Annotated in this window: 106 protein-coding genes and 3 tRNA genes (1 of these 109 cut by a window edge); 52 read left to right on the top strand and 57 right to left on the bottom strand. The window is 69.8% G+C overall.

The annotated features are described in order from the left end of the window. From H4F98_RS09005 to H4F98_RS08975, 7 genes are all read left to right on the top strand, one after another. Positions 1-1049: the 3' portion of a dipeptide epimerase gene (locus H4F98_RS09005; protein WP_182686907.1), read on the top strand. The gene continues 49 nt to the left of window position 1, outside the view; the window shows 1049 of its 1098 coding nt (coding positions 50-1098); its start codon lies beyond the left edge, outside the window; the stop codon is at positions 1047-1049. Between the two features lie 104 nt (positions 1050-1153). Further along, positions 1154-1963 (top strand): MurR/RpiR family transcriptional regulator, encoded by an 810-nt coding sequence (locus H4F98_RS09000; RefSeq protein ID WP_246373040.1) that lies wholly within the window; start codon positions 1154-1156, stop codon positions 1961-1963. Then, positions 1938-2753 (top strand): L,D-transpeptidase family protein, encoded by an 816-nt coding sequence (locus H4F98_RS08995; protein ID WP_425487587.1) that lies wholly within the window; start codon positions 1938-1940, stop codon positions 2751-2753. Before H4F98_RS09000 ends, H4F98_RS08995 begins: the two co-directional genes overlap by 26 nt. A 70-nt stretch (positions 2754-2823) precedes the next feature. Then, positions 2824-4122, top strand: a complete 1299-nt coding sequence (locus H4F98_RS08990; RefSeq protein ID WP_246373038.1) for an APC family permease — start codon at positions 2824-2826, stop codon at positions 4120-4122. 156 nt (positions 4123-4278) lie between these two features. Further along, positions 4279-5331, top strand: coding sequence for a type 1 glutamine amidotransferase domain-containing protein (locus H4F98_RS08985; protein ID WP_182686901.1), 1053 nt, complete (start codon positions 4279-4281; stop codon positions 5329-5331). 90 nt (positions 5332-5421) lie between these two features. Continuing rightward, a complete protein-coding gene (locus H4F98_RS08980; RefSeq protein WP_182686899.1) occupies positions 5422-6129 on the top strand; it encodes a response regulator transcription factor in 708 nt (235 codons plus the stop codon). Then, on the top strand, positions 6126-7409 hold the full coding sequence (locus tag H4F98_RS08975) for a sensor histidine kinase (RefSeq protein WP_182686897.1): 1284 nt from the start codon (positions 6126-6128) through the stop codon (positions 7407-7409). The genes H4F98_RS08980 and H4F98_RS08975 overlap by 4 nt, the downstream gene beginning before the upstream one ends. A 140-nt stretch (positions 7410-7549) precedes the next feature. Here H4F98_RS08975 and pnp read toward each other — a convergent pair whose 3' ends face one another. The 25 genes from pnp to tpiA form a co-directional block, all read right to left on the bottom strand. Beyond that, a complete protein-coding gene (gene pnp, locus H4F98_RS08970) occupies positions 7550-9658 on the bottom strand; it encodes a polyribonucleotide nucleotidyltransferase (protein WP_182686894.1) in 2109 nt (702 codons plus the stop codon). Positions 9659-9808: 150 nt separating this feature from the next. Next, on the bottom strand, positions 9809-10069 hold the full coding sequence (gene rpsO / locus H4F98_RS08965; protein ID WP_182686892.1) for a 30S ribosomal protein S15: 261 nt from the start codon (positions 10067-10069) through the stop codon (positions 9809-9811). Positions 10070-10282: 213 nt separating this feature from the next. After that, positions 10283-11233, bottom strand: a complete 951-nt coding sequence (gene truB / locus H4F98_RS08960) for a tRNA pseudouridine(55) synthase TruB (protein ID WP_182686890.1) — start codon at positions 11231-11233, stop codon at positions 10283-10285. A gap of 70 nt (positions 11234-11303) precedes the next feature. Next, positions 11304-11690: a 30S ribosome-binding factor RbfA gene (gene rbfA, locus H4F98_RS08955; RefSeq protein WP_182686888.1), complete on the bottom strand. Its 387-nt coding sequence runs from the start codon at positions 11688-11690 to the stop codon at positions 11304-11306. Between the two features lie 137 nt (positions 11691-11827). Beyond that, positions 11828-14401 (bottom strand): translation initiation factor IF-2, encoded by a 2574-nt coding sequence (gene infB / locus H4F98_RS08950; RefSeq protein ID WP_182686887.1) that lies wholly within the window; start codon positions 14399-14401, stop codon positions 11828-11830. Positions 14402-14617: 216 nt separating this feature from the next. Then, positions 14618-16105, bottom strand: a complete 1488-nt coding sequence (gene nusA, locus H4F98_RS08945) for a transcription termination factor NusA (RefSeq protein ID WP_182686885.1) — start codon at positions 16103-16105, stop codon at positions 14618-14620. Positions 16106-16109: 4 nt separating this feature from the next. Further along, on the bottom strand, positions 16110-16718 hold the full coding sequence (gene rimP / locus H4F98_RS08940; protein ID WP_182686883.1) for a ribosome maturation factor RimP: 609 nt from the start codon (positions 16716-16718) through the stop codon (positions 16110-16112). A 237-nt stretch (positions 16719-16955) separates the two neighbouring features. Then, a tRNA-Met gene (locus H4F98_RS08935) sits at positions 16956-17032 on the bottom strand. An 84-nt stretch (positions 17033-17116) separates the two neighbouring features. Then, the gene (gene nuoN, locus H4F98_RS08930) at positions 17117-18562 is read right to left on the bottom strand and encodes an NADH-quinone oxidoreductase subunit NuoN (protein ID WP_182686881.1); all 1446 of its coding nucleotides are present in this window, start codon (positions 18560-18562) and stop codon (positions 17117-17119) included. Positions 18563-18573: 11 nt separating this feature from the next. Beyond that, complete coding sequence (locus tag H4F98_RS08925; RefSeq protein WP_182687021.1) at positions 18574-20094, bottom strand: NADH-quinone oxidoreductase subunit M; 1521 nt, start codon at positions 20092-20094, stop codon at positions 18574-18576. Between the two features lie 37 nt (positions 20095-20131). Beyond that, positions 20132-22201: an NADH-quinone oxidoreductase subunit L gene (gene nuoL, locus H4F98_RS08920; RefSeq protein ID WP_182686879.1), complete on the bottom strand. Its 2070-nt coding sequence runs from the start codon at positions 22199-22201 to the stop codon at positions 20132-20134. Positions 22202-22214: 13 nt separating this feature from the next. Then, a complete protein-coding gene (gene nuoK, locus H4F98_RS08915) occupies positions 22215-22529 on the bottom strand; it encodes an NADH-quinone oxidoreductase subunit NuoK (RefSeq protein ID WP_182687019.1) in 315 nt (104 codons plus the stop codon). Beyond that, on the bottom strand, positions 22529-23179 hold the full coding sequence (locus H4F98_RS08910) for an NADH-quinone oxidoreductase subunit J (RefSeq protein WP_182686877.1): 651 nt from the start codon (positions 23177-23179) through the stop codon (positions 22529-22531). The genes nuoK and H4F98_RS08910 overlap by 1 nt, the downstream gene beginning before the upstream one ends. Before the next feature lie 9 nt (positions 23180-23188). Beyond that, positions 23189-23677 carry an NADH-quinone oxidoreductase subunit NuoI gene (gene nuoI, locus H4F98_RS08905; RefSeq protein ID WP_182686875.1) on the bottom strand — a complete coding sequence of 163 codons (489 nt, stop codon included), beginning with the start codon at positions 23675-23677 and terminating at the stop codon, positions 23189-23191. Positions 23678-23686: 9 nt separating this feature from the next. Further along, the gene (nuoH, locus tag H4F98_RS08900; protein ID WP_182686873.1) at positions 23687-24748 is read right to left on the bottom strand and encodes an NADH-quinone oxidoreductase subunit NuoH; all 1062 of its coding nucleotides are present in this window, start codon (positions 24746-24748) and stop codon (positions 23687-23689) included. 2 nt (positions 24749-24750) lie between these two features. Beyond that, positions 24751-26994 carry an NADH-quinone oxidoreductase subunit NuoG gene (gene nuoG / locus H4F98_RS08895; RefSeq protein ID WP_182686871.1) on the bottom strand — a complete coding sequence of 748 codons (2244 nt, stop codon included), beginning with the start codon at positions 26992-26994 and terminating at the stop codon, positions 24751-24753. Next, complete coding sequence (nuoF, locus tag H4F98_RS08890; RefSeq protein WP_182686869.1) at positions 26991-28346, bottom strand: NADH-quinone oxidoreductase subunit NuoF; 1356 nt, start codon at positions 28344-28346, stop codon at positions 26991-26993. Before nuoF ends, nuoG begins: the two co-directional genes overlap by 4 nt. A gap of 10 nt (positions 28347-28356) precedes the next feature. After that, positions 28357-28884 (bottom strand): NADH-quinone oxidoreductase subunit NuoE, encoded by a 528-nt coding sequence (gene nuoE, locus H4F98_RS08885; RefSeq protein WP_141519084.1) that lies wholly within the window; start codon positions 28882-28884, stop codon positions 28357-28359. Between the two features lie 127 nt (positions 28885-29011). After that, the gene (locus H4F98_RS08880; protein ID WP_182686867.1) at positions 29012-30310 is read right to left on the bottom strand and encodes an NADH-quinone oxidoreductase subunit D; all 1299 of its coding nucleotides are present in this window, start codon (positions 30308-30310) and stop codon (positions 29012-29014) included. After that, on the bottom strand, positions 30307-31035 hold the full coding sequence (locus tag H4F98_RS08875; RefSeq protein ID WP_182686865.1) for an NADH-quinone oxidoreductase subunit C: 729 nt from the start codon (positions 31033-31035) through the stop codon (positions 30307-30309). Before H4F98_RS08875 ends, H4F98_RS08880 begins: the two co-directional genes overlap by 4 nt. Position 31036: 1 nt before the next feature. Then, positions 31037-31609 carry a NuoB/complex I 20 kDa subunit family protein gene (locus tag H4F98_RS08870; RefSeq protein ID WP_141519087.1) on the bottom strand — a complete coding sequence of 191 codons (573 nt, stop codon included), beginning with the start codon at positions 31607-31609 and terminating at the stop codon, positions 31037-31039. Continuing rightward, positions 31600-31956, bottom strand: a complete 357-nt coding sequence (locus H4F98_RS08865; RefSeq protein ID WP_182686863.1) for an NADH-quinone oxidoreductase subunit A — start codon at positions 31954-31956, stop codon at positions 31600-31602. The genes H4F98_RS08870 and H4F98_RS08865 overlap by 10 nt, the downstream gene beginning before the upstream one ends. Positions 31957-32068: 112 nt before the next feature. Beyond that, a tRNA-Leu gene (locus H4F98_RS08860) sits at positions 32069-32153 on the bottom strand. Positions 32154-32280: 127 nt separating this feature from the next. Beyond that, positions 32281-32724 (bottom strand): preprotein translocase subunit SecG, encoded by a 444-nt coding sequence (secG, locus tag H4F98_RS08855; protein ID WP_182686861.1) that lies wholly within the window; start codon positions 32722-32724, stop codon positions 32281-32283. Positions 32725-32745: 21 nt separating this feature from the next. Then, entirely contained in the window at positions 32746-33501 is a 756-nt protein-coding gene (gene tpiA, locus H4F98_RS08850) for a triose-phosphate isomerase (protein WP_182686859.1), read from the bottom strand. Positions 33502-33595: 94 nt separating this feature from the next. Between tpiA and H4F98_RS08845 the strand changes: the two genes are divergently transcribed. Further along, positions 33596-34171, top strand: coding sequence for a DNA-deoxyinosine glycosylase (locus tag H4F98_RS08845; protein ID WP_182686856.1), 576 nt, complete (start codon positions 33596-33598; stop codon positions 34169-34171). Here H4F98_RS08845 and H4F98_RS08840 read toward each other — a convergent pair. The 11 genes from H4F98_RS08840 to prmB form a co-directional block, all read right to left on the bottom strand. Next, positions 34164-35120: an isopenicillin N synthase family dioxygenase gene (locus H4F98_RS08840; RefSeq protein ID WP_182686854.1), complete on the bottom strand. Its 957-nt coding sequence runs from the start codon at positions 35118-35120 to the stop codon at positions 34164-34166. The two genes, H4F98_RS08845 and H4F98_RS08840, sit on opposite strands and share 8 nt — an antisense overlap. 52 nt (positions 35121-35172) lie before the next feature. After that, on the bottom strand, positions 35173-36522 hold the full coding sequence (gene glmM, locus H4F98_RS08835) for a phosphoglucosamine mutase (RefSeq protein WP_182686852.1): 1350 nt from the start codon (positions 36520-36522) through the stop codon (positions 35173-35175). Between the two features lie 67 nt (positions 36523-36589). Next, positions 36590-37477 carry an acetyl-CoA carboxylase, carboxyltransferase subunit beta gene (accD, locus tag H4F98_RS08830; RefSeq protein WP_182686850.1) on the bottom strand — a complete coding sequence of 296 codons (888 nt, stop codon included), beginning with the start codon at positions 37475-37477 and terminating at the stop codon, positions 36590-36592. 92 nt (positions 37478-37569) lie between these two features. Beyond that, positions 37570-38379 carry a tryptophan synthase subunit alpha gene (gene trpA, locus H4F98_RS08825; protein WP_182686848.1) on the bottom strand — a complete coding sequence of 270 codons (810 nt, stop codon included), beginning with the start codon at positions 38377-38379 and terminating at the stop codon, positions 37570-37572. After that, positions 38376-39593, bottom strand: a complete 1218-nt coding sequence (trpB, locus tag H4F98_RS08820; RefSeq protein ID WP_182686846.1) for a tryptophan synthase subunit beta — start codon at positions 39591-39593, stop codon at positions 38376-38378. Before trpB ends, trpA begins: the two co-directional genes overlap by 4 nt. 114 nt (positions 39594-39707) lie before the next feature. Next, positions 39708-40367, bottom strand: a complete 660-nt coding sequence (locus tag H4F98_RS08815) for a phosphoribosylanthranilate isomerase (RefSeq protein ID WP_182686844.1) — start codon at positions 40365-40367, stop codon at positions 39708-39710. A 13-nt stretch (positions 40368-40380) separates the two neighbouring features. Then, a complete protein-coding gene (gene truA / locus H4F98_RS08810; protein WP_182687017.1) occupies positions 40381-41169 on the bottom strand; it encodes a tRNA pseudouridine(38-40) synthase TruA in 789 nt (262 codons plus the stop codon). Positions 41170-41235: 66 nt separating this feature from the next. Beyond that, positions 41236-43230: a FimV/HubP family polar landmark protein gene (locus H4F98_RS08805; protein ID WP_182686842.1), complete on the bottom strand. Its 1995-nt coding sequence runs from the start codon at positions 43228-43230 to the stop codon at positions 41236-41238. Positions 43231-43305: 75 nt separating this feature from the next. Then, positions 43306-44322 carry an aspartate-semialdehyde dehydrogenase gene (locus H4F98_RS08800; protein ID WP_182686840.1) on the bottom strand — a complete coding sequence of 339 codons (1017 nt, stop codon included), beginning with the start codon at positions 44320-44322 and terminating at the stop codon, positions 43306-43308. A 159-nt stretch (positions 44323-44481) separates the two neighbouring features. Next, a complete protein-coding gene (gene aroC, locus H4F98_RS08795) occupies positions 44482-45600 on the bottom strand; it encodes a chorismate synthase (protein WP_182686838.1) in 1119 nt (372 codons plus the stop codon). A 12-nt stretch (positions 45601-45612) separates the two neighbouring features. Continuing rightward, the gene (gene prmB, locus H4F98_RS08790) at positions 45613-46551 is read right to left on the bottom strand and encodes a 50S ribosomal protein L3 N(5)-glutamine methyltransferase (RefSeq protein WP_182686836.1); all 939 of its coding nucleotides are present in this window, start codon (positions 46549-46551) and stop codon (positions 45613-45615) included. Positions 46552-46648: 97 nt separating this feature from the next. Between prmB and H4F98_RS08785 the strand changes: the two genes are divergently transcribed. Both H4F98_RS08785 and asd read left to right on the top strand, forming a co-directional pair. Further along, on the top strand, positions 46649-47299 hold the full coding sequence (locus tag H4F98_RS08785) for an SCO family protein (protein WP_182686834.1): 651 nt from the start codon (positions 46649-46651) through the stop codon (positions 47297-47299). Then, positions 47296-48141 carry an archaetidylserine decarboxylase gene (gene asd / locus H4F98_RS08780; protein WP_182686832.1) on the top strand — a complete coding sequence of 282 codons (846 nt, stop codon included), beginning with the start codon at positions 47296-47298 and terminating at the stop codon, positions 48139-48141. The genes H4F98_RS08785 and asd overlap by 4 nt, the downstream gene beginning before the upstream one ends. Positions 48142-48204: 63 nt before the next feature. On the opposite strand, the gene H4F98_RS08775 is transcribed toward asd, so the two are convergent. Then, positions 48205-49734, bottom strand: coding sequence for a transglycosylase SLT domain-containing protein (locus H4F98_RS08775; RefSeq protein WP_182686830.1), 1530 nt, complete (start codon positions 49732-49734; stop codon positions 48205-48207). Between the two features lie 167 nt (positions 49735-49901). Between H4F98_RS08775 and H4F98_RS08770 the strand changes: the two genes are divergently transcribed. The 4 genes from H4F98_RS08770 (at position 49902) to H4F98_RS08755 (ending at position 54022) form a co-directional block, all read left to right on the top strand. Continuing rightward, positions 49902-51428, top strand: a complete 1527-nt coding sequence (locus tag H4F98_RS08770; RefSeq protein WP_182686828.1) for a helicase HerA-like domain-containing protein — start codon at positions 49902-49904, stop codon at positions 51426-51428. Positions 51429-51452: 24 nt separating this feature from the next. Then, the gene (locus H4F98_RS08765; protein WP_182686826.1) at positions 51453-51956 is read left to right on the top strand and encodes a copper resistance protein NlpE; all 504 of its coding nucleotides are present in this window, start codon (positions 51453-51455) and stop codon (positions 51954-51956) included. Positions 51957-51965: 9 nt separating this feature from the next. Then, positions 51966-52469, top strand: coding sequence for a transcription elongation factor GreB (gene greB, locus H4F98_RS08760; RefSeq protein WP_182686824.1), 504 nt, complete (start codon positions 51966-51968; stop codon positions 52467-52469). 326 nt (positions 52470-52795) lie between these two features. Continuing rightward, the gene (locus H4F98_RS08755; RefSeq protein ID WP_182686822.1) at positions 52796-54022 is read left to right on the top strand and encodes an MgtC/SapB family protein; all 1227 of its coding nucleotides are present in this window, start codon (positions 52796-52798) and stop codon (positions 54020-54022) included. Between the two features lie 294 nt (positions 54023-54316). On the opposite strand, the gene rimO is transcribed toward H4F98_RS08755, so the two are convergent. Beyond that, entirely contained in the window at positions 54317-55687 is a 1371-nt protein-coding gene (rimO, locus tag H4F98_RS08750; protein WP_182686820.1) for a 30S ribosomal protein S12 methylthiotransferase RimO, read from the bottom strand. A 141-nt stretch (positions 55688-55828) separates the two neighbouring features. Between rimO and H4F98_RS08745 the strand changes: the two genes are divergently transcribed. The 9 genes from H4F98_RS08745 to H4F98_RS08705 all read left to right on the top strand — a co-directional run bounded on the left by H4F98_RS08745 (position 55829) and on the right by H4F98_RS08705 (position 62138). Further along, complete coding sequence (locus H4F98_RS08745; RefSeq protein WP_182686818.1) at positions 55829-56491, top strand: dienelactone hydrolase family protein; 663 nt, start codon at positions 55829-55831, stop codon at positions 56489-56491. After that, complete coding sequence (locus tag H4F98_RS08740) at positions 56488-56904, top strand: HIT domain-containing protein (protein ID WP_182686815.1); 417 nt, start codon at positions 56488-56490, stop codon at positions 56902-56904. Before H4F98_RS08745 ends, H4F98_RS08740 begins: the two co-directional genes overlap by 4 nt. Further along, positions 56901-57602 carry a 5-oxoprolinase subunit PxpB gene (gene pxpB / locus H4F98_RS08735; protein WP_343064750.1) on the top strand — a complete coding sequence of 234 codons (702 nt, stop codon included), beginning with the start codon at positions 56901-56903 and terminating at the stop codon, positions 57600-57602. Before H4F98_RS08740 ends, pxpB begins: the two co-directional genes overlap by 4 nt. Beyond that, complete coding sequence (locus tag H4F98_RS08730; RefSeq protein ID WP_182686811.1) at positions 57599-58606, top strand: 5-oxoprolinase subunit C family protein; 1008 nt, start codon at positions 57599-57601, stop codon at positions 58604-58606. The genes pxpB and H4F98_RS08730 overlap by 4 nt, the downstream gene beginning before the upstream one ends. A gap of 34 nt (positions 58607-58640) precedes the next feature. Beyond that, the gene (locus H4F98_RS08725) at positions 58641-59393 is read left to right on the top strand and encodes a 5-oxoprolinase subunit PxpA (RefSeq protein ID WP_182686809.1); all 753 of its coding nucleotides are present in this window, start codon (positions 58641-58643) and stop codon (positions 59391-59393) included. Next, a complete protein-coding gene (locus H4F98_RS08720) occupies positions 59390-60124 on the top strand; it encodes a DUF969 domain-containing protein (RefSeq protein WP_182686808.1) in 735 nt (244 codons plus the stop codon). The genes H4F98_RS08725 and H4F98_RS08720 overlap by 4 nt, the downstream gene beginning before the upstream one ends. Beyond that, positions 60111-61079 (top strand): DUF979 domain-containing protein, encoded by a 969-nt coding sequence (locus tag H4F98_RS08715; protein ID WP_182686806.1) that lies wholly within the window; start codon positions 60111-60113, stop codon positions 61077-61079. Before H4F98_RS08720 ends, H4F98_RS08715 begins: the two co-directional genes overlap by 14 nt. 63 nt (positions 61080-61142) lie before the next feature. Continuing rightward, positions 61143-61820, top strand: a complete 678-nt coding sequence (gene pcp / locus H4F98_RS08710) for a pyroglutamyl-peptidase I (protein WP_220479147.1) — start codon at positions 61143-61145, stop codon at positions 61818-61820. 18 nt (positions 61821-61838) lie between these two features. Continuing rightward, entirely contained in the window at positions 61839-62138 is a 300-nt protein-coding gene (locus H4F98_RS08705; RefSeq protein WP_182686804.1) for a hypothetical protein, read from the top strand. A gap of 92 nt (positions 62139-62230) precedes the next feature. Here the strand turns inward: H4F98_RS08705 and dcd are convergent, their stop codons facing one another. The 3 genes from dcd to apbC all read right to left on the bottom strand — a co-directional run bounded on the left by dcd (position 62231) and on the right by apbC (position 65265). After that, entirely contained in the window at positions 62231-62797 is a 567-nt protein-coding gene (gene dcd / locus H4F98_RS08700; protein ID WP_141519327.1) for a dCTP deaminase, read from the bottom strand. Positions 62798-62920: 123 nt separating this feature from the next. Further along, positions 62921-64291 (bottom strand): S8 family peptidase, encoded by a 1371-nt coding sequence (locus H4F98_RS08695; protein ID WP_182686802.1) that lies wholly within the window; start codon positions 64289-64291, stop codon positions 62921-62923. 122 nt (positions 64292-64413) lie between these two features. Then, positions 64414-65265, bottom strand: a complete 852-nt coding sequence (gene apbC / locus H4F98_RS08690; protein WP_182686800.1) for an iron-sulfur cluster carrier protein ApbC — start codon at positions 65263-65265, stop codon at positions 64414-64416. Positions 65266-65604: 339 nt separating this feature from the next. Between apbC and H4F98_RS08685 the strand changes: the two genes are divergently transcribed. The 5 genes from H4F98_RS08685 (at position 65605) to rnfB (ending at position 74060) form a co-directional block, all read left to right on the top strand. After that, a complete protein-coding gene (locus H4F98_RS08685; protein WP_182686798.1) occupies positions 65605-67632 on the top strand; it encodes an alpha/beta hydrolase family protein in 2028 nt (675 codons plus the stop codon). Positions 67633-67889: 257 nt separating this feature from the next. Beyond that, complete coding sequence (locus H4F98_RS08680; protein ID WP_182686796.1) at positions 67890-70799, top strand: TonB-dependent receptor domain-containing protein; 2910 nt, start codon at positions 67890-67892, stop codon at positions 70797-70799. Positions 70800-70961: 162 nt separating this feature from the next. Beyond that, the gene (locus tag H4F98_RS08675; RefSeq protein ID WP_182686794.1) at positions 70962-71411 is read left to right on the top strand and encodes a DUF2147 domain-containing protein; all 450 of its coding nucleotides are present in this window, start codon (positions 70962-70964) and stop codon (positions 71409-71411) included. A gap of 136 nt (positions 71412-71547) precedes the next feature. Next, on the top strand, positions 71548-73614 hold the full coding sequence (gene metG / locus H4F98_RS08670; RefSeq protein WP_182686792.1) for a methionine--tRNA ligase: 2067 nt from the start codon (positions 71548-71550) through the stop codon (positions 73612-73614). Next, on the top strand, positions 73614-74060 hold the full coding sequence (gene rnfB, locus H4F98_RS08665; RefSeq protein ID WP_182686790.1) for an Rnf electron transport complex subunit RnfB: 447 nt from the start codon (positions 73614-73616) through the stop codon (positions 74058-74060). Before metG ends, rnfB begins: the two co-directional genes overlap by 1 nt. Positions 74061-74088: 28 nt before the next feature. Here rnfB and H4F98_RS08660 read toward each other — a convergent pair whose 3' ends face one another. The 6 genes from H4F98_RS08660 to H4F98_RS08635 form a co-directional block, all read right to left on the bottom strand. Continuing rightward, entirely contained in the window at positions 74089-75045 is a 957-nt protein-coding gene (locus H4F98_RS08660; protein WP_182686788.1) for a TraB/GumN family protein, read from the bottom strand. Between the two features lie 10 nt (positions 75046-75055). After that, entirely contained in the window at positions 75056-76006 is a 951-nt protein-coding gene (locus H4F98_RS08655) for a DUF1684 domain-containing protein (RefSeq protein WP_182686786.1), read from the bottom strand. A 4-nt stretch (positions 76007-76010) separates the two neighbouring features. Beyond that, positions 76011-77852: a DNA mismatch repair endonuclease MutL gene (gene mutL, locus H4F98_RS08650; protein WP_182686784.1), complete on the bottom strand. Its 1842-nt coding sequence runs from the start codon at positions 77850-77852 to the stop codon at positions 76011-76013. A gap of 114 nt (positions 77853-77966) precedes the next feature. Then, positions 77967-79505, bottom strand: coding sequence for an N-acetylmuramoyl-L-alanine amidase (locus H4F98_RS08645; RefSeq protein ID WP_425487586.1), 1539 nt, complete (start codon positions 79503-79505; stop codon positions 77967-77969). A gap of 114 nt (positions 79506-79619) precedes the next feature. Next, positions 79620-80084, bottom strand: coding sequence for a tRNA (adenosine(37)-N6)-threonylcarbamoyltransferase complex ATPase subunit type 1 TsaE (gene tsaE, locus H4F98_RS08640; protein ID WP_182686782.1), 465 nt, complete (start codon positions 80082-80084; stop codon positions 79620-79622). Next, positions 80077-81585, bottom strand: coding sequence for an NAD(P)H-hydrate dehydratase (locus H4F98_RS08635; protein ID WP_182686780.1), 1509 nt, complete (start codon positions 81583-81585; stop codon positions 80077-80079). The genes tsaE and H4F98_RS08635 overlap by 8 nt, the downstream gene beginning before the upstream one ends. A gap of 25 nt (positions 81586-81610) precedes the next feature. On the opposite strand from H4F98_RS08635, the gene queG reads away from it, so the two are divergent. Beyond that, positions 81611-82687, top strand: coding sequence for a tRNA epoxyqueuosine(34) reductase QueG (gene queG / locus H4F98_RS08630; protein WP_182686778.1), 1077 nt, complete (start codon positions 81611-81613; stop codon positions 82685-82687). A 27-nt stretch (positions 82688-82714) separates the two neighbouring features. On the opposite strand, the gene pgi is transcribed toward queG, so the two are convergent. The 6 genes from pgi to pcnB all read right to left on the bottom strand — a co-directional run bounded on the left by pgi (position 82715) and on the right by pcnB (position 88449). Further along, complete coding sequence (gene pgi / locus H4F98_RS08625; RefSeq protein ID WP_182686776.1) at positions 82715-84235, bottom strand: glucose-6-phosphate isomerase; 1521 nt, start codon at positions 84233-84235, stop codon at positions 82715-82717. A gap of 18 nt (positions 84236-84253) precedes the next feature. Then, positions 84254-84634, bottom strand: coding sequence for an aspartate 1-decarboxylase (gene panD, locus H4F98_RS08620; protein WP_141519203.1), 381 nt, complete (start codon positions 84632-84634; stop codon positions 84254-84256). Positions 84635-84791: 157 nt separating this feature from the next. Continuing rightward, positions 84792-85637, bottom strand: a complete 846-nt coding sequence (gene panC, locus H4F98_RS08615) for a pantoate--beta-alanine ligase (RefSeq protein ID WP_182687011.1) — start codon at positions 85635-85637, stop codon at positions 84792-84794. 49 nt (positions 85638-85686) lie between these two features. Beyond that, a complete protein-coding gene (gene panB / locus H4F98_RS08610) occupies positions 85687-86520 on the bottom strand; it encodes a 3-methyl-2-oxobutanoate hydroxymethyltransferase (RefSeq protein WP_182686774.1) in 834 nt (277 codons plus the stop codon). Positions 86521-86604: 84 nt separating this feature from the next. Then, on the bottom strand, positions 86605-87102 hold the full coding sequence (gene folK / locus H4F98_RS08605; RefSeq protein WP_182686772.1) for a 2-amino-4-hydroxy-6-hydroxymethyldihydropteridine diphosphokinase: 498 nt from the start codon (positions 87100-87102) through the stop codon (positions 86605-86607). A gap of 15 nt (positions 87103-87117) precedes the next feature. Continuing rightward, on the bottom strand, positions 87118-88449 hold the full coding sequence (gene pcnB, locus H4F98_RS08600) for a polynucleotide adenylyltransferase PcnB (RefSeq protein ID WP_182686770.1): 1332 nt from the start codon (positions 88447-88449) through the stop codon (positions 87118-87120). 124 nt (positions 88450-88573) lie between these two features. On the opposite strand from pcnB, the gene H4F98_RS08595 reads away from it, so the two are divergent. Together H4F98_RS08595 and fdxA are read left to right on the top strand one after the other, a co-directional pair. Further along, positions 88574-88649 (top strand) — tRNA-Glu (locus tag H4F98_RS08595). Between the two features lie 135 nt (positions 88650-88784). Next, entirely contained in the window at positions 88785-89108 is a 324-nt protein-coding gene (gene fdxA, locus H4F98_RS08590) for a ferredoxin FdxA (protein ID WP_182686768.1), read from the top strand. Positions 89109-89186: 78 nt separating this feature from the next. Here the strand turns inward: fdxA and H4F98_RS08585 are convergent, their stop codons facing one another. Then, the gene (locus H4F98_RS08585) at positions 89187-89693 is read right to left on the bottom strand and encodes a hypothetical protein (protein WP_182686765.1); all 507 of its coding nucleotides are present in this window, start codon (positions 89691-89693) and stop codon (positions 89187-89189) included. Between the two features lie 34 nt (positions 89694-89727). Next, positions 89728-90633: a 4-hydroxy-tetrahydrodipicolinate synthase gene (gene dapA, locus H4F98_RS08580; RefSeq protein ID WP_182686763.1), complete on the bottom strand. Its 906-nt coding sequence runs from the start codon at positions 90631-90633 to the stop codon at positions 89728-89730. A gap of 114 nt (positions 90634-90747) precedes the next feature. Between dapA and H4F98_RS08575 the strand changes: the two genes are divergently transcribed. The 6 genes from H4F98_RS08575 to H4F98_RS08550 all read left to right on the top strand — a co-directional run bounded on the left by H4F98_RS08575 (position 90748) and on the right by H4F98_RS08550 (position 95890). Continuing rightward, on the top strand, positions 90748-91416 hold the full coding sequence (locus H4F98_RS08575; RefSeq protein WP_425487585.1) for a glycine cleavage system transcriptional repressor: 669 nt from the start codon (positions 90748-90750) through the stop codon (positions 91414-91416). An 8-nt stretch (positions 91417-91424) separates the two neighbouring features. Next, positions 91425-91916 (top strand): peroxiredoxin, encoded by a 492-nt coding sequence (locus tag H4F98_RS08570; protein WP_182686761.1) that lies wholly within the window; start codon positions 91425-91427, stop codon positions 91914-91916. A gap of 115 nt (positions 91917-92031) precedes the next feature. After that, positions 92032-93435 (top strand): PhoH family protein, encoded by a 1404-nt coding sequence (locus H4F98_RS08565; protein WP_182686759.1) that lies wholly within the window; start codon positions 92032-92034, stop codon positions 93433-93435. 37 nt (positions 93436-93472) lie between these two features. Continuing rightward, positions 93473-94153 carry a YoaK family protein gene (locus H4F98_RS08560; protein WP_182686757.1) on the top strand — a complete coding sequence of 227 codons (681 nt, stop codon included), beginning with the start codon at positions 93473-93475 and terminating at the stop codon, positions 94151-94153. After that, a complete protein-coding gene (thiD, locus tag H4F98_RS08555) occupies positions 94150-94971 on the top strand; it encodes a bifunctional hydroxymethylpyrimidine kinase/phosphomethylpyrimidine kinase (RefSeq protein ID WP_182686755.1) in 822 nt (273 codons plus the stop codon). The genes H4F98_RS08560 and thiD overlap by 4 nt, the downstream gene beginning before the upstream one ends. An 82-nt stretch (positions 94972-95053) precedes the next feature. Next, the gene (locus tag H4F98_RS08550) at positions 95054-95890 is read left to right on the top strand and encodes an alpha/beta hydrolase family protein (RefSeq protein WP_425487589.1); all 837 of its coding nucleotides are present in this window, start codon (positions 95054-95056) and stop codon (positions 95888-95890) included. Here H4F98_RS08550 and galE read toward each other — a convergent pair. Beyond that, positions 95866-96891: a UDP-glucose 4-epimerase GalE gene (gene galE, locus H4F98_RS08545; protein WP_182686751.1), complete on the bottom strand. Its 1026-nt coding sequence runs from the start codon at positions 96889-96891 to the stop codon at positions 95866-95868. The two genes, H4F98_RS08550 and galE, sit on opposite strands and share 25 nt — an antisense overlap. A 196-nt stretch (positions 96892-97087) precedes the next feature. Between galE and H4F98_RS08540 the strand changes: the two genes are divergently transcribed. From H4F98_RS08540 to H4F98_RS08480, 13 genes are all read left to right on the top strand, one after another. Then, a complete protein-coding gene (locus H4F98_RS08540; protein WP_182686749.1) occupies positions 97088-98380 on the top strand; it encodes a nucleotide sugar dehydrogenase in 1293 nt (430 codons plus the stop codon). 23 nt (positions 98381-98403) lie between these two features. Next, positions 98404-99411, top strand: coding sequence for an NAD-dependent epimerase (locus H4F98_RS08535; protein ID WP_182687009.1), 1008 nt, complete (start codon positions 98404-98406; stop codon positions 99409-99411). A gap of 84 nt (positions 99412-99495) precedes the next feature. Further along, positions 99496-100140 carry an XrtA/PEP-CTERM system exopolysaccharide export protein gene (locus H4F98_RS08530; protein WP_246373017.1) on the top strand — a complete coding sequence of 215 codons (645 nt, stop codon included), beginning with the start codon at positions 99496-99498 and terminating at the stop codon, positions 100138-100140. After that, the gene (locus H4F98_RS08525; RefSeq protein ID WP_343064749.1) at positions 100137-101705 is read left to right on the top strand and encodes an XrtA system polysaccharide chain length determinant; all 1569 of its coding nucleotides are present in this window, start codon (positions 100137-100139) and stop codon (positions 101703-101705) included. The genes H4F98_RS08530 and H4F98_RS08525 overlap by 4 nt, the downstream gene beginning before the upstream one ends. 8 nt (positions 101706-101713) lie before the next feature. Then, entirely contained in the window at positions 101714-102448 is a 735-nt protein-coding gene (locus H4F98_RS08520; protein ID WP_182686748.1) for a P-loop NTPase family protein, read from the top strand. 10 nt (positions 102449-102458) lie between these two features. After that, positions 102459-103778: an outer membrane beta-barrel protein gene (locus H4F98_RS08515; RefSeq protein WP_182686746.1), complete on the top strand. Its 1320-nt coding sequence runs from the start codon at positions 102459-102461 to the stop codon at positions 103776-103778. After that, on the top strand, positions 103744-104946 hold the full coding sequence (locus H4F98_RS08510) for a glycosyltransferase (RefSeq protein WP_182686743.1): 1203 nt from the start codon (positions 103744-103746) through the stop codon (positions 104944-104946). The genes H4F98_RS08515 and H4F98_RS08510 overlap by 35 nt, the downstream gene beginning before the upstream one ends. Continuing rightward, on the top strand, positions 104943-106103 hold the full coding sequence (locus tag H4F98_RS08505) for a glycosyltransferase family 4 protein (protein WP_182686741.1): 1161 nt from the start codon (positions 104943-104945) through the stop codon (positions 106101-106103). Before H4F98_RS08510 ends, H4F98_RS08505 begins: the two co-directional genes overlap by 4 nt. Beyond that, a complete protein-coding gene (locus H4F98_RS08500; RefSeq protein ID WP_182686739.1) occupies positions 106084-107436 on the top strand; it encodes an O-antigen ligase family protein in 1353 nt (450 codons plus the stop codon). The genes H4F98_RS08505 and H4F98_RS08500 overlap by 20 nt, the downstream gene beginning before the upstream one ends. After that, positions 107433-108464, top strand: coding sequence for a polysaccharide deacetylase family protein (locus tag H4F98_RS08495; protein WP_182686736.1), 1032 nt, complete (start codon positions 107433-107435; stop codon positions 108462-108464). Before H4F98_RS08500 ends, H4F98_RS08495 begins: the two co-directional genes overlap by 4 nt. Then, the gene (locus H4F98_RS08490) at positions 108461-109228 is read left to right on the top strand and encodes a polysaccharide deacetylase family protein (protein WP_182686734.1); all 768 of its coding nucleotides are present in this window, start codon (positions 108461-108463) and stop codon (positions 109226-109228) included. The genes H4F98_RS08495 and H4F98_RS08490 overlap by 4 nt, the downstream gene beginning before the upstream one ends. Next, on the top strand, positions 109225-110340 hold the full coding sequence (locus tag H4F98_RS08485) for a glycosyltransferase (protein WP_182686732.1): 1116 nt from the start codon (positions 109225-109227) through the stop codon (positions 110338-110340). The genes H4F98_RS08490 and H4F98_RS08485 overlap by 4 nt, the downstream gene beginning before the upstream one ends. Before the next feature lie 2 nt (positions 110341-110342). Next, complete coding sequence (locus H4F98_RS08480) at positions 110343-111554, top strand: glycosyltransferase family 4 protein (RefSeq protein WP_182686730.1); 1212 nt, start codon at positions 110343-110345, stop codon at positions 111552-111554. Positions 111555-111579: 25 nt separating this feature from the next. Here H4F98_RS08480 and H4F98_RS08475 read toward each other — a convergent pair whose 3' ends face one another. Continuing rightward, the gene (locus tag H4F98_RS08475; protein ID WP_182686728.1) at positions 111580-112329 is read right to left on the bottom strand and encodes a YdcF family protein; all 750 of its coding nucleotides are present in this window, start codon (positions 112327-112329) and stop codon (positions 111580-111582) included. Positions 112330-112370: 41 nt separating this feature from the next. On the opposite strand from H4F98_RS08475, the gene H4F98_RS08470 reads away from it, so the two are divergent. Continuing rightward, the gene (locus tag H4F98_RS08470) at positions 112371-112985 is read left to right on the top strand and encodes a serine O-acetyltransferase (RefSeq protein ID WP_182686726.1); all 615 of its coding nucleotides are present in this window, start codon (positions 112371-112373) and stop codon (positions 112983-112985) included. After that, positions 112978-113743, top strand: a 766-nt coding sequence (locus H4F98_RS08465) for a hypothetical protein (protein WP_220479145.1), incomplete at its 3' end; no start/stop codon positions are given. The genes H4F98_RS08470 and H4F98_RS08465, both read left to right, overlap by 8 nt.

Below are 113743 nucleotides of genomic sequence, written 5' to 3'. Positions count from 1 at the left end.
CGCCGTTCAAGACCGCCCTGCGCACGGTCGACACCGTCGAGGACATCATCGTGCTGGTGCGGACCGACACCGGGCACGTGGGCCACGGCGAGGCCGCCGCGACGGCGGTCATCACCGGCGACACCCATGGCTCGATCATCGAAGCCATCCGGCGCTACATCCGTCCGCGCCTGCTCGGCGCGGAGATCGCCGACCTCAACCGCAACACGCGCCTGGTGCAGACCGCGCTGGAACGCAACTTCAGCGCCAAGGCCGCGGTGGAGATCGCGCTTTACGACCTGTTCGGCCAACTCTACGACGCGCCCCTCTACCGCCTGCTCGGCGGCGGCGACCCGGTCATCACCACCGACATCACCATCAGCGTCGACTACATCGACAAGATGGTGGCCGACTCGCTGGCGGCGGTCGACCGCGGCTTCGAGTCGCTGAAGATCAAGGTCGGCAAGGACATCGGCCTGGACATCGAGCGGGTCAAGGCCGTCCATGCCGCGGTCGAAGGCCGCGCCCTGCTCCGCCTCGACGCCAACCAGGGCTGGACCGCCAAGCAGGCGGTCTTCGCCATGCAGGCGCTCGAGGACGCCGGGGTCGAGCTGGAACTGCTCGAGCAACCGGTCAAGGCGCACGACATCCGCGGCCTGAAGTACGTGACCGACCGCGTCCACACGCCGGTGATGGCCGACGAGAGCGTGTTCGGTCCGACCGAGGTGATCGACCTGATCAAGATGCACGCCGCCGACATCATCAACATCAAGCTGATGAAGACCGGCGGCCTGTCGAACGCGATCCGCATCGCCGACATCGCCTCGCTGTACGGCGTGGAATGCATGATCGGCTGCATGATCGAGACCAGCATCAGCGTCGCCGCCGCGGTCCACCTGGCGGTGGCCAAGGCCGACGCGATCACCAAGGTCGACCTGGACGGCCCGTCGCTTTGCCGGTACGACCCGGTCGACGGCGGCGTGCAGTTCAACGAATCGGAAATCTCGATCGTGGACGCCCCGGGCCTGGGCATCCGCGAGGTGCGGGGCCTGGAGATGCTGCCCGAATGAGCCGCGGCGCCCCGCCCCCGCAGGAGGCACCCGCCGCGGACGCCCCCGTCGCCGGCGCCGCGGACGCATCGCCCCTGCTCAAGGTCCGGGCCGAGCGCGACCGCATGTCGGCGATCGAGCGACGGATCGCCGACTTCCTGCTCGACAACGCCCACCTGCTGCGCGACTACTCCTCGCAGCAGCTGGCCAGTGCGCTGGGCATCAGCCAGTCCAGCGTCGTCAAGTTCAGCCAGAAGCTCGGGTTCAAGGGCTACCCCGACCTGAAGTTCTGCATCGGCGAGGCGCTCGCGCGCGAGACCGCTGACGGCGCCAGCCGCCCCGCGCCCACGCGCGACGTGTCACCGCACGTGGCGCTGGCCGACGCGCTCTGGCGCGGCAAGGCCCGCGCCGAGCAGGAGACCCGACTGCTCAACCCGCTCGAGCAGATCGACAGGATCGTGCAGGCCATCGTCGATGCCGACCGCGTCTTCATCTGCGGGCTCGGCCAGGACGGCATCCATGCGCGTGGCCTGGGCCTGCGCCTGTCGCTGATCGGCATCGCCACCGTCGAGCACGCCGATCCCGTGCTGATGGCCGCCAGCGTCAGCTCGGCCGGCCCCGGCGACGTGCTGGTCGTGTTCTCCGAACATGGCCGCCAGCCGGAGCTGTGCCAGGTCAGCCGGCAGTTCCGGGCCCGCCGCGGCAAGACGGTGTCGGTCACCCGGCACGGCGCCAACCCATTGCGCGCGCATGCCGACGCGGCGCTGCTGGTGTCCGCGCACGACGACGACGCCCACGTCGAACCCCTGCTCTACCAGGCCGCGCTGCAGCACATGCTCGACCTGGTGATCGTGCTGGTGTGCCAACATTCGGACGACTACCTCGACCACTACCGGAACAGTGCGGAGCATGTCCAGAAGATGCTCGATCCCTGAGGTGCCCATCGCCCTCCTCGCCGGCGTCCTCCTCGCGCTGACGGCGGCGACGGCACAGGCCGCCACGCCCTGGGCCCAGGCCCGGCAGATGGTGGTCGTCGCCACCGCCGACTGGGACGCCGATGGCGGGCGCATGCTGCGCTTCGAGAAGGACGCTGCGGGTTGGCGCCAGGTCGCCGCGGCCGAGCCGGTGCGCATTGGCCGCGCCGGAAGCGCCTGGGGCCTGGGCCTGCACCCGGACCAGGCCGGAACGCGCAAGCGCGAGGGCGACGGTCGCAGCCCCGCCGGCATCTTCGGCATCGGCGACGCCTTCGGATACGCCGCCGACGCGCACACCGCGCTGTCCTACCGGGCCATGCAGGCCAGCGACTACTGCATCGACGTGCCCGGCTCGCCGCTGTACAACCGCATCGTCGACGCCGACGAGGTCGGCGCGGCGGCCGTGGAGGGCTCGACCGAGCCCATGCGGCGCGACCTGCATGCCGATGGCGACGGCCGCTACGCGCAAGGCTTCGTGATCGAGCACAACCCCGGCAACCGCAGTCCGGCCGGCAGTTGCATCTTCGCGCATGTGTGGAAGGCGGCGGACGTCGCCACCGCCGGCTGCACCGCCATGCCGGCCGGCCGGATGGCCGCCCTGCTCGACTGGCTGGACCCGGCGGCGCAGCCGGTGTTTGTGCTGCTGCCCGAAGCTGCTTACGCTCGGCTGCAGGCGCCGTGGCACCTGCCGCGGCTGCCGCCCGCCCCGACGTCCACCCCGCCTGCCGCCAAGGACCCATCGAATGACTGACCCCCTTCGCCCGACCGTCGACCACCCGGCCACGGGCGAACCCGGTCCCGGCATCGACCACGACACCGGCATGGTGCGGGCGGTCAGCCGCTGGCAGATCGTGGGCCTGTCGATCAACGACGTCATCGGCAGCGGCATCTACCTGCTGCCCGCCAGCACGGCCCTGCTGCTGGGACCGGCCAGCCTGTGGGCGGTATTGCTGGCAGGCGTCGCCGTCGGCCTGCTCGTGCTGTGCTACGCCCAGGCCGGCAGCTACTACGACGATGCCGGCGGCAGCTATCTCTACGCCCGCGATGCGTTCGGCGACTTCATCGGTTTCGAGGTCGGCTGGATGACCTGGCTGACCCGCGTGGCATCCGCCGCGGCCCTGGGCAGCGGCCTGGCGCTGGCGGTGTCCAAGTTCTGGGCGCCCGCGGGCGAGGGCTGGGGCTGGACCGCCGTCGTGGTCGGCTCCCTCGCCTTCCTGACCTACATCAACGTGGTCGGCGTGCGCACCGCCGCGCGCACCGGTGTGGCCCTCGTGCTGGCCAAGCTGGTCCCGCTGTTGTTCTTCATCGCGGTGGGCGCGTTCTTCGTCGACTGGTCGCAGGCCGTGGCCATGGGCGCACCGCCGACCGACAAGCTGGGCGAAGGCGCGTTGTTGCTGCTCTACGCCTATGCCGGTTTCGAGAACACCCCGGCCGCGGCGGGCGAGTTCCGCAATCCCCGGCGCGACGTCCCGTTCGCGCTGATCACCATGATCGTGCTGGTGACCCTGATCTACGTCGCCGTGCAGGTCGTGGCCCAGGGCACCGTGCCCGACCTCGCCGCGTCCCGCTCGCCGCTGGCGGACGCCGCCGAGACCTTCGCCGGCCCCGCCGGCGCGCTACTGCTGACGTTGGGCGCGGCAGTCTCGATCCTGGGCAGCAACAGCAACACCATGCTGTTCGGCCCGCGCTACCTCTACGCGCTCTCGGCCGACGGCTATGGCCCGGCCGCACTCTCGCGCGTGCACCCGCGCTACCGCACCCCGACCATCGCGATCATCGTCACCGGCGTGCTCGCGACCGTCCTGGTGCTGGGCCAGCAGTTCGGGGGCAGCGGCGTTTCGCAGGCCTTCGCCAATCTCGCGCTGCTCTCGGTGGTCGCGCGACTGTGCAGCTACATCGGCACCGCGGCGTCGCTGCTCGTCCTGCAGAAGCGCTATCGCGATCGTCCCAATGCCCTGGCCCTGCCCGGCGGCCCGCTGATCCCCGTGCTCGCGCTGCTGGTGTCGCTGGCCCTGGTCGCGAGCGCGGGGGTGGGCAACCTCGCCGCGGCCGCGGTGGCGATCGCGGTGGGCGCGGTGATCTACCTGATGAGACGCCGCCCGGCGGCGTCCCACCGCTGACGACGACGTCATCCGGGCTGGACCCTTCCAGCCGCCCTCGTGGCGGCGAAGCATCCATGCCCATCCGTTGCGCGCCCCGTTTGATCTTCGATTGATGCGGAAGCACCAGGCTATCTCCACGCCATTCCGGCGAGACGCAGAGATGGAGATGCACGCATGTGGAGAAAGATACGGATCGCCTCGTTGGCGGCGGTGGGCCTGTGCCTGGTACTCGCGCTTGGCGGCTGGGCGTACGTGGCAAGCCTCGATCTCGAATCCGAGCCGCAGGCGGACCGGAACGCGGATGCGGCCGACCTGCCCTTCCTGCGCGCACGGACATCCGGGCAGCGAGGACGGATCCTGGCCGTCGTCACCAGCACCCCCCTCATCGGCGACAGCAGCAGGAAGGCCGGCTACGAGCTGACCGAGCTGTCGCGGGCCTACTGGACGTTCCTGGCCAACGGCTACGAGGTCGACATCGCCAGTCCCCTTGGCGGCAAGCCTCCGATGAGGCTGGACCAGGACGACACCGGCGATGCCGACTACGCATTCCTCAACGATGCACGTGCGCGACACAAGCTGGCCAATTCCCTCCCGCTCTCCGGGGTGGACCCAACGCTGTACCAGGCCGTCTACTTCGTCGGCGGAAAGGGCGCCATGTTCGACTTCCCCGGCAACCCCGCCATCGCTCGCATCGTGGCGGAAATCGCCCCTCGCGGCGTGGTCGGTGCCGTCTGCCACGGGCCTGCGGCGCTGATCGGGCTCCGCGATGCCTCCGGCCGTCCCTGGCTGCAGGGGCGGTGGGTCACCGGCTTCACCAACGCAGAGGAACTGTTCCTGATCGAAAATGCCCGCGAGCTGTTCCCGTACCTGTTGCAGGACGAACTGTCGCGACAGGGGGCGCGCTTCGTCGAAGGCCCCGTGTACCTGGACAACACCGTGGTCGACGAGCGCCTGGTGACCGGCCAGAACCCGTGGTCCACATGGTCCGTCGCGGAGCACATGGTGCGTGCGCTGGGCCATGAGCCGGTGCCTCGGGCGCGAAGCGCCGAGGAAATCAGCGTGCAATTGCTGGCGACCTACCACGAGGCCGGCATCGATGCCGCCCTGGCGATGAAGGCGGGTGCTGCACGCAGCGATCGGCGCCTCCTGCTCATGCACGCCGTGGTGGCGGCCATGCAATGGCGGCTGCGTGAGGCCTACCAACTGCAACGGCTTGCAAGGAACTAGCCCGCGGCCGATGCTTGCGACCGGACCCCGGCATCGGCCGGGAGGCCCGGCCGCCGACCATTCACCGCGTGCGAACACGAGGGCAGGCGCTTGGACAGGCTCGAGGACGAAAAAGGCGCGAAGCTGGCGGTACTGCTGGTCGAGGACGACCTTGACGTCGCCGCCGGCATCGCCGACTACCTGGAGGCGCACGGGCTGGCGGTCGACTTCGCCTACGATGCGTCCCAGGCGCGGGCCCGTCTCCTGGAGTCGACGTTCGACCTGCTCGTGCTGGACGTGAACCTGCCGGGCGAGGATGGGATGAGCCTGTGCCGTGAGCTGAAGCAGGTACAGGGCCTGCGCCAACCCGCGATCTTCCTGACCGCCCGCGGCGGGCTGGCCGACAAGCTTCGCGGCTTCGAGGCCGGCGCCCTGGACTACATGGTCAAGCCGTTCGAGCCGGCCGAACTGCTGGCACGCATCCGCGCCATGGGCACCCACGCCAGGGCCGCGGATGGCGGCCTGATCCTGGCCGATGGATACCGCCTGGACCCCCAGCGGGGATTGTTGTCACGGGACGAACTCAGCCTGCCCCTCCATGCCACGGGCCTGGGCATCCTGGCGCGGCTGATGCGGGCGTTCCCCGGCACGGTCTCGCGCCAGGCGCTGTGCGAGGGGCTCTGGGGCGACGAAGCGCCCGGCAGCGATCCGTTGCGTACCCACGTCTACCAGCTGCGGCGCGCCATGCATGAGCGGTTCGGCGAGTCGCCCATCACGACCGTGCGCGGGCTGGGTTACCGCTTCGGAGGCCCTCGATGAGAGGCAAGCGCCGCCTGCACGATGTACTGGCCCGGCAATGGATCGTCTTCGCCCTGGTGCTGCTGGCCGGATTCGCCGCGATGACGGTCCTGACCGCCTACATGCTCGAGGACCGGCTGATCGACGATCGCCTGCGCGATGTCGGCCGACAGCAGGGCCTGCATTCGCCGGGACCGCTACCGCCAGGCTTCATGCTGGTGGCCCGCAGGCAAGCCGACGACGCGCTGCGCGAGCGCACCGCGGGCCAGCCGCTGGGCGCCATCCGCGAGTTCCGGCTTCCGGACGGACGCTACCTGCACGTGCTGGCCATGCGCGACGGACGGGGTGCGGAGTCCCTCCTGGTCCACGATGCGACCGCGCACCTGGCGGTCAATCCGGCCCTGGTGCGCGCCTGGCCCTGGCTGCTGTTGATCGCCACCGCGCTGGCGCTGGTTGCGTGGGCGCTCGCGCACCGGTTCGTGGCGCGGGTGTCGGGACAGGCCCGGGAACTGGTGGCCCGTTTCAGCGAGGCCGAGGGCCCCCATGACCTGCATGCGCTGGCGGATGCCCAGGGGATCTTCGAGTTCAGCGAACTCGCCCGCCTCAACGCGAAGGTCTGGGAGTCGCGCCGCGCGGTGCTCGATCGCGAGCGCGAGACGCTGGCGTTCCTCGCGCACGAACTCCGGACACCGCTGCAATCCGCCCGGACCAGCCTGGCCCTGCTCGATGCCCTGCCCGAGCGCGTGGAGCACGCCGCGTGGCAGCGCCTGCATCGGGCCGTGGGCCGCCTCGCCAGGGCCAGTCACGCCCTGCTCTGGCTGGGAGACGGCCAGGCGGCGCCGCCACGGCCGTGCAAGCCCTTGCGGCTGCTGGGCACGCTCGTCGAGGAACTCGCGCCATTGGCAACGGCCAAGGGACAGACCCTGCGCATGCCATCGGGTCCGGACATCGACTGGCCCATGCCCGGGGAAGTCGCCGAGACCATCCTGAACAACCTGCTGCTCAACGCGATCCAGCACGGAGACCGGGGCGAGATCCGGATCGAGGTGCATGGCACGACGCTGGGCATCGACAATCCGCTCCCGGACCGGCCCGCGCCTTCCGGCTTCGGCGTCGGGCGACAGCTCGCGGAGCGACTGGTCGAACGCTTCGGCGGGACCCTCCGGCAACGCGCCCTGCCCGGCCACCGGCTGCGCGTCGAGGTGGATGTCGGCCCAGGCGGCACGGTGCCCGCGCAGCCGGAACGTAACGCAGCGGGCGATGGGCTCGCTTCGAGCCGGCCAGGCGGCGTCCGGAACTGAGCACCCGCCTGCGCTCGCGGGACTCCAACGCCATCCCCACCCGCGTCCGGAGCGGACGACGCGCCCCATCCACGCCCGGAGACGCCCACGAAAAAGCGGGCCGAAGCCCGCTTTTTCGTGCGTCTGCGATGTCGCCCGGCTTACTCGGCCGAAGCGCCTTCGCCTTCCTCGACGGCCTTCATCGACAGGCGGATGCGGCCCTGCTTGTCGACTTCCAGCACCTTGACCTTGACCACGTCGCCTTCCTTCAGCTTGTCGCTGACCTTCTCGACGCGCTCGCTGGAGATCTGCGAGACGTGCACCAGGCCGTCCTTGCCCGGGAGGATGGTGACGAACGCGCCGAAGTCCATGATCTTGGCGACCTTGCCTTCGTAGATGCGGCCCGGCTCGACGTCCGAGGTGATCTGCTCGATCCGGTCCTTGGCGGCGTTCGCGGCGGCGGCGTTGACCGAGGCGATGACGATGGTGCCGTCGTCCTGGATGTCGATCTGGGTGCCGGTCTCCTTGGTGATCGCCTGGATGGTCGAACCGCCCTTGCCGATCACTTCGCGGATCTTGTCCGGGTGGATCTTCAGGGTCAGCAGGCGCGGCGCGAACTCGCTGAGCTCGCCACGCGGGCTGGTCAGGGCGTGCGCCATCTCGCCGAGGATGTGCAGGCGACCGGCCTTGGCCTGCTCGAGCGCGACCTGCATGATTTCCTTGGTGATGCCCTGGATCTTGATGTCCATCTGCAGGGCGGTCACGCCGTTCTCGGTACCGGCCACCTTGAAGTCCATGTCGCCGAGGTGGTCCTCGTCGCCCAGGATGTCGGACAGGACGACGAAGTCATCGCCTTCCTTGACCAGGCCCATCGCGATGCCCGCGACCGGGGCCTTGATCGGCACGCCGGCGTCCATCAGGGCCAGCGAGGAACCGCAGACCGAGGCCATCGACGAGGAGCCGTTCGACTCGGTGATCTCCGAGACGATGCGGATGGTGTACGGGAACTCCTCCATCGTCGGCATCACGGCGAGCACGCCGCGCTTGGCCAGGCGGCCGTGGCCGATCTCGCGGCGCTTCGGGCCCATCATGCGGCCGGCCTCGCCCACCGAGTAGGGGGGGAAGTTGTAGTGGAACAGGAAGTGTTCCTTGTACTCGCCCGAGACGGCATCGATGATCTGGCCATCGCGCGCGGTGCCCAGCGTGGCGACCACGATCGCCTGGGTCTCGCCGCGGGTGAACAGCGAGGAGCCGTGGGTACGCGGCAGCACGCCGACCTTGGAGCTGATCGGGCGGACGGTGTCGAGCGCGCGACCGTCGATGCGCACCTTGGTGCTCAGCACGGCGCCACGCATGGTCTCGTATTCCAGCTCGCCGAATTCCTTCGACAGCTCGGCGCCGCTCCATTCGTTCGCTTCGGCCTGGTCGGCCAGCGACGCCAGGACGTCCTTCTTCAGCGCGGAGATGGCCTCCTTGCGCTCGCCCTTGTCGCGGATCTGGAACGCAGCGCCCAGACGGTCGCCGATCGCGCCCTTGAGGGCGGCGACGATGGCGTCGTTGCGGGCCGGGGCGGCCCAGTCCCACTTCGGCTTGCCGGCTTCGGCGACCAGTTCGTTGATCGCGTTGATGGCGACCTGCATCTGCTCGTGGCCGAACACCACGGCGCCCAGCATCACTTCCTCGGACAGCACGTCGGCTTCCGACTCGACCATCAGCACGGCACCGGCGGTACCGGCGACCACCAGCTCCAGCTTGGAGCCTTCCAGGTCGCTCTTGGTCGGGTTCAAAAGGTACTCGCCGTCCTTGTAGCCGACCTTGGCGGCGCCGATCGGGCCGTCGAAGGGGGCGCCCGACAGGGCCAGGGCGGCGGAGGCGCCGAGCAGCGCGGGGATGTCGCCGTCGATCTCCGGGTTCATCGACATCACCGTGGCGATGATCTGGACTTCGTTGCGGAAGCCTTCCGGGAACAGCGGGCGGATCGGGCGGTCGATCAGTCGGGAGATCAGGGTCTCCTTCTCGGTCGCGCGGCCTTCGCGCTTGAAGAAGCCACCGGGGATGCGGCCGCCGGCGTAGAACTTCTCCTGGTAGTCGACGGTCAGGGGGAAGAAGTCCTGGCCTTCGCGTGCGGTCTTGTTGGCGACCGCGCTGACCAGCAGCACGGTGTCTTCAACCTTGACGATGACGGCACCGCCGGCCTGGCGGGCGATCTCGCCGGTTTCCAGGGTGACCTGGTGCTTGCCGTACTGGAAGGTCTTGGTGATTTTTGACACGTTGGAGTCCTGTCGTTTCGATTCGTTGCGATCCGCCGGCGCCCCTGCCCCGGTCGGTCGGCTGCAGGATGGCAGCCTGGGAAGCCGCCCGTGGAACGACTCCCGAAAAACGAACCGCGGCGCATCACTGCGCCGCGGTGGGTGTTCTGCTTAGCGGCGCAGACCGAGCTTCTCGATCAGGGCCTTGTAGCGCGCGTTGTCCTTGCGCTTCAGATAGTCCAGCAGGCTGCGACGGCGGTTCACCATCATCAACAGGCCACGACGGCTGTGGTGGTCCTGCTTGTGCTCCTTGAAGTGGCCGGTCAGGAGCTCGATGCGGGCGGTCAGCAGGGCGACCTGGACTTCCGGGGAGCCGGTGTCGTTGGTGCCGCGACCGTGTTCCTGGATGATCTTGCTGGTATCGATGGACATTGCTTTGTTTACCTTTCAGACGCGTGGCCTGCAGAAACGACGGCATGCGATGACGACATCGCGCCGGCGTACCGCGGGGCTCGCCGTTGTTGGAAATGAACGAATGGGTGCTTGCTTGGATGAAAGCGGCGGAATTGTAACAGTTTCCCTGCGCGGAATGCGACCCGTCCAGGGGCTCCGGGACCAGGCCCAGCGGACCGCCGGGGGCCCTGTTCAGCCCCGCGGGGGGGCCGGCTGGCCGGTGGCGACCGCCCAGCGGAACATGCGCTGCGGCGCGACCTCCCCGCCGGCATGGCGGCCGATGCCCAGGCATCGCCCCTCCGGCCCCATGATCGCGACCACCCCGTCCTCGCCGGCGGTCGCGACGAGCGCGGGCTGGCCGTGGGCCAGGCGGTCCGCACCGGCCTCGTCGACCTGGACGGCGGTGAAGCCGGCCAGGCCGGCCTCGATCGGGAGCAGGCAGGCGTCGAGCGCCGGCTCCCCCTGCCCGGCGAGCGCCTGCAAGGATTCCAGCGTGTGCATCGCCGGCGTGGCGAAGGGTTCCACCCACAGGCGACGCAGGGCGGTCACATGGGCGCCGCAGCCCAGGGCTTCGCCCAGGTCGCGGACCAGGCTGCGGATGTAGGTCCCCGAGCCGCACTCCACGTGCAGCACCAGCCGCGGGCCCTCGTGGGCCACCACGTCGAGGCGGTCGATGACGACCTCGCGTTCAGGGGCCTGGATGGCCTCGCCCCGGCGCGCCTTCGCATAGAGGGGTTCGCCGCCCTGCTTGAGCGCGGAGTAGATCGGCGCCCGCTGCAGGATTGGTCCGCGCAGGGCCGCCAGGGCCTGTTCCAGGCGCGCGGCATCGATGGGCGGCACCGGCCGCTCCTGCAGCACTTCGCCCTCGGCGTCGTCGGTGTCGGTGGTCCGGCCCAGCTCGGCCTCGCAGGCATAGGCCTTGCGGGCCCCCAGCAACAGGCCCGCGATCTTGGTCGCTTCGCCGAAACAGATCGGCAGCAGGCCGGTGGCCAGCGGGTCCAGGCTACCGGTGTGGCCGCCCTTCGCGGCGCGGAACAGGTGCCTGACCCGCTGCAGCGCCTGGTTGGAACTCAGCCCCGCGGGCTTGTCCAGCAGCAGGATGCCGTCGAGCGGCCTGAATACGGTGCGCGGTTTCTTGCTCATCTGGGGAAACACGGGCCCGGCCGGCCAAGGGCGATGCCGGGACCGGCACGACCGCTGCGACCGGGCGCGCTCAGGAAGACGAAGCCTCGTCGTCGCCGGCGTCGGGCGCCTGCAGGTCGGGCAGGTCGCGCAGCAGGTTGTCGATGCGCTCGCCGCGGTCGACCGAGTCGTCGTAATGGAAGTGGAGCTCGGGCACATGGCGCAGCTTCACCGCCTGGCCCAGCTTGTAGCGCAGCTCGCGCGACAGCGCCTTGAGCGCCTTCACCGCTTCGGCCGAGCGCTCTTCCTGGAGCGCGGTCACGAAGACCTTGGCATGGGCCAGGTCGCGGCTGATCTCGACGTCGGACACGCTGACGGAGGGCAACGCGTGCTCGCGCACCGCGTCATGGACGATCGTGCCCAGCTCCCGGCGGAGCTGGGCGGAGACGCGATCGGTGCGATGGAATGACTTTTTCATCGGTAATGCATGCTCGGGAATGGAGGGAAACGGGCGGCGGGACGGATGCCGATCCGGAGCGGCCGGGCGCCGGCACGGCGAGTGTCGAGACCGACCCCGCCATGCCCCGTGCCCGGTTCCCCATTCGAGGCGGACCCTTAGAGGGTCCGCTGGGCCTCGATGCGCTCGAAGCACTCGATCTGGTCGCCCGGCTTGACGTCGTTGTACTCCTTGACGCCGATGCCGCACTCGGTGCCGTTGCGCACCTCGTCGACGTTCTCCTTGAAGCGGCGCAGGGACTCGAGCTCGCCTTCGAAGACCACGGTGTTGTCGCGAAGCACGCGGATCGGCTTGCTGCGCTTGACCGAGCCCTCGACCACCATGCAGCCGGCGACGGCGCCGAACTTGGAGCTGCGGAACACGTCGCGGACCTCGGCGATGCCGATGATCTCCTCGCGGATCTCCACGCCCAGCAGGCCGGACGCCACCTGCTTCACCTGGTCGATCACGTCGTAGATGATCGAGAAGTAGCGCAGGTCGACGCCATGGGTCTCGATGACCTTGCGCGCCGAGGCGTCGGCACGCACGTTGAAGCCGATGATCGTCGCCTTCGACGTCGCCGCGAGGGTCGCGTCGGACTCGGTGATGCCGCCCACGCCACCGCCGATGACGTTGATGCGGATGTCGTCGGTCGACAGCGCGGTCAGCGCATCGCGAAGCGCCTGCACCGAACCCTGCACGTCGGCCTTCACGACCAGGTTGAGGGTCTGCTGGCCTTCGCCGCTGCCCATCTGCGCGAGGATGTCCTCCATGCGGTTGCCCGCCTGGGCGACCAGGCGCGACTCGCGACGCTTGGCATCGCGCTGCTGCGCGACTTCCTTGGCCAGGCGCTCGTCGTCGACGACCACGAAGTCATCGCCCGCGTCCGGCACGCCGGACAGGCCCAGGACCTGCACCGGGATCGACGGCGTCGCCGCCTCGACCTGCGAGCCGGTCTCGTCGAACAGGGCACGGACGCGGCCGTACTGCACGCCGCAGACCAGGTAGTCGCCCTTGGACAGGGTGCCCTGCTGGACCAGCACGGTCGCGACGGGGCCACGACCCTTGTCCAGCGAGGACTCGATGACCACGCCGCTGGCGCGGCCTTCGCTGACCGCGGACAGTTCGAGCACTTCGGCCTGCAGCGAGATCGCGTCGAGCAGGGCATCGATGTTCTCGCCGGTCTTGGCCGAGAGTTCGATGAACTGGGTGTCGCCGCCGAATTCCTCGGACACGACTTCCTGGCCCATCAGCTCGGTCTTGACGCGCGAGGGGTCGGCACCGGACTTGTCGATCTTGTTGATCGCCACCACCAGCGGCACTTCCGCCGCCTTGGCGTGCTGGATGGCCTCGATGGTCTGCGGCTTGACGCCGTCGTCGGCGGCCACGACCAGTACCACGATGTCGGTCAGCTTCGCGCCGCGGGCGCGCATCGACGAGAACGCCGCGTGGCCCGGGGTATCGAGGAAGCTGATGACGCCGCGGTCGGTCTCGACGTGGTAGGCGCCGATGTGCTGGGTGATGCCGCCGGCTTCGCCGGTGGCGACCTTGGTCCGCCGGATGTAGTCGAGCAGCGAGGTCTTGCCGTGGTCGACGTGGCCCATGATGGTGACCACCGGCGGGCGCGCGACCTTCTCGCCGGTCACGTCCTCGACGTGGGCCAGCAGTTCGTTCTCCGCGTCCTCGGCATCGGCGCGGACGGCCTTGTGCCCGAGTTCCTCGGTGACCAGCACCGCGGTGTCGTGGTCGATGCTCTGGGTGATGGTCGCCATGACGCCCATCTTGAAGAGCGCCTTGACCACCTCGCCGCCCTTCAGCGCGAGCTTCTGCGCCAGGTCCGCGACGGTGATGGTCTCGCCGATGGCGACTTCGCGCACCACCGGGGCGGTGGGCTTGGAGAAGCCGTGCGGACCGGCACCGGTGCGCGACTGGTCGCCCTGGCGGCGCGACTTCGGCTTGCCTCGGGCGCTCGTGCGGCGGGCGCGGTCGGACGCGCTCAGGTGCATCTGCCCGGCGAAGCGGTTGCCGCCGTCTTCCGAACCCTTGCCGCGTGCCTTGCCGCGCGGCGACGCCTCGCGTCCCTCGGTGCGGGCCGGCGGGGTCTTGGGATGGCCGTGGCCACCGGCCTTGTGCGCGACCGGCGCATCGGCGTCGATCTCCGGCTCGGCGGCGGCCAGCGCCTCCTGCTCGGCGCGCAGGCGCTCGGCTTCCTTCGCGGCCTCGGCTTCGCGGACCGCCCGCTCGGCCTCTTCGGCGCGCTGGCGATCGGCCTCCGCGAGGCGCTGCTGCTCCTCGAGGTTGCGCTGGCGCGACTCCTCGAGCTTGCGCAGGATCTCGGCACGCTCGTCGCCGCCACCGCCCTCGCCCGCGCCTTCGGCCGGCCGGCTGAGGGTGACCTTCTTGCGCACGACCACGTCGACCGTCGAGCGGGTCTTGCCGCCACCGACGGTCAGCTCCTGCTTGCGGCTGCGGCTGAGGGTGATCTTCTTCGGCGATGCCCCGGCGTCAGCGGACTTGTCGTCCTTGCCGTGCGTCCGACGCAGGAAGCCGAGCAGTTTGACCTTCTCGGTACTGGTCACGACCTGGTCCGGGTCGCTGAACTTCATGCCGGCCTCGGCCAGCTGTTCCAGCAACTTCTCGACCGGCGTGTTCACCAGTGCGGCCAATTTGCGAATGGTGGTTTGTTGCGACATTCGGTTTCCGTGTCTTGGTGGCGCGGATAGGGTTCCCGCGCGGAGTGTCGCCATTCTAGTCCCGCCCGCGCGTCTCTTGAATCGACGCGGCGTGACGGCCCCTGAATGGCCCGTCCACAGGCCGGAGCCCTCCCCGGCCTGCGAAAGCCGGCCCGGAAACCGGACCGGAGTGCCCGGGAGGCCTCTTTCGAAGCCCCCGGGCGGGTGTGCTGCCTGTTACTCGAACCAGTGCTTGCGCGCTTCCATGATCAGTGCCGCCGCGCGCTCCTCGTCGATGCCTTCCACGTCGGTGATCTCGTCGGTGGCGGCCTCGGCGAGGTCCTCGCGGGTGACCACGCCCTTCGCGGCGAGCGCGTAGGCGGTGGCCTCGTCCATGCCCTCCAGCGAGAGCAGGTCTTCGGCCGGCTGGTGCTCGTCGAGCTCTTCCTCCGCGGCCAGCGCGTCGTTGAGCAGCGCGTCGCGGGCACGGGCGCGCAGTTCCTCGACGATGTCCTCGTCGAAGCCCTCCACCGCCAACAGCTCGCCGACCGGCACGTAGGCGATCTCCTCGACCGTGGTGAAGCCCTCGGCCACCAGGATGCCGGCGATCTCCTCGTCGACCTCCAGCTTCTCCTGGAACAGGTCGCGCGCGGCGTTCTGCTCGGCCTCGGACTTCGCGGTGACCTGGTCCTGGGTCATCACGTTGAGCTGCCAGCCGGTCAGGCGGCTGGCCAGGCGGACGTTCTGGCCGCCCTTGCCGATGGCCTGCGCCAGGCGGTCCTCGGCGACGGCCAGGTCCATGGAGTGCTTTTCCTCGTCGACGATGATCGACTGCACCTCGGCCGGCGCCATCGCGTTGATGACGAACTGCGCCGGGTTGTCGGACCACAGCACGATGTCCACGCGCTCGCCGTTGAGCTCGTTGCTCACCGCCTGGACGCGCGAGCCGCGCATGCCGATGCACGCGCCGATCGGATCGGTGCGGTTGTCGTGCGCCTCGACGGCGATCTTGGCGCGGTCGCCCGGGTCGCGCGCGCAGGCCTTGATCGAAACCAGGCCCTGGCCGACTTCCGGCACTTCCAGCTTGAACAGCTCCATCATGAATTCCGGCGCGGCGCGGCTGATGAACAGCTGCGGGCCACGCGGCTCGGTACGCACGTCGAACAGGTAGCCGCGGACGCGGTCGCCGGTGCGCAGGATGTCGCGCGGGATCCCCTTGTCCTTCTGGATGATCGCCTCGGCGTTGCCGCCCAGGTCGACGAAGATATTGCCGCGCTCGACGCGCTTGACGATGCCGGTGACCAGCTCGCCGACGCGATCCTTCCACGCGTCGACCACCTGGGCACGCTCGGCCTCGCGCACGCGCTGCACGATCACCTGCTTGGCGGCCTGCGCGGCGATGCGGCCGAAGTCCGGGTTCTCGATCTGCTCTTCGATGAAGTCGCCGATCTCCACGCCCTCGGCCTCCTCGACCGCATCCATCATGCGGGTCTGGCGATCGGGGGATTCCATGACCACGTCGTCGGCCACGACTTCCCAGCGGCGGAAGGTCTCGTAGCTGCCGTCCTTCGGGTCGATGGCGACGCGCACCAGCACGTCCTGCTCGTGGTAACGCTTCTTGGCGGCCGAGGCCAGCGCGGCTTCGATCGCCTCGAAGATCACTTCGCGCGGGACGCCCTTCTCGTTGGCGACCGCATCAACGACCAGCAACAGATCCTTGCTCATTACGTCACTCCGCCGTGTTCGACCCGTCGGTCGCCGGCTTCTTGGTTGGTTTGTCGGTGTTCTTGCCCTCGGCGCGGGTCTCGCGCCGTGGCGGGTTCTTGCCGGGCTTTGCGGGCGCCATGCCCAGGGCGGCCCAGTCGGGCACCAGGCGCGCCTTCTCGATGTTGTCGACGGAAACGACGAACTCGCCGCCATCCAGTTCGAAGGTGACCGTGTCGCCGGCCACCTGGGCGATCCGCCCCTGCAGGCGACGGCGGCCGTCCTGCGGCAGCTTCAGCACCACCTTGGCGGACTCGCCCGCGAAGCGCTGGAACTGACTTGCGTTGAACAGCGGTCGGTCCAGCCCCGGCGACGATACCTCCAGGGTGTAGTTGCCCGAGATCGGGTCCTCGACGTCGAGCTGCGCGGACACCTCGCGGCTGACCGCCTCGCAGTCCTCGATGCCGACCGCGCGCGGCGGCGCGCCGCCCTCGCCCGTCGCGGGAAGGTCGATATAGAGCCTCAGCACCGCGCCGCCGGGCGACGGGAGATACTCCACGCCAAGCAGCTCGAGGCCCAGCGACGTCACCGTCGGGGCCAGCAGTGCCGAGATTTGGGATGCCTTGTCCGTCACGCGGTCGTAGTCTCCTGCGATTGCGCCTTGCCTTCCAGATTCCAGGCGGGCCGCACGCGGCGACCCGGGGAAACAACAAAGGGCCCATTGGGCCCCTTGTCCGGCACTGCTGGATTTCGGCGTGACCACGCGAGCAGAACGCGATCACTCAAGCCCAAGCCCTGATCCAAAAATTAAAGCCTCCTAACGAGGCTTCATTTTAGGACTGCCTTACACCTGCAATCCCTGGATCGAAGCTGGTAGCGGGGGCAGGATTTGAACCTGCGACCTTCGGGTTATGAGCCCGACGAGCTGCCAGACTGCTCCACCCCGCATCAGGCCGCCTATTATAGCAGTGAAGCGTTGCTTGGCAACCCTTCATTTGCATCGACAGGCGACGGAACACTTTCGTGCATCGTTCAGGCCGCGAACGCCTTGATGCACCACGCCATGATCGGGTTCCAGGCCAGGCCCAGCACCAGCAGCGACAGGGCGTTGACGCCGAACACGATGCCCATCGGCCGGCCCGCGGTGGGCGCGGGCATCGCGCCGTCCGGGACGTCGAAGTACATCGCCTTGATCACGCGCAGGTAATAGAACGCGCCGATCACCGCGAACACCACGCCGACCAGGGCCAGCCACATCATGTCGCCGTCGAGCGCGGCGCGCAGCACGGCGAGCTTGGCCCAGAAGCCGAGGAACGGCGGGACGCCGGCCAGGGAGGCCATGACGCACAGCACCAGTCCGGCCATCCACGGGTTGCGCGCGTTGAGGCCCTTGAAGTCGTCGATGCGGTCGGCCTCGAAGCCCCGGCTCGAGAGCATGATGATCGCGCCAAAGCCGGCGGCCGACATCAATGCGTAGCTGATCGCGTAGAACATCGCCGCAGAGAAACCCTGGGCACCGCCGCCGGCCAGGCCGACGAACAGGAAGCCCACGTGCGAGATGGTGGAATACGCCAGCAGGCGCTTGAAGTTGGTCTGCACCAGCGCGCCGAGGTTGCCGAAGGCGAGCGACAGCACCGCCAGGCCGGCGAGCATCAGCCGCCAGTGGCCGTCGAGCGGTCCAACCGCGACCTCGAGCAGGCGGTAGGCCATGCCGAAGGCGGCGAGCTTGGGCGCGGAGCCGATGAACAGCGTGATCGGGGTCGGGGCACCCTGGTAGACGTCGGGCAACCACATGTGGAACGGCGCCGCGCCGAACTTGAACGCCACGCCGGCGACGACGAAGGCCACGCCGGTGACGAGCATCGTCGAGGTCGGGGCCTGCCCCGCCGCCGTGGCGATCTCGTGCAGGTCCAGGGTGCCGGTCGCACCGTAGACGAGCGACAGGCCGTAGAGCAGCAGGCCGGACGCCAGCGCGCCGAGCACGAAATACTTGATGCCCGCCTCCGAGGCCAGCGGGCTGTCGCGGTCGCAGACCACGAGCGCGTACGAGCACAGCGCCAGCATCTCCAGGCCCACGTAGACCATCACCAGGGAGTTGGCCGACACCATCAGCATCATGCCGAGCACCGCGAACAGCATCAGCACGGTGATCTCGCCCTTGTACAGGCCGCGGGCGCGCAGGAAGGGCCAGGCGTAGACCATCGCCAGCGCCGACACCGCGCAGATCACCGTCTTGAGCACGTTGGCGGCGGTGTCGCGCACGAACATGCCGCTCAACACTTCGCCGTCGCCGCCCACGCCGGTGGCGACCATCACGGCCACGACCAGCAGCAGCGCCACGCCCAGCGCATGGGTCAGCACGCGGCGGCTCTCGCCGACGAAGAGGTCCAGCATCAGCAGCGCGAAGGCACCCGAGACCACCACCAGTTCAGGCAGCAGGGGCAGCAGGTCCGCGGCGGTGCGTACAGGCATGATCATGCGCTACAACCTCAAAGCTTCGACGTGGCGATGTGGGTCGCCAGATTCGCGATGGAGGGCTCCATCAGGTCGGTGAGCGGCTTGGGCCAGATGCCCAGCACCAGCACGCCGATGGCAAACACGCCCAGGACGAAACCTTCGCGTGCATTGATGTCCTTCAGCTCCGCCACGTGGGCGTTGCCCACCTCGCCCCAGATGGTCCGCTTGACCAGCCACAGGGTGTAGGCGGCACCGATGACCAGGGTGGTGGCCGCGCCGAAGGCGATCAGCGGATGCTTCTGGAAGGCGGCCAGGATCACCATGAACTCGCCGACGAAGCCCGAGGTGCCCGGCAGGCCCGCGTTGGCCATCGCGAACAGGACCACGAAGGCGGCGAACCAGGGCATCACGTTGGCGACGCCGCCGTAGTCCTTGATCATGCGGCTGTGCATGCGGTCGTACAGCACGCCGACGCAACTGAACATCGCGCCGGACACGAAACCATGGCTGATCATCTGCACCATCGCGCCCTGCAGGGCCAGGCGTGCGGCGTCCAGGTTGGCGAAGTCGCGCACCAGGCCGAACACGATGAAGGTGCCCAGGGTGACGAAGCCCATGTGCGCGACGGACGAGTACGCGATCAGCTTCTTCATGTCGTCCTGGACCAAGGCGACCAGGCCGACGTAGATCACCGCCACCAGGCTCAGCGCGATGACCAGCCACGCCCACTCGTGTCCGGCGTCGGGCACGATCGGCAGGGTGAAGCGCAGGAAGCCGTAACCACCGATCTTCAGCATGATCGCGGCCAGGATCACCGAACCGGCGGTCGGCGCCTCGACGTGCGCGTCCGGCAACCAGGTGTGCACCGGGAACATCGGCACCTTCACCGCGAACGCCGCCAGGAACGCGAAGAACAGCCACATCTGCTCGCTGGCGCCGAGCTGCAGCTGGTACATGTCCGCGAGCTGCCAGCTGCCGCCCTTCAGGTACAGGTAGATCAGGCCGACGAGCATGAACACCGAACCCAGGAAGGTATAGAGGAAGAACTTCACCGAGGCGTACACCCGGCGCGGCCCACCCCACACGCCGATGATGATGAACATCGGGATCAGCATGCCTTCGAAGAACACGTAGAACAGCATCGCGTCGAGCGCGCTGAACACGCCGATCATCAGGCCCTCGAGGACCAGGAACGCGGCGTAGTACTGGTTGACGCGCTTGTCCACCGACCCCCAGGCGCCGATCAGCACCAGCACCGAGGTCAGCGTGGTCAACGCGATCAGCGCGACCGAGATGCCGTCGGCTCCGAGGCTGTAACGGATGTCGTAGGCCGGGATCCAGGCGTGGCTCTCGGCGAACTGCATCGCCGGGCTCGCCATGTCGAAGCCGGTGAGCAGCAACACGCTCAACGCCAGGGTGACGACGGCCACGCCCGTGGCGAACCAGCGGGCGGCATTGGCGCGGGCATCGCCGAACGCCAGGGTGGCGAAGCCGCCCAGGATCGGCAGCCAGACGAGCAGGCTCAGCAGGGGGAACGAGCTTTGGGAAATCATGCCATTCAAGGGCTCGGGGTTCACGTCGCGGTCCTTGTCAGGTCAGGGTCCGGATGAGCGCGGCCAGCAGCACGATCAGGCCGACGATCATCACGAATGCGTAGTGGTAGAGGTAACCGGACTGGCCGCGCCTGCCCAACTGGGCGACGAGCTCCACGACCCGGGCGCTGCCATTGACGACCACGCCGTCGATGAGCTTGCTGTCGATGGCGCGCGACGCGCGACCCACCAGCACGCCGCCCGCGGCGAAGCCGTCGATCCAGAGGTTGTCGAAGCCGTACTTGTTCTCGAGCACCCGCACCGGCCAGGCCAGCGCATGGCGCGCCTTGGCAGGCAGTTCCGGCTTGAACAGGTACATCAGCGTGGCCAGGGCGAAGCCGGAGAAGGCCAGCCAGAACGCGGGCGCCTTGAAGCCGTGCAGGGCGAACGCGACCGGTCCGTGCCACGCCTCCTCCGCGACGGCCATCACCGTGTCGCGCGCCACCGACAGGTCGATCGCGCCCAGGAAGAACGGCAGCGTCTCGTGGTGGCCGCTCCAGTCGGTGCCGAACAGCATGGGACCGACGGTGAAGAAACCCACCAGGATCGAGGGGATCGCCAGCAGCACCAGCGGCACCGTCACCACCCAGGGCGATTCGTGCGGCTCGACCGGTCCATGGTGGCCGTGGTCGTCGTGCGCGTGCGCGTCGTGGCCATGGGCCGCGACCTCGCGGAAGCGCTCCTTGCCGTGGAAGGTCATGTAGAGCAGGCGGAAGCTGTAGAAGGCCGTGACGAACGCGCCCAGCAGCACCGCCCAGTACGCGTACTGCGACACCCAGGTGGCGTGCTCGCCGGTCGCCGCGTGGTGGGCCGCCTCGATGATGGTGTCCTTGGAGTAGAAGCCGCTGAAGAACGGTGTCCCGACCAGGGCCAGGGTGCCGATCAGGCTGGTCCAGTACGTGATCGGCATGTACTTGCGCAGGCCGCCCATCTTGCGCATGTCCTGCTCGTGGCGCATGCCGATGATGACCGAGCCGGCCGCCAGGAACAGCAGCGCCTTGAAGAAGGCGTGGGTCATCAGGTGGAACACCGCGGCGCTGTAGGCCGACACACCCAGCGCGACCGTCATGTAACCCAGCTGCGAGAGCGTGGAGTACGCGACCACGCGCTTGATGTCGTTCTGCACGATGCCGATGAGGCCGGTGAAGAACGCCGTCGTCGCACCGATGAACAGCACGAACTCGAGCGCCGTGTGGCTCATCTCGAACAGCGGCGACATGCGCGCCACCATGAAGATGCCGGCGGTGACCATGGTCGCGGCGTGGATCAGGGCCGAGATCGGGGTCGGGCCTTCCATCGAGTCGGGCAGCCACACGTGCAGCGGGACCTGCGCGGACTTGCCCATCGCGCCGATGAACAGGCAGATGCAGATGACCGTGGCGACCGACCACTCATGGCCGGCGAGGATGGAGATCGTCGAGCCCTCCAGCAGGCTGGGCGCATTGGCGAACACGACGCCGTAGTCCAGCGAGCCGAACATCAGCAGGATGCCGGCGATGCCGAGCAGGAAGCCGAAGTCGCCGACGCGGTTGACCAGGAAGGCCTTCATGTTGGCGAACACCGCGGTCGGCTTCTTGAACCAGAAGCCGATCAGCAGGTAGGACACCAGGCCCACCGCCTCCCAGCCGAAGAACAGCTGGAGGAAGTTATTGCTCATCACCAGCATGAGCATCGAGAAGGTGAACAGCGAGATGTAGCTGAAGAAGCGCTGGTAGCCCGGGTCCTCGTGCATGTAGCCGATGGTGTAGACGTGCACCAGCAGCGACACGAAGGTCACCACGACCATCATCATCGCGGTCAGCTTGTCGACCATGAAGCCCACATGGGCTTCGTAGCCGCCGATCTGGAACCAGGTGTAGATGTTCTCGTTGAAGGGCGCCGCGCCCTGCCCCGCCAGCTGCCACAGGACGTAGGCGGACATCGCGCAGCTCGCGGCGACGCCGAGGATGGTCACCGAGTGCGCGCCGGCGCGGCCGACCTTGCGGCCGAACAGGCCGGCGACGATCGAACCCAGCAGCGGTGCCAGCACGATGGCCAGCAGCATGGACCTGGAGATGGCGTGTTCCATACCCGTCATCGGATCAGCCCTTCATCGAATCGATTTCGGCGACGTTGATCGTGCGCCGGTTGCGGAACAGGGTGACCAGGATCGCCAGGCCGATGGCGGCCTCGGCCGCGGCCACGGTCAGGATGAAGAAGACGAAGACCTGGCCGGCAGGATCGCCCAGTTGCCGGGAGAAGGTGATGAAGTTGATGTTCACCGAGAGCAGCATCAGCTCGATGCACATCAACAGGACGATCACGTTCTTGCGGTTGATGAAGATGCCCGCGACGCTGATGCAGAACAACGCGGCGCCGAGCGCCAGGAAGTGGCCGGTGGTCAGGCTTTCGAGCATCATGGCTGGGCCTCCCCGGCCTCGTCGGCGGCATCGCTGGCGGCGACGCGGGGCCGCTCGGCATCCATCTTCACCATGCGCACGCGGTCGGCGGCGCGAACGCGCGTCTGCGCGGCTGGATCCTGGTGCTTGGTGCCGCCGCGGCGGCGCAGGGTCAGCATGACCGCGGCGATCACCGCCACGGTGAGGATGACCGCGGCGACCTCGAACGGCAGCAGGAACCTGGTGAACAGCGCGCTGGCCAGCCAGGCGGTGTTGGACAGGCCCTCGGACTCGGCGGCGTCGGCGGCCAGCGGCACGCTCATCTGCACCTTGACGCCGATCAGGACCAGCATCTCGACGAGCATGACGACGGCGACCACCAGCCCGACCGGCAGGAACCGGACGAAGCCCTCGCGCAGCGGCGCGACGTCGATGTCGAGCATCATCACCACGAACAGGAACAGCACCATCACCGCGCCGACGTAGACCAGGATCAGCGCGACCCCGAGGAACTCGGCGCCGCCGATGATCCACACGCAGGCCACGGAGAAGAAGGTCAGCACCAGCGAGAGCACGGCGTGGACCGGGTTCTTCATCGTGATGACCGCCAGCGCCGACAGCACGGCGGCGGAGGCGAACAGGTAGAAGGCGATAGTTACGAGATCCATGCCATGCACTCAGCGGAAGGGCGCGTCGGCAGCGCGGCGCTCGGCGATCTCGGCCTCGAGCCGGTCGCCGATCGCCAGCAGCTGCGGCTTGGTGACGATGTTCTGTCCGCGCTGGTCGAAGTGGTATTCGTGGATGTGCGTCTCGACGATCGAGTCCACCGGGCAGGATTCCTCGCAGAACCCGCAGAAGATGCACTTGAACAGGTCGATGTCGTAGCGCGTGGTGCGGCGCGTGCCGTCCTCGCGCTTCTCCGAATCGATGGTGATCGCCAGCGCGGGGCACACCGCCTCGCACAGCTTGCACGCGATGCAGCGTTCCTCGCCATTGGGATAGCGGCGCAGCGCGTGGATGCCGCGGAAGCGCGGCGACTGCGGCGTCTTCTCCATCGGGTACATCAAGGTGTACTTCGGCCGGAACAGGTACTTGAACGTCAGTCCAAGCCCTTGCATCAGCTCAAGGAGCAGGAGGCTCTTGAAGTAGGAAACGATTCGATTCATGCCTCTGCCTTATTGCCCCGGCTCGAACACGCCAAAGTACGCCATCAGTGCGGTCACGCAGATCCAGGCGATCGTGATCGGAATGAAGACCTTCCAGCCCAGCCGCATGATCTGGTCGTAGCGGTAGCGCGGGAAGGACGCGCGGAACCAGATGAAGCAGCTGGCGAAGAAGAACACCTTGGCCAGCAGCCACCACCAGCCATCGACCGACAGGAACGGGATGCCCAGGCCCTGGAAGGGGCTCAGCCAGCCGCCGAGGAAGAAGATCGCGGTCAGGAAGCTGATCAGGATCATGTTGGCGTATTCGGCCAGGAAGAACAGCGCGAACGCCGAGCCCGAATACTCGACCATGTGGCCGGCCACGATCTCCGACTCGCCTTCGACCACGTCGAACGGCGCGCGGTTGGTCTCGGCGACGCCGGAAATGAAGTAGACGACGAACAGCGGCAGCAACGGCAGCCAGAACCACTCGAACAGGCCGGCGTTGCCCGACTGCGCCATCACGATCTGGCTGAGGTTGAGGCTGCCGGCCGAGACCATGACGCCCACCATCGCGAAACCCATCGCGATCTCGTAGGAGACGACCTGCGCCGCGGCGCGCATGGCACCGAGGAAGGCGTACTTCGAGTTGGACGCCCACCCGGCCAGGATGATGCCGTAGACGCCCAGCGAGGTCATCGCCAACAGGTACAGCAGACCGGCATTGGCGTTGGAGAGCACGAGCTTGGCGTCGAACGGCACGACCGCCCAGGCCGCGAACGCCGGCGCCAGCGTCAGCAGCGGCGCGAACTTGTACAGGAAGGGCTCGGCCCGGGTGGGCTGGATGACCTCCTTGAACAGCAGCTTGAACACGTCCGCGAAGGCCTGGAAGATGCCCATGCCCACGTACATCGGCCCGTGGCGGACGTGCATCCAGCCGATGAGCTTGCGCTCCCAGACCACGTAGAAGGCCACGGTGATGATCACCGGCATGGCGATCAGCAGGATCTTGAGCACGATCCAGGCGAGCATCCCGAAGGTGCCCAGGGACAGGAACCACGCATGGATCGGGTCGACGTAGCTGGCCAGCATGATCAGGCCCTCCCCGCGTTGACGCGGCCATGGCCGAGCGGCGCGGTCGCGCCATGCCCGGCTTCGATGAGCACCGTGCCCGCCGCCACGCGCGCGTCGACCGAGACCGGCAGGGTCGCGGTGCCGGCGGTCGCGGTGAACTTGCCCATCGCACCGTCGCCAAGGCCCAGGGCCGAGGCGTCGGTCGGATTGAGACGGGCGGACGGACCGCCATTGAGCGGATGGGCCTGCAGCGCCGGGGCGCGGCGCACCACCGCGTCGCTGCGGTAGATGCCGGTGGCAGCCACCACTTCAAGGCCCTCGTTGGACAGGTAGGGCGCGAGGCCGGCCACCGGCGAGACGTCACGCGCGGTCATTCCCGCACGCAGGCCGGCCAGGTCGGTGAACTCGAAGCCCGGGGCCTGCAGCGCACCGCCGAGGGCGCGAAGCACGCGCCAGCCGGCGCGCGCTTCGCCCGGCATCTTGCCGCCGGCCTGGGCCACCTGGCGGCGACCCTCCAGGTTGGTCAGGGTCGCGTCGATCTCGGCCAGGGCCCCGATCGGCAGGATCACGTCGGCCACGGCCAGGGTGGACTGGCAGGCGAACTGGCTGAACGCGACCACCTGGGCCGCGGACAGGGCCTTCATCGCATTGCCGGCCGAGGCGAAGTCCAGGCCCGGCTCGATGCCGTAGATGACGTAGGCAGAACGCGGCTCGGCCAGCATGGACTTGGCGTCGCGCGAGCTCGGCAGCACGCCCGCATCGGCCAGGCCGAGCGCATTGGCGCCCTGCGGGATGCGGCACAGGCGGGCGCCGCTGTTCGCGGCCAGGTCGGCCGCCGCCTTGCGGATCGCGGCTGCGTGCAGGCTGTTCTCGGCCAGCCCGCCGACGATGATCGCGGCGTGCCCGGCCTCGCCCAGCGCCTGCGCCAACCCGGCATCGGCCAGCGCGCCGGCGATCGCGGAAGGCGGCACGATGTGCTTGTCGGCGATGTCGAAGGCGAAGTCGAAGTCGACCGGGTTGACGACCACCACGCGCGCACCCTTGCGCCATGCCTTGCGCACGCGCTGGTGCACCAGGGGCAGTTCGTGGCGCAGGTGGCTGCCGACGATGACGATGAGGTCGGCCTCTTCCATCGCGGCGACGGGCATAGCGAAGGCTTCGGCGACGGCGGCATCGGTCAGGTCGGACTGGCTGATCCGGTGGTCGAGGTTGCCGGTGCCCAGCGCTTCGGCGAGTCGGGCGAGCAGTTCGCCCTCCTCGTTCGAGGTGGCCGGATGGACCAGCATGCCCAGGTTGTCGGCGCCGTTGTCGCGCAGGATCGCGACGGCGCGCGCGAGCGCCTCGTCCCAACCGGCTTCGCGCCACTGGCCGTCGACCTTCAGCATCGGGGTCGTCGCGCGATCGGCGGCGTACAGGCCCTGGTGCGAGTAGCGGTCGCGGTCCGAGAGCCAGCACTCGTTGACGTCGTCGTTGTCGCGCGGCACCGCGCGCAGCACGTCGCCGCGGCGCACGTGCAGGTACAGGTTGCTGCCCAGCGCGTCGTGGTAGCCCAGTGACTCGCGCGCGGTCAGCTCCCACGGACGCGCCTTGAACTGGAACACCTTGTTGGTCAGCGCGCCGACGGGGCACACGTCGATCACGTTGCCCGACAGTTCGGTGGTCAGCGGCTTGCCGTCGTAGGTGCCGATCTGCAGGTTCTCGCCGCGGCTCATGCCGCCCAGCTCGTAGGTGCCGGCGATCTCCGCGGTGAAGCGCACGCAGCGGGTGCACTGGATGCAGCGGGTCATCTCGGTGGCGACCAGCGGCCCCATGTCCTCGTCCGGGACCACGCGCTTGCGCTCGACGAAACGGCTGACCGAGCGGCCGTAGCCCATCGACAGGTCCTGCAGCTCGCACTCGCCGCCCTGGTCGCAGATCGGGCAGTCCAGCGGGTGGTTGACCAGCAGGAACTCCATCACGTTGCGCTGCGACTTGAGCGCCTTCTCGTTGCGGGTGAAGACCTTCATGCCGTCGGCGACGGGCGTCGCGCAGGCCGGCAGCGGCTTCGGCGACGGGCGACCGCCCATCTCCGCGTCGACCAGGCACATGCGGCAGTTCGCCGCGATCGACAGCTTGTCGTGGTAGCAGAAGCGCGGGATCGGGATGCCGGCCTTGTCGGCGGCCTGGATGACCATCGAACCCTTCGGCGCGAACATCTCGACGCCGTCGATCTCGATGGTGACGTGGTCGGGCGGGACGTTGGGGTTGGCGGGCTGCGCGCTCATGCGGCCTTCTCCACGGTGCCCGCGGCCTGGTCGTCGACCAGGAAACGCTTGTTCACGATCGCGTACTCGAACTCGTTCCAGTAGTGGCGCAGGAAGCCCTGCACCGGCCAGGCGGCGGCCTCGCCGAAGGCGCAGATGGTGTGGCCTTCGATCTGGCCCGCGGCCGAGCGCAGCATCTCCAGGTCCTCGAGCGTCGCCTGCTTCTCGACGATGCGCGTCAGCATGCGGTACATCCAGCCGGTGCCTTCGCGGCACGGGGTGCACTGGCCGCAGCTTTCCTTGAAGTAGAAGCGCGCGATGCGCTGGCAGGCGCGCACCATGCAGGCGCTGTCGTCCATCACCACGACCGCACCCGAGCCCAGGCCGGAGCCGGCCTTCTGGATCGAGTCGTAGTCCATGGTCAGGCCCATCATCACCTCGCCCGGCAGGACCGGCATGGAGGAGCCGCCGGGGATCACCGCCTTCAGCGTCCGGCCCGGGCGCATGCCGCCGGCCATCTCCAGCAGGTCGGCGAACGAGGTGCCCAGGCGGATCTCGTAGTTGCCCGGGCGGGCGACGTGGCCCGAGACCGAGAACACCTTGGCGCCGCCGTTGTTCGGCTTGCCCAGGTTGAGGAACCATTCCGGCCCGTTGCGCACGATCGCGGGGACCGAGGCATAGGTCTCGGTGTTGTTGATCGTGGTCGGCTTGCCGAACAGGCCGAAGTTCGCCGGGAACGGCGGCTTGTAGCGCGGCTGGCCCTTCTTGCCTTCCAGCGATTCCATCAGGGCGGTTTCCTCGCCGCAGATGTACGCGCCGGCGCCGAGCGCACCGTAAATGTCGATATCCACGCCGCTGCCCAGCACGTCCTTGCCCAGCCAGCCGTGCGCGTAGGCTTCCTTCAGCGCCTGTTCGAAGTGCTCGAAGGGTTCATGGTGGAACTCGCCGCGCAGGTAGTTGTAGGCCACCGTCGAACCGGTCGCGTAGCAGGCGATCGCCATGCCCTCCACCACCGCGTGCGGGTTGTAGCGCAGGATGTCGCGATCCTTGGCGGTGCCCGGCTCGGACTCGTCCGAGTTGCACAGGATGTACTTCTGCGTCTCGCTGCCCTTGGGCATGAAGCTCCACTTCAGGCCGGTCGGGAAGCCCGCGCCGCCGCGGCCGCGCAGGCCCGACTGCTTGACCATCTCGATGACGTCGGCCTGCGGGATCTTCTCGGTGAGGATCTTGCGCAGCGCGGCGTAACCACCGGTCTTGAGGTAGTTCTCGTAGGACCACGGCGTGTCGTAGTGCAACGTCGTGTAGACGACGCTGTGCTCCTGCGGTGCAGGACCGACCGGGCCGTAACCTTTGGAATAGTCGTGGTGCGCCATTGCCTCCGCCTTACTCCAGTCCGTCCAGGAGCTCGTCGACCTTCGCCGGATCGAGCTTCTCGTGGTAATGGCCATTGATCACGACCACCGGTGCGCCGCAGCACGCCGCCAGGCACTCTTCCTCGCGCTTGAGGAACACGCGCCCGTCGGCGGTCGATTCGCCGAGCTTGCAGCCGAGCTTCTTCTCGGCATGCCGGACCAGGTCCTCGGCGCCGTTGAGCCAGCAGCTGATGTTGGTGCAGAAGGCGACGTTGTTGCGGCCGACCTTCTCGGTCTCGAACATCGAGTAGAAGCTCGCGACCTCGTAGGCCCAGACCGGCGGCAGGCCCAGGTACTTGGCCACCGCCGCGATCAGTTCGTCCGACAGCCAGCCCTCGTTCTGCTCCTGCGCCGCGTGCAGGCCCTGCAACACGGCCGAGCGCTTGCGATCCGGCGGGAACTTGGCCAGCCAGTGGTCGATGTGGGCGCGGGTCTTGTCAGACAACGCGACCATCGGGTCGACGTGCTGGCAGGCCTCGAAGTTTCCGGTCGCTTTCATGGCAGCAGTGATTCGTGATTGGTGACTCGTGATTGGAAGAAGCCGGCGGCGCGACGTGAGACCACGGCGGACACGATGGTGCGCCGCCTTCGCGAATCACCCATCACCAATCCCCAATCACGGCCTTTCATCGATCGATCTCGCCGAACACGATGTCGTAGGTGCCGATCATCGCCACCACGTCGGCCAGCATGTGGCCCTTGACCACCTCGTCCATCGACGACAGGTGGGCGAAGCCCGGGGCACGGAGCTTCACGCGGAACGGCTTGTTGGCGCCATCGGACACCAGGTAGCAGCCGAACTCGCCCTTGGGCGCCTCGACCGCGGCGTAGGTCTCGCCGGCCGGCACGCAGTAGCCTTCCGAGAACAGCTTGAAGTGGTGGATCAGGGCTTCCATGTCGTCCTTCATGCCCTCGCGCTTCGGCGGCGCGACCTTGAAGTTGTCGACGATCACCGGTCCCGGATTGGCCTTCAGCCAGGCGACGCACTGCTTGATGATGCGCGTGGACTCGCGCATCTCGGCAACGCGCACGAGGTAGCGGTCGTAGCAGTCGCCGTTGACGCCCACCGGGATGTCGAAGTCGACCTCGGCGTACTTGGCGTAGGGCTGCTTCTTGCGCAGGTCCCAGGCAATGCCCGAACCACGGATCATCGGTCCGGTCATGCCCCAGGCCAGCGCCTGTTCCGGCGGGATCACGCCCACGCCGACGGTGCGCTGCTTCCAGATGCGGTTGTCGGTGAGCAGGGTCTCGTACTCGTCCACGCGCGCCGGGAAATCGTCCGCGAACGCATCCAGGTAATCGAGCATGGAGCCCTCGCGCCAGGCGTTGAAGCGCTGAAGCTTCGCGCCCTTGCGCCACGGCGACTCCTTGTAGCGCGGCATCTGCGCCGGCAGGTCGCGGTATACGCCGCCGGGACGGTAGTAGGCAGCGTGCATGCGCGCACCCGACACCGCCTCGTAGCAGTCCATCAACTCCTCGCGCTCGCGGAACGCATAGAGGAACACCGCCATCGCGCCCAGGTCGAGCGCATTGGAGCCGATCCACATGAGGTGGTTGAGGATGCGGGTGATCTCGTCGAACAGGGTGCGGATGTACTGCGCGCGCTCGGGCGCCTCGATCCCCAGCAGGGTCTCGATGGCACGGACGTAGGCGTGCTCGTTGCACATCATCGACACGTAGTCCAGGCGATCCATGTAGCCGATCGACTGGTTGAACGGCTTGGACTCGGCCAGCTTCTCGGTGCCGCGATGCAGCAGGCCGATGTGCGGATCGGCGCGTTGCACGACCTCGCCGTCCATCTCAAGGATCAGGCGCAGCACGCCGTGCGCGGCCGGGTGCTGGGGGCCGAAGTTGAACGTGTAGTTGCGGATCTCGGCGTTGTTCAGGCCCGAGGTGTTGCCGCTGGGCAGGGTCACGGCGCTCATTTCTTCACCTCCGCGCGCTGGGCGGCTTCACCGACGGCGGTCTGGTAGCGGGCATCGTCGCGGATCACGCGCGGCACGCCGACGCGGGGATCGATGGAGACCGGCTCGTAGACCACGCGCTTGCGCTCGGCGTCGTACCGCACTTCGACGTTGCCGATCAACGGGAAGTCCTTCCGGAACGGATGGCCGACGAACCCGTAGTCGGTGAGGATCCGGCGCAGGTCCGGATGCCCTTCGAAGAGGATGCCGTAGAGGTCGAAGGCCTCGCGCTCGAACCAGTTCGCGCCCGGCCACACCGGGGTCAGCGAGGCGACCACCGGCAGGTCGTCGTTCTCGGCGAACGTGCGCAGGCGCACGCGCAGGTTGTGCGCCACCGACAGCAGGTGGGCGACGGCCGCGAAGCGGTGTTCCGGCAGCGCCGCCGCGCCGTTGGGCGACTCGCCCCAGGCGAAACGCCCTGCGCTCTTGCCTTCCACGCCACGCGAGAAGCCTTCGGAGGACACGTCGGTGTCCCACTCGTCGCTGCCGTAGCTCAGGTAGTCGACGCCGCTGACATCGACGAGCTGTTCGAAGCCGAACTCGTCGCGCAAGGCCATGGCGGCCGGGAACCAGTCCGCGGCGGCGACGTCCACGGTCACCTCGCCGTGGGGCTCGGCGACGGACACCGCCGCTTCGGCGAAACGCGCCCGCAGGCGCTCGACGAAATCGGTCACCCTCTCGCCCATGTCAGCGGATACCCTGCTTGTTGTCGCCGAAGTTGGTGCCGCGGCGGATCTTGCGCTGCAACTGGAGGATGCCGTAGACCAGCGCTTCGGCAGTCGGCGGGCAGCCCGGTACGTACACGTCGACCGGTACGATCCGGTCGCAGCCGCGCACCACGGAATAGGAATAGTGGTAGTAGCCGCCGCCGTTGGCGCAGCTGCCCATCGAGATGACCCATTTGGGGTCGGGCATCTGGTCGTAGACCTTGCGCAATGCCGGGGCCATCTTGTTGACCAGGGTGCCGGCGACGATCATCACGTCGGACTGGCGCGGCGAGGGCCGGAACACGACGCCGTAGCGGTCGAGGTCCAGGCGCGCGGCGCCGGCGTGCATCATCTCCACGGCGCAGCAGGCCAGGCCGAAGGTCATCGGCCACATCGAGCCGGTGCGCGCCCAGTTCCACAGCGCATCCATGCTGGTGGTGACATAGCCCTGCTGCATCACCGGGTTGTCGGCTTCCGGCCGCAGGATGTCGTCCAGCCGCCCTTCGGGCAGCGGGTTGTTCATCAGTCCGGAGATGGTCTCGCTCACTCCCATTCCAGGGCTCCCTTCTTCCAGACGTAGACGAAGCCGAGCAGCAACATGCCGGCGAACAGGCCCATCTCGACCAGCCCGACCATGCCCAGGTCGCGGAAGACCGTCGCCCAGGGCACGATGAAGATGATCTCGAGGTCGAAAATGATGAACTGGATGGCGATGAGGTAGTAGCGCACGTCGAACTGCATGCGCGCGTCCTCGAACGCCTCGAAGCCGCACTCGTAGGGTGCCAGCTTCTCCGCGGTCGGGCGCTTGGGCCCGAGCACGTTGCCCACGATGAGCAGGGCGACGCCGATACCGCCGGCGACGATCAGGAACAGCAGGGTCGGCAGGTATTCGGCCAGCACGTGTGTTCTCTCGGCTATGGCCGCGCAAGCGCGGCTTGGCTCGGCGCGGCTGCGCCACCGGGAGCTCCCGCAGGGTCCCGCGAGGCGGGTGTTGCCGGAGATCCCGAATGAATGGTGCCCAAGGGGGGACTCGAACCCCCACGACCTAAGTCGCTACCACCTCAAGGTAGTGCGTCTACCAATTCCGCCACCTGGGCATTGACTGTCTTCCGTGACCCGGGACCCGTACGACCGACCGTGCCCCATTGCGATTATGACTGATCGCCGTCCGTCTTCCCTGTCGAACGCTTCAAACTTTTTCCTGCCTGGGCCGAATGACCCGCCTCAGCCGCCGCCGGCCGGCGCCCCGGTTTCGGCCGGCGGCTGCGCGGGGGCCTCCGGGACCTCGGGGGCGGCGACCGGCGCGGCCTCGGGCACCGCCGGCGTCGCGCTCAGGCCCGGACTGGCCGGCGCGGCCTCGGACGGCGCGCCCTGCGACGCGGCCGGGACCTCGGACATCACGCCCAGGTCGTTGGCGGCGTTGTCCGCCAGCCTCGCGCCATGGGTGGCCGCCCAGGCCATGTAGAAGGTGATCAGGAAGAACACCACGGCCAGCCACTTGGTGGCCTTGGTGAGGAAACTGGAGGAGCCGCGCGCGCCGAACACCGTCGCGGACGCACCACCGCCGAAACCGGAGCCGGCCTGCGCACCCGCGCCGCGCTGCATCAGGATCAGCGCGATCATGGCGACCGCGACCAATACGAAGATGACGTTGAGGATCAACAGCATCGGAATAAGGACTCTCGTTCGTTACCGGGGCGCCGCCGCCGAAGCGATGGCGTTGAAGTCGGCGGCAACCAGGGAGGCCCCGCCGATCAGGCCGCCATCCACGTCCGGCTGCGCAAACAGCTCGGCCGCGTTGCCGGCCTTCACGCTTCCGCCGTAAAGAATCGGAAGCGAGCCCGCAATTCTAGCATCGCGCGCAGCGATTTCGCTACGGATGAATGCGTGGACCTGCTGGGCCTGCTCGGGACTGGCCGTCTTGCCCGTTCCGATCGCCCAGACGGGCTCGTAGGCCACGATGGCGCCGTCGAAGGCTTCCACCCCACCCAGTTCGATGACCGGACCGAGCTGTTCCTCGAGCCGCCACTCGGTCTGCCCGCGTTCACGCTCGGACAGGCTCTCGCCGATGCACAGGATGGGGGTGAGGCCGGCCTCGCGGGCCGCCATGAACTTGCGTGCGACCCACTCGCTGGTTTCGCCATGGTACTGGCGACGCTCGGAATGGCCGACCAGGCCGTAGCGGGCACCCACGTCGATCAGCATCGCGGCGGACACCTCGCCGGTGTAGGCGCCGGACTGGTAGGCGCTGACGTCCTGCGCGCCGAAAGCCAGGCCCCGCGCCCCATAGCGCTCCACCAGGTCGCCCAGGATCGGCAGCGGCGGCAGGATCAGGCGCTCGACGCCCGCCGGCACTTCCGCGGCCACCACCTGGTCGAGCAGGTCGCAGGCGAACTTGCGGTCGCCGTGAAGCTTCCAGTTTCCTGCAACGATCCTGCGACGCATGGGGACTCCTGTGACGTGGCGACGCCCGGGCTCGACCCGGGGCGCGGCATTCTAACCCAGTGGGCCGGAAAAGGATGGCTACAATCGACCGCGCATGCCCTCCTCCCCCGCCCCGCCCGCCGCCGGCCCGACCCTGCATGGCTTCCCGCCCATCGCGGGCAAGGCGCCGCGGGTGCTGGTACTGGGCTCCATGCCGGGCGCGGCTTCGCTGGCGGCACGGGCGTACTACGCCCATCCCCGCAACCTGTTCTGGCCCTTCATGGCCGACTTCTTCGGTTTTTCGACGTCGCTGCCGTACCCGTTGCGGGTCCGCCGCCTGGTCGAGTCCGGCGTGGCGGTCTGGGACGTCCTGGCTCAGTGCGAGCGCGCGGGCAGCCTGGACAGCGCGATCCGCGACGAGACGGCCGCGGCGAACGACTTCGAGGCCTTCTTCGACGCCCATCCGGGCATCGGCAGCGTGCTGTTCAATGGCGCGAAGGCCGAGGCCAGCTACCGGCGCCTGGTCCCGGGGCGTCGCCTGGACGATGGGCGCCTGCTGCAACGCCTGCCCTCCACCAGTCCCGCGAACGCCTCGCAGGCGGTCGATGCCAAGCGCGAAGCATGGCGACGGGCGCTGCAGGAGGCGGGCGTCGCGGTCGTACGCCGCGCTGGCGATCCGGCCCCTACTTGAGCTTGATCTCGCGCAGGCGTTCGTCGAGGTAGGCCTGGGCGGTGATCGGCGCATCGTAGCGCAAGGGGTTGTCCGCGCTCACGCAGCCCGGGAGGACATCGATGAGGAAGTCCGGATTGGGGTGCAGGAAGAAGGGCGTCGAGTAGCGCGGCTTGCGTGCCGCCTCGCCCCTGGGGTTGACCACGCGGTGGGTCGTGGACGGATAGACGTGGTTGGTCAGGCGCTGCAGCATGTCGCCGATGTTGACGACGATGGTGTCGGCGTCGGCCGTGAACGGCACCCATTCGCCCTGTCGCGAACGCACCTCCAGGCCCGCCGCGCTGGCACCGACCAGCAGGGTGATCAGGTTGATGTCCTCATGGGCGCCGGCACGCACGTTGGGGATGTCGTCGCTGGTGATCGGTGGATAGTGGATCGGTCGCAGGATCGAATTGCCCTGGTCGGTCTTGTCGCGGAACCAGTCCTCGGGCAGGCCGATGTGCAGGGCCAGCGCCGACAGCACCGAGCTGCCCAGCGCGTCCAGGGCCTCGTACAGGCCGTAGGCATGCTCGCGGAAGCCGGCGACCTCGTCGGGCCACAGGTTGGACGGCATGTACGGGGCGTAGCGCGAATCGCGCGGGATCTCCCGGCCCACGTGCCAGAACTCCTTGAGGTCGTGGTGCTTGGAATCCTTGGCCGTCTCCACGCCGAAGGGCGTGTAACCGCGCGCGCCGCCGGTCCCGGGCACGTGGTACTTCATCTTGACCGGCTCGGGCAGCTCGAAGAAACGCTGGAACACGTCGTAGGCCGCCTCGATCCGCGCCTCGCCGATCCCGTGCCCGCGGATGCCGGCGAAGCCCCAGGCTTCGTAGGCGCGGCCGAGTTCCGACACGAACGCGGCGCGGTCGGCGGCGCTCACCGGCTGGGTGAACCTGCGGATGTCGAGGGTGGGAATCTGCGCTGGGCTCATCGTTGTCGTCTTGTGCGGTTGTGATCGCCGGCGCGCGGGCGCCGGGCGGTGGTCAGGAAGTCGCCGCGCGGACGGCGGCGGCGAGGGCGTCGAGCGTGGCCTGCATCAACTCGGGCGAGTCGGCCTCGACCGTCACGCGCACCACCGGCTCGGTGCCCGACGGCCGCAGGAAGGCGCGGCCCCGTCCTGCGACCGCGGCCTGCGCCTCTGCCAGCGCGGTTTTCACCGATGCGGCTTCGACGGGCTGGGCCTTGCCGGCATCGTAGCGGACGTTGACCGTTGCCTGCGGGACCTTGTGCAGGCCTTCCAGGGCCACGCCAAGGCGCACGCCACGGCGCTTGAGGACCTCCAGCGCCTGCAGGGCGCTGACGATGCCGTCGCCGGTGCTGACGCGATCCAGGCACAGCAGGTGACCGGAGGTCTCGCCGCCGAGCACGCCGCCATGCGCCATCAGCTGCTGGTGCACGTAGCGGTCGCCGACCTTGGCGCGCACGAAACCGATGCCGCGCTGTTCGAAGGCCTGTTCGAGGCCGAAGTTGGTCATCAGGGTACCGACGACCGGTCCCTGCAGGCGCCCGCTCTGGCGCCAGTCGGTGGCCAGCAGGAACAGCAGGTCGTCGCCGTCGCGCACGGTGCCGGCCTCGTCCACCAGCAGCACCCGGTCGCCGTCGCCGTCGAAGGCGATGCCGATGTCGGCGCCGCGCGCACGGACCTGCTCGGCCAGCGCGCCGGGATGGGTGGAGCCGACGCCGTCGTTGATGTTGGTGCCATTGGGCTCGACGCCGATCGCATCGACCCGCGCACCGAGCTCGCGGAACACCAGCGGGCCGATCTCGTAGGTCGCGCCATTGGCGCAATCCATGACGATGTGCATGCCCTTGAGATCGAACCCGCGCGGCACAGAGTTCTTGCAGGCCTCCACATAGCGCGCGACCGCGCCGCGGGTGCGCACGGCCTTGCCCAGCTGGTCGGACTCGACGGTGTGGAACGGCGTGTCCAGGGCGGCTTCGATGGCCAGCTCGGTGGCATCGTCGAGCTTTTCGCCGTCGGACGAGAAGAACTTGATGCCGTTGTCGTAGTGCGGATTGTGCGAGGCGGAGATGACGATGCCGCCGTCGGCCCGCAGCGAACGCGTCAGGTGGGCCACCGCCGGGGTGGGCATCGGCCCCATGAGCTGCACGTCGACGCCCGCCGCCACCAGCCCGGCCTCCAGCGCCGCTTCGAACATGTAGTTGGAGATCCGGGTGTCCTTGCCGATCACCACGAGGGGCTTGCGGGTGCCGCTGGACAGCTTCAGGGCATGCCCATAGGCGTTGCCGAGGCGGAGGACGAAGTCCGCCGAGATCGCCCCCTGCCCCACGCGCCCCCGGATGCCGTCGGTCCCGAAATACTTTCGACTCATTCTGCAATCGTTCCTTTGCGTTGGCCGCTCATGATCACGCCAGGCGCGACGGGAAGCGGACAGGGGATCAGGCGGCGTCCACGTCCGACTCGGGCGCCGGCTGGCGCATCAGCAGGGCCAGCAGGTCGGCCAGGCGATCGCGCATCTCGCGGCGGTCGCAGATCTGGTCGATGGCACCGTGCTCGAGCAGGAACTCCGAGCGCTGGAAGCCCTCGGGGAGGGTCTCGCGGACGGTCTGCTCGATGACGCGCGGGCCGGCGAAGCCGATCAGCGCCTTAGGTTCGGCGATGTTGATGTCGCCCAGCATGGCGAACGAGGCCGAGACGCCGCCGAAGGTGGGATGGGTCAGCACCGAGATGAACGGCAGGCCCTTTGCGCGCAGGCGCGCCAGGGCCGCGGAGGTCTTGGCCATCTGCATCAGAGAGAACAGGCTCTCCTGCATGCGCGCGCCACCGGTGGCGGAGAAGCACACGAACGGACAGCCCTGCTCGAGCGCGGCCTCGGCGGCGCGGGCGAAGCGCTCGCCGACCACCGAGCCCATCGAGCCGCCCATGTACGCGAAGTCCATCGCGCAGGCGACCAGCGGGCGCTGCTTGAGCAGGCCCTGCAGGGCGACCATGGCGTCGCGCTCGCCGGTGGAACGCTGCGCGGACTTGATCCGGTCGGCATAGCGCTTCTGGTCCTTGAACTTGAGCACGTCGGTCGGCCCCAGTTCGGCGGCGATCTCGGTGGTGCTGCCGGCATCGAACAGCGCCGCCAGGCGCGCGCGGGCGCGGATCGCCATGTGGTGGTCGCACTTGGGGCAGACCTCCAGGTTTTCCTCCAGCTCGGGGCGGTAGAGGACCGCGCCGCACTGGTCGCACTTCTCCCACAGGCCTTCGGGCACGCTGCGCCGCTTGGCGGTACCGGTTTCGGTGCGGATGCCGGAGGGCATGAGTTTCTTGAGCCACGACATGCGTTGGATGTTCCTGTGTTGCGGTGGGCCGGCCTTGGCATGGATGCCGGCCCGCCTGGAAGCGGGGCCGGCAGTTTAGCGCAGGCGCTTCCTCAGCCTGTCACGGTATCCAGGGCGGCGCGCAGCGGGGCCAGGAAGGCCCGGGCCCGCTCCGCCGCCTCGCCGGGCGTGGACGCGCCGTCCAGGGCCGACACCAGGGCGCTGCCGACCACCACGCCGTCGGCCTCGCGGGCCATGGCGGCGGCACTGGCGGCGTCCTTGATGCCGAATCCGGCCACCACCGGCACCCGGCTGCCGGCCATGATGCTGTGCAGGCGGTCGTTGGCCGCCCCGGTATCCAGCCGATCGGCGCCGGTCACGCCGGCGTAGCTGACGTAGTACAGATAGCCCTCTCCCTCGGCGCAGAGCTGGTCGATCCGGCCGGCCGAGGTGGTCGGCGAGGCCAGCAGGACGAGCTGGAGCCCGTGCGCCCGGAACCCGGCGCGGAAATCGGCGGCCTCCTCCGGGGGCAGGTCGACCAACAAGACCCCGTCGACGCCCGCGGCGGTCGCGGCGCGGGCGAAGGCCTCGGCGCCCCGGATCTCGACGGGGTTCAGGTAGCCCATCAGCACGACGGGGGTGTCGGCGTCGTGTTCGCGGAAGCCGCGCACCGCCTCGAGCACCCAGGACAGGCCCGCGCCACGGGCGATCGCGCGCTCGGAACTGCGCTGGATGGTGGGGCCGTCGGCCATGGGGTCGGAGAACGGCACGCCGAGCTCGATCACGTCGGCCCCGGCCTCGACCAGGGCGCGCATGACCGGCACGGTGGCCTCCAGCGAGGGGTCGCCGGCCGTGACGAAGGGAACCAGGGCCTTGCGGCTGGCCGTCTTGAGGGCGGCGAACCTGCGGTCGATGCGGCTCACAGTTCGATCCCCTCCCGCGCGGCGATGGTGTGCACGTCCTTGTCGCCGCGCCCGGAGAGGTTGCACAGTACCAGGGCGTCGCTGGGCAGTTCGCGCGCCAGCTTGATCGCCTGCGCGATCGCATGGCTGGACTCCAGCGCCGGCAGGATGCCTTCGCTGCGCGTCAGCTGGTGGAACGCCGCCATCGCCTCGTCGTCGGTGACGCCGACATACTCGGCGCGGCCGGTGTCCTTGAGGAAGGCATGTTCGGGACCGACGCCGGGGTAGTCCAGGCCCGCCGACACGGAGTGGGTTTCGGTGATCTGGCCGTCGTCGTCGCACAGCACGTACGTGCGGTTGCCGTGCAGCACGCCGGGGCGCCCGGCCGCGAGCGAGGCGGCGTGGCGCGGCGTGTCGATGCCGTCGCCGGCCGCCTCGGCACCGACGATGCGGACGTCGCGATCGTTCAGGAAGGCATGGAAGATGCCGATGGCGTTGCTGCCGCCGCCGACGCAGGCGGTCACCGCGTCGGGCAGGCGACCGTACTCGGCCAGCATCTGCGCGCGCGCCTCGCGGCCCACGACGGCGTTGAAGTCGCGGACCATGCGCGGATACGGGTCGGGGCCGGCGACCGTGCCGATGATGTAGAAGGTGTCCTGGACGTTGGTCACCCAGTCGCGCATCGCCTCGTTCAGGGCGTCCTTCAGGGTCGCCGAGCCGCTGCTGACCGGCACCACCTTCGCGCCGAGCAGGGTCATGCGGTAGACGTTGATCTTCTGGCGCTCGATGTCGGTCGCGCCCATGTAGACCACGCACTCCAGGCCCAGGCGGGCCGCGACGGTGGCCGATGCCACCCCATGCTGCCCGGCGCCGGTCTCGGCGATGATCCGGGTCTTGCCCATGCGGCTGGCCAGAAGGGCCTGGCCGATGGTGTTGTTGATCTTGTGCGCGCCGGTGTGGTTGAGGTCTTCGCGCTTGAGCAGGATGCGCGCGCCGCCGACCTCGCGGCTCAGGCGATCGGCGGCGTAGATCGGACTGGGACGCCCCACGTAGTGGGCCAGGTCGTCCTCGAAGGCGGCGATGAACGCCGGATCGACCCGGGCGGCGTCGTAGGCCGCGGCCAGCTCCTGCAGGGGGCCGATCAAGGTCTCGGCGACGAAGCGCCCGCCGAAACGTCCGAAGTGGCCATCGGCATCCGGGAAGGCATGGAAATCGGTGGGGGCGTCAAGCGTCATTTTGGCGTGTGATCCATTCAGGCCGTCGCGTCCGTCGGGGCATTGCGACGTAATGGGACAGTGTAACGGGCCCGGCGCGCGCTGCCGATGCCCCGGCCCTCGCGCGTGCCCGGCTCAGTCGCGCGGGGGGAGGTCGGCGCGGCGGACCTCTTCGACGAACCGGCGCATGCGTTCGCCGTCCTTCAGGCCGTGCGCGCTCTCGATGCCCGACGATACGTCCACCCCCCAGGGCGCGACCTGGCGGATGGCATCGTGCACGTTGTCCGGCGACAGCCCACCTGCCAGCAGGGCCGGGCGCGAGAGTCCGGCGGGAACCGTCGCCCAGTCGAACGCATGACCGCTTCCGCCGGCCTCGCCACTGGCATGGCTGTCGAGCAGGAAGCCGCTCGCCCCCGGGAAGGCGCCGAACAGGGCCTCCTCGCCGCGATCCCCGAGGGCGCCGCCCATGGCGATGGCCTTCAAGTAGGGCACGCCGAACTGCCGGCAGAAGTCGTCGTCCTCGCTGCCGTGGAACTGCAGCAGGTGGGGCCCGACGATACGGACCACGCGCCGGACCTCGTCGGCCGGAGTGTCCATGAACAAGGCCACCGCGCTGACCATGGGGGCCAGGGCCTGGCGGAGCAGGCGCGCCTGCTCCGGCTCGACGCGGCGGCGGCTGCGACGGGCGAAGACGAAGCCGATCGCGTCCACGCCCAGCTCGCAGGCCAGGCGGACGTCGCCGGGGCGGGTCAGGCCGCAGAACTTGATGCGGGTGCGCAGGTGCGAACGTTCCATGGCGGGCACGGCCTCAGGCATCGGGCAGGGTCACTTCGGCCGGCAGGCCGCACCCCGGCGGATACAGCGGATTCAGGAACATCAGGCCGCCCGGCGGCGCGGTCGGGCCGGCCACGGTCCGGTCGCGGCCGGCCAGCAGTTCGGCGATCCAGCCCTCCGGCTTCTCGCCCCGCCCCACCACCAGCAGGCTGCCGACGATATTGCGCACCTGGTGGTGCAGGAAGGCATTGGCCTGCAGCTCGAAATCGATCACCTCGCCATCGCGGCCGACGTTGATGGCATGCATGTTCCGACGTGCGTGCGGCGCCTGGCAGTGCACGGTACGGAAGGCGGAGAAATCCTGTTCGCCCAGCAGTACCTGGGCAGCGCGGTGCATGGCCGCCGCGTCCACCGGGCGTCGTTCCCAGCCCAGGTACTCGCGCATCAGCGCCGGGCGCACCGGGCGGTTGAGCAGGCGGTAGCGGTAACGGCGCGCGCGCGCGGAAAAGCGGGCATGGAAGTCGGCGGCGACCGGCACGCACCAGCGGATGCACACCGAGGGCGGCAGCCGCGTGGTCGTGCCCAGCACCCAGCCGCGGGGATCGCGCGCGACCGGACTGTCGAAGTGGATGACCTGGGCCCGCGCGTGCACGCCGGCGTCGGTGCGGCCGGCGCAGACCGTCGCGATGGGCTGGCCGGCGACGAAGCCGAGCGCGGCTTCAACCGCCTCCTGGACCGTCGCCTCGTCGCGACGGCCCTCCTCGCCCGGCCGGGTCAGTCGCTGCCAGCCGGAGAACGCACTGCCGTCGTACTCGACCGCCATCGCCAGCCGCTGGACCGGCGGCGCAGGCCGTGCGGCCTCATCCACGTCCACGGCCCGCCATCCCGGTCACTCCAGGTCGCGCAGCATCTGCATGGCCTGCTGGCGCGCGGCCAGGTCGCCATGCAGGCGCACCTCGGCCAGCAGCTGGCGGGCGCTGTCGCGATCGCCCAGGGCCATGTAAGCACGCGCCAGCTCGAGGCGTTCGTTGCCACCGCCGCCGCCCGCCACGGGCACCTCGTCCACGTCTTCGTCGGCGACGCCGGCGGCCAGGGCCTTGCCGGTGTGCCAGGCCGGGGGGGCTTCGGCGGGCGACCAGGGCTCATCTTCCACGGCGGATGCGCCGAGGTCTTCGTCCTCGAACTCCGCGGCCTCTTCCGTCCCGATCTCCATGAGGTTCCCGGTGTCGGCCGGAGCCGGGGCGTCGTCCCGGGCGGCGCGGGGACCGTCGGTTTCCATCGCGTCGACAGCCGCGCGACCCTCATCGAAGAACTCGTCGAGGAGATCGATGTCGGCGGCGTCATCGTCGGCAGCATCCAGGGCTGGGTCGGTATCGGTATCGGTATCGGTATCGACCGCGCCCGCGGCCGCGGACCCGACGACGCTGCCGCCAGCGAAGGCATCGGCCAGCGAAGGCCTGTTCGAGGGCGCGTCGGGTGCCCGGAACACGCTGCGCGCGGGCCGTCGACGCAGCGCGAGGCCGGCCAGAAGGCCCACCACCAGCAGGCCGATGCCGCCCAGGATCCAGGGCAGCACCGATCCACGCGCGGCCCCGGACGTGCTGGCGTTCTCGGCAAGTCGCTGCTGGGCGGCCGCCAGCTCGCTGTCCTTCAGCTCGATCAGTTGCTGCTGCTTCTCCTGCAGCGCTTCCAGTTCGGCCAGGCGCGATTTCATTTCCGCCAGTTCGGCGTCGCGCGCGGCCAGGGTCTCCCGGGCCTCGCTCTCCTGGCGCAGTTCGTCGCCTTCGCCGCCAGCGCTAGCGCCGGACTGATTGCCGGCCCTGGCATTGGCGGACGCACCGGCCGGCACGATTTCCAGGCGCGCGTCGGCACCGGCCGCCCCGGTGCCCGCGGTGCCCGCGGTGCCGGAAGGCGACGAAGCGCCAGCGGTTTCGCCCACGCTGCCGGCAGCCGCGGGCTGCGGGACCGCGGTACGCCCCTGACGCCACTGGCGCGTCTGTTCGCGGACCAGCGCGTTGGCTTCGGCGGCCTCGATCGTGAAGACCTCGTCCACGCCCGGCACGCGCAGGACCGCGCCGGCCTTGACCCGATTGACGTTGCCGTCGATGAAGGCATCGGGATTGGCACGCAGCAGCGCGATCATGGTCTGGTTCATGCTCAGGCCGCGCACCCCGCGCATGCGGCTGGCGATGCCCGACAAGGTGTCGCCGCCCTGGACACGGTAACTGTCGCCGCCGATCTCGCCTGCCGGACGGGCGGGACGGGCCGGACGCGCGGCGATAGGCGCCGGTGCCCCGGGCACCTCGCTCGCGCTCGCGTCCGTGGCCGCGTCGTCCGGTCCGCCTTCGACCGCCAGCGGCGCCGCGGTTTCATCGGCGCCGGCTGGCGGGCCGGGCTCGACGGGCAGCGGCTCGGGACCGCGCTCGACCAGGTTGGGCTGCGAGACGACCGGTGCGTCGATCGCCGGCTGCACCGGCGCCGATACCGTCCGCGGCGTGTCCAGCAGGGCGGAATACTCGCGTACCAGGCGTCCCTGCCCCCAGTCGACCTCGACCAGGAAGGTCAGCATCGATTCGCTGACCGGCTGGCTGCTGGTGACGCGGATGACCGGATTGCCCGCATTGTCCAGCGCCACCATGAAACGCAGGTCGGACACCACGCCGCGGGGCGGCTCCAGGCCCACCCGGGCGAAGGTCTCCGGCGACGCCAGGCGGGCCTGGAGCTGCTCGAGCTCGCTGGGGTCGCTGGAGACGATCGGGATCTCGGCCAGCAGGGGCTGGCCGAGCCGGGAATGCACGACGATCTCGCCCAGGCCCAGCGCCGCGGCCGAGCCGCTGGCGACCAGCAGGAGCAGTGCCAGCGCATGTCGCATGAATGACTTCATCAATCCCGTTTCCTCGTTCCCCGGGGCGACTCTAGCCGCCGCCGCCCTTGCCGTGCAATGCGGCGGCGTCCGTCGTCAGCCCTCGGCCACGACCAGCTCGGCCAACTGGACCGCGTTGAGCGCCGCGCCCTTGCGGATGTTGTCGGACACGATCCAGAGGTTCAGTCCGCGCGGGTGCGAGAGGTCCTCGCGGATGCGCCCCACGTATACCGCATCGTTGCCGGAGGCATGCGTGACCGGTGTCGGATAGCCGCCGGGCTTGCGCTCGTCGACCACTTCCACGCCCGGCGCCGCGCGCAGGAGCTCGCGTGCGCGCTCGGGGCTGATCCTGGCTTCGGTCTCGATCGCCACCGCTTCGGAATGGCCGTAGAACACCGGCACGCGCACGGCGGTGGGATTGACCATGATGCCGTCGTCGCCGAGGATCTTGCGGGTCTCCCAGACCAGCTTCATCTCCTCCTTGGTGAAGCCGTTGTCCTGGAAGTCGTCGATGTGCGGGATGAGGTTGAAGGCGATCTGCACCGGGAAGCGCTCGGGGCTGGGATCCTGGAAGTTCAGCAGCGCGCCGGTCTGGCGGCCGAGTTCCTCCATCGCCGAGCGACCGCCACCGGAGACCGACTGGTAGGTGGCGACGTTGATGCGCTCGATCCGCGACTCGCGGTGCAGCGGCGCCAGTGCGACCAGCATCTGCATGGTCGAGCAGTTGGGGTTGGCGATGATGCCGCGCGGGCGGTTCGCGACCTGGTCCGGGTTCACCTCGCTCACCACCAGCGGCACGTCGTCGTCGTAGCGGAACGCCGAGGAGTTGTCGATCACCACCGCACCGGCCGCGGCGAACTTCGGCGCGTATTCACGCGAGACGTCGCCGCCGGCGGAGAACAGGGCGATGTCGACGCCGGTGGGGTCGAACGCGGCCAGGTCCTGGACGATGTACTCCTCGCCCCGGTACTCGATGCTGCCGCCGGCCGAGCGCTCGCTGGCCAGCACGAAGAGCTCGCCGACGGGGAAGCGCCGCTCGGCGAGGATGGCCAGCATCGTCTCGCCCACGGCACCGGTGGCTCCGACGACGGCGACGTTTACCTTCTTGCTCATGACTGATGTTCCTTGGATTCGTTTCGGATGGGCTGGCCGGCCGCGCACCGCGCGTGCCGCCCTGCCGTTGGGAGGGGCGTCCGGGCCGTCGTCTCCATGCGGCGCAGCCGGAACGGCAGGCCTCCGGGCCCGGGGGCGGAGGCGCCTGTCGGCTGGCCGCTATCGTTTGTCGTCCGCCTCGCCGGCATGGCCCGGGATGCGCGGCGCGACCGCGCCCACGTCGCCGCACTGGGCACGATGGCGCAGCGCCTGGTCCATCAGCACCAGGGCCACCATGGCCTCGCAGATGGGGATCGCGCGGATGCCCACGCAGGGATCGTGGCGACCGGTGGTCACCACTTCGACGACCTCGCCGTGGACGTCGAGGCCATCGACCGGCAGCCGCAGGCTGGAGGTCGGCTTGAACGCGACCGAGCAGCGCAGGTCCTGGCCGGTGCTGATGCCGCCCAGCACACCGCCGGCATGGTTGGACAGGAAGCCGCCCGGCGTCATCCGGTCCCGGTGTTCGCTGCCCTTCTGGGCCACCGACTCGAAGCCGTCGCCGACCTCGACGCCCTTCACCGCGTTGATGCTCATCAGGGCCGCGGCCAGCTCGCCGTCGAGCTTGCCGTAGACCGGCTCGCCCCAGCCGGGGGGCACGCCGCGGGCGACCACGTCCACCCGCGCACCGACCGAATCGCCGGACTTGCGCAGTGCATCCATGTAGGCCTCGAGCTCGGCCACCTGGCCAGCGTCGGGCCAGAAGAAGGGGTTGCCTTCGACCACCGACAGGTCGATCCCGGTCGGGTGGATCTCACCCAGTTGCGACAGGAAGCCCTGGATCTCGATGCCGTGGCGCTCGGCCAGCCACTTGCGGGCGATCACGCCTGCGGCGACCCGCATGGTGGTCTCGCGCGCGGACGATCGCCCGCCGCCGCGCGGATCGCGGATGCCGTACTTCTGCCAGTAGGCGTAGTCGGCGTGGCCGGGACGGAACTGCTCGGCGATGCTGCCGTAGTCGCGGCTGCGCGCGTCGGTGTTGCGGATCAGCAGGCCGATCGGCGTACCGGTGGTCAACCCCTCGTACACGCCGGAGAGGATCTCGATCTCGTCGGCCTCGCGGCGGGCGGAGGTGTGGCGGGTCTTGCCGGTCGCGCGGCGGTCCAGGTCGCGACGGAAGTCGTCGGCCGCCAGGGCGATCCCGGGCGGGCAGCCATCGACCACGCAGCCGATCGCCGGGCCATGGCTCTCGCCGAAGGTGGTGACGCGCAGCAGTCGGCCGAAGCTGTTGTCGGACATCGCCGTCGTCCGTCAGCCGCGTGCGTCGGCCAGCGCGCGGATCCGGTCGTGGTGCTCGACCAGGTCCTGGCGTTCGACCACGAAGATGCCCATCTGGCCGACCTTGAACTCGACCCAGGCCATGGGCAGTTCCGGCAGCAGCGCGACCAGCGCATGCTCGGCCTCGCCGACCTCGCAGACCAGCAGGCCGTGCTCGCCCAGGTGGGCGGGCGCGTCGCGCATGATCCGCAGGGCAAGGTCGAGGCCGTCGTCGCCGGCGCGCAGGCCGAGCTCGGGCTCGTGGGCGTACTCCTCCGGCAGCGCATCGGTTTCGTCGTTGGTCACGTAGGGCGGGTTGGTGACGATCAGGTCGTAGACCTCGCCCTCGAGCGCGGCGAACAGGTCGGACTTCAGGAATTCGACGTTGTCGGCATGCAGGCGCGCCTTGTTCTCCGCGGCCAGCGCAAGGGCGTCGTCGCTGATGTCGATGCCATGCACCTCCCAGTTGGGATGGTGGTGGCCGGTGGCGATGGCGATGCAGCCCGAGCCCGTGCACAAGTCGAGCACGCGGTGGACCTCGCGCCCGCCGAGCCAGGGCTCGAAGCCCGACTCGATCAGCTCGGCGATCGGCGAGCGCGGCACCAGGGCGCGGGGGTCGGACTTGAAGCTCAGTCCCGCGAACCAGGCCTCGCCGGTCAGGTAGGCCGCGGGCACGCGCTCGCGGATGCGGCGCTCGAACAGCGCCAGGACCCGCGCCTTCTCCTGCGTGGTGACCCGCGATTGCCCGTAGACCGGGCTCAGGTCGTGCGGCATGCGCAGGGCGTGCAGGACCAGCTGGGTGGCCTCGTCGAGGGCGTTGTCGTAGCTGTGCCCGAAGGTCAGGCCCGCATCGGCGAACAGGCTCCCGCCATGACGGATCAGGTCGACGATCGTGACCTGTTCGAAGTCGGCGGTCAGCGGGGCAGCGCTCATGGCATGTTCACGGCGGGTCGGGGGATGACCGGCGATTATAGCCGTCGCCGGACGCGCGTGGCCGGTATGATTCGTCCGCGCCTCATTCGGAACGCTCATGTTCAACCGTACAACTGTTTATATCCTCGTCGCCGCGCTGGCCGCCGGACTGGGCCTGTGGGCCTCCACCCACCATTTCGGCCCCGTGGCGGCTTCGGCCGAAGCGCCCGCCCTGCAGGCCGTGCGCCTGTTCGAGCCGGCCCGCGAACTGCCCGCATTCGATCTTGCCCAGTCCGACGGCACGCCGCTGGAGCCGGCCGAGTTGCAGGGGCACTGGACCCTGGTATTCCTGGGTTTCACCCACTGCCCCGACATCTGCCCCACCACCCTGGCCGAACTTGCGCGCGCGCAGAAGGCCTGGGAGGCGATCGCGGACGCCACCCGCCCGCGGGTGCTGTTCGTTTCCGTCGACCCCGAACGCGACACGCCCGAGCTGATCGGCCAATACGCGCACGCCTTCCACGGGGACACCCTGGCCGCGACCGGCAGCCTGCCGGCGGTGGAGGCCTTCGCCACCTCGCTGAGCATGGTGTTCTCCAAGGCGCCGCCGCCGGAGGGCTACCCGGCCGACCAGTACACGATCAACCACAGTGCGACCATCGCCGTGCTGGACCCGCAGGGGCGCATGGCTGGACTGGTCCGTCCGCCCTTCGAGCCGATGAAGATCGCCGCCGACCTCCAGGCCCTCACCGCGGCGGGTTCGCCATGAGCCTGGTGACCACGCTGACCTACGCCCTGCCCCACCGCCTGCTCTCGTCGATGGCTCGGTCGCTGGCCTATTCCGACAACGTGCGCACCAAGCAGTGGCTGATCGACACGGTCACGCGCCGTTTCGGCGTCGACCTGTCGGAGGCGGCGCAAGCCGATCCCAGCGCCTACCCGACGTTCAACAGCTTCTTCACCCGTGCGCTGAAGCCGGGCGCACGCGTCGCCGACCCGGATCCCCGCGCCTTCCTCATGCCGGCCGATGGCCGCATCAGCCAGTGCGGCGCGATCGAGGGCGACGGGCGCATCTTCCAGGCCAAGGGCCAGTCGTTCACCGCCGCCGAGCTGCTGGGCGACGCCGGCCTCGCCGCGCCGTTCCACGGCGGCGTCTTCGCCACGGTGTACCTGTCTCCGCGCGACTACCATCGCGTGCACATGCCCTGGACCGGCACCCTGCGCGAAACCGTGCACGTCCCGGGGCGGCTCTTCAGCGTCGGGCCCGACGCCGTGCGCCGGGTACCGCGCCTGTTCGCCCGCAACGAGCGCCTGGCCTGCCTGTTCGACACCGATTTCGGCCCCATGGCCTCGGTGATGGTCGGCGCGTTGCTGGTCTCGGGGGTGGAAACCGTGTGGAGCGGCGAGGAGATCCCCGAGTACGGCGACCGGATCACGCGCAAGGACTACCGCGGCGAGGCGATCCGCCTGCAACGCTTCGACGAGATGGCGCGCTTCAACTACGGCTCCACCGTGATCGTGCTGCTGCCGCCCGGCGTGGCGACCCTCGCCCCCGGGCTGCAGGCCGAAAGCGCGGTCCGCCTGGGCCAGCGCCTGGCCACGCGCGCCTGAGGCCGGGCCGGCGAACCGCGACCGCCCGCGTCGGGCGGTCGCCGGTGGCGCCGGCGCGACGGCTCAGTTCTGGCAGCCTTCCAGGCTCAGCCGCTGGCCGGGCCGGATCGTATAGCGCGGGGCGGAAATGTTGTTGGAGCGCGCCAGCTGGCCGGTCCCGCACTGGAACTTGCGCGCGATCGAGGTCAGCGTCTCGCCGGCCTTGACCCGGTACTCGCGCGGCGTGCTCGTCACCGGGCCTGGCGTCGCCGGCGCCACCGCCGGCCGGCTGCGCACGATGGCCGAGTCCGGATCGCTCAGCACCAGCGTGCGGGCGAGTTCGGAGCGGGCACCGCGCGTGCACCAGCGGTTGTACAACCCGACCATGCGCGTGGTGGCATCCAGCCGCGTGCCCGCCGGCAACAGGTTGTCGGCCTGGTAGCGCGGATTGAGGTTGCGCAGCACGCGCATGTAACCGTCGCGCGTGTCGCCATTGCCCAGGCAGATGGTCAGCTCGTAGATCGACGCCGGCTGTTCGAGCACCAGCGTCGCCCGGCGCGCATCGACCCTGGGGAACTCGATCCCGTACTGCTTGGGATGCAGGAACAGCCAGGCCGCGGCGATCACCATCGGTACGTAGTCGCGGGTCTCGGCGGGGAACGCGTTGTAGACCGACTCGTCCCAGAAATCCTTGCCCAGGTGCTCGCGGTGGACGCGCCGCGCGCGCCCCTCGCCGCCGTTGTAGGCCGCCAGCGCCAGCTCGATGCTGTTGTTGAGCTCGTGCATGCGCTCGTTGAGGTAGCCCACGCTGGCCTGCGAGGCCGAATAGGGGTCGTAACGGGTGTCGAAGCCGGTGCTGTCCTCCCCCAGTCCGAACCGCTTGCCGGTGGCGTACATGAACTGCATCGGCCCGGCCGCGCCCGCGCGCGATCGCGCGTGGACCTTGCCGTTGGATTCCTTGGCCATGATCCCGAACAGCAGCGCCTCGGGCAGTCCGGCGCGCTCGTACTGGGGCCACATCAGGTGGCGCAGGTACTGGTAGTTCTCGTAGCTGTTCATCAGCGACGGCCGCATGTCGGTCAGCCAGCGGCGGATGCCGGCCTGGACCGCCGGGTTGTACTTGACCATGTCGTCGAAGCGGTGGCGTCGGTCGTTGAGCAGGGCCGCGGCGCGCGCGGCCTCGGGCACGTCGGCCGCCAGCGGGTCGGACTCGCCCTCGGCCAGGTCCAGGTGGTCGGGGTCGACGTCGCCGGGATCGACCGCATCGGCGAAGGGGTCGGCGCTGTCGAGGTCGTGCTTGAGCAGGCGCTTGTAGGTCGCCAGCAGCGTGGTCGGCGAACAGCCGCGCTGCTTCACGCAGGCGGCGAGCACGTCCTCCATGTCCTCCAGCGCCGCGTCGCCCATCTTCACGCCCTCCGGATCGGCATTGGCGGTCTTGACCAGGCCTTCGCGGTACTGCGCCTCGGCGGCGGCCATGCGCTGGTTGAGGGCGTCGACGGCGGCCTGGTCGCGGCGCGAGAGGGCCCGCGCATCGAGCGGGGCACAGGAGAGCAACAGGGCGAACGAGCACGACAAACCCATCGCCAGCGGCGATACACGAGCAAATACAGGCATGGAAAGCAACATGAAGCCAAGGTGATGCCGCAGGGTATCGCCTGCGCGGGGCATCCCACAACAGGGACGACGCCGGTCACGGAAACCGCTGTATCGCTGCCATCAACCAAGCTGCGGCCCGGCCCGGCTTGCTACTAGAATCGGGCCTGACCTGAATGGAGCGGCGCATGGATCCCATCCTCATCGGCAAGGCCATCACCACGCCCGACGCACGGGCCGCGAGCGGCGGGCACGTGGTGCTGCAACCGCAGCTGGGCAACCGGCATGGCCTGGTGGCCGGCGCCACCGGCACCGGCAAGTCGGTGACCCTGATGGTGCTCGCCGAAGGCTTCTCGCGCATCGGCGTGCCGGTGTTCATGGCCGACGTCAAGGGCGACATAGCCGGCCTCGCCGTCGCTGGCACGATGAACGACAAGCTGCAGGCCCGGATCGATCGGATCGGCATCGACGGCTACGCCAGCGAAGGCAGTCCGACGGTGTTCTGGGACCTGTTCGGCAAGCTGGGGCACCCGGTGCGCACCACCGTCAGCGAGATGGGTCCCACCCTGCTGGCCCGCATCCTGGAACTCAACGACACCCAGTCGGGGATCCTGGAGATCGTCTTCCGCCTCGCCGACGACCGCGGCCTGCTGCTGCTCGACCTGGACGACCTGCGGGCCCTGCTCAACCTCGTCGCCGCCGAACGCAAGGACATCTCGACGAAGTACGGCCTGGTCACCACGCCCTCGATCGGTGCGATCCAGCGTGCCCTCCTCCGCCTGGAGGGCGAGGGCGCGAACATGTTCTTCGGCGAACCGGCGCTGGACCTGGCCGACCTGATGCGCACCACCCCCGACGGCCGGGGCGTGATCAACCTGCTGGCGGCCGACACGCTGGTGATGAAGCCGCGCCTGTACTCCAGTTTCCTGCTGTGGCTTTTGTCGGAGCTGTTCGAGCAGTTGCCCGAGGTCGGCGACCTGGACAAGCCCCGGCTGGTGTTCGTCTTCGACGAGGCCCACCTGTTGTTCGACGATGCCCCGGCGGCCCTGCGCCAGCGGGTCGAACAGGTGGTGCGCATCATCCGTTCCAAGGGCGTGGGCGTGTATTTCTGCTCCCAGTTCCCGGACGATGTGCCCGACGAGATCCTCGGCCAGCTCGGCAACCGGTTCCAGCACGCCCTGCGCGCCTACACGCCCCGCGACCAGAAGGCGGTCCGCACCGCGGCGGAGACCTTCGTCGCCAATCCCGCGCTGGACGTGGCCGAGGCGATCTCCCGCCTCGGCACCGGCGAGGCGCTGGTGTCCACGCTGCAGGATCGGGGCATCCCGATGCCGGTCGAACACACCCTGGTGGCGCCGCCGCGCTGCCGGATGGGCGCGATCACCGGGGCCGAGCGCGCCGCGGTCCGGGCCGGCAGCCCCGTGGGCATGAAGTACGACACCGCGATCGACCGCGAGTCGGCGGCCGAGATGCTGGCCGCGAAGGCCGCGACGGCTGCCCGCGAAGTGGAGGCGCCGCCCGCGCGTACCCGCGAACAGGACGACGCCGAGGACGGCGGCTTTGGCCAGGCGGTCAAGGACGCGGTATTCGGCACCAAGCGCCGCCAGGGGATGCTCGAGACGATGGGCAAGCAGACCGCGCGCACCGTCGGCAACCGCATCGGCCAGCAGATCGTACGCGGCCTGCTGGGCGGCCTGTTCGGCCGCAAGCGCTGACCCCCCGTGCACAGGACACCCATGATGCCCACCACCCGCCGACCCCTCGTCGCCCTCGTCCTCCTTCCGCTGGCCCTGGCGGCGTGCCAACCCGGCGAGCCTGCCGAAGACACGACCGCCGCCCCCGCACCGAATGCGGACGAGGCGCCAGCGGCGGTGCTGCACGAGGTGACGCCCGCCGACGCCGTGCCGGCCTCCGACGTCGACACGAAGGCGCTGCCCGGCCGCTTCCAGGGCACCCTGCCCTGCGCCAGCTGTCCGGGCATCGAGACCGTGCTGGCGCTGCGGGACGACGGCACGTTCGCGATCACCGAGCGCTACCGCGACGAGGCCGGCACGCACTTCGACATCGACGGCAGCTGGAGCGTGGAAGGCACCCGGGTCAGGCTGGATCCCAACGCCAAGGATGAGCAGGACCGCCTGTTCCAGTGGTCGCCGCCGGACGAACTGCGACTGCTCGACAGCGAGGGCCAGCCGATCGCTAGCGAGCCCGAACAGGGCCTGGTCCGCGTGCCAGGCCCGGGCTGAGGGGCACCGATGGGTCGCTGGCGACCACCGCCGGAAAAGAGCACCGCCCTGATCACGCGCGAGGGGCACGATCGCCTCAAACGTGAACTCGACGAGCTGTGGCGGGTGAAGCGCCCCGAGGTCGTGCAGGCGCTGGCCGCCGCCGCGGCCGAAGGCGACCGCTCCGAAAACGCCGAATACACCTACCGCAAGAAGCAACTGGGCGAGATCGACAGGCGCGTGCGCTACCTCAGCAAGCGGGTGCCGGCGCTGAAGGTGGTCGAGGGGCGGCCATCGGACCCGCGCGCGGTGTTCTTCGGCGCCAGCGTCGAGGTCGAGCGCGTGGACGACGGCGAGTGCCGGCGCTACCGGATCGTCGGTCCGGACGAGACCGACGCGCCGCGCGGCTGGATCAGCATCGATTCGCCGCTGGCCCGGGCGATGCTGAAGAAGCAGCTCGACGACGAGTTCGAGGCCAGCCTGCCGACCGGCCCCACCCGTTTCGTCATCGTCGGCGTGGACTACGGCATCTGAGGCGCTCCCGGTCGCGGGGCGGCGGAAACGAGAAAGGCGGGGATAGCGATATCCCCGCCTTTCGAGCGCGTCGGGGAACGGGTCCCACCGACGAGGTGCCATGCATTGGACGGCGGGTTCTTCGGGTCACCCGCCGCAACGAACCGCCCCACGCGCTGTGCGGTCCACGATACGCGCCCGGGGCTGCCGCGGGGCATCAGGGTTTCCCCGACACCACTCTAGGGGATTCCCCTATGACACCGGGCGTTCAGGCTGGGGGCCCTGCCATCCCGCCGCACGGCGTGCGACCCTAGCCGCATCGACCACGCGAGGCATCCGGAGCCGCCATGGAGATCGGCCTGCAGGGCATGACCACGGCCGTCGCGATCGGCCTGCTGGTCGGGCTGGTACGCGAGCGTCACCCGGCCCATGGCGCGGTCGCCCAGGCCGGCATCCGGACCCATGCCCTGGTCGCGATCGCCGCCGCGGTCGCCATCAGTTTCGGTCCCTGGCTGCTGGCCGTGCTGATGCTCGGGGTCGGCGCGCTGGCGGTGGTCGGGTATCGGCAAAGCCGCACCCAGGACCCCGGCCTGACCGGCGAGGTGGCCCTGCTGACCACGCCCCTGTTGGCCGCGCTGGCGCAATCGGCGCCGGCCTGGGCCGGCGGACTGGCCGTGGTGGTGGCCGGCCTGTTGTTCGCCAAGGAACCGCTCCAGGGTTTTGCCCGCCGCTGGCTGGCCGAACGCGAAGTGCAGGACGGTCTGATGCTCGCGGCCGCCGCGCTGGTGGTGCTGCCCTTGCTGCCGGACCGGCCGGTGGACCCCTGGGGCGTGCTGGTGCCGTCGGTGATCTGGCGGCTCGTCGTCCTGGTCATGGGCGTCGGCCTGCTGGGGCATCTCGCCCTTCGGCTGGTCGGCGCACGCTGGGGCCTGCCGCTGGCGGGCTTCCTGTCCGGCTTCGCGTCTTCGACCGCCGCGGTGGCCGGCTTGGGCCAACAGTCCCGCCAGGCGCCTGCCCGCGCCGCAGCGGCGGCCTCGGCGGCGCTGCTGGCGAACCTCGCCTCCTTGATGTTGCTGGCGGCCATCGTGGGCGCGACGTCGCCCGCGCTGCTGCGGGCCAGCGTCTGGCCGCTCGCCGCCGCCGGCCTGGCGGTCGCAGTGGCGGCGCTGCCGGGACTGCGCGACCGCGGCGAAAGCGCGAGCCCGCCGCCCACCGACGCCCCTGCATTCCATGTCGGACAGGCCTTGCTGCTCGGCCTGGTGTTCAGCGCCGTGCTGTTGGCGTCGGCCGGGCTGAGTCGACTGTTCGGCGACGCCGGGGCGATGGTCGCCGCCATGCTGGTCGCGCTGGCCGAGCTCCATCCGGCCGCCGCCAGCATCGCGCAACTGGCCGGCGGCGGCGAACTGGCGCTGGCGCATGCCCGCCTCGGACTGGCCGGCCTGCTGGTGTCGGCGGGCGTGGCCAAGAGCGTGATCGCCTTCGCCAGCGGCACCCGGCGCTACGCGCTGCAGGTCGCCGGCGGCCTGGCCGCGATGGCGACCGCCGCCGTGGCCCTGGCCCTGTCGATGGCGTGAGCCGGGGCATCTGCGCGCCTCGGCGATGGGGCGCGGCCCCGGGTGCGCTTCGCTTACCCGGGCTACGTGGGGTGATGCCGTCGCCGTTGATCTTGATCTTCGCGACTTCGAGGCCGCCGAGCACCGCAGGCCGTGGCGGCGGGAGAAGCGCCCTTGTCCGGGCGAAGCGGGTTTGGGCGCCGTGCCGCCATGACCCAGGCGCGCAGGGGACCGGTGCGACGAAGCCGGAGCGCGGCCGTTGCCCCGCTTCCGTGACAGGCGGCGCGCCCATGGCGCATCGCCGGGGGCGCGGCGTCAGTCCTCGAACGCGACCTCGCCGTAGAGGTCGTGCTCGTCGCTGCCCAGGATGGCGACATCGACGAACTCGCCCGGGCGCAGGCCGGCCTCGAAGCCGTTCTGGATCTGCACCAGGCCGTCGATCTCCGGCGCGTCGGCCATCGAGCGGGCGATCGCAAGATCGCCGTCGAGCGCGTCGACCAGGCAGCGCTGGGTGGTGCCGACGCGGGATTCGAGCTTCGCGGTGGAAATGTCGGCCTGCAGTTCCATGAACCGCGCCAGGCGCTCCTGCTTGACCTCCTCCGGCACCGGGTCGGGCAGGTCGTTGGCCTTCGCGCCCTCCACCGGCGAGTACGCGAACGCGCCCACGCGATCGAGCTGCGCCTCTTCGAGGAAATCGAGCAGCGATTCGAACTCGGCGTCGGTCTCGCCGGGGAAGCCGACGATGAAGGTGCTGCGGATGGTGATCTCCGGGCAGGTGGCGCGCCAGCGCTGGATCCGCTCCAGGGTCTTGTCGACCGCGCCCGGACGCTTCATCAGCTTGAGGATGCGCGGACTGGCGTGCTGGAACGGGATGTCCAGGTACGGCAGCAGCTTGCCTTCGGCCATCAGCGGGATGACGTCGTCCACGTGCGGGTACGGGTACACGTAGTGCAGCCGCGTCCACAGGCCCAGCTCGGACAGCCCCTCGCACAATGCCTTCATGCGCGTCTGGTAGGCCTTGCCTCGCCACTCGCGCTCGGCATACCTGAGGTCCACGCCGTAGGCGGAGGTGTCCTGCGAAATCACCAGCAGTTCCTTCACCCCGCCCATCGCCAGTTTCTCGGCCTCGCGAAGCACCTGGTCGACCGGCCGGCTCACGAGGTCGCCGCGCATGGAGGGGATGATGCAGAAGCTGCAACGGTGGTTGCAGCCCTCGGAGATCTTCAGGTACGCGTAGTGCTTGGGCGTGAGCTTGACGCCGATGTCGCTGCCCGCGTCGGCGGCGCGGCGCGGCACCAGGTCGACGAAGGGATCGTGGCGCGGCGGCAGCGCGTGGTGCACCGCGCCCATGACGCTGGCATAGTCCTGCGGGCCGCTGATGGACAGCACGCCGGGGTGAGCTTCGCGGATCACGTCCTCGCGCTTGCCCAGGCAGCCGGTGACGATCACCTTGCCGTTCTCGGCCATCGCCTCGCCGATCGCATCGAGCGACTCCGCGACCGCCGAATCGATGAAGCCGCAGGTGTTGACCACGACCACGTCGGCATCGTCGTAACTGGGCACGAGGTCGTAGCCCTCGACCTTGAGCTGGGTGAGGATGCGTTCGGAATCGACCAGGGCCTTCGGACAGCCGAGGCTGACGAAGCCGACCTTGGGATTGGCGGACTTGGTGTTCTGCAGGGACATGGATGCGCCGGGTTCAATCGCGTGCGCCGGATCGGCCGGCACGCCGGGACACGAATTATAGCGCTGGCGCTACCATGGACCCGCCACTGCCCTGCTCCCGGCTGAACATCCGGCCACGTCCCCACCCGATGGAGGTGCCCCATGGGCCACTGGACCGACCTCGACACCCCGCAAGGCCCCATCCGCGCCTGGCGCGAGGATCCCGCCGGCGTGCCCCGCGGCGGGATCGTCGTCCTGCAGGAGATCTTCGGCGTCAACGCCCACGTCCGCGACGTCACCCGCCGCGTCGCCGATGCCGGCTACAGCGCCCTGGCCCCGGCCCTGTTCGACCCGGTCGAGCGCGACGTCGAGCTGGACTACGACGATGCCGGCATCGCCCGCGGACGCGCGCTCGTCGCCCAGCTGGGGACCGAGCGCGCGGTGGACGGTGCGCGGGCCGCCGCCGAGCGGCTGCAGGGTGAAGGCCTGCGCACGGGCGCGGTCGGCTTCTGCTGGGGCGGCACGATCGCCTACCTGGCCAACACCCGCCTGGGACTGCCGGCGGTGAGCTACTACGGCACCCGCACCGCGGGCTTCCTGGACGAGGCCCTGCGCGCGCCGATGATGTTCCACTTCGGCGAGCACGACGCCAGCCTCCCGCCCGGGACGGTCCAGCGCCACCGCGATGCGCATCCGGGCGCACTCGTGCACGTCTACGATGCCGGGCACGGCTTCAATTGCGACCGTCGCGCCGACCACGCGCCGGCTGCCGCGGCCGAAGCCTGGCCGCGCACGCTCGCCTTCTTCGAGGACGCCCTGCGATGAACGCCTCCCGCTGGCACCTGCACCCGACCCTGGCCGAGGACACCCATCCGGTCGCCCAGTTCGGCCTGAGCGAGCTGCGCCTGATGGACGACGCCCACCACCCCTGGCTGATCCTGGTGCCGCGGGTCGACGGGGCGCGCGAACTGACCGACCTCAGGCCGTCCGAGCGCGCCACGCTGACCCGCGAGATCGACGTCGCCAGCCGCGCCCTGCTGGCCGTGTTCAAGCCCGACAAGCTCAACGTGGCGGCGCTGGGCAACGTCGTCGAGCAGCTGCACGTGCACGTGATCGCGCGCTTCCGCGGCGACATCGCCTGGCCCCGCCCGGTCTGGGGAACGGCGAGCGCCCGGCCTTACACGCCCGAGGCCCTGGTCGCGCGGATCAACGCCCTGCGCGACGCGCTCGACGCGTGAGTCCGGTGCCCCACGTCCGCGTCGAGGCCCTGGCCGACGATGCCTGGCTGCTGACGCTCGGCGACGCCATCGAGCCGGCGCTGCTGGCGCGCGTCCATGCGCGCGTCGACGACCTGCGGGCGACCGCGCCGCCCGGCATCCTCGACCTGGTCCCCGCATACGCCAGCATCGGCGTGTTCTTCGACCCGCTCCGGGTCGGCGCCGGCGAGGTCCGTGCCTGGTTGCAGGCCCGGCTGGACAGCGATGCGCTGCAACGGCGCGAAGGCGGCGGCGCCTGCATCGATGTGCCCGTGGCCTACGGTGGCGAATTCGGACCCGACCTGGAGGACGCCGCGCGCGAGCTGGGCCTGGACGCAGAGACACTGGCGTTGCGCCATGCCGCCGCCGAGTACACGGTGGCGATGATCGGTTTCGCGCCAGGTTTCCCTTATCTTGCCGGCCTCGATCCGGCGCTGGCGCTGCCGCGCCTGGCGACACCGCGCACGCGCGTCCCCGCCGGCTCGGTCGCCATCGGCGGCGCGCAGACCGGGATCTATCCGCGCGAAAGCCCCGGCGGCTGGCGCCTGCTCGGACGCACGCCGCTGGCGCTGTTCGAACCCGGTCGCGCGTCGCCGGCGCTGCTGCAACCCGGCGACCGCGTCCGCTTCCGCCCGATCGATGCCGACGCGTTCGCGCGCCTCGGCGAGGCGCGGGCATGAGCGCACGCGGTGCCGCCCACGTCGAAGTACTCGCCGCGGGGCCGCTGACGACGGTCCAGGATCGCGGCCGGACCGGTTGGCGCCATGTCGGCGTTGCCTGCGCGGGCGCGCTCGACCTCGATGCCGCGACGCTGGCCAACCGCCTGGTCGGCAACGCGCCGGGCGACGCGGTGCTCGAGTTCACACTGTCGGGCCCGCGCCTGCGCTTCGCCCGCCCGACCCGAGTGGCCCTGTGCGGTGCCCTGGTCGACGCGGTCTTCATCGCCATCGGGGGTCGCCCGTCCACCATCGGCCACGGCCGACCGGTGGACCTGCCGCCCGGCGAACTGCGCATCGGCCGGTTGCGCCTGGGCGTGCGCGGCTGGCTTGCCATCGCCGGCGGGATCGACGTCCCCACCTGCCTGGGCAGCCGCAGTACCGACCTGCGCGGTGGCTTTGGCGGGCTGGACGGGCGCCGCCTGCAGGCCGGCGACCGCCTGCCCCTCGGCCCCGCCCGCGTGGGTGGTATCCGACGGCCCCGGGCGCCTGCCTGGTGGGTGGAATTCGACGATCCACTGCCGACCGAACCCTGCATCCGTTACGTACCCGATGCACGCCCGGGGGCGGGCGCGTTGTCCGGTACCCGCTGGCAGCTCGACCCGCGCAGCAACCGCCAGGGCCTGCGCCTGAAAGGCGACGCACTGGACAGCCCCGGCGTCGAAACGATTTCCGCGGCGGTGGCGCCGGGCACCCTCCAGCTACCGCCGGACGGAAAACCGATCGTGCTGATGGCCGATGCCCAGGTGACCGGCGGCTACCCGCGGCTGGGCCACGTCGCCGCGGTCGACATGCCGCGACTGGCCCAGCTCGCGCCGGGGCAATGGCTGCAATGGCGCGCGATCGACGCGACCCAATCGCAACGCCTGTGGGCACTGCGGCGGGCGCAGTGGCATCGTTTGGCGCGCCTGCTGGACGAGCGCCTTCCCCCTGTCCCAGCCCGGGCGACGGGAATTGATCTACCCTGACCGCGACAACCACCATCGATTCCAGGGCCCCTGCATGCGCCGCATCGATTTCAACTGCGACCTCGGCGAAGGCTGCGGCGACGACGCCGCGATCGTCCCGCTGGTCAGCTCCGCCAGCATCGCCTGCGGCGGCCATGCCGGCGACGACGACAGCATGCGACGCACGCTGCGCCTGTGCCGCGAGCACGGGGTCGCCGTCGGCGCACACCCGGGTTTCGTCGACCGCGAACACTTCGGCCGGCGCGAGCTGCCGGTGACGCCCGGCCACGCCACCTTGCTGGTGACCGCGCAACTGCGCCGGCTCGCGCGCATCGCGGAGCAGGAGGGCATGCCACTGGTCCACGTCAAACCGCATGGCGCGCTGTACAACATCGCCGCCCGCGACGCCGACATCGCCGATGCGATCGCCGCGGCGGTGTTCGAGTTCGATTCCTCGCTGGTGCTCTTCGGGCTCTCGGGTTCGGCACTCACGCGCGCGGGCGTGGAGAACGGCCTGCGGGTCGCGCACGAGGTCTTCGCCGAACGCGGCTACGGCGCGGACGGTCGGCTGCTGCCGCGCGGCACGCCCGGCGCGGTACTCGACGGCATCGACGCGGCGGTCGCGCAGGCACGGGCGCTCGCACTCGATGGGACCGTGGGCCTGGCCGATGGCGGCGAACTGCGACTGCAGGCCGACACGCTGTGCCTGCATGGCGATCGCGAGGATGCCGCCGCCTTCGCCCGCGCCCTGCGCCGGGCCCTGGAGGCCGACGGCGTGGAAATCGCCGCGATCGGGGCCGCCCAATGAACGAGGCGCTGAACTACTGGCCCCTGCTCGGCGTGCTGTGCGTGGTGGTCGGCTTCGTATTGCGCTTCAACCCGGTGATCGTGGTGGTCGTGGCCGGCCTGGCCAGCGGCCTGCTGGCCGGCAAGTCGATCCCCGACCTGCTCGCGCTGCTGGGCACCAGCTTCGTCTCCAACCGCGCGTTGCTGCTGTTCGTGCTGACGCTGCCGACGATCGGCCTGCTCGAACGCGCGGGCCTGCGCGAGCACGTCCATGCATGGATCGGGCGCATGCAACGGCTGACCCTGTTCCGCCTGTTGCTTGGCTACCTCGGCCTGCGCCAGCTGCTCAGCATGCTGGGCCTGCACAACGTCGGCGGTCACGCGCAAACCGTGCGGCCGTTGCTGGCGCCGATGAGCGAGGCCGCCGCCGACCAGGCGCACGGAACGTTGCCCGACCACGAACGGCAGCGCCTGTTCGCGGTCGATGCGGCGACCGACAACGTGGGCCTGTTCTTCGGCGAGGACGTGTTCGTCGCGATCGGCGCCGTGCTGCTGATCCAGGGCTTCTACGCCGAACAGGGCATCGTCCTGGAGCCGCTGCACATCGCGCTGTGGGCGCTGCCGACCGCGATCGCCGCGTTCGTCATCCACGCCATCCGCCTGCGCTGGTACACGCGCGGCCTCACCGCACGGATGCAGCCACCGCTGGCCACGGACACGGCGTCGACGGGAGGCCGCGATGCTCGGCCTTGACCTGTTCTACCTCCTGCTGGGCCTGTTCCTGCTGTACGCGGGCGCGGTCAACCTGCGCCAGCGGCGATACGCGCACGGCGCGTTCTGGACCCTGGTCGCCGGCCTGATCGCCGGCGGCAACGCAGTCCTTCGCGCCAACGCGGCCGGCGATGCACTGCCGGCCCAGTGCGCGGGGGCGGCGATCATCGCGCTGGCCCTGCTGGCCCCGCGCATGCGCCGCGAGCACCTGGCCGAGGCGCCCGAGGCCCAGAGGCGCGCCTCGGCCGAACGGCTCGGCCATCGCCTGTTCGGCCCTGCGCTGATGATCCCGGTGATCACCGTGCTGGTGGTCCTGTTCGGCGACAAGCTGCAGTGGAATGGCCATCGCCTGTTCGGCGAGGGCAGCATCACCCTGATCGGCCTGGCCTTCGCAAGCGTGCTCTCGGCCCTGGCGGCGCTGCGCGTCACCCGCGCGAAACCGGTGCTGGCCCTGGCCGAGGGCCGGCGCCTGCTCGACACCATGGGCTGGGCGGCCATGTTGCCGCTGGTGCTGGCCGCGCTGGGCGGCGTGTTCGCCGCCAGTGGCGTCGGCGAGGCGGTGGCCAGCCTGGTCGCCGCGGTGATCCCGGCCGACAGTGCATTGGCCTGCGTGCTCGCCTATGGCCTGGGCATGGTGCTGTTCACGGTGATCATGGGCAACGCCTTCGCGGCGTTCCCGGTGATGACGGCCGGTATCGGACTGCCCCTGCTGGTACACCAGCACGGCGCGAATCCGGCCATCCTCGGCGCGCTGGGCATGTTGACCGGCTACTGCGGCACCCTGCTCACGCCGATGGCGGCGAACTTCAACCTGGTGCCGGCCGCGCTGCTGGAGCTCGACGATCCCAACGCCGTCATCCGCGCGCAGGTGCCCACCGCGTTGCCGCTGATGCTGGTCAACCTGGCACTCATGTACTGGCTGGTGTTCGCGTTCTGATCGCCGTCCGAACACCCGGGGCAAGCCGCTCCGGGCACGTGCGCGGCGCACTACAATGCGCGTATGGATACCGCCCCGCCCCGCGTTCGCCGCCCCTTGCCGCGCGTCCTCCTGACCGGCTTCGAGCCCTTCGGCGACGAGGCCGGCAACCCGAGCTGGGACGCCGTGCGCCTGCTCGAGGGCGCGCGCATCGCCGGCCACCGGGTGGCCACGCGCTGCCTGGCGGTCGAGTTCGGCCGTTCGCTCAGGCAACTGCGCGCCGCGATCCGCGAGACCACGCCGGCCCTGGTGGTCTGCGTGGGCCAGGCCGGCGGGCGCGCGCAGCTCTCGCTCGAGCGCATCGGGATCAACGTCGACGACGCACGCATCCCCGACAATGCCGGCCGCCAGCCGATCGACGCACCGGTGGTGGAAGGCGGCCCGGATGCCTACTTCAGCACGCTGCCGCTGAAGGCGATGCTGCATGCGCTGCGCGCGGCGGGCATACCGGCCGAGGTCTCGCAGACCGCCGGCACCTACGTCTGCAACCACGTCCTGTACGGGCTGATGCACGCCCTGCGCCGCCAGCGTCGCGTGCGCGGCGGTTTCATCCACGTGCCCTTTTCGCCGGCCCAGGCGGCCGCGCACCCCGGCGCCCCGAGCCTGCCCATCGCGACCGTGGCCGAAGGCCTGCGCGTGGCCTTGAGCGCCGCACTGACCACCACCGACGACCTGCGCCTGGCCGCAGGCGCCACCCACTGACGCCCCAAGGAACCCTGCATGCGCGCCCTCCTCCTCGCCACCCTGCTCGCCACCCTCGCAGCCGCATCCATCGGCAGCGCCGATGCCGCCACCCAGGGCTACTACGACCGCGCCGCGCAGGAAGCCGCGCGCAATGGCCAGCAGTCCGTCAGCCTCTACGTGGACGTGGACTTCGGCGCGCGCAAGACCGGTGCGGCGAACGAGCTCAACCAGGCCCATCGCGCCTTCAATGCCAACGGATACCGCGTGGTCGATGTCGTCGGCTACACCGAGAACGGCGACCTGCAGGGCTTTTTCGTCACCTACGTCCGCGGCTGACGCGGGCAGGCGCGCGACCTGTCCCGCCCCGTCATGGAAAACCCGCCTTTCGGCGGGTTTCGTGCAATCGACGACCCGTCGCCCGGGCCGGCTCAGGTGCGCGGCAGGGTGACGCCGGTCTGGCCCTGGTACTTGCCGCCCCGGTCCTTGTAGGACGTCTCGCAGACTTCGTCGGACTGGAAGAACAGCATCTGCGCCACGCCTTCGTTCGCATAGATGCGCGCCGGCAGCGGCGTGGTGTTGCTGAACTCCAGGGTCACGTGGCCCTCCCACTCCGGTTCGAGCGGAGTGACGTTGACGATGATCCCGCAGCGCGCGTACGTGCTCTTGCCCAGGCAGACGACCAGGGTGTCGCGCGGTATGCGGAAGTACTCCACCGTGCGCGCCAGGGCGAAGGAGTTCGGCGGGATGATGCACTGGTCGGCCTCGACGTCGACGAAACTGCCCGGGTCGAAGTGCTTGGGGTCGACGATGGTCGAGTTGATGTTGGTGAACACCTTGAACTCCCGCGAGCAGCGCACGTCGTAGCCGTAGCTCGAGGTGCCGTAGCTCACGATCCGCTCGCCGCCCACGTGCTTGACCTGGCCCGGCTCGAAGGGCTCGATCATGCCCTGTTCCTCGGCCATGCGACGGATCCAGCGGTCGGACTTGATGCTCATCTCGAAGGGGTCACCTGTCTTGGGGAACGCCGATTCTAGCGGCAGGCCGGTCCGGATGCCCGCGCCCGATGGCAAAAGGGCCCGGTCGCCCGGGCCCTTCCGGTTCCACTGCCAGCGCGGGGTTCAGAACCCGCTGGCGTCAAGGCGACCGCCGGTGAGCACCTTGCCCTGCAGGGACGGCGTGGAAACGGCGGCGTTCAGGATCGCCGCCTTGACCTGCGCGGCCGTCGCCGCCGGGTGCGAGGACGCGTACAGGGCGGCCGCGCCGGTCACGTGCGGCGTCGCCATCGAGGTACCGCTGTAACTGGCGTAGGCCGAGACCACGTTGCCCTTGGAACGGGTCGGCACGGTCGATGCGATCCCGGACCCGGGCGCGCCGATGTCGACCGTGGTGGCGCCCCACTGGGAGAAGCTCGACAGCGCGCCGCTGCTGGTGATCGAGGCGACCGCGATGATGTTGGCGTTCGGGTAGTTGGACGGGTAGCTGGCCTGGGCATCGTTGTCGTAGGCATCGTTGCCCGCCGCGGCGATGAACAGGATGTCGGCGTCGCCGGCGCGACCGATCGCGTCCTGCAGCGCCTGCGAGAAGCCTCCGCCGCCCCAGGAGTTGTTGGTCGCCACGATGTTCATGTTGTGGCGGACCTTCAGGTCCGTCATGTAGTCGATCGCCTCGATCGCGTCGGCGGTACTGCCGCCGCGACGGCCGAGGAAGCGTCCACTGATGAGCTTGACGCCCGACCAGCACACGCCGGCCACGCCCTTCCCGTTGCCGCCCACGCCGGCGATGGTGCCCGAGACGTGGGTGCCATGGTCGTCGTTGACGCCGCCGGAGTTGATGTCGTTGCTGCCGCCCTCGAAGTCCCAGCCGTGGACGTCGTCGACGTAGCCGTTGCCGTCGTTGTCCACGCCGTCGACCGGATCGTAGGGGTTGGTCCAGACGTTGGCCGCCAGGTCTTCGTGGTTGTAGTAGATGCCTTCGTCGATGACGCCGACATAGACGTTGCTGCAGTCGGTGTGGCCGGCGGCCCAGGCTTCCGCCGCCTGCGAGCCGTACGCGTTGGCCGGGCTGCTGGTGTTGCCGTACATGCCCCACAGCGAACCATTGGTGTACAGCGGGTCGTTGGACGTCGCGTTGTGCCGGTAGGTCCAGTTGGGCTCGGCGTATTCCACGCTGGGGTCGCCCTGCAGCGCTTCGATCGCCGCGGCGACGCCCAGTCCCCTGGGCAGGCGCATCAGGACGACATCGCCGCCCTTGCCGCCGGCGCGCAGGGTGCGCACCGCGCTGGCGCCGAGGCCACCGCGCACGGCGCCTTGCTGCGAAGCGACGGTGCCGTCGCGGAACTTCACGATCAGGGCATCGGCCTGGTGCGGCTTGCCGGCCTTGAGGCCGGACATCACCAGGTCCGGGCGACCGCCCGCGAACGCGGTGGCCGACAGGCCCAGCGCGGCGACGACGGCGCCGGCCAGCAGGGAATTGCGAACGACTCGATTCATGCTTCAAACCTCCGGAACAGGGATGGTTCGCGACGCCCGGGACATGGGCGACCGGCCGACACTAGCACCGGCCCGGCGGGCCGGAGTGTGCGCCGCAGCATGAAAACCGGGACGGGAGCGCGCTAGCCGAGCAGCGACGCCGCGATCGGCTGCGCGGCCCGCGGCCGCTCCGCGAGCCGTGCGGCCAGGGCCCGCGCCGCCGACCTGTAGGCCTGCGCCGCAGCGGAATCCGGCGCGGAGGCGACCACCGGAACGCCCGCATCGCCCTGTTCACGAATGCCCACGTCGAGCGGCAGGCTGCCCAGCAGCGGCACCCCGTAGCGCTCGGCCATCGCGCGTCCACCGCCACTGCCGAACACGTGCTCGGCATGCCCGCAGTGGGAGCACACGTGCACGGCCATGTTCTCGAGCAGGCCCAGCACCGGCACCTCGACCTTCTCGAACATCTTCAGCGCCTTGCGCGCGTCCAGGGTGGCGATCTCCTGCGGCGTGGTGACGATGACCGCGCCGGCGACCGGGATCTTCTGCGACAGGGTCAACTGGATGTCGCCCGTGCCCGGCGGCAGGTCGACGATCAGGTAGTCGAGCACCTCGCCGTTGCCCCAGCGGGTCTGTTCGAGCAGTTGGGTCAGGGCCGAGGTCGCCATGGGCCCGCGCCAGATCATCGGCGTGTCCTGGTCCACGAGCAGTCCGATCGACATCGCCTCGACGCCATGGGCCCGCATCGGTTCGATGCTCTTGCCGTCGGGGCTGTCGGGACGGCCGGACAGGCCCAGCATGGCCGGCACGCTGGGGCCGTAGATGTCGGCATCGAGCACGCCGACCCGCGCGCCGTCGGCGGCCAGCGCCAGGGCGAGGTTGACCGCGGTGGTGGACTTGCCCACCCCGCCCTTGCCCGAGCCGATGGCGATGATGTTGCGGATGCCCGGCAGCGGCGCGAGGTTGGGCTGGACGGCGTGCGTGGAGACATTCATTGCGTGGGTCCGGTATGACGACAGGCCGCGCGGGGCGACCGCAGCGCCCATTGTACGCGCCGGCTCCACGACCACCGGTGTCCATACGGCACCGTTGTGGACGAGTCCTGTCCATTGGGATAGGGTCACCGACGGGGGAGCCGTTCAGCCGTGATACACCTGACGTCACCTTGCCCGGGCATGGCCGGGCTTGGCGCCCACGGGAATCAGGGGACACACAGCCATCCGGAGCGGGCACGCCCGTTTCCAACCCGGTGAGCCGATCCGGGCCATGGCCCGTGGGCGCGCCACTCCCGATTCCAAGGAATGCCGACCCATCCACGCAAGAGCCAAGGATTCATGAAGACAAAGACCCACAGCCTGCGACTCGCGGCCGCCTGCCTTTCACTGGCGGCGACCTGCGCCTTCGCCCGCGAACCCATCCCCGCCGATGCGTTCGCGCGCGTCCCCGCCATCCAGTCGGTTTCCATGAGCACCGACGGCAAGAACCTGGTCGCCCTCATCGCCGCTCCCGGGACGGACGACAAGGAAACAGCACTCGCCACCTGGAACCTGGACGATCCGGATTCCAACCCGGTCGTCACCCCCTCGGGCGATCGCATGAAGTTCATCGCCGCCAACGCAATGAAGGCCGACCGCGTGCTCGCGCTTGCGCGACAGGAGTGGACCGGCGCGCTCGGCGGCTGTGGCGAAGGCAAGTCGACCGGCGCCACGCGCACCTTCGTCACCAAGCTCTACCTGACCCATACCGACCTCAAGGAGTTCGACGAGGCCTTCGCCAACAAGCGCGGCAACGTCGGCGTCAGCGAGGCCACCCAGCGCTGCTTCGAGCTGTCGGGCTCGGCCAACCTGGTGAACACCCTGCCGCTCGACCCCGAGAACGTGATCATCTCGCAGGTCAACCAGGCGGACTTCAGTTCGAGCTACCTGCTCTACAACCTGCGCACCGAGACCACCAAGCTGCTGTTCCGCGGTGGTGGCCGCTCGCAGCCCGGCCTGTTCGACCCGCGTACGGGCGACCTGCTGACGCGCACCGAGCTTGAAGCAACCTCCGGGACGGAGTTCGAACAGCGCATCCTGATCAAGAACCCGGAGACGGGTGAGTTCGAGACCCACGACAACCTCACCACCAAGCTCAGCGAGCGTTTCTCGCTCGACATCGTGGGACGCGACGAGGAGAGCGGGAAGTTCTACGTCCTGACCGACCTGTTCTCCGACAAGATCCAGGCCTGGATGTACGACGCCCAGCGCCACGAATTCGACAAGGAGGCCCTGGTCGCGCACCCGACGTTCTCCATCTCGGGCCTGGTGCTGGGCTCGCAGCCGAGCAACTTCAACCGGATCCTCGGTTTCACCGTCTCCGGCCCCGAGCCGCAGACCATCTTCACCGATCCGGAGATGAAGTCGATCCACGACGGCCTCAAGAACGCCTACCCGGGCCAGACCGTCTCGATCCGCAACTACAACGACGACCTTTCGCGGATCCTGTTCTCGACCGAGAGCGCACAGAACCCCCCGGCCTATTACCTGCTGCTCGACCGCAAACAGGTCAAGCTGCTGGGCAAGTCGCGTCCGTGGATGGACACCGCCTCGATCGGCCGCCAGGAGTGGGTGACCTACCCGGCCCGCGACGGCATGCAGATCCCGGCCGTGCTGGACCTGCCGGCCGGATGGACCAAGGCCGATGGTCCGCTGCCGACCATCATCCATCCGCATGGCGGTCCCTGGGCGCGCGATTACACCGGCTGGGACGGTTCGGGCTGGGTGCCGTTCCTGACCTCGCGTGGTTACGCGGTGCTGCGGCCGAACTACCGCGGCTCCTCGGGCCTGGGGCGCAAGCTGTGGCTGGCCGGCGACGGCAAGTGGGGCCAGGGCATGCAGGACGACAAGGACGACGCGGCGGCATGGCTGGTCCAGCAGGGCATCGCCGACAAGGACCGCATCGCGATCTTCGGCTACTCCTATGGCGGGTTTGCCGCCGCCGCCGCCGTCGTCCGCCCGAACAGCCCGTACCAGTGCGCGATCGCGGGTGCCCCGGTGACCGACCTGGGCCGGATCGGCATGTCGTGGTCGGACAACCGCCTGCAGCGGATCCTCCAGGGCAACACGGTCAAGGGCATGGATCCCATGCGCAACACCGACAAGGCCAACATCCCGGTCCTGCTTTACGTGGGCGACCGCGACGTGCGCACGCCCAAGTTCCATGCCGAGGACTTCTATGCCGGCGTGCGCCGCAAGGTGCCGGCGAAGCTGGAGATCATCCCGGACATGCCTCACAGCATGCCCTGGTACTACCGCCACCAGATCCAGACGCTCGACCTGATCGAGGACTATCTGGCCAACGAATGCGGTCCGAACGGGCTTTGACCGTCGCGATACGCAGGGGCGGGCCGCACGGGCCCGCCTCCACCCGCCCGGCATTCCCGCCGGGCACACAGGATGAACAGGCGCGCGTAAGCGAAAGAGATGACCGCATCAAGTCATTCCCGAGCGGACATTTGCTTTTCGTTAACCCGGCTGTTTACACTCGCTTAACGTAAGCACAACAATTTGCTTACGTTTTGGGGATCAACCACTTTAGGGGAACCACCACCATGCAAGTTGATGGTAAGAAGCGCCTGACCATGAACAGGCTTCCGCTTTTCGTCGCCATGCTCGGCTGCCTCTACGGCGCACCGGCCCTGGCCCAGGAAGCGACCGAAACCGAGACCGAAACCTCCGCCACGGAAGCCGCCCAGGCCTCCGACAGCCAGCCCACCGAGCTCGACAAGATCACGGTGACCGGCTCGCTGCTCCGCCGCGTCGAATACGACTCCATCTCGCCGGTACAGGTCATCACCGCCGACTCCGCCGTCGAGATCGGCCAGGTCGACGCCGGTGAATTCCTGCAGCAGTCGAGCGTCGCCGCCGGCTCCACCCAGATCAACAACCAGTTCGGCGGCTTCGTCGTCGAAGGTGGCCTGGGCGTCCAGACGGTCGGCCTGCGCGGCCTCGGCGCCCAGCGCACGCTGGTGCTGATGGACGGCAAGCGCCCCGGTCCCTCGGGTACCCGCGGCCAGGTCCAGGCGTTCGACCTCAGCGTCCTGCCGACCAGCGTCATCCAGCGCGTTGAGATCCTGAAGGACGGCGCGTCCTCGATCTACGGCTCCGACGCCGTCGCCGGCGTCGCGAACTACATCACCCGCCGCAACATCGACCGCCCGGAAATCTTCGTCCAGGGCCGCATGCCCTTCGACGGCGGCGGCGAGACCTTCGGCGTCTCCGCGGCCACCGGCTGGAACTTCGACAACAGCAACATCGTGATCGGCGCCGAGTGGCAGAAGTACGAGCCGCTGAAGGTCGGCGACCGCGACTACTTCAACTGCCCGCGCGACCTCGTCCGCGACGCGGACGGCAACATCATCGATCGCGAAGACCGCTCGATCACCGCTGGCACGTCGCTGGGCGGCTGCAACAACCTGTACGCCAACACCGTCATCGACGCGCTGTTCGGCACCCGCTACGTCCCGTCGCCGGACGGCACCACCGTCGGCATGATCCCCGGCTACCGTCCGCGCGCCAACGGCCGTTACGACGATGCCAACGGCGAGGCGTTCTACGAGGACGTGCTGAACTACGACTTCTACAAGAACCAGTACATCCTCAACGAGTCAGAGCGCTTCAAGTTCTACGGCAGCGCCAGCGTCGCCTTCGACAGCATCAACTGGGACACCCAGGTGATGGCCTCGCGCCGCGAGACCAGCTCCGAGCGCTTCCGCCAGTTCTTCCCGCTGGTCGGTGGCGCCACGGCCCTCATCCCGGGCTACAGCTACGCCAACGACCCGACATACGCCGCGCCGGTGGACTCGGGCATCGCGCAGCCGGTCATTCCGTTCCGCTCGAACAACAGCGAGAAGATCGACTACTACTACCTGACCACGGGCCTGAACGGCATCTTCAGCTCGACCGACACCTGGTCCTGGCAGGCCAACCTGTCGTACACCTACTCGGACGGCGACTACACGGGGCTGGGCATCGTGGCCTCGCGCTCGGGCGACGTGCAGTTCGACGACGACGCGCCGGTCCTGGATTACTTCAGTCCTGGCGTGCTGAGCGGCGAGAACATGGACGAGCTGGAGGCGCAGATTGGTCAATACAACACGGGTAACACCGTCTACGACCAGTTGGTGTTCACCGGCATCGCCACCGGCGACCTGTTCGAACTGCCGGCCGGCCCGGTGGCTTCCGCGTTCGGCGTCGAGTACCGCGACTTCAGCATCGACGACCAGCCCAGCGAACTGTCGCAGAACGGCGACCTGTGGGGCCAGTCCTCCGCCCAGGTCACCAAGGGCGACGACCACGTGACCGAGCTGTTCATGGAAGTCGAGGCGCCGCTGCTCGCCGGCATCCCGGGCATCGAGTCGCTGACCGTCAACGCCTCGGCCCGCTGGTTCGACTACGCGTCGGTCGATGATTCCGACTACGTCTGGAAGACCGGACTGAGCTGGCAGGTCACCCCGTCGTTCCGCATGCGGGCGACGACCGGTACGTCCTACCGCGCACCGGGCCTGTACGAGCTGTACCTGGGCAACCAGACCGGCTTCCTGAGCCAGCTGAACATCGATCCCTGCATCGACTGGGCGAACTCGAACAATGCGACCCTGGCGGCCAACTGCGCAGCCGCGGGCATCCCCGGTGATTACGCGGGTGGCGCTTCGTCCGCCACGGTCGTCTCGGGCGGTGGCGCGGGCGTGCTGGATCCGGAAACCTCCGAAGCCAGCACGGTGGGCATCGTGTTCACCCCGCAGTTCGCCGACTTCAGCATCGCCCTGGACTACTTCTCGATCGAAGTGAACGACCAGATCGGCCAGCTGGGCGCCGGTGCGATCCTGGGTGGCTGCTACGGTTCGCCGAACTACCCGAACGCGTTCTGCGACCTGTTCGACCGCAATCCGACGAACGATCCGACTGCGCCGCATGCGATCACCGAGGTCCGTGACTCGTACATCAACATCAACAAGCAGCGTACCCGCGGTTACGACCTGCTCGTCCGTTACGAGAACGAATTCCCGGCCGGCAAGCTGGACGTCCAGGGTGAAGCCACCTACGTGTTCGAGGACTTCCAGCAGCTGTTCGACCCGGACCAGGCCAGCGGCTTCGACACCGACGACTTCAACGGCGACATCGGCCGCCCGAAGGTCGTGGCCAACCTGCGCACCGCGTTCGAGCGCAACGACTGGACCTACACCTGGTTCATGAACTACGTGCACGGCACCAGCGCGCTGGGCGAAGACGTCGTTGCCCCGTACTTCGGCTTTCCCGGTGGCGGCTACCGCGACGTGACGGCCGAGCGCGCGGTGTACCACGGCTTCTCGGTCCGTTACGACCAGCCCGACTGGTCGATCCTGGTGGGCGTGCGCAACATCTTCGACCAGGATCCGCCGACCATTTCCGGCGGTATCAACCGCTCGGTTTACGGCAACGTCCCGGCATTCGCCACCCAGTACGACTGGTACGGTCGCACCGGTTACATCCAGTTCAACTACAAGTTCTGATCGAACCGGACACGTTCCACGCGGTACCCGACAAGGGCGGCAGCAATGCCGCCCTTGTTGTTCATGGGGGCAGGCGCCCCCTTCCATACGCACGCGAATGCGGTATAAAGGCCCAACGCCGCGCCAGACGGCCCCACCCAGTTCGACACCCCGGAGGGATACATGCGCAACCGACTGCTCGCCCTGCTGCTCGCCGTGCCGCTCGCGGCCGCTTCGTTCGCCGCCTTCGCCCAGACCCCGGTCGGCAAGTGGACGACCATCGACGACAAGACCGGCAAGCCCAAGTCCGTGGTGGAGATCTACCAGGCCGCCGACGGCAGCCTGGCCGGCAAGGTCAACGAGATCCTGCAATCCGAGCGCGGCCCCAATCCCGTGTGCGACAAATGCTCCGGCGACCGAAAGGACAAGCCGGTCAAGGGCATGGTGATCCTCTGGGGCCTGAAGGCCGACGGCGACGCCTGGGAGGACGGCCAGATCCTCGACCCGGCCAGCGGCAAGCTCTATTCGGCGAAGATCCGCCTGACCGATGGCGGCGAAAAGCTCGAGGTCCGCGGCTTCATCGGCTTCTCGCTGCTGGGCCGCACCCAGGTCTGGGTACGCCGCAGCGAATAGGCGTCCTGTTCCACCGCGTCAACCGCTCAAGGCCCGGGAAACCGGGCCTTTTGCGTGGCGTGCCCCGGCCGCGGCGCGGCCGCGTCGCCGGAGGGCATGCGATAATCCATGACCTTTTTCCAGCCATGCGGTCCCCATGTCACGCGAGTTCGTCGTCACCTGCGCCCTGCCCTACGCCAATGGCCCCCTGCACCTGGGCCACCTGGTCGGCTACATCCAGGGCGACATCTGGTCGCGCGCGCAGCGGCTGTCCGGCCACGCCGCGCACTTCGTCTGCGCCGACGACACCCACGGCACCCCGATCATGCTGGCCGCCGAGAAGGCGGGGATGACGCCCGAGGCGTTCATCGCCGGCATCCAGGCCGGGCACGAGCGCGACTTCGCCGCTTTCGGGGTCGCCTTCGACCATTACGACTCGACCAACTCGCCGCGCAACCGCGACCTGGTCCATGCGATCTACCGCAAGCTCGACGCGGCCGGGCACATCGGGCGCCGCTCCGTCGCCCAGCTGTTCGACCCCGAGAAGGGCATGTTCCTGCCCGACCGCTACGTCAAGGGCACCTGCCCCAACTGCGGCACCGCCGACCAGTACGGCGACAACTGCGAAAACTGCGGCGCGACCTACGCCCCGACCGACCTCAAGTCGCCGCGCTCGGTGCTCAGCGGCGCGACCCCCGAGCTGCGCGAGTCGGAACACTTCTTCTTCGAGGTCGGCCAGTTCGAGGGGTTCCTGCGCGAGTGGATGGCCGGCGACGTCGCCCTGACCGGCGTCAAGGCCAAGCTGCAGGAATGGCTGGACGCCGAGGGCGGGCTGCGCGCCTGGGACATTTCGCGCGACGCGCCGTACTTCGGCTTCCAGATCCCGGACCATCCCGGCAAGTACCTGTACGTGTGGCTGGATGCCCCCATCGGCTACCTGAGCAGCTTCCAGGCCCTGTGCGAGGCGCGCGGCCTGGACTTCGAGGCTTACCTGTCGCCCGACAGCGAGGCCGAGCTGCATCATTTCATCGGCAAGGACATCGTCAACTTCCACGGCCTGTTCTGGCCGGCGGTGCTGCACGGCGCCGGCATGCGCGCGCCGACGCGCCTGCACGTGAACGGCTACCTGACCGTGGACGGCGCGAAGATGTCCAAGTCGCGCGGGACCTTCGTGATGGCCCGCACCTACCTCGACGTGGGCCTGGATCCCGAGGCGCTGCGCTACTACTACGCGGCCAAGACCTCCGGCGGCGTCGACGACATCGACCTGAACCTGGCGGACTTCGTGGCGCGGGTGAACGCCGACCTCGTGGGCAAGTTCGTCAACCTCGCCAGCCGCTGCGCAGGCTTCATCCACAAGCGTTTCGACGGCCTCCTGGCGGACGCGCTGCCGGACCCCGCGATGTACGCGCGCTTCGTCGAACAGCTCGCACCGATCGCGGCCGCCTACGCCCGCAACGAAGCCGCCAGCGCCCTGCGCATGACCATGTCCCTGGCCGACGAGGCCAATCGCTACATCGACGAACACAAGCCCTGGGTGATCGCCAGGGAAGAAGGCGCCGAAGCGCGCCTGCAGGCGGTGTGCACGCAGGCGCTGAACCTGTTCCGCGTGCTCAACACCGCTCTCAAGCCGGTGCTCCCGCGCATCACCGGCGAAGCCGAGGCCTTCCTGTCGGCCCCCGTCGCGCACTGGGAGGGGCTTGCCGCGCCCCTGCTCGGCCACCGCATCGCCGCCTACACGCCCCTGTTCACCCGTATCGACCCCAAGCACATCGACGCCATGACCGAAGCCAGCAAGGAATCCCTGAAGCCCACCGCGGACACCACCCCGGTCGCCACGCCCGCCGCCAAGCCCGTCGCGCCCAAGGCGAACGAGCCTGACGAAGCGCCGGCCACGATCGGCATCGATGACTTCGCGAAGCTGGACCTGCGCATCGGCAAGGTCGTCGCCTGCGAATTCGTCGAGGGCTCGGACAAGCTGCTGCGCTTCGAACTCGACGCCGGCGCGATGGGCCGCCGCCAGATCTTCTCGGGCATCCGCGCGTCCTATCCCGAACCCGGCGCCCTGGTGGGGCGCAACGTGGTGTTCATCGCGAACCTGGCGCCGCGCAAGATGCGCTTCGGCCTGAGCGAGGGCATGATCCTTTCGGCCGGATTCGATGCCGGCCAGCTCGCCCTGCTCGACGCCGATGCGGCCGCCGAGGCCGGTATGCCGGTCCGCTGATGGCGCCCGCGGCCACGACGCCGCCCCTGGTCGAACGCCTCGACCGGCTGCTGCCGCAGACCCAGTGCGGGCAATGCGGCTTCGACGGCTGCCGACCCTATGCCGAGGCGATGGCCGCGGGCACCGCGGGCGTGGAACGCTGCCCGCCGGGCGGAGACGCCGGCGCGCGGGCGCTGGCGCGCTGCCTGGGCGTGGATGCGCGCCCCTACGATCGTACGCGCGGCACTTTTCAGGATCCGGCGCCGGTCGCGGTGGTGGTGGAGGCCGACTGCATCGGCTGCACCAAGTGCATCCAGGCCTGCCCGGTCGATGCCATCATCGGGGCCAGCAAGCTCATGCACGTGGTCATCGAGCCCCTGTGCACCGGGTGCGGGCTCTGCCTGCCCGCCTGCCCCGTCGACTGCATCGAACTGGTCCCGCCGCGCGCGGACGCCCTCGTCCCCTGACGCGGCAGCGACGCGGCAAGCTTGCGCGTCACTCCGCCGAACAGGCGCCGCACATGCGCTCGACGGCATAGCCGGCGGCACTGAGCTTGTCGACCAGGCCGTCCTCGCCCAGCAGGTGCATCGCACCGACCACGACCAGGACATCCTCGTCGCTCCGGTCGTCCAGCATTGCCTGCAATTCCGGCAACCAGGCGTCGTTGCGGGCCACGTTCACGAGCCGGTAGGACTCGGGCGTGCGGGACTTCATCTCGTCGATCGCAAGCGTTTCCAGCAGGCCCGTATCGCCCTGGCGCCAGGCGTCGTGCATCTGGGCGAGTTCCACCCGGGCCTGCGCGGGGTCCTGTACGAACTCCACCAGGCTCTCCACCTGTTCCTCCATCGGCATGCCGTCGAGGGCGGCCAGCTGGGCATCGATCGTCTCCAGGCCGGCGGTCGGCTTGCCCTTGTCCGCCGCCCGCGCGATCAGGTGCTGGTCGAGGCCATGGGTGCTGTCGAAACCCATCGCCTGCGACATTCCCATCACCAGGGACAGGTTGATGAACCACGGCTCGTAGGCCTCGACCGACGCCACCGACTGGCCGCTGGCCCTGAACAGCGCATCGAGCTGCTCCAGCTCCCCGGGCGCCAGCACCTGGCTGAGGCTGCGGCCATCGGCATAACCCGAGGCCTGCAGCATCTTCATCCCGGTCGCCGGATCGGCGAGCGCCGCGGGCGGGATCTCGAACACGACCTCGGATGCCTGGTCGAAGGCCGCGTCGATCTCCGCGGCCGTCGGGTAGTCGCTGGGCTTGAGCAGGTGGAACGAACCCAGCAGGTAGATCGAATTGTCGGCGTCGGAGACTTTCCACAGCAGTGGCACCGGCGGAGTCCCGTCAGGCGCGGCATCGCCCACGGCGGGCTGGGAGGCGGCATCGGCCGGCAGGGCGGCGAGCGGCAGGGTGCAGGCCAGCAGGCCGGCGATGAGCATGGAGCGGATCGGATGCATGCGTGGTCCCTCAGTTCGCGGCTTCGTGGTCGTACTTCTTCTCGCCCGCGGTCACCGCCAGGTCGAGGCGGTTCTCCAGGGGCGGCAGCGGACACGTCGCGAACGGCGTGAACACGCAGGGCGGGTTGTAGGCCTGGTTGAAGTCGATCAGCACGCGCCCGTCCGCGGTGGGCGGATCGGCATACAGGAAGCGCCCCGCGCCGTAGCTCTCGTGCCCGCTGGTGCGGTCGGCGAAGACCAGGAACAGCCTGCCGTCGCCTTCGTCCAGGGCTTCGAGCCGATGGGTCTTGCCGTCGCGCTCGAACTCGACCACGCCGGGATTGGGCGTGTCGTCGAGGGTGCCGATGATGTTGCCCACCGGCAGCGTCGTGCCTGGCGGGTGCGCGGTGAAACGGCCCTCGACCTGCCAGCCCGGGTCGGCGGGCCAGTAGTCCAGGCCCTTGAAGCGGACGCGCGTCGCGGCATCGGCGTGCTTGACCCGCAACGCATAGCGGTCGCCGCGCTTGAGCACGGTGATCAGGCCCTTGCCCTCGTCGAAACCGATGACGCTGGGCCCGGCGGCATCGTCGTCGGCACGGATCGTGGCCGCTCCGGTCATCGGTTCGCCATCGAGCGTGAGCGCAGCGTCCTTGTCGGGAACGAAGCCCAGGCGACCGCCGCGCAGCTCGATCATGCCGACGTGCGCCGGCCCGACGCCCAGGCGGATGCCGTTGTCCGGGTCGCTGCCGAAATAGTGCGGGCCCGGCTCGACCCAATGCAGGCCGACCAGGCTGGTCCAGCCGTCGGGCATGGTCAACGCCTGCACGCGCTGGCGGCGCCAGCGCTGCTGATCGGCCTGGAAGGCCTCGTCCCGTGCACTCATTGCCTTTGCATCCACGTTGTCGCCTTCGTTGTCGTTGCCACAGCCGGCCAGCGCCATGCCCATGGCCAGCAATCCAATCACCACGCTTCCCCTCAGCATCTGCTCATCGCCCTCGCAGGAACCAACGATCGATTTCGGGCAGGCCGAAGCGTGCCCAGGTCGGACGCCCATGATTGCATTGTCCGGAGCGTTCGGTCGCCTCCATCTCGCGCAACAGGGCATTCATCTCCGGCACGGTCAGTCGCCGGTTGGCGCGCACCGCGCCATGGCAGGCCATCGTCGACAGCAGCTCGTCGCGCGCGGCCGCCACCCGCCGCGACTCGCCATGCTCGCGCAGGTCCGCCAGCACGTCGCGCAACAGCGCCTCCACGTCGCCATGGGCCAGCAAGGCCGGCACCGAGCGCAGGGTCAACGACTGCGGACCGCTGCGGGTGACTTCGAAGCCCAGCTCCGCCAGCGTGCCCGCTTCGCGTTCGGCGACATCGGCCTCGCGCTCGGACACCGCCAGGCTCGCGGGCACCAGCAGGGGTTGCGTGCGCAGGCCCTCGCCGTCATGCGCGGCCTTGAGCTTCTCGTAGCCGATCCGCTCGTGCGCGGCATGCATGTCGACCACCACCAGGCCTTCGGCGCTCTCGGCGAGGATGTAGATCCCGTGCAACTGCGCGAGCGCGTAGCCCAGCGGCGGGAGGCTCGCGTCCTCGCCCCGCGGCAGCGACGGCGGCAGCGACGGCGCCTGGGCGGCGGCAGCGCCACCGCCGCCGTAGAGCGACGCATAGGCACTGCGCGCCTCGGCGACCTGCGCCAGTCCGAGCGGCGCCTGGGGCATGTAGCCGCCACCGAAGCCCGCCCCCGGGCCCTGCGCGGCGAAGCCGGCCGGCGCTGCAAGTCCGTCGGCGGGACCGTGCGCGGCACCGGCGCCCGCCTCGACGCCCGCGCGCGTGCCGGCGAGGGCCTCGTGCAGCGTGCGGTAGACGAAGTCGTGGATCAGGCGCGAATCCCGGAACCGCACCTCGTGCTTGGCCGGATGGACGTTGACGTCGACCCGGCGCGGGTCGAGCTCCAGGAACAGCACGTAGGCCGGATGGCGGCCATGGCACAGGACGTCGGAATAGGCCTGCTTCACCGCGTGCGCGATGCTGCGGTCACGCACCGAACGCCCGTTCACGAACAGGTACTGCTGGTCGGTACTGGCGCGGTTGTAGGCCGGCTGCGCGATCCAGCCGTGCAGGCGGAGGCCCGCGGCGGCGTGGTCCACGCGCAGGACGTTGCGGGTGAATTCCTGCCCCAGGGTTTCGTGCAGGCGGGTGTCGGAGAGCAACGAGGGCGCCCCCGCGCCGCCGCCCTCGCCCTTCCAGCGACGCGATGGCTTGCCGTTGTGCGAGACGCGCAGCTCGACGTCCGGTCGCGCCAGCGCCAGCTGGCGCAGCCATTCCTCGATGTGGCCGAGCTCGGTGCGCTCGGCGCGCAGGAACTTGCGGCGCGCCGGCACGTTGAAGAACAGGTCGCGCACCTCGACCGTGGTGCCCTGCGGGTGCGGCCGCGGCATGACCTCGCCGACGCGGCCACCGTCGATCTCGAGCACGCTGCCGTGCTCGGCATCCTCGCGTCGCGTGCTCATCGAGAAGCGACTGACCGAAGCGATCGAGGGCAGCGCCTCGCCGCGGAACCCCAGCGTCGCGACGCCCTCGAGGTCGTCCAGCGACGCGATCTTGCTCGTGGCATGTCGCGATACCGCGAGGGGAAGCTCGTCGGCGGGAATGCCGCTGCCGTTGTCGCGGATGCGGATCAGGCGGACGCCGCCCTCCTCCAGGTCGATGTCGACGCGGCTGGCGCCGGCATCGAGTGCATTCTCGACCAGTTCCTTGACCACCGAGGCAGGGCGTTCGACGACTTCGCCGGCGGCGATCTGGTTGATGAGGGTGTCGGGCAGGGGGCGGATCGTCACGGGCATCGCATCGGCATCATCTCGGAAGGCGGAACGGCACCTCGCGGTGCCGTCCGATGCCTCGATGATAACGAACCCGGCGGTCGCCCATCGCGCGCCAGTCCCCGCTTCGCCTCAGGGGCTGCCGCCGGGCCCGCTTGCGGCGGCCATTTCGGCGCTGGCACGGGCCGCGTACATCGTGCCCGGTGGCGGCTGGCGCTCGAAATAGGTGTTGACGCCCTCCAGCACGGCGCTCGCGAGCTTGCGCTGGTAGCCGGGGTCGGTGAGCAGGCGCTCTTCGTCCGGATTGGAGATGAAACCGGTTTCCACCAGCATCGCCGGCATGTCGGAAGTGCGCAGCACGGCGAAGTTGGCCTGCTCGACCCGGCGCTTCTGGCCGACCCGGCCCAGGCTCTCCAGGACGTGGTCGGCGGCTTCGCCGGAGGCTTTCATCTGCCCGCTCTGGGTCAGGTCTATCAGGACCGAGGCCAGGGTGTTGTTGGTGCTTTCCAGGCGCACGCCGCCGATCAGGTCGGCCGCGTTCTCCTTGTCGGCCAGCCAGCGCGCACGCTGCGACGTGGCGCCACGCAGCGACAGCACGTACACGGACGCGCCGCGGGCCTCGCGGTTCTCGGCGGCATCGGCGTGGATGGAGACGAAGATGTCCGCCTTGACCTGGCGGGCGAGCACGGCACGCCGGTTCAAGGGAATGAACACGTCGCTGTCGCGGGTCAGGAAGGCCTTCAGGCCCGGCGTGGCGTTGATCTGCCGGGCCAGCTCACGGCTGACCGCGAGGGTGACGTCCTTCTCGCGCTTGCCGTTCTTGCCGATCGCCCCCGGATCCTGGCCGCCATGGCCGGGATCGATGGCGATGACCAGCGGCCGCAGCGCGCGCTCGGAGAGCATGCGGCTGACCTGGGCGGGCGTGGGCTGCGCCGGGGCCGGCGCGGGTGCGACGGGCGTGGGCCGGCCGGTGGCGACGGTGGTCGGGATGCCACGCGCCGGCACGCTGGCCGCCATCGTGGTGACCGCGTTGCCGCCGGTTGCCGTCGTCGGCGTCGCGGCGGCCTTCGCCGCCCGCGCGGCCTCGGCGCGCGCGGCCAGCTCACTGATCAGCCGGGTAGTCGCCGCCGACGACGCCGCCCGGTCGGATTCGGCTGCCGTCGAAGGCGGCACGCTGGCAGCCGTGGCCGGGGTCGGCACGTTGCCAGGGGTATTCGTCGAGGCGGCCGGCACGGCTGCAACCGCCGTCGCCGGGGCGGCATCGACGCCGTCGCCGGGCCACTCGAGGACGAGCACCGGACCCTGCGCGCCGGGCTCGACGCGCGGCTTGAGCACGGCGACCGGCTGCGCCAGGTCGAAGACGATACGGGTGGTGCCGGGGACCGGATGGCCGGTACGCACGCTTTTCACCACGCCCGATGGCGCCGGCAGGGCCAGTCCCCTGGCGAGGTCGGAACCGGGGAAGTCCACCACCAGGCGATCGGGACCGGACAGGCTGAGCGTGCTGACCTCGCCCTGCGCGTCCATGACGATCTCGGCACGGGTGCCGGTGGCGCCGGTGCGCAGCTGGAGGTCCTTGATCTGGGCGGCATGCGCGAAGTTCCAGGCCAGGGCGCCCAACAGCGCCAGCCCCATCAGACCCTTCTGCACGGTGGCCCCCTTGATTCGCATGGAGGCTAGTCAAGCACCACTTCCGGGCTTTTGCAAGCCATTTTTTCTTTACGAATCCGTCACCTGCCACGACTTCCTGCGGAAATATTCAGGAAGGGGACGCAACTCGCGCCTTCAACCCGGCACGGCATCCAGCCAGGCGACGCCCCGTGCGCTGGCCGGCACCAGCCGTACCGAGCGCCCGTCGCCGGCCACCGCCAGTTCGATGACCAGGTCGGCCGCGGGCAGTGCGCCCGCCCCCCGTTCGGCCCATTCGACCAGCCACAAGCGGGTCTCGTCGGCATCCAGGCCGAGGAATTCGAGCTCCCCGGCATCGGCGATCCGGTACAGGTCCAGGTGCCAGGCCTCGCCCCCGTCGTCTAGCGGATAGCGTTCGACCAGGGTGTAGGTGGGGCTGCGGATGGTTCCGGTCACGCCCAGCGCGCGCAGCAGCGCCCGGGCCAGGGTCGACTTGCCGGCGCCCAGGTCCCCGCGCAGGTAGACGACCGCCCGCGGTGGCCGTGCGCGGGCCAGCGCCGCGCCCAGCGCCTCGGTGGCGTCGGCGTCGGCGAGGTGGCGTTCGGGTACCGGTTCATGCATGGCGCGGGTCCTGTGGGGACTGGGAGGGATTGCCGAGCCGTCGCAGCCAGGGCATGAGGTCGCTGGGCAGCAGGCCCCGCGCGCCATCGGATGCGGCCGCCGCATCGCCCGCCGCGGCATGCAGCAGTGCGCCCAGGCACGCGGCCTCGAAGGCGCCCAGTCCCTGTCCGCGCAACGCCGCGACCAGGCCGCACAGCACGTCGCCCATGCCGCCCACCGCCATGCCGGGATTGCCGGCGGCGATGATGCGGGCTGTGCGCTCGGGCGCCGCGACGACCGTACCAGCGCCTTTGAGCACCACGGTGCAGCCCCAGCGCTCGACCAGTCGCCCGGCCGCACCGAGTCGATCGGACTGTACCTGGGCCACCGTGCAGCCCAGCAGGCGCGCGGCCTCGCCGGGGTGCGGGGTGAGGATGTCGTCCACCGCAAGCGGGACGGGCCCGGCCGCGAGCAGGTTCAGGCCGTCGGCATCGATGACCCGTGGATGCCGGGTCGCGAGGGCGGCCGCGAACAGCGCGCGCCCCCAGTCCGCCTGCCCCAGGCCGGGACCCAGCGCGACCACGTCGCAGGTCGCCAGCAGGTCGGCCAGGTGGCCCGTCACCGGCATGGCGATCGCGTGCGCCATCGCCTCCGGCAGCCGCGACAGCAACGCGGGTACGTGCGCCGCGCGCGTGGCGACGTCGACCAGGCCGGCGCCCCCGCGCAGGGCGGCCTCGCTGGCCAGCACGATCGCACCGCCATGGCCGTGGTCGCCGCCCACGCACAGGACACGGCCGTTGTGCCCCTTGTGGCTGTCGCGCCGGCGCTGCGGCAACAGGTCCGGCAGGTCGGACGCGACCAGGCAGGTCGCCACCGGCTCCACCCCCGCGAAGTCGACCGCCTCCACGCCCAGGTCGGCCAGGTGGGTCCGCCCCACGCGATCCAGCGCCGCGCCGGTGGCGAGCCCGGCCTTGCGCGCGAGGAACTCGAGGGTGTCGTCGGCGATCACCGCTGGCCCCGGCACCGTGCCCGTCGAGGCATCCACGCCGCTGGGACAGTCGAGCGCGAGCACGGGGATCGACGCGGCATTGACCGCGTCGACGAGGCGCGCGCCCTCGCCGTCGAGGGCGCGCGACAAACCGATCCCGAACAGCGCGTCGACGATCACGTCGGCCACCGGCAGCGCGCCGTCGAAGACCTTCACCTCCCCGCCGGCCTCGAGGAAACGCGCCGCAGCCTCGCGCGCCAGGTCGCTGCCCGGGGCCTGGCCCGGCAGCTGCAGCACGGTCACCCGGCGTCCCGCGGCCTGTGCCAGGCGCGCCAGCTCATGGCCGTCGCCGCCATTGTTGCCCGGCCCGCACGCCACCACGATGTGCATCGCCTGCGGCCACCGCGCCAGCAACAGGTGCCAGCCGGCCTGGCCTGCGCGTCGCATCAACACGGCGGCATCGCCCAGGCGTCGCGCGGCGTTGGCCTCCAGCGTGCGCAGGGCGGTGACGGAATGGAGCGCGGCATCGTGCATGCGTGGATTTTATACTGGCACCCGCATGACCCCGTCGACTGCCCCCGTCCCGCCCGATCCCGATGCCATCGCCGCACGCGTGCGCGCGCTGGCGAAGGCGTTCGGCTTCCAGCGCTGCGGCATCTCGGCGATCGACCTGGACGAGGACGAGGCGCACCTGCGCAGCTGGCTGGCCGAGGGCCTCTACGGGTCGATGGAATGGATGGCCCGACACGGCGACAAGCGCGCGCGGCCGGCCGAACTGGTCCCGGGCACCGTGCGGGTGATCTCGGTGGGCCTGGACTACGGCCGCAACGACGGCGACGAGGCCTGGGACACCCTGGCCAACGGCGAGCGCGCCTATGTCGCGCGCTACGCGCTGGGCCGCGACTACCACAAGCTCATGCGCCAGCGGCTGCAGCGCCTGGCCGACCGCATCGCCGCGGACATCGGCCCGTTCGGGCACCGGGTCTTCGTCGATTCCGCGCCGGTGCTGGAACGCGCGCTGGCGCGCAACGCGGGACTGGGATGGATCGGCAAGCACACCTGCCTGATCGACAAGGACGGCGGCTCGTGGTTCTTCCTGGGCGAGATCTACGTCGACCTGCCCCTGCCGGTCGACCCGCCGGCCAACGCGCATTGCGGCAGTTGCACGCGCTGCATCGATGTCTGCCCGACCGCCGCGATCGTCGCGCCCAACCGGCTGGACGCGCGCCGCTGCATTTCCTACCTGACCATCGAGCACGAGGGCGCGATCCCCGAGGCGCTGCGCAAGCCGATCGGCAACCGCATCTTCGGTTGCGACGACTGCCAGCTGGTGTGTCCGTGGAACAAGTTCGCCCGACGCAGCGACGAGCCCGACTTCCGCGCCCGCAACAACCTCGACCGCGCCAGCCTGGCCGACCTGTTCGCATGGGACGAAGCCGAGTTCCTGCGCCGGACCGAGGGCTCGGCGATACGCCGCAGCGGCCACGAACGCTGGCTGCGCAACATCGCCGTGGCCCTGGGCAACGCCCCGGGGACGCCGGAGGTGGTCGCGGCGCTGCAGTCGCGACGCGACGATGCCAGCGCGCTGGTACGCGAGCACGTGGCCTGGGCACTGGCGCAGCACGGCGACGCCTGAGCGCGGCCGCGCGCATGGCGTGGGCGATCAGTCCTTGCGCAATTCCGCCAGCAGCGCCCGGGTGACCGGATCCTCGGCCTCGGCCTCGCCCGAAAGCGCGGGCAGGAGCCGGCTCGCCAGCTGCTTGCCCAGCTCGACGCCGAACTGGTCGAAGGCGTTGATGTCCCACGCGACCGACTGCAGGTAGACGCTGTGCTCGTACATCGCCAGCAGCGCACCGAGTGCGCGCGGGTCGAGCGTGTCGAGCAGGATCGTCGTCGTCGGCCGGCCGCCGGCGTAGGCGCGGTGCGGATCGTCGCTGGCCTGGCCGTTGGCGAAGGCCTCCGTCTGCGCCAGCAGGTTGGCGTGCAGGGCCCGGTGGTTCTCGACGTGGGGGGTGTCGCCGCGGACGACACCGATGAAGTCGGCGGGAATGATCGACGTCCCCTGGTGCAGCGCCTGGAAGAAGCTGTGCTGGGTGTCGGTGCCCACCCCGCCCCACCACACCGGCACGGTGTCGACCGTCACTGGCGAGCCGTCGCGGCGCGCCGACTTGCCCAGGCTTTCCATCACCAATTGCTGCAGGTAGTTCGACAGCAGTTTCAGGCGGTCGTCGTAAGGCAGCACGGCATGGGTGGCGTGGCCCAGGCCGTTGCGGTTCCACAGGGCGGTGGCCGCGTGCCACGCCGGCAGGTTGCGCTCCAGTGGCGCCTCGATGACGTGCGCGTCCATCTCGGCCGCGCCGGCGAGGAAGGCCTCGAACGCCTCCATGCCGATCGCCAGCGCGATCGGGAAGCCGACCGCCGACCACAGCGAATAGCGACCGCCGACCCAATCCCACATGGGCAGGATGCGCGCGGCGGGAATGCCGAACGCCTCGGCCGGGCGCGCGGTGTTGGCCGAGACGGCGTACAGCCGGCTTGCGGCGGCCTCGCCCATCCACTCGGCCAGCAGGCGCCCGTTGAGCAGGGTTTCCTGTGTGCTGAAGGTCTTGGAGATCAGGATGCCGGCGGTGCGCGCCGGGTCGAGCCCGGCCAGCACGCGACGGGCCGCATGGCCGTCGACATTGGACAGGAAATGCACGCGCGGACGCGCGTCGACGCCCTGCAGCGCGTCGACCGCCAGGCGCGGCCCCAGGTCGGAGCCGCCGATGCCCACGCTGACGATGTCGGTGACGCCACTGGTCTCCAGCGACGCGACCAGCTCGCCCATGCGGGCGCGCGCCTCCAGGGCCTGTGCATGCGCCTCGCGCGCTGCCGGCGCGTCCGAGGCAGCGCCGCGCAGCGCGGTGTGCAGCACCGCGCGGCCTTCGGTCAGGTTGATCGCCTCGCCGTCGAACTGGGCACGCAGACGGCCCGGCGCATCGACCTGGCGCAGCAAGCCGAACAGGGCCTCGAGCGCGGGCCCGTCGTAGCCCTGGCGGGCGAAGTTGGCGTAGATCGGACCGACCCGCAGGGCCAGGTCGGTGGCACGCGACGGCGACCGCGCGACCAGGTCGGCGGTGCGGGCGTGCTTCAGGCGCTCGGCGTGGGCGCGGAGGGTGTCTTCAATCCTGTCCGTGGCGGTCATCGATGGCAGTGGCGGCCGTCAAGCGGCCTGAGCGGGAATCGACTCGTTGGTATGCGTCAATCGGTTCTCGCGGTCAACGTAGACCAAGGTCGGCTTGTATTCCGCCGCCTCGGCCTCGTCGCACTGCCCGTAGGCACAGATGATCACCAGGTCGCCCGGCTGGGCGAGGTGCGCGGCCGCGCCGTTCACCGAGATCACGCCACTGCCTTCTTCGCCGCGGATCGCGTAGGTGACGAAGCGGTGGCCGTTGTTGATGTTGAAGATGTGCACCTGCTCGTATTCGCGGATACCCGAGATATCGAGCAGGCGGCCGTCGATCGCGCACGAGCCTTCGTAGTGCAACTCGGCGTGGGTCACGGATGCGCGGTGGATCTTGGCCTTGAGTACGTTCAGCAGCATGGCGTTCATTCCGTCGCGGGGACGGCAGGTCGACGTGAACCGCTGATTCTAGCAGCCGATGGCGCGCCGCAACATGCCAATGCCCCCAGCGAACCCCCATTCGGGGCCGCACGGGCGCAACGCCGCGGTCCGGCCGCGCCGTCGCGTCAGCGGGGATTCATGAACCGGACTCGAGGTTGTCGATCAGGCGGGTCCTGCCGAGGCGGGCGGCGACCAGGGCCACCCAGGGCGCGCCCTGCACGGCCGGCCCGGAGAGGTCGGTGCGCTGCACGACGGCGTAGTCGACATCGAAGCCCTCCGCGGCCAGGCGCGAGGTCGCCATGCGCTCGACGGACTCGACCGCCCCGCCCGCCTCGAAGGCCTGGCGCATCGCCTGCAAGGTGGCATGGATGGCGGCCGCGCGCGGGCGTTCGGTGGCCGAGAGGTACTGGTTGCGCGAGCTCATCGCCAGTCCGTCGGCCTCGCGCAGTATGGGCGCGGCGACGACCTCGAGCGGGAACGCCAGCTCGCGAACCAGGTAACGGATCACCGCCAGTTGCTGGTAGTCCTTGCGACCGAACACCGCCACGTCGGGCTGGACCTGGTTGAACAGGCGCGCGACCACGGTCGCCACGCCGTCGAAGTGACCGGGGCGATGGGCGCCCTCGAGCACGGCGGTGACGCCCGGCACGACCATGCGGACGGTGCCGTCGATGCCGAAGGGGTACATGGTCTCCACCGACGGCATCCAGACCGCGTCGCAGCCGGCCGCGTCCAGGCCGGCGGCATCGGCGTCGGGCGTGCGCGGGTAGCGCTCGAAATCCTCGCCGGGGCCGAACTGGGTGGGATTGACGAAGACGCTGGCGACCACGCGGTCGGCGCGGGCACGCGCGAGCTCGACGAGCGAGAAGTGCCCCGCGTGCAGGTTGCCCATCGTCGGCACCAGGGCGACGCGAAGGCCCTCGCGCTTCCATCCGGCGACGCGTCCGCGCAGCGCGTCGAGTTCGGTCAGGGTTTCAAGCATCTCGGGCAACGGCCTTCACGTGGCAAGGCCGCCATTGTCGCCGATCCGCTCAGGCGTAGGCATGCTCCGCGTCGGGGAAGCGCCCCTCGCGGACCGCTTCGGCATAGGCCAGCGCCGCCGCCGCGACCGAACCGCCCTCGGCGAGGAAATCCTTGACGAAGCGCGGTCGCCGGTGGCCGCTGTCCAGGCCGAGCATGTCGTGCAGGACCAGCACCTGGCCGTCGCAGCCGGGCCCGGCGCCGATGCCGATCGTGGGGATGTCGAGGTCGGCGGTGATCGCCGCGGCGACACCGCTGGGCACGCATTCGAGCACCAGCATCGACGCCCCCGCGGCCTGGACCGCACGTGCGTCCTCGCGCAGGCGGGCGGCCGCGGCTTCGTCGCGCCCCTGCACCTTGTAACCGCCCAGGCGCAGGACCGATTGCGGCGTCAGGCCCAGGTGGGCGCAGACCGGGATCTCGCGCTCGACCAGGTGGCGGATCACCGCGAGCTTGTGGCCCGCGCCTTCGAGCTTGACCATGCCCGCGCCGGCCTGCAGGAACGCCACCGAAGCCTCGAGCGCACGCACCGGATCGGCGTCCGCGGCGAACGGCAGGTCCGACACCAGCAACGCGCGCGACAACCCGCGGGCGACGCAGGCGGTGTGGTAGGCGATGTCGGCGACGGTCACCGGCAGGGTGCTGTCGCGGCCCTGCACCACCATGCCGAGCGAGTCGCCGACCAGCACCAGGTCGATGCCCGCCGCGTCCAGGGCCCGCGCGAAACCCGCGTCGTAGCAGGTCAGCATGGCCAGCTTGCGCCCCTCGCGCTTGGCGGCGGCCAGTTCGGGCACGGTCCAGGGCTTGCCGGCGGGACGGTCGTCTTTCGATGCGGAGGCGTACATGCGCGGGGGCCTGTGGCTGTGTTCGGGAGGTGTGGCGAGCGGCGGCGCGGGGCCTGGCAGGCGCCCGCGTCCACCCCGGGGGGACTAGCCTATCGCCTCGATGTCGTCGACCGCCATCGTCCGCAGGCGATCACGCGCGGCACCGATGCCGGGGATGGCGACGTCCGGGGCGATCTCGAGCAGGGGCAGCAGCGCGAAGGCGCGCTCGTGCAGGCGCGGGTGCGGGACCTGCAGCCCGGGCAGGTCGATGATGGATTCGCCGTACAGCAACAGGTCGAGATCGAGCACGCGCGGTCCCCAGCGCGGTCCGTCCTGGCGACGGTCGCGGCCGGCCTCGCGCTCGATGTCGAGCATCGTATCGAGCAGGCGTTCCGGTGGGAGGGCGGTGTCGAGCGCGGCGACGGCGTTGATGAAGTCCGGCTGCTCGGCCAGGCCCCATGCCGGGGTCCGGTACAGGCGCGAGGCCGCGACGCAGCGCGTCGAAGGCAGGCGATCGAGCGCCGCCAGACCGGCCCGCACCGCGGCTTCGGCCTCGCCGAGGTTGGCCCCGAGGCCGACATACGCCCGGATGGCGGCGTCCACCGGTCCGGTACCCGGTCAGGGCTTGCGCCGACGGCGGCGACGGCGGCGACGCGGTTCCTCGTCGGCCTCTTCCTCGCGCGCGGCGGCGGCTTCGGCCTGCGCGGCGATCACGTTGGCCGGATCGAGCTGCGCCTCGCGCCAGAACGCCACGTCCGCGGCGTGCTCGTCGGAACCGGCCAGTCGCAGGTTGAGGAAATCGAACGCGGCGCGGAATCGCGGATGCCCCAGCAGCTTGAACATGCGCTTGCGTTGGCGGCTGCCGAAGCGCGACTGCAGCAGCCAGATCTCCTGCATCGGCAGCGAGAAGCGGCGCGGCAGGGCGACCGTGTCGAGCTGGTGCACGGTGACCCGGTCGGCGGCGCGGCGCTGCGCCTCGACCGCATGCATGCCCTGCGACTGCAACTGGTACAGCGCGCGGCAATACGCCGGCCACAGCAACAGCGCGAAGAGGAAGGCCGGCGACACCGGTTCGTCGTTGGCGACGCGTTCGTCGGTGTTGCGAAAGCCGGCCAGCATCACGTTGCGCAGCGCGCCACTGCGGTTGGAGGCCAGCGCGGCGGCGGTCTCGGGCAGCAGCACCGGCAGCAGCCCGTGCCGCTCCAGGCCCAGGAAGCTTTCCACCGCGTGCCCGGAGAGGAACAGCTTGAGGCATTCCTCGAACAGTCGCGCCGGCGCGGAATCGGCGATCAGCGGGGCGAGCCGCTCGATCGGTTCCGCGGTCGCGGTCTCGATCCCGAAGCCGAGCTTCGCGGCCAGGCGCACCGCGCGCAGCATGCGCACCGGGTCCTCGCGGTAGCGGGTCTCCGGGTCGCCGATCAAGCGCATCAGGCGGTTGGCGACGTCGTCGTACCCCCCGGTGTAATCGCGGACCGAGAAGTCCTCGATCGAGTAATACAGGGCATTGGCCGTGAAGTCGCGGCGGATCGCGTCTTCCTCGATGCTGCCGTACACGTTGTCGCGCACCAGGCGCCCGCCCTCGACCTCGCGGTCCCCGCTGCCGTCGTCGGTATTGGCGCGGAAGGTCGCCACTTCGATGATCTCGCGGCCGAACACCACGTGCGCGAGGCGGAAGCGGCGTCCGATGAGCCGGCAGTTGCGGAACAGCTGCTTGACCTGCTCGGGCGTGGCGTCGGTGGCCACGTCGAAGTCCTTCGGGTGGCCGCCCACCAGCAGGTCGCGCACGGCGCCCCCGACCAGATAGCCCGCGAAGCCGGCGTCCCGGAGTCGGTACAGCACGCGCAGCGCACTGGAACTGATGTCCTTGCGCGAGACGCAATGCTGGTCGCGGGGAATGATCCGGAGGCTGGGCTCCGGCGCGAGATTGGCGGTGTCTTGATCGGGTGGCATTCGGGCGGACTTTGCCGCAGCTCAACGAAATGTGAAAGGGCGATGGGAAAGCGTTGCCAAAGGCGACGACAGCCGCCTATACTAGCAGGACGCAGACAGTCTTGACGGATTGCCTCGGAACACTGCTCCCTTCGTCTAGAGGCCTAGGACACGACCCTCTCACGGTTGGAACAGGGGTTCGAATCCCCTAGGGAGTACCAGATACCGGAAGGCCCGCGCAGCGATGCGCGGGCCTTTCTGGTTTCCAGGCCCCGTGCGGCACGGTCCACGGGGCAAGCGCTGGGCTTCGCCCGCGCCGCCCGATAAAATGCCCCGGTCCAGCCAAGGAACACGCCATGCCCTTCGTCGTCACCGAAAACTGCATCAAGTGCAAGTACACCGACTGCGTCGAGGTGTGCCCGGTCGACTGCTTCCACGAGGGACCCAATTTCCTGGTGATCGACCCCGACGAGTGCATCGACTGCACCCTGTGCGAGCCCGAGTGCCCGATCAACGCGATCTACCCCGAAGACGACGTCCCCGCCGGGCAGGAGGGCTTCGTCTCGCTCAACGCCGAGCTGTCCCGCGCCTGGCCGGTCATCACCACGCGCAAGGAACCGCTGCCCGACGCCAAGGAGTGGGAAGGCAAGCCGGACAAGCTGCCCCTGCTGGAACGCTGAGGCCGGCCCACGCGGACCGTACGCAAGAAGGGCGCCCGTGGGCGCCCTTCTTCGTTGCACCGCCGGTGGCCGGCGGGTCTATCGGCCGCCGAGCGCGGTCTGCAGCATGCCGACCAGCTCCGTCGGCGCTTCGCCCGACGCCGGCACGCCACGCGGATCGACCGCCGAGACGTAGGCCCCGCCCTCGATCTCGCTGACGCGGACCAGGAAGTTGCTGCCCTTGTACTCGACGTCGTAAGCGCCCAGCAGCTGGGCGCGACTGGCGATGCGCACGCCGTCGATGGCTTCCAGCGCCGTGCCCACGTTGCCGAACACCTCGTCGCGCGTGCCCGTCGCGTTGAAGCCCAGCGCAGCCGGACCGGGCGCGCGCTTGGCGGCGGCCACCGCGCTGGCGGTCGCACTGCCTTCGACCGGCGCCGCGTTCTCGTCGGGCAGCGGCGGCGGCACTTCCAGCGGGCGCAACGCGGGATCACCGGCGTACAGGTCGCTGGACCGGCGAAGCCAGCTGCAGCCGGCCGTGGCCACGAGGGCGGCCATGAGGGCGCTGGCCAGCAGGGCGCGGGAAATGCTCAGGGGTGGGGACATCGGACTCTCCAGGTTCGGGATTGGTGGCGGCGGCTCAGGCCGCGACCGGCTTGTCGCACTCGGCCTCGATCCCACGGATCGACGCCGACATGGCCATGGCGGCGTCCTGGTGCCGGGCCGACAGCACCTGCAGGGGCAGGCGCAATTCGTGGCCGACGCCCTGCAGGGCCAGCAGCGCCTTGACCGGGATCGGGTTGGACTCTACCCCAAGGAACTCGTAGGCGGCCTGAAGGCGTGCATCCCAGGCCATGGCGTCCTCGCGTCGACCGGCCAGGGCGAGGTCGCAGAGCCGTCGGAACGCCGCCGGCAGCACGTTGGACGCGACCGAGACCACGCCACGGGCACCGGCCAGCATGGCCCGGCAGGCGGTGGGGTCGTCGCCGCTGAGCACGGCGAAGCCGGCATCCTGCAGTTCGAGCAGCGCCTGCATGCGCTCGGGCTCGGCCCGGGCTTCCTTGATCGCGACGATGCGCGGATGCCCCGCCAGTTCGGCCACCGTCGCCGGCAGCATGTCGCACCCCGTCCGCCCGGGCACGTTGTAGAGCACCAGCGGCAGGGCGCCGTCGTCCGCGATCGCGCGGTAATGCGCGACCAGGCCGGCCTGGGTCGGGCGCACGTAGGGCGGGGTCACCACCAGGGCCGCATCCGCGCCGAGCGCGGCGGCGCGGCGGGTCTGCTCGATCGTCTTGGACGTGTTGGACTGGCCCGTGCCCACCAGCACCGGCACCTTGCCGGCGACGAACTCGACCGCGCTGCGCAGCAACAGGTCGAACTCGGCGTCGTACAGCGCCGCCGCCTCGCCGGTGGAACCGGCGACCACGATGCCCTGGGTGCCCGAATCGAGCTGCTGGGCCAGCAGGCGACGCCAGGCGTCGATGTCGATTTCGCGGGCGACGTCGAACGGCGTCGCCAGCGCAGTGATGCTGCCGGAAAGTTGCAAGGTGCGGACCTGTGTCGGGTGGGTGCCGGGCGGCGCCCGGGGAGCCTTGGGGACGGCGCGGGACGCGCGCCGGTGTGTGCCGATGTTACTTGCGGCGCAAAAGCGCGGGCAAGTATGCTGGCCGAAACCCGGTCGGGTCCGGTGCACGCCGCCAAGGCAGGCCCGGCGACCCGCCCCGGCCGCCACGCGCTCCACCCCGTTCATTTCCCCACAGGCGCCGTCTTGACCGATCCCGCTTCCCGACCGTCGCCCCACGAGAACCACCTCCTGATCAACGCCTACACGACGCATCCGGAATCCCCGCTGCTGTCGGTGTCGCGCCGCATCAGCGACAGTGGCTGCAACCTCGTCGATGCCCGCCTCTCCACCGTCGGTCGCGACGTCTCGGTCACGGCCCTGGCGGTCGGGTCCTGGGACGCGGTGGCCAAGCTCGAGGCCATGCTGACCCGCCTCGAGCGCGAGGAGGGCCTGAAGCTGATCTGGTACCGCACCGGCGCCAAGCAGGCGCAGTCGAACCTGCTGCCCTACATCGTCGAGGTGGTGGCCGCCGACAAGCCCGGCATCCTGTTCCAGCTGGCGGACTTCTTCGACCGCCAGGGCATCACCATCGAAAGCCTGCACTGTTCGCGCTATCGTGCCATGCAGACGGGCGCCGACATGTTCTCCGCGCAGGTCACCGTGGGCGTGCCGTCGAACATGCACATCGCGGCGCTGAGGGACGACTTCCTGGAGTTCTGCGACCACTTGAACCTCGACGCCATCATGGACCCGATGAAGTTCTGAAGAGCCCGATGACCCAGACCGCCGAAGAAGGCAGGAAACTGCCCGCCAAGACCCTGAAGCTGCCGCTGGCGCTGTCCGGCGGCGGGACCACCACCCTGGGCGAGCATGCCGGCCAATGGCGGGTGCTCTACTTCTACCCCAAGGACAGCACTCCGGGCTGCACCACCGAAGGCCTCGACTTCAACGCCCTGCTGCCGGAGTTCAGGCGCCTGGGCGCGACGGTCCTGGGCGTGTCGCGCGACTCGGTGCGCTCGCACGACAATTTCGTCGCCAAGCAGGGCTTCGACTTCCCGCTGGTGAGCGACGCGGACGAAGCCCTCTGCCAGGCCTTCGACGTGATCCGGGAAAAGAACATGTACGGTCGCAAGGTGCTGGGCATCGAGCGCAGCACGTTCCTGGTCGACCCCAGCGGTGTCATCGCGCGGTCATGGCGGAAGGTGAAAGTCGCCGGCCATGCGCAGGCCGTACTCGACGCACTGAAGGCTGCATCCACGCAGTGACCCACGCCGCCCTCCACTGCTTCCGCCGTCCCGCCACGCGGGCCACGGCGGCTTTGCCGTGCGCGGGCGCGCGCGCCCTGCCCCACCCAACCCGCCGCAGAACCAGGAAGTCCGCATGACGCGAAGCAAGCGTATCTATGTGCTCGACACCAATGTCCTGATGCACGACCCCACCGCGCTGTTCAAGTTCGAGGAGCACGACGTCTTCCTGCCCATGCAGGTCATCGAAGAGCTGGACAACGGCAAGAAGGGCACGTCGGAGGCGAGCCGCAACGCCCGCCAGGTCAGCCGGTTCCTCAACGAGCTGATCGAGACCCAGGGCGGCCGCGACGGCAGCATCCACGAGGGCATCACCCTCGCCCACCCGCAGGGGCTGCAGCTGCGCAGCGCGCAGAGCAGCGGGCGGCTGCTGTTCCAGACCGACAATTTCGATGCCGGCAAGCGCTTCGGCGCGGTGGTGCCCGACAACGCGATCCTGGGCGCGATCCTCGCGCTGAAGGAAGCCGAGCCCGACACCCCGGTGGTGTTCGTCTCCAAGGACATCAACCTGCGCATCAAGGCGTCCATCGCCGGCATCGCCTCGGAGGACTACGAGAACGACCGCGCACTGGACGACTTCAGCCTCCTGTATTCGGGCGCCACCGCCTTGCCGGAGGACTTCTGGCAGAAGTACGGCAAGGAGCTCAGGTCCTGGACCGACAAGGGCCGCACCTACTACGAGATCGCCCGCGGCGAGGACGAGGAGTGGTACCCGAACCAGTTCCTGTACCTGCCCGGCGACGACGAGTCGGAGATGAAGGTCGTGCGCGTGGAAGGCGACAAGGTCGTCCTGCAGATCGTCGACGACTACCGGCACAGCCAGCATGCGGTCTGGGGCATCCTGGCGCGCAACCGCGAGCAGAACTTCGCCCTCAACGCCCTGATGGATCCCGACATCGACTTCGTCACCCTGCTGGGCACCGCCGGCACCGGCAAGACCCTGCTGGCGCTGGCCGCGGGCCTGGCGCAGACGATGGACCAGCAACGCTACCGCGAGATCATCATGACCCGCGCCACCGTCAGCGTCGGCGAGGACATCGGCTTCCTGCCCGGCACGGAGGAGGAGAAGATGACGCCGTGGATGGGCGCGCTCACCGACAACCTCGAGGTGCTGACGCACAACCAAGAAGGCGGCAGCTGGGGACGGGCGGCCACCAACGACCTGCTCGCCAGCCGGATCAAGATCCGCTCGATGAACTTCATGCGCGGACGCACCTTCCTCAGCCGCTGGCTGATCCTGGACGAAGCGCAGAACCTCACGCCCAAGCAGATGAAGACGCTGATCACCCGCGCCGGCCCCGGTACCAAGATCGTCTGCCTGGGCAACGTCGAACAGATCGACACGCCCTACCTGACCGAGACCACCTCGGGACTCACCTACGCGGTGGACCGCTTCAAGAACTGGGAGCACAGCGCCAGCGTCACCCTCCGGCGCGGCGAGCGCTCGCGGCTGGCCGACCACGCCTCCGAAGTGCTGTGACCGCGTCCCGGACGACGCCCGCCGGGGCCCGGCGACGATGATCGCCCGGCTCCCGGCATGGGTCTGGCTGGGGGCCGGCGGGCTCGCGGTGGTCGCCGGCCAGGTGAACGTCGTCGGCTACCTGGGCTTCGAACACCTGGCCCTCAGTCACCTCACCGGGACCACCAGCCTGCTGGGCGCCGCCATCGCCGGTGGCGACGCGCGCGCCAGCCTGCACCTGCTGGCGATGATCGCCGCCTTCGTGGCCGGCGCGGTCCTGAGCGGCGTGCTTGTCCAGGACAGCACGCTCAGGCTCGGCCGCCGATACGGCGTGGCACTGCTGGTCGAGGCGGGCCTGCTGGCGGTCGCCGTGCCGCTGCTGCAGCGCCACGCGATCGCCGGCGCGGCACTGGCCGCGATGGCCTGCGGCCTGCAGAACGCGATGACCGCGACCTATTCGGGCACCCTCGTACGAACTTCCCACCTGACCGGCATGTTCACCGACCTGGGGGTCTTCCTCGGCCATCGCCTGCGCGGCCTGCCCGCCGAACCGCGCCGACTGTGGCTGTGCCTGGCCATCATCGCCGGCTTCCTCGCGGGCGGCGTGTCCGGTGCCCTGCTCCACGCGCACTTCGGCTACGCGACCCTCTACCTGCCCGCCGCGGCGACCGGCGTCGTCGGCGCAACCTACATCGTCTGTCGCATGCGGAGGCCGGGCACGGGCAGAATGGCGCCATGACATACGATTCGCGACCGCCGAGCGCGCTCACCATCGCCGGCTCCGACTCCGGCGGCGGCGCCGGGATCCAGGCCGACCTGAAGACCTTCGCCGCCCATGGCGTGCACGGCCTGAGCGCGATCGCCGCGCTCACCGCCCAGCACACGCGCGGCGTCACCGCGGTGGAAGTACCGCCCAATGGTTTCCTGGTGGCGCAGATCGATGCGTGCTTCGACGACTTCCGCGTCGAGGCGGTCAAACTCGGCATGCTGGCCACCGCCGGCGTGATCGAAGCCGTGGCCCGCGCGCTCGACGCGCGCGGCGGCAGGGGCCCGGTCCTCGACCCGGTGATGGTCGCCACCTCCGGCGCGAAGCTGCTGGCCGACGACGCGCTGGTCGCGCTCAGGGAAAGGCTACTGCCCGGCTGCCGGGTGCTGACGCCGAACCTGCCGGAAGCCGAACTGCTGCTGGGCTGGCGCATACCGTCGCTGGAGGCCATGCATGATGCCTGCGCCGCCCTGCGCGCGCTGGGCGCTGAAGCGGTGCTGCTCAAGGGCGGCCACCTGGAAGGCGGCGGCCCAAGGGTGGTCGACCTGTTCGCCGACGCGTCGGGCACCCGGGCATTCGAGCACGCCCGCCTCCAGGTCGACGCGCACGGCACCGGCTGCACGCTCGCCTCGGCGGTCGCCGCCCAGCTCGCGCTCGGCCTCGACCCGGGCCACGCCTGCGCGCGTGCCACCGACTACGTGCATCGCGCACTGCTCGGGGGCTACCGTCCCGGGCGCGGCGATATCATGGTGCTCGACCATTTCGGCGCCGCCCCGTCCCATGAGCCCTGACCCCCACCCGCCCGCGGCCCTCGCGCCGCCGTTGTCGCTGCACCTGCGCTGCAAGGTGGAGGGCGGCCACGCCTGGCATGTCATGGGCCGGCTGCCGGCGCGCCCACGGGCATCCCTGCTCTGGCTGCCGGCGCTGGGCGTGGCCGCCCGGCACTACCTGCCGCTGGCCGACGCGCTCGCCGGGCACGGCATCGCCACCTTCCTGCACGAATGGCGCGGACATGGCAGCAGCACGCTGCGCGCCGGGCGTCGCCACGACTGGGGCTACAAGGCCCTGCTCGAGGACGACATCCCGGCAAGCGAGGCCGCGGTGGCACGCAGTGCGCCGGGACTGCCGCGCATCATTGGCGGGCACAGCATCGGCGGCCAGCTCGCGAGCTGCCGCCTCGGCCTGTCGCCCGCCGCCGCCGACGCGCTGTGGCTGGTCGCCAGCGGTGCGCCCTACTGGCGAGCGTTCCCCACGCCCCGGCGCTGGGCGCTGCCCCTGGCCTACCGCTTCATGCCGTGGCTGGCGAAGGTCAACGGCCATTTCCCGGGCAAGCGCCTGCGCTTCGCCGGTAACGAGGCCCGCAGCCTGATCGGCGACTGGGGACGTACCGCGATCAGCGGGCGCTATGCCGCCCGCGGAGTCGACGTCGACCTCGAAGCCGCGCTCGCACGCGCCGACGCCGGCGTCCGGGCCGCGCTCATGGCCGACGACTGGCTGGCCCCGCGCAGCTCGCTGGATTTCCTGTTGTCGAAGATGCCCCGCGCCGAAACGGACGTGCGGACGTTCGATGCCGACGACCTGGGCACCCCGGCGGATCATTTCGCCTGGATGAAGCAGCCCGCGGCCGTCGCCCGTTGGCTGGCAGCCGCCCCTGCCTCCCGACCCGACGACGACCTCGAGCGGTTTCAGGCGGCCTCGCGCTCTGCGTAACCCATCGGATTGAGGGATTGCCAGCGCCACGCATCGCGGCACATGGCATCGACGTCGAGCTGGGCGCGCCAGCCGAGCAGGCGATGCGCCCGGGTGGGGTCGGCGTAGACCTCGGCAACGTCGCCGGCACGGCGCGCGACGATCTCGAAAGGCACGCGCCGCCCGGAGGCCCGCTCGAACGCACGGACAAGCTCGATCACGCTCACCCCCCGCCCGGTCCCCAGGTTTACGGTCAGGCCCCGGTGCTCGCGCTGCAGGAAGTCGATCGCATCCGCATGCGCCCGGGCAAGGTCGACGACGTGGATGTAATCGCGCACGCCACTTCCGTCGACGGTGGGGTAGTCGCCGCCGAAGACATGGAGGCGCTCGCGCCGACCCGCGGCCACCTGGCAGACATAGGGCATCAGGTTGTTCGGGATGTCGCTGGGATCTTCGCCGATCATCCCCGAGGGATGCGCGCCGACCGGGTTGAAATAGCGCAGATTGGCGACGTGCAGGCCAGGATCGCTCCTGCAGACGTCCTCGAGCAGCTGCTCGACCACCAGCTTGGTGCGCCCGTACGGATTGGTGACCCGGAGCGGCGAATCCTCCCCCACCGGCACCGCATCGGGGGCGCCGTACACGGTGGCCGAGGAGCTGAAGACGAGTTTGCCGACGCCAGCGTCCTTCATCGCCTGCAGCAGGACCAGGCTTCCACTGATGTTGTTGTCGAAGTAGGCAAGCGGCTTCTCGCAGGACTCGCCGACCGCCTTCAGCGCGGCGAAGTGGATCACTGCGTCGAAGGCATGCGCGGCGAACAGCGCCGACATCGCCTTCGCATCGCGCAGGTCGATCCGGGCCAGGACCACCGGCCTTCCCGTCAGCGCTTCCAGCCGCGGCAGTACCGCTGGAGATGAGTTGCTGAAGTTGTCCGCGATCACCACGTCGTGGCCGCGTTCGGCCAGGACCACGCAGGTGTGGGCACCGATGTAGCCGGCGCCGCCGGTCACGAGAATCCGCATCGATCATGTCTCCAGGTCGTTGGCTTGCCTATCGACCAACGCGAAACGGAGGGATGACCGGAAACCGGAGGCCGTGTTTCCTGAATTGCCGGTTCCATCCCCGGTTCGCGTTCATCAGGGCAAGCAGGGGGAACCGGCGGTCGGTCGCGACGCGGGCACGCCTGCCCCCCCGACACGACCGGAGACCTCCACTCGCATGAACGCCCCGACGCCATCCCGGGACCAGATCCGCTTGGCCATCATCGGCCTGGGCTACGTGGGCCTGCCCCTGGCCGTCGCCTTCGGCAAGAAGTTCGACACCCTGGGTTTCGACATCAATGCCGGGCGCATCGCCGAGCTCGAGCGCCACCACGACCAGACGCTGGAGGTCAGCGCCGAGGGCCTGCGCGAGGCCACCCGGCTGCGCTATGCCTCCGACACGACCGCGCTGGCCGACTGCAACGTCTTCATCGTCACCGTGCCGACCCCCATCGACGACTACAAGCGCCCCGACCTGAGCCCGCTCGAATCGGCCAGCCGCACCGTCGGTCGCGCCCTGTCGCGCGGCGATGTCGTGGTGTACGAATCCACCGTCTATCCCGGCGCCACCGAAGAGGTCTGCGTGCCGATCCTGGAGCGCGAGTCGGGACTGGTCTTCAACCGAGACTTCCATGTCGGCTACAGCCCCGAGCGCATCAATCCGGGCGACCAGGAGCATCGCCTGGAGACGATCACCAAGGTGACGTCGGGCTCCAATCCCGAAGCCGCCGATTTCGTCGACGCCCTGTACGCGTCGATCATCTCCGCCGGCACCCACAAGACCTCCAGCATCCGCGTGGCGGAAGGCGCCAAGGTGATCGAGAACATCCAGCGCGACGTCAACATCGCCCTGATCAACGAGCTGGCCCTGCTGTTCCATCGCCTGGGCATGGACACGCAGGAGGTCCTGGCCGCGGCAGGCACCAAGTGGAACTTCCTGCCCTTCCGCCCCGGACTCGTCGGCGGCCACTGCATCGGGGTCGACCCCTACTACCTCACCCACAAAGCCCAGCAGGTCGGCTTCCATACCGACGTGATCCTGGCCGGACGACGCATCAACGACGGCATGGGGCAACACGTCGCGCGCCGTGTCGTGCGGCTCATCCAGCAGCAGGATGGCCATCCGGCGAACTGCCGCGTGCTGGTGCTGGGCCTCACCTTCAAGGAGAACTGCCCGGACCTGCGCAACACACGCGTGGTCGACATCGTCCAGGAGCTGTCCGAGTACGGTATCGCCGTGGACGTGCACGACCCCTGGGTCGATCCGGTCCAGGCCCGCCACGAGTACGGCATCGATCTGGCTCTGGCACCAGCGGAGGGCGCGTACGACGCCGTGGTCCTGGCCGTCGCGCACGATCGCTTCGTGGCCGGGCTCGGCGCCGAGGGCATCCGCGCGTTCGGGCGCGCGGGCGCCTCGCTGTTCGACGTCAAGGGCGTGCTGCCCCTGTCGCTCGTGGATGGCCGCCTGTGAGCGCCGCCGACCGGCAAGGGCCGATGCGCGTGCTCGTCACCGGCGCGGCCGGCTTCATCGGCTCGCACCTGAGCCAGCGCCTGCTTGCGCGCGGCGACGAGGTCATGGGCTACGACAACGTCAACGACTACTACGATCCCGCGCTGAAGGAGGCGCGACTGGCGCGCCTGCAGGGCCAGGCGGGCTTCCGCTTCGCCCGCGCCGGGCTCGAGGACCGGTCGGCGATGGAGCGGGCGTTCACCGACTTCCGCCCGCACCGCGTGGTCAACCTCGCGGCCCAGGCGGGCGTTCGCTACTCGCTGGAGAACCCGCAGGCCTACATCGACAGCAACGTGGTGGGCTTCGTGAACATCCTGGAGGCCTGCCGCCACCACGGCGTCGAACACCTCGTCTACGCGTCGTCGAGCTCGGTATACGGCGCCAACACCAAGCTGCCGTTCGCCGTCGACGACAGCGTCGACCACCCGGTGAGCCTGTATGCGGCGACCAAGAAGTCCAACGAGTTGATGGCCCACACCTACAGCCACCTCTTCGGCCTGCCGACGACGGGCCTGCGCTTCTTCACGGTCTACGGCCCGTGGGGACGCCCGGACATGGCGCTGTTCCTGTTCACCCGCAACATCCTGGCGGGCAAGCCGATCGACGTGTTCAACCATGGCCACCACCGCCGCGACTTCACCTACATCGACGACATCGTCGAGGGCATCGTGCGCACCCTGGACCACGTCCCGGCCGCGGACCCGTCCTACGACTTCGGCCAGGCGACGCCGGCGGCTTCCGCCGCGCCCTACCGGCTCTACAACATCGGCAGCGACCGGCCGATCGAGCTGATGCGCTACATCGAACTCATCGAGCAGAACCTGGGCACCAGGGCGCAGTGCAACCTGCTCCCGCTGCAGCCCGGCGACGTGCCCGAATCCCATGCCGACGTGGCCGCGCTGCGGGCCGACGTGGGCTACGCACCCTCGACGCCGGTCGAGGAAGGCATCCGTCGCTTCGTGGCCTGGTACCGCGACTACTACGGCACCTGAGCCGTCGTCCGGGACCGGCCGACCCGTGGCCGGGCCCGCCGATCATCTCCGTTGTTCTTGGCTGACACCGAGGGGATTTCCACCATGCATCGCACATCATTGTTCTTCTCCAGGATGGCCCTCTCCGCCTGCCTGGCCTCCTCCCTGGTCCTGGTCGGCTGCGCCAGTGGCGGCAGCCGGGCCTCGGGCCCTCCGCCGGCGATGGAAGCGCCCGCCGCGGTCGACGCCTACAAGATCGGCGTGGACGACATCGTCCAGGTCACCGTGTGGCGCAACCCGGACCTGGGCATCACCGTGCCGGTGCGTCCGGACGGCATGATCTCGGTGCCGCTGGTGGGCGACGTCCGCGCCGGCGGCCTGACCCCGAGCGAAGTCGCCGCCGACATCGGCGAGAAGCTGGCGGTCTATGTCCGCGACCCGCAGGTCGCCGTGATCCTGACCGACCTGCGCAGCCACGAGTACCTCTCGCGCGTGCGCGTCACCGGCGCGGTGCGCCAGCCCATCTCGATCCCCTACCGCCAGGGCATGACCGTGCTCGACGCGGTGCTGGCCGCCGGCGGCCTGACCGAGTTCGCCGCGCCGGCACGCTCGGAGCTGTACCGCAGCGACGAGAGCGGCACCCGCAACTATGCGGTGGACCTCGACAACATCCTCGATGACGGCGACCTCTCGACCAACTACAAGGTCGCGCCTGGCGACGTCATCACCGTACCCGAGCGCGCACTGTGACCAACCCAGCCCTGGAGTGGTCGGGACAGGAGCAACCGGCCTCACTGACCACACTGCTCCCGATCGCGATCGAGGAAGTCAAGCGCAGGCAGCTCGTCCTCGTCGCCATCTTCGCGGCCATCGCCCTGCTGGCGCTGGCCGCGGGGCTGGTTTTGCCGAAGAAATACACCTCCTCCTCGACGATCCTGGTCGAGGACTCCAACATCATCCGGCCGCTGATGGAGGGGCGCGCCGTCGCCACGGGCGTGACCAACCGCGCCAGCATCACGCGGCAGGTGGCCTTCAGCCAGAAGGTGATGGGCGAGATCCTGCAGACCGGCGGCTGGATGGCCGACGACCCCAGCCCCCTGGAGCAGGACAAGATCATCGAGGAGATCACCAAGCGCACGCAGATCGCCAATCCGCGCGAGAACCTGATCCAGATCTCCTACACCGACTCGAACCCGCGCCGCGCCTACGAGGTGGCCAGCCGCTTCGCCGACCTGGTGATCTCGGAGAGCCTCGCCACGAAGGAGAAGGAAAGTCGCGACGCCTACGACTTCATCGACTCCCAGGTGCGCCAGTACCACGCCAAGCTGACCGATGCCGAGGCCAAGCTCGAGGCCTACCGCAAGTCCAACCCCGACGCGCGCCCCGGCATCGAGACCGACGTGAACTCCCGCATCGGCGAGCTGCGCCGCATGGTCGAGAGCTCGCGCATGGACCTGCACGACCTGCGCTCGCAGGAAGCGGCGCTGACGTCGCAGCTGTCCGGCGAGAACGAGGTCACCGTGCTGCAGACGCGGACCGGGCAGCTCGTGGCGCGCCTCGCCGAGTTGGAGGACGAGCAGGACCGGTTGCTGCTCACCTACACGCGCCAGCACCCCGACGTGGTCCGCATCCAGCACCAGCTCGACGACCTCCAGGCCCAGCTGCGGCAGGAAGACTCGCTGCAGCAGAACCGCATGGCCAGCGCCGGCGCCATCAATGGTTCGGCCAACCTCAACCCGCTCTACGGCGAGCTGAAGAGCAAGCTGGCGCAGGTCCGGCGCCAGGCCGCGGCCATGTCCAGCCGGATCTCGACCGCCGAGGGCCTGCTCGCCGAAGAACTCCGCCGCAGTGGCCGTATCGCCGCCTCGGAGAGCTCGCTCGCCGAACTGACCCGCGACTACGAAGTCAATCGCGACCTCTACCAGGACCTGCTCAAGCGGCGCGAGAACGCGCGCGTCTCCATGAGCCTGGACGCGGAGCAGCGCGGCCTGAGCTTCCGCATCCAGGAGCCGGCGCGGGTCCCGCTGCGCAGCAATGGGCTGCGCCTGATGCACGTCGCCGGTGGCGGCCTGGGCATGGCGCTCGCCGCACCGATGCTGCTCCTGCTGGTGCTGGTCAAGTTCGACCCGCGCATCCGCTCGCCCCAGCAGATCGAGCGCCAGGCCGGACTGCCCGTGCTGGGCGCCGTGCCGCACTACTACACCACCGCCCGCCGCAGCGCCTACCGCCGCAAGGTGGTCCTCAGCGCCCTCCTCTTCCTGATGGTCCCGGTCGTGTACGGCCTGGTCCTCGTCGTCAGGCTGGCCAGCTCATGAGCACCGTCATGTCCAGAACCCATCGCGAAGACAAGCCGGCGCATGGCTCCGGCGGCCCGGGGCGCTCCCTGTCGCTGCGACACGCCAGCCAGGCGCTGACGCCTGCCCAGATGGAGGAGCGCGCCCTGATCCGGCGCTCGTCCGTGGCCCGGCCCGAAGTGGATGCCTTTCGCGAAATCCGCACGCGCCTGCTGGCGATGACGACCAACAACTTCGTCGCGCTGGTCGCGCCGGTGAGCGCCGGTTGCGGCGGCAGCTTCGTCGCCCGCAACCTCGCCGCCGCCATGGCTTTCGACGAGACAAAGAGCGCGTTGCTGGTCGACTGCGACCTCCGCCATCCGTCCCAGCACACCACGCTGCAGATCGACTGCTCGAAAGGTGGCCTCACCGACTACCTCGAGGATCCTGCGGCCGACCTGGGCGATTACCTGTACGAGACGGGCATGCCGGGCCTCAACCTGATCCCGGCGGGCGCGCAGCGCGAAGCGGGCGCGGAGTACTTCAGCTCGGTCCGCATGCGGCTGTTGCTCGACTCGATCCGCAGCCGCCACCCGGACTGCTACATGTTCCTGGACAGCCCCCCCGTGCGCGGCGCGCCCGAGGCCCGCATCCTGGCCGATCTCGCCGACGTGGTGATCCTGGTCGCCGGCTACGGCCAGGACTCCCCCGAGGCGATCAGCCAGGCCGCCGCCAACTTCGACCCCGAGAAGTTCGCGGGCGTCGTCTTCAACCAGGGCGTCTGAGGAGATCCGGATGAATCCAGCCGAGCACCGGACGGTACTCCAGCACACCGCGCTTTCGACCGCACTCGCCCTGGGACTGGCGATGGCGCCGGCGGCGCATGCGGTCGAGCTCGACTACGAGATCAGCGCCGGGGTCATCCACAACTCCAACATCATCCTCAGCGAGACCGAGGAGATCAGCGAGACCACGATCGCGCCCGGCATCGACTTCAGCCTCACCCACGAGGGGCGCAGCGTCGACCTGGTCGGCCGCGGAAACATGCGCTACCTCTACTACACCGGCGATACCTTCGACGACGAGGTGCGCGGCGAGTTCAGCGGCCACATGCGCTGGCGCATGCTGCCGCAGCGGCTGGACTTCGTGGTCGAGGACTACCTGAGCCAGCAACCGGTCGACATCCTGTCGCCGGTGACGCCAAGCAACGCGCAGCAGGTCAACATCCTGATCGGTGGACCGTCGCTTTACCTCAACCTGTCCGACCGGACCCGCGCACAACTCGACGCCCGCTACAGCCGTAGCGAGGCCGAGGAAACCGCCGCGTTCGATGCCGACCGGGTCAACGCGGCGGCGCGCGTGCTCCACGAACTGGGGCCCACCACGCGCACCTCGCTCAACGTGGAATCCAACCGGATCCGCTTCGACCAGGCGGGAGCCGCCAGCGATTACGACCGCCTGGACGGTTACGTCAACTTCCAGCGCAACCTGCGGCAGCTGGATTTCAGCATCGACCTGGGCTACTCGACCCTCGACGTCGTCGACGGCGACAGCTATTCCTCGCCACTGGGCCGGGCCAGCCTGGGCTGGCGCTTCTCGCCCGAGACCTCGCTCAGCGCACAGGCGTCCTACCAGTTCTCCGACACCGCGCAGAGCCTGTCCTCGACGCCCATCGATCCCGACACCCCGATCGGCACCGACATCGACGCAAGCGGCGTCATCGTGTCCTCGGACCCCTATGAGCAGCGACGCATCGACCTGGGCTTCAGCCACGCCGGCCCCCGCCACGGCTTCGATGCCTCGGCCTGGCACGAGCGCTCGGAGTACGTGGAGGTGGACGACTTCGACAACACCAACAGTGGTGCCGCGTTCGCCTACACCTTCCGCATCAACCCCCTCCTCGACCTGGTCGCCAGCGTCGATCACCAGCGCCGCGACTTCACCGTCACCTCCAGGCTGGACAAGGACACCAACTTCGGTGTCGGCCTGGTCAAGCGCTTCACCCGCCACTGGAGCACCCGGCTCGACCTGAGGCGGCGGTCCCGCGACAGCTCGGTGCAAGGGTTCAGCTATGACGACAATGCCGTCACTGTCAGCCTCGTCTATCGCCGCTGAAGCCGCCATCGCCAGCCAGCCCACGCCGCCCATCCGCCTGCTGCTGCTGACCGATACGGCGCTGACCAACACCGGGGGCAGCGAGCGCTTCCTGCGCAATCTGGTGGGACGCCTGCCGCCGGAGCGCTACGCCATCACCGTGATCCAGCTCGGCGCCGACAACGCACCGGGGGAAACCGCGCACGTGACCGAGGCGGGCACCTCGCTGCGCGTGCTGAACCATCCGATCGGCCCGATCTACGGCCCGCGCGGCTTGCGCGCCATCCTCGACCTGCGCGCGCGCCTGCGGCTGGAATCGTTCGACATCATCCAGTCCCAGCACGAGAAATCCGATCTCATCAACCTGCTGCTCGGACCCAGGCAGATGGCCGTCCGGCTGTCGAACCGTCGCGACATGGGCTTCCTCAAGAGTCCGCGACTGCGCCATGTCTTCCGCCTGGTGAACCATCGCTTCGATGCGGTCATCGCGCCCGCGCACGAGATCCTGGCCGCGTTGGCCGAACACGAGGGGCTGCCGGCATCGCGGATGCTCTGGATCGCCAACGGCGTGGATACCGACCGCTTCCGGCCCGCGCATCCCGCGCAGCGCGAAGCGCTCAGGCAGGCCCTGGGCCTGGCACGCGACCAGGTCGCCTTCGGTTGCGTCGCGAGCCTGTACCCGGTCAAGAACCACGCGATGCTGCTGGAGGCCTTCGCGCGCGTGCACGCCGAACGCCCCCGGGCGCGACTGCTGCTGGTCGGCTCGGGCGCGCTGGCAGGCCAACTGGCCGGGCAGGCCGCCGGCCTGGGTGTCGCCGATGCCGTCCGTTTCCTCGGCAACCGTCCCGACATCCACCAGATCCTGCCGGCACTGGACGCGGCCGTGCTCGCTTCGCGTAGCGAAGGCATGTCCAACGCGATCCTCGAGGCCATGGCCTGCGGCCTTCCGATGGTGGCGACCGCCGTGGGCGGCAACCTGCAACTGGTGCGCGATGGCGCGACGGGGTTCCTTGTGCCCAGCGACGACCACGGGGCGATGGGCGATGCGATGGGCCGGCTGGCGGACGAGCCCCTGCTGCGCGCGGGCCTGGGGCAGGCCGCGCGGCGGCGCATCGAGTCGGAGTTCTCGCTGGCCGGCATGGTCGATGCCTACGATCGCCTCTACCAGAGACTGGCGGGGGTCGCATGACACGCCTGGCCACGCATTCACCGGATCGGGTCCCACGGGTGGCGCTGTTGCGCTCCAGCGCCGGCCTGTACGGCGCCGACCGCATGGTGCTCACCCTCAACCAGGCCCTTCCGCAGGCCGGCGTGGCGAGCCGCCTGCTCAGCATCGGCAACCCGCGCATGCCGGTGCAGGCGCTGCACGAAGCGGCGGTCGCGGGAGGCCAGCAGGCCGAACTGCTCGCCTGCCGCGGCCGACTCGACCTGCGCACCCTGCACCTGCTGCGCGCGGCCTTGCGCCGCCAGGGCGCCACCATCGTCCATGTCCACGACTACAAGAGCGCGACGTACGCGTGGCTGGCCAGCCTGCGCTTGCCGGTCCGGCTGGTGGCGACCCTCCATGGACACGTCGACGCCACGCGTGCATTGCGCATCTACAACCGCCTCGAGCTCGGCCTGCTGCGTCGCTTCGACGCGCTCGCGGTCGTCTCCGAGCGCCAGGTGGACCTGTTGGCCGGTGCAGGCATAGCGCGCGAGCGGATCCAACTGGTGGACAACGGCATCCCGCTTCGGGCCGAGGACCTGGAAGCGCCCCCTATGTCCCGTGAAGCGCTCGGGCTGGATGCCGCGTCGTTCGTGTTCGCGGCGGTGGCGCGCTTCTCGCCTGAGAAGAACCTGCTCCTGCTCCTGGACGCGTTCGCGAGGGTCGCGGACGGGCGCGAGGACTGCCAGTTGCTGCTCGTCGGCGATGGCCCGATGGGCGATGCGATGCGTGAGCGCTGTACCGCGCTGGGCATCGCGCGGCACGTGCGCTTCGCAGGCGTGCGCGACGACATGCCTTCGGTGTATCCGCGCATCGATTGCCTGGTGCTGCCCTCGCTCAGCGAAGGCATGCCGCTGACCGTGCTCGAGGCGATGAGCCACGGACTGCCGGTCATTGCCAGCGCCGTCGGCGACGTGCCTCGCCTGCTGTCGGGGACCGACCATGGGCGCCTGGTCCCGCCGGGCGAGCTCGGGGCGCTGGTCGACTCGATGCGCTCGCGCCTCCAGGCCGGGCGCGCATTCGATGCGCGCGCGCGGGCCCGCGTGCTCAGCCGGCACTCGCCGGGGGCGATGGCCAATCGATACCGGGCCATGTACGAATCGCTGGGAGGATGGGCGCATGGCGTTCAAGCGGCCTGACCCGTCGTCGCCCAGGACTCCGGCGCAGCGTTTCCCGCTCGCCGCCCGGGCGATGCTCACGCAGGGCATTCCCGCGCCGCCGCCCTCCCGCGACGCCACGGCCCCCCGCGCGATGCCCAAGCGCACGCACCGGCAGAACTGGCCGCTCTACCTGTTCCTCTTCCTGCTGCCCCTCCAGAACATCCAGTTCGGCTACATCCCGAACCTGGGCGCCGGGCTCAACTTCCTGAACGTCGGGTTCCTGGCCTCGCTCGCCGGCGCCTTCTTCGCTGGCGGCCGGCTTGCCCGCGGCGCATCGATCAATCGCTGGGTGTTCGCCTACATGGTCTACGCGATCGTGTCGATGTTCATCTCGGCCAGCTACGTGAGCGAGAACGCGAACCACGTCGCCATCGTCAAGGACCACCTGATCGGCTTCTCGGTGCTCTACCTCGTGCAGATGAGCGTGCAAGACTGGACGACCGCCCGTCGCGTGGTCATCGCGATGATGCTGCCCCTGCCCTACATCGCCAAGGTCGCCTGGCTGCAGCACGTCAGCGTGGCCAGCTGGCACTACTCCGACGACCTGCGCATCCCCGCCACCTTCGGCCTGCTGGGCGCCAACGAGTTCGCGGCCTTCTGCGTGACCGTCGCGACCGTGCTGTTCGCCTTCTTCCTGTCGGCGCGCCTGTCGCGCATCTGGAAGGTCGCGCTGGGCATCGGCATAGCCTGCATGGTCATGGGTGTGTTGTACGCCTACTCGCGCACCGCCTATGTCGCCCTCATCCTGGGCCTGGTGACCGTGATCCTTGCATGGCGGGGACGCTGGAAGATGATGCTGCCGCTCCTGCTGGCGGCCGCCATCCTGCCCGCCGTGCTGCCTTCGTCGGTCGTGGAGCGCTTCGACAGCACCTCCGTGGAGGAAACCGACCGCGACGAAAGCACGGAGATGCGCTTCGTCTACTGGGGCATCGCCTGGGAGAACTTCAAGTCGCACCCGCTCACCGGAACCGGCATCCACAGCTTCCAGCACCGCGAGATCAACCCTTACGGCAAGGACACGCACAACCTGTACATCCGCACCCTGAGCGAGGGCGGCGTGATCGGCGCGGTACTCCTGCTGGGCGTGCTGCTGTCGATCCTGCTTTCGGCCCGGCGCGAGCTCGGGGTGGCCCGCAGCGGCACGCTCCACTACGCGCTTGCGCTGGGCATCGTGGGCGCCTGGATGGGACTGGTATGCGGCAACCTGTTCGGTGACCGTTTCACCCATTACCCGGTGATCGGGTATTTCTGGGCGTTCACCGCCCTCATGCTCAAGGCCCGGGAACTGCCGAGGGAGGAGAACTTGCCATGATGCAAGTCAATGGATGGATCCGCTACCTGTGCGCACTTGCATTCCACTACTCGGGCCTGGACGCGCTCTACCGTTTCGCCAGCGGACGCGGCCTGGTGGTGCTGATGCTGCATCGCCTGCGCGACGAACACGACTACTACCCGCTCAGCACGCGCATCGCCACGCTCTCGCGACTGGTCCAGTGGCTGCGGGAGGACGACGTCCTCGTGAGCCTCGACGAAGGCCTGGCGCGCCTGGCGGGTGGGCCTCGGAGGGCGGTCAACTACGCGATCACGCTCGACGACGGATACCTCGACAACCTCCGCCTGGTCGAGGGCGAGGTGGTCGGCACCCCGGCCACGGTCTATATCGCCACGGGGCACATCGGTGGCGACCCGATCTGGGCGTATCGGCTGTCGCGCGCGGTCGAGACCCGCAGCCAGGACCTGCTCGACCTGGGGCGGCATGGCCTGGGTCGCTTCGACCTGTCGCGACCCAACGAGCGCGAACGCGCCCTGCAACTCCTGCCGCCGTGGCTCAAGCAGTTCTCGCACGACGAGTTCGAGGCCCGCCTCGGGGAAGTGCTCGGACAGCTGCAGCCGACCGAGCCACTCGATGCCAAGCGCGACATGATGGACTGGAGCGACGTGCGCACGCTCGACGAGAAGGGGATCGACATCGGCGGACATACCTGCAGCCACGTACTCCTGAGCCGGGTGGACGACGCCACCGCACGCCTCGAGATCGAGGACTGCACGCGCGCCATCGAGCGCGAACTCGGTCGCCGCCCGCGCCATTTCGCGTATCCCAACGGTACCGCGCAGGACTTCGGCGAGCGCGACATCGACCTGGTCAAGCGCGCCGGCTATGCCACCGCCGCCACGTCGATCGAAGGCGTCAACCGCCCTGGAACCAGCCACTATCTGCTGCTCCGGCACAACGTCCACGACAGCCGCTACCGCGCGCCGGACGGCACGCTGTCGCGGGCCCTGTTCTTCAGCGAGACCAGCGGCCTGCTCGGCATGTTGCGCACGAGGCTGGCCGCATGAACCGCCTGCCCGTCCTGATGTACCACGGCCTCCACGACGGGCCGGGCGCGCATGGGCGCTTCGATCCTGTCTACAGCGTGCGCCCCGATGATTTCTCGCGCCAGCTCGACGCGCTGCTCGATCGCGGCTACCAGAGTATCCTGCTCGACGCCCTCCACGACGGCACGCAACTGCCGGCCAGGCCGGTCGTGATCAGCTTCGACGATGGCGACGTGTCCAACCTGGAGGTCGCCGTGCCCGTGCTGAAGGCCCGCGGCATGGTGGCGGAGTTCTTCGTCACCAGCGACTTCATCGACCAGCCGGGCATGCTGCGCGAAGCCGATGTGGCCGAACTCGCCCGGCAGGGCATGGGCGTGGGGTCGCATGGGCGCAGCCATGCCTTTCTCGAGGACCTCGAACCCGATGCCCTGCGCGAGGAACTGGAAACCAGCCGCCTGCGCCTGTCGCGGATCTGCGCCAGGCCGGTCGATTCGCTCGCGCTGCCGGGCGGCCGCGGCGGGCGCCGCGAGCGCGACCTGGCGCTGGCACTCGGCTATCGATACCTGCTCGGCTCGGCCCCCGGTCCCAACTCGGCGCCGTGGGACGGCCGCTGGATGCAGCGCATTGCCGTCACCCGCCACCTGTCCGACGCCGACCTGCTACGCCAGGTCGACTGGACCGGACTGGCGCCGCGCCTGGCGCGCTTGCGCTTCCTGGCGCTGCGCGTGCCCAAGCGCCTACTCGGCAACGCCGGCTACGAGCGCCTGCGGGAGCGCCTGCTGTGATCGCGATCGTCCTGTTCTGGCTGTCGCTCGGCATCGTGGGCCATGCCTACGTCGGCTATCCCGTGCTCATGGCCATGCTGGCCCGCTGGCGTGGCCGCGATCCCCTCTGCGGCGACCATGTCCCCGCGATCTCGGTGGTGCTTGCCGTCCACGACGAGGAGACCCGCGTCGCTGCGCGCATCCGCGACGTGCTGGCACAGGACTATCCTGCCGACCAGCTCGAGATGCTCGTGGTCAACGACGGCAGCCGCGACGGCACCTCCCGCGCGGCACGGCTGGACGATCCGCGCGTGAAGGTGATCGACCTCGACACCAACCAGGGCAAGGCAGGCGCCCTGAACCGGGCCGTGGAAGTGGCGCGCGGCGAGATCCTGGTGTTCGTGGACGCCCGGCAGTCCTTCGCACCGGGCGCCTTGCGTGCGCTGGTCGCGCCCTTCGCCGACCCTTCGGTGGGCGGGGTCAGCGGCGAGCTGGTGATCGGCAGCGGCCAGGGCAACCCGGGGCTCTACTGGCGCATGGAAAAACGGCTTCGCCACGACGAGGCGCGACTGGGCTGCCTGCACGGCGTGAGCGGCGCGATCCACGCGCTGCGGCGCGAGCTGTTCGTGCCGATGCCCGCGGGCACCGTGCTCGACGACATGTGGACGCCGTTGCAGACCCTGCTGGGCGGCCACCGGGTGTGGATGGCGCGCGACGCGATCGCGGTCGACCAGGCCAGCAGCAGCCTGGCCGAAGAGTTCCACCGGAAGCTGCGCACGCTCGCCGGGAACTGGCAACTGGTCCAACGCCTGCCCGTCCTGCTCAACCCCGTCGCCAACCCGGTGTTCCTGGCCTGGTTCTCGCACAAGTTCCTGCGCCTGGTCGTTCCCTGGGCGCTGCTCGTGGCACTGGTCGCCTCGGCCTGCGCGCCGGGTCCCTTCTACCGGTTCGCGCTGGGCGCTCAGTTGCTGGCGTACGCCGGTGCCGCCCTGGCCTGGGCTCGCCCGGCGCTGGCGCGCCGCGTCCCGCTGCTGCCCGCCGCCGGGATGTTCCTGATGCTCAACTCGGCCGCCCTGCTTTCCCTGCCCGCGTCGCTGGCCTGGGACGGTAGCCGGCTGTGGCGGAAACATTGACCATGGCGCGCATCCTCGCCCTCACCAGTCGTTTGCCGTTCCCGCCGACCGAAGGCCACCAGCTGCGGTCCTGGCACCTGCTGCGCGCGCTCGCGTCGCGACACGAGGTGACCCTGCTCAGCTTCCGGCGCCTGGACGACGCCCTCGACGGCGGCGAGGCCCTGCGCGAGGTCTGCAAGGCGGTCCACGAATTCCCCATCCCCGCGGAACATTCGCGGGCCGCACTGGCCCGGGCGCTGCTGCGCAGCCAGTTGGGCGGCGCGCCGTACATCGCCACCAAGTATGCGTCGAACGCCCTGCGCGAAACCCTGCGCAGGCTGGCCCGCGACGCCGACGTCGTCCATTTCGACATGCTCCCGCTGTTCGCGCACGCGGACTGCGTGCCGGCCGACGTCCCCATCGTCCTCAATGCCCACAACGTCGAACACCAACTGCTGCGCAAGCGCATCGAGATCGAGACCCGGCCCTGGGCGAAGCGCTTTTTCGCGGGCCAGGCCGAGCGCCTGCGGCGCTTCGAGCAGGATGCGTGCCTGCGCGCGGACGCCGTGCTGGCCTGTTCGACGGACGATGCAGCGGAACTTCGCCGGATGGCGCCGTCCACGCCCATCACGGTGATCCCCAACGGGGTCGACCTCGACGCCAACCGCCCCGCCCCGCTGCCGCCGGGCGCACCCCGGCAGATGGTCTTCGTCGGCCAGATGGGCTGGTTCCCGAACCGGGACGGCGTGGAATGGTTCATGCGCGACGTGTTGCCGCGGATCGTCGCCAGCCGCCCCGATGCGCGCTTCGTGGTGGTGGGCAAGTCGCAGGGACTGGAGGTGCCCGCGGGCGTCGCGGCGCACGTCGAACTGGCCGGCTTCGTCCCCGACCTGCGCCCCACCGTCCACGACGCCGGCATCTATGTCGTGCCACTGCGCGCGGGCAGCGGTACCCGGCTGAAGGTGCTGGAGGCGATGGCGCTGGGCAAGGCGATCGTCACCACCCGCATCGGCAGCGAGGGCATCGCGCTCGAAGAGGGGGTCAGCGCCCGCTATGCCGACGACGCCGACGGCTTCGCCGCGGCGGTGCTCGCGCTCATGGAAGCGCCCGGGGAGGTCGAACGCCTGGGCCGCGAGGCGCGCGCGCAGGCCGAACGGCACTACGGATGGGAGGCCATCGGCCGCGACCTGCTGGAGGTCTACGCGCGCTTCGCCCCGACCCCGGCGGGGGCATGAGCACGCCATGCACGCCGACGCACGCTCACGGCCGACCGCGATACCGGTAAACGCCCTGCCCGACCAGTTCGTGGATCGCGCGGCGGCTCTTGGCGATCGCCGACGCCTGCGGGATGAAATAACCCACGCCGCCGGGACCGACGTAGTCGCTCTCGCCGGGATGCGGGCAGACCTTGATTCCCGCCGCCCGGAAGGCCGTCATCGCCCGCGGCAGGTGCAGCGGCGAGCTCACCAGCCACGCCGGCTCGTCGCCGCCCAGCCCGGGCACCGGACCCAGGGCCGCCAGTTGCGATGCGTTCTCCCAGGTCGTCAGCGAAAGCGCCTCGGTGTCGATCCGCGCAGCCGGGACACCCCACGCCCGGGCCAGGCTGGCCATGACCTCGGCTTCCTTGATCGGATACGGGCCGCCGCCGACCAGGACCAGTCGCGGCTCGCCCTGCCGCCGCCAGAAGGCGATGCCGGCCTGCAGCCTGCGCCAGCTCTCGGGCGCCAGGGCCGCGTAGTCGTCGGCCGAGTACGGACGACGTTCCAGGCCTCCGGACAGCACCAGGATCGGTGCGTCGCGCGGTGCGTCGCACCCCGGCACGGGACCGGCATCGGCCTCCACCCACGCCACCAGGGCGTTGGCGCCCACCGGGGCGCACAATGCCAGCAACAGCACCCATGCCAGGACGCCTGTCACGCGAATGGCGAAGGGCAGGCGGCGCCAGCCCAGCCACAAGGCCAGGCCGAGCAGGATGCTGAGGCTCAGGGGGGACAGCAGCAGTTCCGACATGGGGCCCAGTCTTGCATGCCCGCGCGGACGGGGTGCGTCCGTTGAACGGCAATATGGGCACGATCATCGACACTCGCCAGGGGGGCTCCACCATGTTCGACACGCTCAGGCAGGACTTCGCGCGCTACCACCGGGTCGCGCTGGCCGATTCGCCGCGCTTCGCGCGCCTGCGCGCCGCGTGCACCCATGGCTTCCTGGCCGTGTGCGTATACCGCTTCGGTCGCTGGACGCAGACCCTGCGCCCGCGGGCGCTCGCGATCCCGTTCAAGATCCTCCATCGCCTGCTGCACATCCCCACCGAACTGCTGCTGGGGATCTCGATTCCCGGCAACGCGACGATCGGGCCCGGTCTATACATCGGCCACTTCGGCGGCATCTTCCTGCATGGCGATGCAGGCCGGAACCTGTCGGTCGGCCAGGGCGTCACGCTTGGCTTCAAGGGGGCCGGCAAGTCGACGCGATGGCCGCGGATCGGCGACGATGTCTACATCGGTACCGGCGCCAAGGTGATCGGCGATGTCAGCATCGGCGACGGCGTGGTGATCGGCGCCAACACGGTGGTGACCAAGGACGTACCCGCGCGGATGCGCGTGGTGGGCGCCGCGATCCGCATGTCGCCACTGCCGACGGCGAATCCGGAGGCCGGGGATGAGTGAACTGCACCGTCCCTGGGCGTGGCTGGCACTGGGCGGCGTCGCCCTGCTTGCCACGGGCTACCTGCACAACGGACCGCGCGACACCCAAAGCGAACCTGGGACCGAAGCGACCCGCCTGGCCGTGGCCGACGCCGTCGCGGCCCCCGCCACGGCCGCAACCGGCGATCCCTTGCCGGAACCCGCCGCCGGCCAGCGCTACTACCTGCGCCCGGATGGCGGCAGCCCCGCGCAATGCTCGGGGACCGCGGACGCGCCCTATCCCGGCTCGGGCCGGCAACGGGCCTGCGCCTGGCAATCGCTGCACCAGGCCCTGCCCGCCGACGGCCCCGCGCGCATCGAGGGCGGCGACACCCTTGTCCTGGCGCCGGGCGAGTACATGATCGGTCTCGGCGCACCCGGCACCGATCACGGCGGCTGCGACGAAGAGGCGCCCTGGGACTGCCAGCTGGCGCCCGTGCCCAGCGGCCCCAGCGCCGACAGGCCGACCCGCATCCTGGGTCGCGACCCTGCCCACCCGGCCGTCCTGTGGGGCAACGAACGCGTCAGCGCGATGCTCAACCTCAACGGCAGCTCCAACGTCGAGATCGGCCACCTGGAGATCACCGACAAGAGCGAGTGCGTCGAGTTCCACGCCACCAGCGCCGCCCGCTGCAAGCGCGACAGCGCGCCCTACGGCAAATGGGCCTCCTCCGGCATCACCGCCTCCAATTCCCGCAACGTCCACCTCCACGACCTCGACATCCATGGCCTGGCCAACC

This window comes from Marilutibacter spongiae (genome assembly GCF_014145325.1).
Taxonomy (GTDB): Bacteria; Pseudomonadota; Gammaproteobacteria; order Xanthomonadales; family Xanthomonadaceae; genus Marilutibacter; species Marilutibacter spongiae.
Note: the sequence above shows the minus strand (reverse complement) of the source record. Positions and strands in the feature narration are given on the sequence as shown.

Coding starts and splice junctions, on each gene's coding strand:
- H4F98_RS09000 (WP_246373040.1), top strand. CDS start 1,154: ATGTCGGCGATCGAGCGACGGATCGCCGACTTCCTGCTCGACAACGCC.
- H4F98_RS08995 (WP_425487587.1), top strand. CDS start 1,938: ATGTCCAGAAGATGCTCGATCCCTGAGGTGCCCATCGCCCTCCTCGCC.
- H4F98_RS08990 (WP_246373038.1), top strand. CDS start 2,824: ATGGTGCGGGCGGTCAGCCGCTGGCAGATCGTGGGCCTGTCGATCAAC.
- H4F98_RS08985 (WP_182686901.1), top strand. CDS start 4,279: ATGTGGAGAAAGATACGGATCGCCTCGTTGGCGGCGGTGGGCCTGTGC.
- H4F98_RS08975 (WP_182686897.1), top strand. CDS start 6,126: ATGAGAGGCAAGCGCCGCCTGCACGATGTACTGGCCCGGCAATGGATC.
- rpsO (WP_182686892.1), bottom strand. CDS start 10,069: ATGTCCATCGATACCAGCAAGATCATCCAGGAACACGGTCGCGGCACC.
- truB (WP_182686890.1), bottom strand. CDS start 11,233: ATGAGCAAGAAACCGCGCACCGTATTCAGGCCGCTCGACGGCATCCTG.
- rbfA (WP_182686888.1), bottom strand. CDS start 11,690: ATGAAAAAGTCATTCCATCGCACCGATCGCGTCTCCGCCCAGCTCCGC.
- infB (WP_182686887.1), bottom strand. CDS start 14,401: ATGTCGCAACAAACCACCATTCGCAAATTGGCCGCACTGGTGAACACG.
- nusA (WP_182686885.1), bottom strand. CDS start 16,105: ATGAGCAAGGATCTGTTGCTGGTCGTTGATGCGGTCGCCAACGAGAAG.
- nuoN (WP_182686881.1), bottom strand. CDS start 18,562: ATGATCATGCCTGTACGCACCGCCGCGGACCTGCTGCCCCTGCTGCCT.
- H4F98_RS08925 (WP_182687021.1), bottom strand. CDS start 20,094: ATGATTTCCCAAAGCTCGTTCCCCCTGCTGAGCCTGCTCGTCTGGCTG.
- nuoL (WP_182686879.1), bottom strand. CDS start 22,201: ATGGAACACGCCATCTCCAGGTCCATGCTGCTGGCCATCGTGCTGGCA.
- nuoK (WP_182687019.1), bottom strand. CDS start 22,529: ATGCTCGAAAGCCTGACCACCGGCCACTTCCTGGCGCTCGGCGCCGCG.
- H4F98_RS08910 (WP_182686877.1), bottom strand. CDS start 23,179: ATGGATCTCGTAACTATCGCCTTCTACCTGTTCGCCTCCGCCGCCGTG.
- nuoI (WP_182686875.1), bottom strand. CDS start 23,677: ATGAATCGAATCGTTTCCTACTTCAAGAGCCTCCTGCTCCTTGAGCTG.
- nuoH (WP_182686873.1), bottom strand. CDS start 24,748: ATGCTGGCCAGCTACGTCGACCCGATCCATGCGTGGTTCCTGTCCCTG.
- nuoG (WP_182686871.1), bottom strand. CDS start 26,994: ATGAGCGCGCAGCCCGCCAACCCCAACGTCCCGCCCGACCACGTCACC.
- nuoF (WP_182686869.1), bottom strand. CDS start 28,346: ATGGCGCACCACGACTATTCCAAAGGTTACGGCCCGGTCGGTCCTGCA.
- nuoE (WP_141519084.1), bottom strand. CDS start 28,884: ATGAAAGCGACCGGAAACTTCGAGGCCTGCCAGCACGTCGACCCGATG.
- H4F98_RS08880 (WP_182686867.1), bottom strand. CDS start 30,310: ATGAGCGCCGTGACCCTGCCCAGCGGCAACACCTCGGGCCTGAACAAC.
- H4F98_RS08875 (WP_182686865.1), bottom strand. CDS start 31,035: ATGGGCGAGAGGGTGACCGATTTCGTCGAGCGCCTGCGGGCGCGTTTC.
- H4F98_RS08870 (WP_141519087.1), bottom strand. CDS start 31,609: ATGGGAGTGAGCGAGACCATCTCCGGACTGATGAACAACCCGCTGCCC.
- secG (WP_182686861.1), bottom strand. CDS start 32,724: ATGCTGTTGATCCTCAACGTCATCTTCGTATTGGTCGCGGTCGCCATG.
- tpiA (WP_182686859.1), bottom strand. CDS start 33,501: ATGCGTCGCAGGATCGTTGCAGGAAACTGGAAGCTTCACGGCGACCGC.
- H4F98_RS08845 (WP_182686856.1), top strand. CDS start 33,596: ATGCCCTCCTCCCCCGCCCCGCCCGCCGCCGGCCCGACCCTGCATGGC.
- H4F98_RS08840 (WP_182686854.1), bottom strand. CDS start 35,120: ATGAGCCCAGCGCAGATTCCCACCCTCGACATCCGCAGGTTCACCCAG.
- glmM (WP_182686852.1), bottom strand. CDS start 36,522: ATGAGTCGAAAGTATTTCGGGACCGACGGCATCCGGGGGCGCGTGGGG.
- accD (WP_182686850.1), bottom strand. CDS start 37,477: ATGTCGTGGCTCAAGAAACTCATGCCCTCCGGCATCCGCACCGAAACC.
- trpB (WP_182686846.1), bottom strand. CDS start 39,593: ATGACGCTTGACGCCCCCACCGATTTCCATGCCTTCCCGGATGCCGAT.
- H4F98_RS08815 (WP_182686844.1), bottom strand. CDS start 40,367: ATGGAACGTTCGCACCTGCGCACCCGCATCAAGTTCTGCGGCCTGACC.
- truA (WP_182687017.1), bottom strand. CDS start 41,169: ATGGCGGTCGAGTACGACGGCAGTGCGTTCTCCGGCTGGCAGCGACTG.
- H4F98_RS08805 (WP_182686842.1), bottom strand. CDS start 43,230: ATGAAGTCATTCATGCGACATGCGCTGGCACTGCTCCTGCTGGTCGCC.
- H4F98_RS08800 (WP_182686840.1), bottom strand. CDS start 44,322: ATGAGCAAGAAGGTAAACGTCGCCGTCGTCGGAGCCACCGGTGCCGTG.
- aroC (WP_182686838.1), bottom strand. CDS start 45,600: ATGTCCGACAACAGCTTCGGCCGACTGCTGCGCGTCACCACCTTCGGC.
- prmB (WP_182686836.1), bottom strand. CDS start 46,551: ATGAGCGCTGCCCCGCTGACCGCCGACTTCGAACAGGTCACGATCGTC.
- H4F98_RS08785 (WP_182686834.1), top strand. CDS start 46,649: ATGTTCAACCGTACAACTGTTTATATCCTCGTCGCCGCGCTGGCCGCC.
- asd (WP_182686832.1), top strand. CDS start 47,296: ATGAGCCTGGTGACCACGCTGACCTACGCCCTGCCCCACCGCCTGCTC.
- H4F98_RS08775 (WP_182686830.1), bottom strand. CDS start 49,734: ATGCCTGTATTTGCTCGTGTATCGCCGCTGGCGATGGGTTTGTCGTGC.
- H4F98_RS08770 (WP_182686828.1), top strand. CDS start 49,902: ATGGATCCCATCCTCATCGGCAAGGCCATCACCACGCCCGACGCACGG.
- H4F98_RS08765 (WP_182686826.1), top strand. CDS start 51,453: ATGCCCACCACCCGCCGACCCCTCGTCGCCCTCGTCCTCCTTCCGCTG.
- greB (WP_182686824.1), top strand. CDS start 51,966: ATGGGTCGCTGGCGACCACCGCCGGAAAAGAGCACCGCCCTGATCACG.
- H4F98_RS08755 (WP_182686822.1), top strand. CDS start 52,796: ATGGAGATCGGCCTGCAGGGCATGACCACGGCCGTCGCGATCGGCCTG.
- rimO (WP_182686820.1), bottom strand. CDS start 55,687: ATGTCCCTGCAGAACACCAAGTCCGCCAATCCCAAGGTCGGCTTCGTC.
- H4F98_RS08745 (WP_182686818.1), top strand. CDS start 55,829: ATGGGCCACTGGACCGACCTCGACACCCCGCAAGGCCCCATCCGCGCC.
- H4F98_RS08740 (WP_182686815.1), top strand. CDS start 56,488: ATGAACGCCTCCCGCTGGCACCTGCACCCGACCCTGGCCGAGGACACC.
- H4F98_RS08730 (WP_182686811.1), top strand. CDS start 57,599: ATGAGCGCACGCGGTGCCGCCCACGTCGAAGTACTCGCCGCGGGGCCG.
- H4F98_RS08725 (WP_182686809.1), top strand. CDS start 58,641: ATGCGCCGCATCGATTTCAACTGCGACCTCGGCGAAGGCTGCGGCGAC.
- H4F98_RS08720 (WP_182686808.1), top strand. CDS start 59,390: ATGAACGAGGCGCTGAACTACTGGCCCCTGCTCGGCGTGCTGTGCGTG.
- H4F98_RS08715 (WP_182686806.1), top strand. CDS start 60,111: ATGCTCGGCCTTGACCTGTTCTACCTCCTGCTGGGCCTGTTCCTGCTG.
- pcp (WP_220479147.1), top strand. CDS start 61,143: ATGGATACCGCCCCGCCCCGCGTTCGCCGCCCCTTGCCGCGCGTCCTC.
- H4F98_RS08705 (WP_182686804.1), top strand. CDS start 61,839: ATGCGCGCCCTCCTCCTCGCCACCCTGCTCGCCACCCTCGCAGCCGCA.
- dcd (WP_141519327.1), bottom strand. CDS start 62,797: ATGAGCATCAAGTCCGACCGCTGGATCCGTCGCATGGCCGAGGAACAG.
- H4F98_RS08695 (WP_182686802.1), bottom strand. CDS start 64,291: ATGAATCGAGTCGTTCGCAATTCCCTGCTGGCCGGCGCCGTCGTCGCC.
- apbC (WP_182686800.1), bottom strand. CDS start 65,265: ATGAATGTCTCCACGCACGCCGTCCAGCCCAACCTCGCGCCGCTGCCG.
- H4F98_RS08685 (WP_182686798.1), top strand. CDS start 65,605: ATGAAGACAAAGACCCACAGCCTGCGACTCGCGGCCGCCTGCCTTTCA.
- H4F98_RS08680 (WP_182686796.1), top strand. CDS start 67,890: ATGAACAGGCTTCCGCTTTTCGTCGCCATGCTCGGCTGCCTCTACGGC.
- H4F98_RS08675 (WP_182686794.1), top strand. CDS start 70,962: ATGCGCAACCGACTGCTCGCCCTGCTGCTCGCCGTGCCGCTCGCGGCC.
- metG (WP_182686792.1), top strand. CDS start 71,548: ATGTCACGCGAGTTCGTCGTCACCTGCGCCCTGCCCTACGCCAATGGC.
- rnfB (WP_182686790.1), top strand. CDS start 73,614: ATGGCGCCCGCGGCCACGACGCCGCCCCTGGTCGAACGCCTCGACCGG.
- H4F98_RS08660 (WP_182686788.1), bottom strand. CDS start 75,045: ATGCATCCGATCCGCTCCATGCTCATCGCCGGCCTGCTGGCCTGCACC.
- H4F98_RS08655 (WP_182686786.1), bottom strand. CDS start 76,006: ATGCTGAGGGGAAGCGTGGTGATTGGATTGCTGGCCATGGGCATGGCG.
- H4F98_RS08645 (WP_425487586.1), bottom strand. CDS start 79,505: ATGCGAATCAAGGGGGCCACCGTGCAGAAGGGTCTGATGGGGCTGGCG.
- tsaE (WP_182686782.1), bottom strand. CDS start 80,084: ATGCATGAACCGGTACCCGAACGCCACCTCGCCGACGCCGACGCCACC.
- H4F98_RS08635 (WP_182686780.1), bottom strand. CDS start 81,585: ATGCACGATGCCGCGCTCCATTCCGTCACCGCCCTGCGCACGCTGGAG.
- queG (WP_182686778.1), top strand. CDS start 81,611: ATGACCCCGTCGACTGCCCCCGTCCCGCCCGATCCCGATGCCATCGCC.
- pgi (WP_182686776.1), bottom strand. CDS start 84,235: ATGACCGCCACGGACAGGATTGAAGACACCCTCCGCGCCCACGCCGAG.
- panD (WP_141519203.1), bottom strand. CDS start 84,634: ATGCTGCTGAACGTACTCAAGGCCAAGATCCACCGCGCATCCGTGACC.
- panC (WP_182687011.1), bottom strand. CDS start 85,637: ATGCTTGAAACCCTGACCGAACTCGACGCGCTGCGCGGACGCGTCGCC.
- panB (WP_182686774.1), bottom strand. CDS start 86,520: ATGTACGCCTCCGCATCGAAAGACGACCGTCCCGCCGGCAAGCCCTGG.
- pcnB (WP_182686770.1), bottom strand. CDS start 88,449: ATGCCACCCGATCAAGACACCGCCAATCTCGCGCCGGAGCCCAGCCTC.
- fdxA (WP_182686768.1), top strand. CDS start 88,785: ATGCCCTTCGTCGTCACCGAAAACTGCATCAAGTGCAAGTACACCGAC.
- H4F98_RS08585 (WP_182686765.1), bottom strand. CDS start 89,693: ATGTCCCCACCCCTGAGCATTTCCCGCGCCCTGCTGGCCAGCGCCCTC.
- H4F98_RS08575 (WP_425487585.1), top strand. CDS start 90,748: ATGCTGGCCGAAACCCGGTCGGGTCCGGTGCACGCCGCCAAGGCAGGC.
- H4F98_RS08570 (WP_182686761.1), top strand. CDS start 91,425: ATGACCCAGACCGCCGAAGAAGGCAGGAAACTGCCCGCCAAGACCCTG.
- H4F98_RS08565 (WP_182686759.1), top strand. CDS start 92,032: ATGACGCGAAGCAAGCGTATCTATGTGCTCGACACCAATGTCCTGATG.
- H4F98_RS08560 (WP_182686757.1), top strand. CDS start 93,473: ATGATCGCCCGGCTCCCGGCATGGGTCTGGCTGGGGGCCGGCGGGCTC.
- thiD (WP_182686755.1), top strand. CDS start 94,150: ATGACATACGATTCGCGACCGCCGAGCGCGCTCACCATCGCCGGCTCC.
- H4F98_RS08550 (WP_425487589.1), top strand. CDS start 95,054: ATGGGCCGGCTGCCGGCGCGCCCACGGGCATCCCTGCTCTGGCTGCCG.
- galE (WP_182686751.1), bottom strand. CDS start 96,891: ATGCGGATTCTCGTGACCGGCGGCGCCGGCTACATCGGTGCCCACACC.
- H4F98_RS08540 (WP_182686749.1), top strand. CDS start 97,088: ATGAACGCCCCGACGCCATCCCGGGACCAGATCCGCTTGGCCATCATC.
- H4F98_RS08535 (WP_182687009.1), top strand. CDS start 98,404: ATGCGCGTGCTCGTCACCGGCGCGGCCGGCTTCATCGGCTCGCACCTG.
- H4F98_RS08530 (WP_246373017.1), top strand. CDS start 99,496: ATGCATCGCACATCATTGTTCTTCTCCAGGATGGCCCTCTCCGCCTGC.
- H4F98_RS08520 (WP_182686748.1), top strand. CDS start 101,714: ATGTCCAGAACCCATCGCGAAGACAAGCCGGCGCATGGCTCCGGCGGC.
- H4F98_RS08515 (WP_182686746.1), top strand. CDS start 102,459: ATGAATCCAGCCGAGCACCGGACGGTACTCCAGCACACCGCGCTTTCG.
- H4F98_RS08510 (WP_182686743.1), top strand. CDS start 103,744: ATGCCGTCACTGTCAGCCTCGTCTATCGCCGCTGAAGCCGCCATCGCC.
- H4F98_RS08505 (WP_182686741.1), top strand. CDS start 104,943: ATGACACGCCTGGCCACGCATTCACCGGATCGGGTCCCACGGGTGGCG.
- H4F98_RS08500 (WP_182686739.1), top strand. CDS start 106,084: ATGGCGTTCAAGCGGCCTGACCCGTCGTCGCCCAGGACTCCGGCGCAG.
- H4F98_RS08495 (WP_182686736.1), top strand. CDS start 107,433: ATGATGCAAGTCAATGGATGGATCCGCTACCTGTGCGCACTTGCATTC.
- H4F98_RS08490 (WP_182686734.1), top strand. CDS start 108,461: ATGAACCGCCTGCCCGTCCTGATGTACCACGGCCTCCACGACGGGCCG.
- H4F98_RS08480 (WP_182686730.1), top strand. CDS start 110,343: ATGGCGCGCATCCTCGCCCTCACCAGTCGTTTGCCGTTCCCGCCGACC.
- H4F98_RS08475 (WP_182686728.1), bottom strand. CDS start 112,329: ATGTCGGAACTGCTGCTGTCCCCCCTGAGCCTCAGCATCCTGCTCGGC.